At 63.5% G+C, this 114,559-nt stretch carries 109 protein-coding genes, 2 tRNA genes and 2 pseudogenes (1 of these 113 cut by a window edge); 50 read left to right on the forward strand and 63 right to left on the reverse strand.

The window, feature by feature from the left end; all coding sequences use genetic code 11:
• The first annotated feature begins 551 nt into the window (after positions 1-551).
• From M3G14_RS05505 to der, 18 genes are all read left to right on the forward strand, one after another.
• Positions 552-1,346, forward strand: coding sequence for a pentapeptide repeat-containing protein (locus tag M3G14_RS05505; RefSeq protein WP_259925310.1), 795 nt, complete (start codon positions 552-554; stop codon positions 1,344-1,346).
• Positions 1,347-2,044: 698 nt separating this feature from the next.
• On the forward strand, positions 2,045-2,719 hold the full coding sequence (locus M3G14_RS05510) for a hypothetical protein (RefSeq protein WP_259925311.1): 675 nt from the start codon (positions 2,045-2,047) through the stop codon (positions 2,717-2,719).
• Positions 2,720-2,735: 16 nt separating this feature from the next.
• Positions 2,736-3,725, forward strand: a complete 990-nt coding sequence (locus M3G14_RS05515) for an HAD-IIA family hydrolase (RefSeq protein WP_259925314.1) — start codon at positions 2,736-2,738, stop codon at positions 3,723-3,725.
• 1 nt (position 3,726) lies between these two features.
• Positions 3,727-3,894: a hypothetical protein gene (locus tag M3G14_RS05520; protein ID WP_259925315.1), complete on the forward strand. Its 168-nt coding sequence runs from the start codon at positions 3,727-3,729 to the stop codon at positions 3,892-3,894.
• Between the two features lie 20 nt (positions 3,895-3,914).
• Positions 3,915-4,745 (forward strand): TlyA family RNA methyltransferase, encoded by an 831-nt coding sequence (locus M3G14_RS05525; protein ID WP_259925316.1) that lies wholly within the window; start codon positions 3,915-3,917, stop codon positions 4,743-4,745.
• Positions 4,742-5,659 carry an NAD kinase gene (locus tag M3G14_RS05530; RefSeq protein WP_259925318.1) on the forward strand — a complete coding sequence of 306 codons (918 nt, stop codon included), beginning with the start codon at positions 4,742-4,744 and terminating at the stop codon, positions 5,657-5,659. Before M3G14_RS05525 ends, M3G14_RS05530 begins: the two co-directional genes overlap by 4 nt.
• Before the next feature lie 19 nt (positions 5,660-5,678).
• A complete protein-coding gene (recN, locus tag M3G14_RS05535; RefSeq protein WP_259925320.1) occupies positions 5,679-7,406 on the forward strand; it encodes a DNA repair protein RecN in 1,728 nt (575 codons plus the stop codon).
• A 53-nt stretch (positions 7,407-7,459) separates the two neighbouring features.
• The gene (gene steA, locus M3G14_RS05540) at positions 7,460-8,656 is read left to right on the forward strand and encodes a putative cytokinetic ring protein SteA (RefSeq protein ID WP_259925321.1); all 1,197 of its coding nucleotides are present in this window, start codon (positions 7,460-7,462) and stop codon (positions 8,654-8,656) included.
• Positions 8,657-8,677: 21 nt separating this feature from the next.
• Positions 8,678-9,553 (forward strand): copper transporter, encoded by an 876-nt coding sequence (locus M3G14_RS05545; protein ID WP_259925322.1) that lies wholly within the window; start codon positions 8,678-8,680, stop codon positions 9,551-9,553.
• A gap of 1 nt (position 9,554) precedes the next feature.
• Complete coding sequence (locus tag M3G14_RS05550) at positions 9,555-10,202, forward strand: NUDIX hydrolase (protein ID WP_259925324.1); 648 nt, start codon at positions 9,555-9,557, stop codon at positions 10,200-10,202.
• Positions 10,203-11,108, forward strand: a complete 906-nt coding sequence (gene xerD / locus M3G14_RS05555) for a site-specific tyrosine recombinase XerD (protein ID WP_259925326.1) — start codon at positions 10,203-10,205, stop codon at positions 11,106-11,108.
• A 120-nt stretch (positions 11,109-11,228) separates the two neighbouring features.
• Entirely contained in the window at positions 11,229-12,293 is a 1,065-nt protein-coding gene (locus M3G14_RS05560; protein WP_259925327.1) for a hypothetical protein, read from the forward strand.
• A 140-nt stretch (positions 12,294-12,433) separates the two neighbouring features.
• On the forward strand, positions 12,434-13,315 hold the full coding sequence (locus M3G14_RS05565) for a ParA family protein (RefSeq protein ID WP_259925328.1): 882 nt from the start codon (positions 12,434-12,436) through the stop codon (positions 13,313-13,315).
• 6 nt (positions 13,316-13,321) lie between these two features.
• The gene (locus M3G14_RS05570; protein WP_259925330.1) at positions 13,322-14,158 is read left to right on the forward strand and encodes a ScpA family protein; all 837 of its coding nucleotides are present in this window, start codon (positions 13,322-13,324) and stop codon (positions 14,156-14,158) included.
• Positions 14,159-14,211: 53 nt separating this feature from the next.
• Positions 14,212-14,763, forward strand: a complete 552-nt coding sequence (gene scpB, locus M3G14_RS05575; RefSeq protein WP_259925334.1) for an SMC-Scp complex subunit ScpB — start codon at positions 14,212-14,214, stop codon at positions 14,761-14,763.
• A gap of 102 nt (positions 14,764-14,865) precedes the next feature.
• On the forward strand, positions 14,866-15,795 hold the full coding sequence (locus M3G14_RS05580; RefSeq protein WP_259925335.1) for a pseudouridine synthase: 930 nt from the start codon (positions 14,866-14,868) through the stop codon (positions 15,793-15,795).
• Positions 15,796-16,500 carry a (d)CMP kinase gene (gene cmk / locus M3G14_RS05585; protein ID WP_259925338.1) on the forward strand — a complete coding sequence of 235 codons (705 nt, stop codon included), beginning with the start codon at positions 15,796-15,798 and terminating at the stop codon, positions 16,498-16,500.
• A gap of 62 nt (positions 16,501-16,562) precedes the next feature.
• The gene (gene der, locus M3G14_RS05590) at positions 16,563-18,086 is read left to right on the forward strand and encodes a ribosome biogenesis GTPase Der (protein WP_259925582.1); all 1,524 of its coding nucleotides are present in this window, start codon (positions 16,563-16,565) and stop codon (positions 18,084-18,086) included.
• 1 nt (position 18,087) lies between these two features.
• On the opposite strand, the gene M3G14_RS05595 is transcribed toward der, so the two are convergent.
• Positions 18,088-18,876: a class I SAM-dependent methyltransferase gene (locus M3G14_RS05595; protein WP_259925339.1), complete on the reverse strand. Its 789-nt coding sequence runs from the start codon at positions 18,874-18,876 to the stop codon at positions 18,088-18,090.
• 40 nt (positions 18,877-18,916) lie between these two features.
• Here M3G14_RS05595 and M3G14_RS05600 point away from each other — a divergent pair, with 40 nt between their 5' ends.
• From M3G14_RS05600 to M3G14_RS05625, 6 genes are all read left to right on the forward strand, one after another.
• Positions 18,917-19,840, forward strand: a complete 924-nt coding sequence (locus M3G14_RS05600; RefSeq protein ID WP_259925343.1) for a PHB depolymerase family esterase — start codon at positions 18,917-18,919, stop codon at positions 19,838-19,840.
• 47 nt (positions 19,841-19,887) lie between these two features.
• Positions 19,888-20,832 (forward strand): diacylglycerol kinase family protein, encoded by a 945-nt coding sequence (locus M3G14_RS05605; protein ID WP_259925594.1) that lies wholly within the window; start codon positions 19,888-19,890, stop codon positions 20,830-20,832.
• 80 nt (positions 20,833-20,912) lie between these two features.
• Positions 20,913-21,485, forward strand: a complete 573-nt coding sequence (locus M3G14_RS05610) for a DUF3558 domain-containing protein (protein WP_259925345.1) — start codon at positions 20,913-20,915, stop codon at positions 21,483-21,485.
• A 2-nt stretch (positions 21,486-21,487) separates the two neighbouring features.
• On the forward strand, positions 21,488-22,069 hold the full coding sequence (locus M3G14_RS05615; RefSeq protein WP_259925346.1) for a hypothetical protein: 582 nt from the start codon (positions 21,488-21,490) through the stop codon (positions 22,067-22,069).
• A gap of 19 nt (positions 22,070-22,088) precedes the next feature.
• Positions 22,089-22,670: a DUF3558 domain-containing protein gene (locus M3G14_RS05620; protein ID WP_259925347.1), complete on the forward strand. Its 582-nt coding sequence runs from the start codon at positions 22,089-22,091 to the stop codon at positions 22,668-22,670.
• A gap of 317 nt (positions 22,671-22,987) precedes the next feature.
• Positions 22,988-24,538: a hypothetical protein gene (locus M3G14_RS05625; protein ID WP_259925348.1), complete on the forward strand. Its 1,551-nt coding sequence runs from the start codon at positions 22,988-22,990 to the stop codon at positions 24,536-24,538.
• A 602-nt stretch (positions 24,539-25,140) separates the two neighbouring features.
• On the opposite strand, the gene M3G14_RS05630 is transcribed toward M3G14_RS05625, so the two are convergent.
• The 4 genes from M3G14_RS05630 to M3G14_RS05645 all read right to left on the reverse strand — a co-directional run bounded on the left by M3G14_RS05630 (position 25,141) and on the right by M3G14_RS05645 (position 27,260).
• Positions 25,141-25,341, reverse strand: coding sequence for a hypothetical protein (locus M3G14_RS05630; RefSeq protein WP_259925350.1), 201 nt, complete (start codon positions 25,339-25,341; stop codon positions 25,141-25,143).
• A 170-nt stretch (positions 25,342-25,511) separates the two neighbouring features.
• Positions 25,512-25,585: transfer RNA gene (locus M3G14_RS05635), tRNA-Pro, on the reverse strand.
• A gap of 68 nt (positions 25,586-25,653) precedes the next feature.
• A complete protein-coding gene (locus tag M3G14_RS05640) occupies positions 25,654-26,052 on the reverse strand; it encodes a YchJ family protein (RefSeq protein WP_259925355.1) in 399 nt (132 codons plus the stop codon).
• A gap of 2 nt (positions 26,053-26,054) precedes the next feature.
• Positions 26,055-27,260, reverse strand: a complete 1,206-nt coding sequence (locus tag M3G14_RS05645; protein ID WP_259925356.1) for an alpha/beta fold hydrolase — start codon at positions 27,258-27,260, stop codon at positions 26,055-26,057.
• A gap of 250 nt (positions 27,261-27,510) precedes the next feature.
• Between M3G14_RS05645 and secA2 the strand changes: the two genes are divergently transcribed.
• The 4 genes from secA2 to M3G14_RS05665 all read left to right on the forward strand — a co-directional run bounded on the left by secA2 (position 27,511) and on the right by M3G14_RS05665 (position 32,079).
• Positions 27,511-29,802 (forward strand): accessory Sec system translocase SecA2, encoded by a 2,292-nt coding sequence (gene secA2 / locus M3G14_RS05650; protein WP_259925358.1) that lies wholly within the window; start codon positions 27,511-27,513, stop codon positions 29,800-29,802.
• A 173-nt stretch (positions 29,803-29,975) separates the two neighbouring features.
• On the forward strand, positions 29,976-30,407 hold the full coding sequence (gene odhI / locus M3G14_RS05655; RefSeq protein ID WP_259925360.1) for an oxoglutarate dehydrogenase inhibitor Odhl: 432 nt from the start codon (positions 29,976-29,978) through the stop codon (positions 30,405-30,407).
• An 84-nt stretch (positions 30,408-30,491) separates the two neighbouring features.
• Positions 30,492-31,238 carry a MerR family transcriptional regulator gene (locus M3G14_RS05660; protein WP_259925362.1) on the forward strand — a complete coding sequence of 249 codons (747 nt, stop codon included), beginning with the start codon at positions 30,492-30,494 and terminating at the stop codon, positions 31,236-31,238.
• Between the two features lie 259 nt (positions 31,239-31,497).
• Positions 31,498-32,079: a MerR family transcriptional regulator gene (locus tag M3G14_RS05665; RefSeq protein ID WP_259925363.1), complete on the forward strand. Its 582-nt coding sequence runs from the start codon at positions 31,498-31,500 to the stop codon at positions 32,077-32,079.
• Between the two features lie 67 nt (positions 32,080-32,146).
• Here M3G14_RS05665 and M3G14_RS05670 read toward each other — a convergent pair whose 3' ends face one another.
• From M3G14_RS05670 to M3G14_RS05690, 5 genes and pseudogenes are all read right to left on the reverse strand, one after another.
• Complete coding sequence (locus M3G14_RS05670; RefSeq protein ID WP_259925364.1) at positions 32,147-33,583, reverse strand: hypothetical protein; 1,437 nt, start codon at positions 33,581-33,583, stop codon at positions 32,147-32,149.
• 47 nt (positions 33,584-33,630) lie between these two features.
• A pseudogene (locus M3G14_RS05675) lies at positions 33,631-34,466 on the reverse strand (3-methyladenine DNA glycosylase).
• A gap of 40 nt (positions 34,467-34,506) precedes the next feature.
• The gene (locus M3G14_RS05680; RefSeq protein WP_259925365.1) at positions 34,507-35,559 is read right to left on the reverse strand and encodes a hemolysin family protein; all 1,053 of its coding nucleotides are present in this window, start codon (positions 35,557-35,559) and stop codon (positions 34,507-34,509) included.
• Positions 35,556-36,974: a hemolysin family protein gene (locus M3G14_RS05685; RefSeq protein ID WP_259925366.1), complete on the reverse strand. Its 1,419-nt coding sequence runs from the start codon at positions 36,972-36,974 to the stop codon at positions 35,556-35,558. Before M3G14_RS05685 ends, M3G14_RS05680 begins: the two co-directional genes overlap by 4 nt.
• 5 nt (positions 36,975-36,979) lie before the next feature.
• Entirely contained in the window at positions 36,980-38,239 is a 1,260-nt protein-coding gene (locus tag M3G14_RS05690; RefSeq protein WP_259925368.1) for a DEAD/DEAH box helicase, read from the reverse strand.
• A gap of 140 nt (positions 38,240-38,379) precedes the next feature.
• Between M3G14_RS05690 and M3G14_RS05695 the strand changes: the two genes are divergently transcribed.
• Positions 38,380-39,447 (forward strand): HNH endonuclease signature motif containing protein, encoded by a 1,068-nt coding sequence (locus M3G14_RS05695; RefSeq protein WP_259925370.1) that lies wholly within the window; start codon positions 38,380-38,382, stop codon positions 39,445-39,447.
• 11 nt (positions 39,448-39,458) lie between these two features.
• On the opposite strand, the gene gndA is transcribed toward M3G14_RS05695, so the two are convergent.
• A complete protein-coding gene (gene gndA, locus M3G14_RS05700; RefSeq protein WP_259925371.1) occupies positions 39,459-40,928 on the reverse strand; it encodes an NADP-dependent phosphogluconate dehydrogenase in 1,470 nt (489 codons plus the stop codon).
• Positions 40,929-40,977: 49 nt separating this feature from the next.
• On the opposite strand from gndA, the gene M3G14_RS05705 reads away from it, so the two are divergent.
• The gene (locus M3G14_RS05705; RefSeq protein WP_259925372.1) at positions 40,978-41,445 is read left to right on the forward strand and encodes a PaaI family thioesterase; all 468 of its coding nucleotides are present in this window, start codon (positions 40,978-40,980) and stop codon (positions 41,443-41,445) included.
• Here M3G14_RS05705 and M3G14_RS05710 read toward each other — a convergent pair.
• The 5 genes from M3G14_RS05710 to M3G14_RS05730 form a co-directional block, all read right to left on the reverse strand.
• The gene (locus M3G14_RS05710) at positions 41,442-42,515 is read right to left on the reverse strand and encodes a magnesium and cobalt transport protein CorA (RefSeq protein ID WP_259925375.1); all 1,074 of its coding nucleotides are present in this window, start codon (positions 42,513-42,515) and stop codon (positions 41,442-41,444) included. The genes M3G14_RS05705 and M3G14_RS05710 overlap by 4 nt on opposite strands.
• A 107-nt stretch (positions 42,516-42,622) precedes the next feature.
• Positions 42,623-43,498, reverse strand: a complete 876-nt coding sequence (gene pflA, locus M3G14_RS05715) for a pyruvate formate-lyase-activating protein (protein ID WP_259925379.1) — start codon at positions 43,496-43,498, stop codon at positions 42,623-42,625.
• Positions 43,499-43,598: 100 nt separating this feature from the next.
• Positions 43,599-43,850, reverse strand: coding sequence for an autonomous glycyl radical cofactor GrcA2 (grcA2, locus tag M3G14_RS05720; RefSeq protein ID WP_259925380.1), 252 nt, complete (start codon positions 43,848-43,850; stop codon positions 43,599-43,601).
• 49 nt (positions 43,851-43,899) lie between these two features.
• Positions 43,900-46,011 (reverse strand): pyruvate formate lyase family protein, encoded by a 2,112-nt coding sequence (locus tag M3G14_RS05725; protein ID WP_259925381.1) that lies wholly within the window; start codon positions 46,009-46,011, stop codon positions 43,900-43,902.
• A gap of 292 nt (positions 46,012-46,303) precedes the next feature.
• Complete coding sequence (locus M3G14_RS05730; protein ID WP_259925382.1) at positions 46,304-47,698, reverse strand: NAD(P)/FAD-dependent oxidoreductase; 1,395 nt, start codon at positions 47,696-47,698, stop codon at positions 46,304-46,306.
• Positions 47,699-47,841: 143 nt separating this feature from the next.
• Here M3G14_RS05730 and M3G14_RS05735 point away from each other — a divergent pair, with 143 nt between their 5' ends.
• Entirely contained in the window at positions 47,842-49,173 is a 1,332-nt protein-coding gene (locus M3G14_RS05735; RefSeq protein WP_259925385.1) for a cyclopropane-fatty-acyl-phospholipid synthase family protein, read from the forward strand.
• Positions 49,174-49,280: 107 nt separating this feature from the next.
• Here the strand turns inward: M3G14_RS05735 and M3G14_RS05740 are convergent, their stop codons facing one another.
• Both M3G14_RS05740 and M3G14_RS05745 read right to left on the reverse strand, forming a co-directional pair.
• Positions 49,281-50,015, reverse strand: coding sequence for a YceI family protein (locus M3G14_RS05740; RefSeq protein WP_259925387.1), 735 nt, complete (start codon positions 50,013-50,015; stop codon positions 49,281-49,283).
• Between the two features lie 5 nt (positions 50,016-50,020).
• Positions 50,021-50,377, reverse strand: a complete 357-nt coding sequence (locus M3G14_RS05745; protein WP_396122199.1) for a hypothetical protein — start codon at positions 50,375-50,377, stop codon at positions 50,021-50,023.
• Positions 50,378-50,607: 230 nt separating this feature from the next.
• Here M3G14_RS05745 and M3G14_RS05750 point away from each other — a divergent pair, with 230 nt between their 5' ends.
• Positions 50,608-50,979 (forward strand): RNA polymerase-binding protein RbpA, encoded by a 372-nt coding sequence (locus M3G14_RS05750; RefSeq protein ID WP_259925389.1) that lies wholly within the window; start codon positions 50,608-50,610, stop codon positions 50,977-50,979.
• A gap of 62 nt (positions 50,980-51,041) precedes the next feature.
• On the opposite strand, the gene M3G14_RS05755 is transcribed toward M3G14_RS05750, so the two are convergent.
• Genes M3G14_RS05755 through M3G14_RS05780 form a run of 6 tightly spaced genes read right to left on the reverse strand, consistent with a single transcriptional unit; the run spans position 51,042 to position 57,293 of the window.
• Positions 51,042-52,028 carry a polyprenol monophosphomannose synthase gene (locus M3G14_RS05755; RefSeq protein ID WP_259925390.1) on the reverse strand — a complete coding sequence of 329 codons (987 nt, stop codon included), beginning with the start codon at positions 52,026-52,028 and terminating at the stop codon, positions 51,042-51,044.
• Positions 52,029-52,056: 28 nt separating this feature from the next.
• On the reverse strand, positions 52,057-53,631 hold the full coding sequence (gene lnt, locus M3G14_RS05760) for an apolipoprotein N-acyltransferase (RefSeq protein WP_259925392.1): 1,575 nt from the start codon (positions 53,629-53,631) through the stop codon (positions 52,057-52,059).
• A 9-nt stretch (positions 53,632-53,640) separates the two neighbouring features.
• A complete protein-coding gene (locus M3G14_RS05765) occupies positions 53,641-54,204 on the reverse strand; it encodes an FxsA family protein (protein ID WP_259925393.1) in 564 nt (187 codons plus the stop codon).
• Between the two features lie 9 nt (positions 54,205-54,213).
• Positions 54,214-55,422 carry a lipase family protein gene (locus M3G14_RS05770; protein WP_259925394.1) on the reverse strand — a complete coding sequence of 403 codons (1,209 nt, stop codon included), beginning with the start codon at positions 55,420-55,422 and terminating at the stop codon, positions 54,214-54,216.
• A 7-nt stretch (positions 55,423-55,429) separates the two neighbouring features.
• Positions 55,430-56,185 (reverse strand): SDR family NAD(P)-dependent oxidoreductase, encoded by a 756-nt coding sequence (locus tag M3G14_RS05775; protein ID WP_259925396.1) that lies wholly within the window; start codon positions 56,183-56,185, stop codon positions 55,430-55,432.
• Between the two features lie 4 nt (positions 56,186-56,189).
• Positions 56,190-57,293, reverse strand: coding sequence for a Xaa-Pro peptidase family protein (locus M3G14_RS05780; RefSeq protein WP_259925401.1), 1,104 nt, complete (start codon positions 57,291-57,293; stop codon positions 56,190-56,192).
• A 32-nt stretch (positions 57,294-57,325) separates the two neighbouring features.
• Here M3G14_RS05780 and M3G14_RS05785 point away from each other — a divergent pair, with 32 nt between their 5' ends.
• The gene (locus M3G14_RS05785) at positions 57,326-57,898 is read left to right on the forward strand and encodes a serine protease (RefSeq protein WP_259925403.1); all 573 of its coding nucleotides are present in this window, start codon (positions 57,326-57,328) and stop codon (positions 57,896-57,898) included.
• On the opposite strand, the gene M3G14_RS05790 is transcribed toward M3G14_RS05785, so the two are convergent.
• The 8 genes from M3G14_RS05790 to dop form a co-directional block, all read right to left on the reverse strand.
• Positions 57,895-60,774 carry an RNA helicase gene (locus tag M3G14_RS05790; RefSeq protein WP_259925405.1) on the reverse strand — a complete coding sequence of 960 codons (2,880 nt, stop codon included), beginning with the start codon at positions 60,772-60,774 and terminating at the stop codon, positions 57,895-57,897. The genes M3G14_RS05785 and M3G14_RS05790 overlap by 4 nt on opposite strands.
• Positions 60,775-60,779: 5 nt before the next feature.
• Complete coding sequence (gene tatC / locus M3G14_RS05795) at positions 60,780-61,736, reverse strand: twin-arginine translocase subunit TatC (RefSeq protein WP_259925597.1); 957 nt, start codon at positions 61,734-61,736, stop codon at positions 60,780-60,782.
• A 108-nt stretch (positions 61,737-61,844) separates the two neighbouring features.
• On the reverse strand, positions 61,845-62,132 hold the full coding sequence (tatA, locus tag M3G14_RS05800; RefSeq protein ID WP_259925407.1) for a Sec-independent protein translocase subunit TatA: 288 nt from the start codon (positions 62,130-62,132) through the stop codon (positions 61,845-61,847).
• Positions 62,133-62,183: 51 nt separating this feature from the next.
• Positions 62,184-63,137: a YafY family protein gene (locus M3G14_RS05805; RefSeq protein ID WP_259925409.1), complete on the reverse strand. Its 954-nt coding sequence runs from the start codon at positions 63,135-63,137 to the stop codon at positions 62,184-62,186.
• A complete protein-coding gene (locus M3G14_RS05810; RefSeq protein ID WP_259925411.1) occupies positions 63,127-64,086 on the reverse strand; it encodes a YafY family protein in 960 nt (319 codons plus the stop codon). The genes M3G14_RS05805 and M3G14_RS05810 overlap by 11 nt, the downstream gene beginning before the upstream one ends.
• 52 nt (positions 64,087-64,138) lie before the next feature.
• The gene (gene pafA / locus M3G14_RS05815; RefSeq protein ID WP_259925413.1) at positions 64,139-65,542 is read right to left on the reverse strand and encodes a Pup--protein ligase; all 1,404 of its coding nucleotides are present in this window, start codon (positions 65,540-65,542) and stop codon (positions 64,139-64,141) included.
• 4 nt (positions 65,543-65,546) lie between these two features.
• Positions 65,547-65,735 (reverse strand): ubiquitin-like protein Pup, encoded by a 189-nt coding sequence (locus M3G14_RS05820; RefSeq protein WP_259925417.1) that lies wholly within the window; start codon positions 65,733-65,735, stop codon positions 65,547-65,549.
• Entirely contained in the window at positions 65,728-67,239 is a 1,512-nt protein-coding gene (gene dop / locus M3G14_RS05825; RefSeq protein ID WP_259925421.1) for a depupylase/deamidase Dop, read from the reverse strand. Before dop ends, M3G14_RS05820 begins: the two co-directional genes overlap by 8 nt.
• 67 nt (positions 67,240-67,306) lie before the next feature.
• On the opposite strand from dop, the gene M3G14_RS05830 reads away from it, so the two are divergent.
• Together M3G14_RS05830 and trpB are read left to right on the forward strand one after the other, a co-directional pair.
• Positions 67,307-68,794 carry a peptide MFS transporter gene (locus tag M3G14_RS05830; protein ID WP_259925423.1) on the forward strand — a complete coding sequence of 496 codons (1,488 nt, stop codon included), beginning with the start codon at positions 67,307-67,309 and terminating at the stop codon, positions 68,792-68,794.
• Between the two features lie 96 nt (positions 68,795-68,890).
• Complete coding sequence (gene trpB / locus M3G14_RS05835) at positions 68,891-70,234, forward strand: tryptophan synthase subunit beta (RefSeq protein WP_259925425.1); 1,344 nt, start codon at positions 68,891-68,893, stop codon at positions 70,232-70,234.
• 420 nt (positions 70,235-70,654) lie between these two features.
• On the opposite strand, the gene pdxS is transcribed toward trpB, so the two are convergent.
• Positions 70,655-71,539: a pyridoxal 5'-phosphate synthase lyase subunit PdxS gene (gene pdxS, locus M3G14_RS05840; RefSeq protein WP_259925427.1), complete on the reverse strand. Its 885-nt coding sequence runs from the start codon at positions 71,537-71,539 to the stop codon at positions 70,655-70,657.
• A 111-nt stretch (positions 71,540-71,650) separates the two neighbouring features.
• Here pdxS and M3G14_RS05845 point away from each other — a divergent pair.
• Positions 71,651-72,769: pseudogene (locus tag M3G14_RS05845) on the forward strand (PLP-dependent aminotransferase family protein); the annotation flags it as partial.
• A 193-nt stretch (positions 72,770-72,962) separates the two neighbouring features.
• Here M3G14_RS05845 and M3G14_RS05850 read toward each other — a convergent pair.
• The 4 genes from M3G14_RS05850 to M3G14_RS05865 all read right to left on the reverse strand — a co-directional run bounded on the left by M3G14_RS05850 (position 72,963) and on the right by M3G14_RS05865 (position 77,767).
• Positions 72,963-74,003: a bile acid:sodium symporter family protein gene (locus M3G14_RS05850; RefSeq protein ID WP_259925429.1), complete on the reverse strand. Its 1,041-nt coding sequence runs from the start codon at positions 74,001-74,003 to the stop codon at positions 72,963-72,965.
• A gap of 131 nt (positions 74,004-74,134) precedes the next feature.
• Positions 74,135-75,667 carry a proteasome ATPase gene (arc, locus tag M3G14_RS05855; RefSeq protein WP_259925431.1) on the reverse strand — a complete coding sequence of 511 codons (1,533 nt, stop codon included), beginning with the start codon at positions 75,665-75,667 and terminating at the stop codon, positions 74,135-74,137.
• A gap of 27 nt (positions 75,668-75,694) precedes the next feature.
• Complete coding sequence (locus M3G14_RS05860; protein ID WP_259925432.1) at positions 75,695-76,528, reverse strand: tRNA (adenine-N1)-methyltransferase; 834 nt, start codon at positions 76,526-76,528, stop codon at positions 75,695-75,697.
• Positions 76,529-76,543: 15 nt separating this feature from the next.
• Positions 76,544-77,767, reverse strand: coding sequence for a M18 family aminopeptidase (locus M3G14_RS05865; RefSeq protein ID WP_259925433.1), 1,224 nt, complete (start codon positions 77,765-77,767; stop codon positions 76,544-76,546).
• A 26-nt stretch (positions 77,768-77,793) separates the two neighbouring features.
• On the opposite strand from M3G14_RS05865, the gene M3G14_RS05870 reads away from it, so the two are divergent.
• Complete coding sequence (locus M3G14_RS05870; RefSeq protein ID WP_396122198.1) at positions 77,794-78,606, forward strand: RecB family exonuclease; 813 nt, start codon at positions 77,794-77,796, stop codon at positions 78,604-78,606.
• Here M3G14_RS05870 and M3G14_RS05875 read toward each other — a convergent pair.
• The 9 genes from M3G14_RS05875 to M3G14_RS05915 form a co-directional block, all read right to left on the reverse strand.
• A complete protein-coding gene (locus M3G14_RS05875) occupies positions 78,603-80,288 on the reverse strand; it encodes a formate--tetrahydrofolate ligase (RefSeq protein ID WP_259925436.1) in 1,686 nt (561 codons plus the stop codon). The two genes, M3G14_RS05870 and M3G14_RS05875, sit on opposite strands and share 4 nt — an antisense overlap.
• Before the next feature lie 36 nt (positions 80,289-80,324).
• A complete protein-coding gene (locus M3G14_RS05880; RefSeq protein WP_259925599.1) occupies positions 80,325-81,635 on the reverse strand; it encodes an anaerobic C4-dicarboxylate transporter in 1,311 nt (436 codons plus the stop codon).
• A gap of 224 nt (positions 81,636-81,859) precedes the next feature.
• The gene (gene aspA / locus M3G14_RS05885) at positions 81,860-83,284 is read right to left on the reverse strand and encodes an aspartate ammonia-lyase (RefSeq protein ID WP_259925437.1); all 1,425 of its coding nucleotides are present in this window, start codon (positions 83,282-83,284) and stop codon (positions 81,860-81,862) included.
• A gap of 110 nt (positions 83,285-83,394) precedes the next feature.
• The gene (gene hisG, locus M3G14_RS05890) at positions 83,395-84,243 is read right to left on the reverse strand and encodes an ATP phosphoribosyltransferase (RefSeq protein WP_259925600.1); all 849 of its coding nucleotides are present in this window, start codon (positions 84,241-84,243) and stop codon (positions 83,395-83,397) included.
• Between the two features lie 24 nt (positions 84,244-84,267).
• Complete coding sequence (locus M3G14_RS05895) at positions 84,268-84,531, reverse strand: phosphoribosyl-ATP diphosphatase (protein WP_259925438.1); 264 nt, start codon at positions 84,529-84,531, stop codon at positions 84,268-84,270.
• 11 nt (positions 84,532-84,542) lie between these two features.
• A complete protein-coding gene (locus M3G14_RS05900; protein WP_259925439.1) occupies positions 84,543-85,226 on the reverse strand; it encodes an HAD family phosphatase in 684 nt (227 codons plus the stop codon).
• Entirely contained in the window at positions 85,219-85,617 is a 399-nt protein-coding gene (locus M3G14_RS05905) for a hypothetical protein (protein WP_259925441.1), read from the reverse strand. Before M3G14_RS05905 ends, M3G14_RS05900 begins: the two co-directional genes overlap by 8 nt.
• A gap of 18 nt (positions 85,618-85,635) precedes the next feature.
• Positions 85,636-86,856, reverse strand: coding sequence for a cysteine--1-D-myo-inosityl 2-amino-2-deoxy-alpha-D-glucopyranoside ligase (gene mshC / locus M3G14_RS05910; protein WP_259925444.1), 1,221 nt, complete (start codon positions 86,854-86,856; stop codon positions 85,636-85,638).
• A 66-nt stretch (positions 86,857-86,922) separates the two neighbouring features.
• Positions 86,923-87,750: an undecaprenyl-diphosphate phosphatase gene (locus tag M3G14_RS05915; RefSeq protein ID WP_396122200.1), complete on the reverse strand. Its 828-nt coding sequence runs from the start codon at positions 87,748-87,750 to the stop codon at positions 86,923-86,925.
• Between the two features lie 116 nt (positions 87,751-87,866).
• Between M3G14_RS05915 and M3G14_RS05920 the strand changes: the two genes are divergently transcribed.
• Together M3G14_RS05920 and M3G14_RS05925 are read left to right on the forward strand one after the other, a co-directional pair.
• Positions 87,867-88,946, forward strand: a complete 1,080-nt coding sequence (locus tag M3G14_RS05920) for a hypothetical protein (protein WP_259925446.1) — start codon at positions 87,867-87,869, stop codon at positions 88,944-88,946.
• Positions 88,947-88,958: 12 nt separating this feature from the next.
• Complete coding sequence (locus M3G14_RS05925) at positions 88,959-90,080, forward strand: quinone-dependent dihydroorotate dehydrogenase (protein ID WP_259925447.1); 1,122 nt, start codon at positions 88,959-88,961, stop codon at positions 90,078-90,080.
• On the opposite strand, the gene M3G14_RS05930 is transcribed toward M3G14_RS05925, so the two are convergent.
• Together M3G14_RS05930 and M3G14_RS05935 are read right to left on the reverse strand one after the other, a co-directional pair.
• Complete coding sequence (locus M3G14_RS05930) at positions 90,081-90,440, reverse strand: hypothetical protein (protein ID WP_259925449.1); 360 nt, start codon at positions 90,438-90,440, stop codon at positions 90,081-90,083. It abuts the gene before it with no gap.
• Between the two features lie 14 nt (positions 90,441-90,454).
• Positions 90,455-90,991, reverse strand: coding sequence for a YbhB/YbcL family Raf kinase inhibitor-like protein (locus M3G14_RS05935; RefSeq protein ID WP_259925450.1), 537 nt, complete (start codon positions 90,989-90,991; stop codon positions 90,455-90,457).
• 232 nt (positions 90,992-91,223) lie between these two features.
• Here M3G14_RS05935 and M3G14_RS05940 point away from each other — a divergent pair.
• The 3 genes from M3G14_RS05940 (at position 91,224) to M3G14_RS05950 (ending at position 92,700) form a co-directional block, all read left to right on the forward strand.
• Positions 91,224-91,309: transfer RNA gene (locus M3G14_RS05940), tRNA-Leu, on the forward strand.
• Between the two features lie 59 nt (positions 91,310-91,368).
• Entirely contained in the window at positions 91,369-92,091 is a 723-nt protein-coding gene (locus M3G14_RS05945) for a TVP38/TMEM64 family protein (protein WP_259925452.1), read from the forward strand.
• A gap of 27 nt (positions 92,092-92,118) precedes the next feature.
• Complete coding sequence (locus M3G14_RS05950) at positions 92,119-92,700, forward strand: MarR family transcriptional regulator (protein WP_259925601.1); 582 nt, start codon at positions 92,119-92,121, stop codon at positions 92,698-92,700.
• Here M3G14_RS05950 and M3G14_RS05955 read toward each other — a convergent pair.
• Genes M3G14_RS05955 through M3G14_RS05965 form a run of 3 tightly spaced genes read right to left on the reverse strand, consistent with a single transcriptional unit; the run spans position 92,648 to position 95,244 of the window.
• The gene (locus M3G14_RS05955; protein WP_259925453.1) at positions 92,648-93,949 is read right to left on the reverse strand and encodes an SPFH domain-containing protein; all 1,302 of its coding nucleotides are present in this window, start codon (positions 93,947-93,949) and stop codon (positions 92,648-92,650) included. The two genes, M3G14_RS05950 and M3G14_RS05955, sit on opposite strands and share 53 nt — an antisense overlap.
• Positions 93,950-94,378 (reverse strand): NfeD family protein, encoded by a 429-nt coding sequence (locus M3G14_RS05960; protein WP_259925454.1) that lies wholly within the window; start codon positions 94,376-94,378, stop codon positions 93,950-93,952.
• Between the two features lie 14 nt (positions 94,379-94,392).
• Complete coding sequence (locus tag M3G14_RS05965) at positions 94,393-95,244, reverse strand: DUF3097 domain-containing protein (protein ID WP_259925455.1); 852 nt, start codon at positions 95,242-95,244, stop codon at positions 94,393-94,395.
• A gap of 70 nt (positions 95,245-95,314) precedes the next feature.
• On the opposite strand from M3G14_RS05965, the gene M3G14_RS05970 reads away from it, so the two are divergent.
• Complete coding sequence (locus tag M3G14_RS05970; RefSeq protein WP_259925457.1) at positions 95,315-96,100, forward strand: hypothetical protein; 786 nt, start codon at positions 95,315-95,317, stop codon at positions 96,098-96,100.
• Between the two features lie 18 nt (positions 96,101-96,118).
• Here the strand turns inward: M3G14_RS05970 and M3G14_RS05975 are convergent, their stop codons facing one another.
• From M3G14_RS05975 to M3G14_RS05985, 3 genes are all read right to left on the reverse strand, one after another.
• A complete protein-coding gene (locus M3G14_RS05975) occupies positions 96,119-97,171 on the reverse strand; it encodes a ferrochelatase (RefSeq protein ID WP_259925458.1) in 1,053 nt (350 codons plus the stop codon).
• A gap of 43 nt (positions 97,172-97,214) precedes the next feature.
• Positions 97,215-98,975: a DIP1281 family NlpC/P60 protein gene (locus M3G14_RS05980; protein ID WP_259925459.1), complete on the reverse strand. Its 1,761-nt coding sequence runs from the start codon at positions 98,973-98,975 to the stop codon at positions 97,215-97,217.
• A gap of 563 nt (positions 98,976-99,538) precedes the next feature.
• Positions 99,539-100,018, reverse strand: a complete 480-nt coding sequence (locus M3G14_RS05985; protein ID WP_259925460.1) for a DUF6676 family protein — start codon at positions 100,016-100,018, stop codon at positions 99,539-99,541.
• 396 nt (positions 100,019-100,414) lie between these two features.
• Here M3G14_RS05985 and acnA point away from each other — a divergent pair, with 396 nt between their 5' ends.
• The 3 genes from acnA to M3G14_RS06000 all read left to right on the forward strand — a co-directional run bounded on the left by acnA (position 100,415) and on the right by M3G14_RS06000 (position 104,644).
• Entirely contained in the window at positions 100,415-103,195 is a 2,781-nt protein-coding gene (gene acnA, locus M3G14_RS05990; RefSeq protein WP_259925462.1) for an aconitate hydratase AcnA, read from the forward strand.
• 102 nt (positions 103,196-103,297) lie between these two features.
• A complete protein-coding gene (locus M3G14_RS05995; protein WP_259925464.1) occupies positions 103,298-103,864 on the forward strand; it encodes a TetR/AcrR family transcriptional regulator in 567 nt (188 codons plus the stop codon).
• Positions 103,865-103,888: 24 nt separating this feature from the next.
• Entirely contained in the window at positions 103,889-104,644 is a 756-nt protein-coding gene (locus M3G14_RS06000) for a glutamine amidotransferase-related protein (protein ID WP_259925466.1), read from the forward strand.
• Between the two features lie 3 nt (positions 104,645-104,647).
• On the opposite strand, the gene M3G14_RS06005 is transcribed toward M3G14_RS06000, so the two are convergent.
• Complete coding sequence (locus tag M3G14_RS06005) at positions 104,648-105,376, reverse strand: NAD(P)H-binding protein (protein WP_259925468.1); 729 nt, start codon at positions 105,374-105,376, stop codon at positions 104,648-104,650.
• Positions 105,377-105,462: 86 nt separating this feature from the next.
• Here M3G14_RS06005 and M3G14_RS06010 point away from each other — a divergent pair, with 86 nt between their 5' ends.
• The 4 genes from M3G14_RS06010 to M3G14_RS06025 all read left to right on the forward strand — a co-directional run bounded on the left by M3G14_RS06010 (position 105,463) and on the right by M3G14_RS06025 (position 108,457).
• A complete protein-coding gene (locus tag M3G14_RS06010; RefSeq protein ID WP_259925470.1) occupies positions 105,463-105,732 on the forward strand; it encodes an ACT domain-containing protein in 270 nt (89 codons plus the stop codon).
• Positions 105,733-105,746: 14 nt separating this feature from the next.
• On the forward strand, positions 105,747-107,117 hold the full coding sequence (locus tag M3G14_RS06015; RefSeq protein ID WP_259925473.1) for a PFL family protein: 1,371 nt from the start codon (positions 105,747-105,749) through the stop codon (positions 107,115-107,117).
• Between the two features lie 49 nt (positions 107,118-107,166).
• Positions 107,167-107,865 (forward strand): MerR family transcriptional regulator, encoded by a 699-nt coding sequence (locus M3G14_RS06020; RefSeq protein ID WP_259925474.1) that lies wholly within the window; start codon positions 107,167-107,169, stop codon positions 107,863-107,865.
• A 148-nt stretch (positions 107,866-108,013) separates the two neighbouring features.
• A complete protein-coding gene (locus tag M3G14_RS06025) occupies positions 108,014-108,457 on the forward strand; it encodes a hypothetical protein (protein WP_259925477.1) in 444 nt (147 codons plus the stop codon).
• Here the strand turns inward: M3G14_RS06025 and M3G14_RS06030 are convergent.
• The 8 genes from M3G14_RS06030 to sufD form a co-directional block, all read right to left on the reverse strand.
• On the reverse strand, positions 108,454-108,696 hold the full coding sequence (locus tag M3G14_RS06030; protein ID WP_259925478.1) for a PLDc N-terminal domain-containing protein: 243 nt from the start codon (positions 108,694-108,696) through the stop codon (positions 108,454-108,456). The two genes, M3G14_RS06025 and M3G14_RS06030, sit on opposite strands and share 4 nt — an antisense overlap.
• A gap of 22 nt (positions 108,697-108,718) precedes the next feature.
• The gene (locus M3G14_RS06035) at positions 108,719-109,612 is read right to left on the reverse strand and encodes a S1 family peptidase (protein WP_259925479.1); all 894 of its coding nucleotides are present in this window, start codon (positions 109,610-109,612) and stop codon (positions 108,719-108,721) included.
• A gap of 26 nt (positions 109,613-109,638) precedes the next feature.
• A complete protein-coding gene (locus M3G14_RS06040) occupies positions 109,639-111,267 on the reverse strand; it encodes an ABC-F family ATP-binding cassette domain-containing protein (RefSeq protein ID WP_259925481.1) in 1,629 nt (542 codons plus the stop codon).
• A gap of 103 nt (positions 111,268-111,370) precedes the next feature.
• A complete protein-coding gene (locus M3G14_RS06045; RefSeq protein WP_259925483.1) occupies positions 111,371-111,811 on the reverse strand; it encodes a metal-sulfur cluster assembly factor in 441 nt (146 codons plus the stop codon).
• A gap of 2 nt (positions 111,812-111,813) precedes the next feature.
• Complete coding sequence (gene sufU / locus M3G14_RS06050) at positions 111,814-112,266, reverse strand: Fe-S cluster assembly sulfur transfer protein SufU (protein WP_259925486.1); 453 nt, start codon at positions 112,264-112,266, stop codon at positions 111,814-111,816.
• Positions 112,263-113,522 (reverse strand): cysteine desulfurase, encoded by a 1,260-nt coding sequence (locus tag M3G14_RS06055; RefSeq protein ID WP_259925487.1) that lies wholly within the window; start codon positions 113,520-113,522, stop codon positions 112,263-112,265. Before M3G14_RS06055 ends, sufU begins: the two co-directional genes overlap by 4 nt.
• Entirely contained in the window at positions 113,522-114,277 is a 756-nt protein-coding gene (gene sufC, locus M3G14_RS06060; RefSeq protein WP_259925489.1) for a Fe-S cluster assembly ATPase SufC, read from the reverse strand. The genes M3G14_RS06055 and sufC overlap by 1 nt, the downstream gene beginning before the upstream one ends.
• Before the next feature lie 96 nt (positions 114,278-114,373).
• Positions 114,374-114,559, reverse strand: the end of a protein-coding gene (sufD, locus tag M3G14_RS06065; RefSeq protein ID WP_259925490.1) for a Fe-S cluster assembly protein SufD. 987 nt of this gene lie beyond the right edge of the window; 186 of the gene's 1,173 nt are visible here — the last part of the coding sequence; its start codon lies beyond the right edge, outside the window; the stop codon is at positions 114,374-114,376.

The raw sequence follows: 114,559 nt of genomic DNA on the forward strand, positions 1-114,559 counted from the left end.
AAATCATAAGCACCCCGCCCAGGACCCTCTATGGTCCCAGGCGGGGTGCTTTTGTCATGCCCCGGGGTGTGTGGGCGTGGGCCGGCACCCCAGGGGGGTGGAATGAGTTTGTAATGAGCGCGCGGTTCAGGGGTGTTTGCCCAGGGCGCTAAAAGCCCTCATGATACGAGTGCACGCCGAGCCATTAAAGGAACTGAGGCACCCCAGTCATAGAGAACGGTAGGGTGAGGCCACTTCTGACCGTTTCTCAAGAAGACGCCATGTGATAGCCCGTTTAAGATAAAGTACCTTTTATGGCAAAAATACATATCTACTTCACGCCGCATCAACACGAAAGAGGATTGGTGGAATCCTTTTTGCGGTGGCGACGATGTGGGCGACTTCTTTCAGTCAACGGGTTCTCGCTGTCCTAACTTTGTCAACCTCTACAACCAACTGCGCCTCTAACTATCAGGATAATGCTATTATATTCAAGTCGACAGCTTGATGAGCGGTTCTTCCATTCTTGCCAAGGGCTCAAATCAAGGTCATCACTCGTACGTCTAGCGTCAGTGTTTGATTTGCTTCATATCGCTGATGAATGGGCAGCGCTGGACCCCGGCTCTGTTACGGGTCGGTTACAGGAGATCGTTGATGTTTTGATCACTTTCATTCACTCAGGCGATCCTCAACAACAGGGCCAGGATCCGACTTTGCGCGCCCGCATCGCCGCTTTCGAGGGTCTTTCCGCAAGGTTGAGCGCCCCGTTGCAGGGCGAACAGGCTGGCATACCCACACCTGCGAGTTGGGATGAATTTTCCCCTAACTACAGCTGGGCATCGCTGGCTCCCGGGTCGGGGGTGCGAAATGCGCAAGTTCGGGTGAATTTCTCGGATATCAACCTGAGGGGTGTGAGGGTGCGCGGTGCCCGACTATCGGGGTTGATGTGGCAGGGTGCGTGCCTGAATTACGCCGAATTCAACAACTGCGTGTTGGACGAGGGGAATTTCAAAGGTGCGTACCTCGATTCGACGACGTTCAGTGGGAGTCTGAAATGGTGCACTTTTTCCCATGCACACGTCAACGCATTAATCGTTCAACAAGCCGATATGCGTGGTTCGGACTTCACGATGTGCGACTTGAGCATGTCCCTTTTCGAGGATTCAAAATTAGAGGAGTGCGATTTTCGAGGCGCGATTCTTGTCGCAGCGAATTTAAACGGGTGTAGTTGCGACGCGAACACTTTTGATGGAGCAACGATTGACGAGCGGACGGTGTTCCCCGATGGGTCCAGTCTGCAGGTAGTGGGCAAAGCGGAAATCTGCGAGAGGTGGCCCGGCATCATAATTAAGAATGCAATCTATTAACGACGCTCCGGCCCCCCTGGGCCGCCCTCGTCATGGGCAACCAATCACACACGATGGCGTTCTTGTTCACATCGTGTTCCGCATATGAAAAGGTATCTTAGTCGCGCCCCAGTGTGGTGTAACGCTCGCTGATGGTGGGCCCTTTGAACCAACTGAAGCGATATCCCGCGACTCATCCAGGGTCTGTGCGTAGACTACCGACCTGTACAGCACACCCCTGTCTGAATGATGGATCAGCCCGGATGTGTCTCCATCAGCGCCCCAGACGCGCTGGGTCCCCAAAGCAACATCATTCCCATCACACCACGACCACACCCCGCCGCAACCCGCGTGCCGTGCCGACACCGCCACACGCCGAACGCGCGCGCACCCCTTTAGCGTCAATGGCGCGTCACACCAGTGGAATCAAGTACGCAGCAAGTACGCAGGCTGCCGCCGACATCAGGCCGCGCCCGTAAACCTCCTATAATGAGTTGAACGCAAAAGAAAGGGCATTGATGTCGGAAGAGAAGCACTCGTCGCATAGGCGCGAAGGCGGATACGGCGGTGGTCGTGACCGTCGTGGAGCAAAGCCCCGCGGCGGTAAGCCGGGTGGGCGCCGTGGTAGCAGGGGCCACGGGCGTGACGATCGCTTTGGCGGCAAGAAGGTTCGCCATGACCGGTCGAATCCGTCTCGACAGGGGTTCCGCGAAGATCGTATGGCCAAGAAGGCCGCGGAGCCGGATCTGCCGGACGGCATCGACATCAATGAGCTCGACCGTTCTGTGCTTCAAGACCTGCGTGTGCTGTCTAAGGACAACGCGAACCGCGTCGCACAGCATATGGTGATGGCGATCGAGGTGCTCGAAGACGACCCGCAGCTCGCGCTGCGACACGCGCGCGCTGCGAAAAACCGCGCCGGCCGCGTCGGGGTCGTCCGTGAAACTAACGGTGTGGTGGCCTACCACGCCGGGGAGTGGAAGGAAGCTCTTTCAGAGCTGCGCGCGGCTCGTCGCATGAGCGGCGGACCGGGGCTCTTGGCTGTGATGGCTGACGCGGAGCGTGGTCTTGGCCGGCCGGAAAAGGCGCTCGAACTCGGGCGCACTCCGGAGGCCCGTCAGCTCAACTCTGACGATCGCATCGAGCTCGGCATCGTGTTGGCGGGTGCGCGGCACGACTTGGGGCAGCACGAGTCTGCTCTCGCGACGCTTTCGCGCTTTGAACCGACGCAGACGCCGGAGACTATTTCTCAACTGCGTCTTGCCTACGCCAACGCAGAGGCGCTGCTTTCGGTTGGGCGGAAGGACGAAGCGAAGGAATGGTTCCAGTCCGTCGCTGAAGCCGATGCCGAGGGCATGACGGACGCCGCTGAACGTGTCCGCGAGCTGAGCTAGGAGGAAGAAGTAGCTCATGTCTGCGACGTTGCAAGACCTCCACGACGCGCTGCTTTTAGACCTCGATGGCACCGTGTGGGAGGGCGGGCGCGCTATCCCGCATGCAGTCGAGGCCATCAACGCCTCTGGCTGCACTGCGGTCTACATCACGAACAACGCGTCCCGTTCAGCAGGCGAAGTAGCCCGGATGCTCGCCGAGATTGACTTGCCCACTGACGCGGCACACGTCTTGACCTCAGCGCAAGCTGCGCTCGGCCTCGCCGCTGACGCTCTACGGCCGGGCGACCCGGTGCTTGTGCTCGGCGCGCAGTCTTTCCGTGATCTTGTCCAGGAGGCCGGCTACCGCCTCGTCGACTCCGCAGATGAGCACCCGAAGGTCGTCTTGCACGGCCATAACCCAGAAACTGGATGGGCCGAACTCTCCGAGGCAGCTTTGGCCATCCGCGCTGGCGCGGAATACCTCGCCTCGAATATGGATACGACCCTGCCCATGGAGCGTGGGCTAATGGTGGGCAACGGTTCCATGATTGCCGCGGTGACGTCGGCAACCGGCGTGGTTCCCGCGTCTGCGGGAAAGCCCGCACCTGCGATGTTTCACCAGGCAGTTGAGCGTATCGGTGCGCAAGCTCCGCTTGGCGTCGGTGATCGCCTGGATACCGATCTCGCCGGAGGTGTCGCCGCTGGTATGCCCACCCTGCACGTGCTCACTGGCGTGTCGGGCCCGCACACCCTGCTGCAAGCCTCGCCTGAGCAGCGGCCGACCTATATCGCGGAGGACATGCGCGGCCTTGCTGCGGATCCTGCGTGCTTGAAGCCGGGTCCCCACGGCGGTTTCTTGGCACGGATGGACGGCGACGCGCTCGTATTGAGCGGTGGAACAGCACAGTCCACCAGTTACGACGCGCTGTTGACGGCGCTCGAGGTCGTTTGGTCGCAGCCAACTCCTCCGGTCAATGTTCGTGCAGAGTCTGCGTCGGCCGAGGCCGCGGTGGCCAAGTGGTGGTAGCGTGAGTGCCCCGAAACCGCACGACCCGCGTACAACGCAGCACAACCCCCAGGAGGTGCGCGAGCGCGTTGAAGAGATCCTCGCGGAGCCTGCCGATTCGCTTGTCGACGAAGCGTCGCAGCTCGCCCGCGCCCATGACGTTTTAAGCGACGCGCTGCGCGAGAACTAGGAAAGGAGAGGGAACCAAACGTGGCTCCCGGACGCAGACGGCTCGACGCAGAGCTCGTACGCCGCAAAATCGCACGCTCGCGCGAGCAGGCACAGGCTTGGATCAAAGAGGGCAAGGTAACCGTTGGTGGCTTTCCTGCTAAGAAACCCGCCACGGTGGTCGAACCGGGCGTATCCATCAAAGTCGACGTAGATGAAGAGGACGAATGGGCCTCGCGAGGAGCGCACAAGCTGCTGTCCGCACTGGAGGCTTTCACACCGCAAGGGCTTGAGGTGGCAGGGCGCAGGGCGCTGGATGCGGGGGCGTCGACAGGCGGCTTTACAGACGTATTGCTCAAGCGCGGTGCGAAGGAAGTCATCGCCGTGGATGTGGGCTACGGGCAGCTGGTCTGGCGGCTGCAGAATGATCAGCGGGTCCGAGTATTGGACCGGACGAACATCCGCCACCTGACGCTTGCGCAGCTCGGAGAGCCAGTCGACTTGATGGTCGGTGACCTATCCTTCATCTCGCTGAAGCTGGTGCTGCCGACGATCGCGGCGTGTATGGCCGAAGGCGCGGACTTGCTGCCTATGGTCAAGCCGCAGTTCGAGGTGGGCAAGGATCGTCTCGGGCACGGCGGCGTCGTGCGTTCGCCAAGCTTGCGTGCCGAAGTGACCACCGATGTCGCGGACTTTGCACAGTCACTCGGATTGAGTGTGAAAGGGGTGACTGCGTCCGGGCTCCCCGGACCGAGCGGCAACGTAGAATACTTCCTGTGGCTCATCAAGGACGGCGGTGCGAGCACACTTGCTGCAGACGAGCTACAGACGCTGGTGAGTCATGCAGTAGAGGAAGGGCCAAAAGACACGTGAGTGAGACATCCACGCGCGAGATCCTATTGGTGCCGCACTACTCGCGGCCAGACAACATTTCATCCGCGGCGACGGCAGCGCGGCTGCTTACCGACGCGGGCCTGCGCGTCCGGCTCCTCGAACAGGATACTCAAAGCCCGATCAATCAGGACCCTGAGCTGCGGAAACTTGAGCAGGTCCCAGGCGGGCACAACGCGGCGGAAGGTTGCGAGCTTGTCTTGGTACTGGGCGGCGACGGCACGTTTTTGCGCGCGGCGAGCTACGCCCACGCGCAAGACATTCCCGTGCTGGGTATCAACCTTGGCCACGTCGGCTTCCTCGCGGAGGGCGAGGCAGAAAGCCTCGAGCAGGTCATCAATGAGGTAATCGAGCGTTCTTACCGTGTTGAAGAGCGCATGACCATTGATGTGCTCGTCCGCGACGCATCGGACAACGAGCTGGGCCGTGGGTGGGCGCTCAACGAGTGCAGTATCGAAAACGTGGACCGGACACAGGTGCTGGACGCCACCTTGGAAGTGGATTTCCGGCCCGTGTCCTCGTTCGGCTGCGACGGGGTGTTAATTTCTACGCCGACTGGCTCGACCGCGTATGCCTTTTCCGCCGGCGGTCCGGTGATGTGGCCGGCGCTTGACGCGATCTTGGTCGTGCCCAATAATGCCCACGCACTATTTGCGAAACCATTGGTGGTCTCCCCGCGCTCGACCGTAGCTGTGGAATCCGAGCCGACGACCAGCGAAGCCGTGGTGATTATGGATGGCTTCCGTTCCATTGCCATGCCGGCTGGGTCGCGAGTGGAAGTTATCCGCGGCAGCCGCCCGGTACGGTGGGTCCGTCTTGATGACCGCCCGTTCACTGACAGACTGGTCAACAAGTTCCAATTGCCCGTCTCAGGGTGGCGTGGGCCCCGCTACTGATTTTTAAAAAGGAGCATGCATGCTGGCAGAGATTGCCATTCGCAACCTCGGTGTGATTTCTCAAGCCTCGGCGGAGCTTGCACCAGGTCTGACCGTGCTCACCGGCGAAACGGGCGCGGGCAAGACCATGGTCGTCACCGGGCTGCGGTTGCTCACCGGAGGCCGCGCTGACGCGTCTCGCGTGCGTACGGGAGCTACAGAAGCCGTTGTTGAGGGTGCGTTCAGCCTCGCGGGGATCGCAGAGGAGACACGCCAACGCGTCGATGCCATTGCCGAAGGCGCTGGCGCGAGCGCGGACGAAAATGGCGAATACGTCGTCTCCCGCTCTGTGAAAGCGACGGGTCGTTCCAAGGCGCACCTCGGCGGGCGGACGGTGCCTGCGGCGACGCTGGGCGAGTTGTCGGGCGAGCTGCTGACCATCCATGGCCAAAACGACCAGTTACGTTTGATGTCGCCGGATGAGCAGCTTGCTGCTGTTGATCGCTTCGACCCGCGAATCGCTGCGCTTGTGGAAAAGTACCGCACTGCATACCGCGCGTGGCGGGAAGCGGCGCGGGATTTGCGGGAGCGCACGGAGCGTCGGTTGGAGCTGGCCCAGGAGCTGGATCGGCTCCAGTTCGCTTTGGAAGAGATTGACGGGATCGCCCCGCAGGAAGGCGAAGACGCGGAGCTGGTCGACACGATCAACCGGCTGCAGGACGTCGACGCGCTCCGCGAGGCGGCGGAGACCGCACTCACAGCGATCGACGGGCCGGAGGCGGCCGGTGGCTATGGCGGCGACGAGGATGCTGCCTCCTCCCTCGTGGGCCGTGCTGCGTCGGCACTCGACGGCGCGAGCGATTCGGCGTTGCAAGAGCTCGGTACCCGCATGCACGAGATAGCGAGCTTGCTTGGCGACGTCTCCGCCGAGCTGGGCAGTTACGTCGCGGAGTTGCCCAGCGACCCGGACGAGCTCGACCGACTGTTGCAGCGCCAGCAGGAGCTGAAGACGCTGACGCGCAAGTACGCCCCGGATATCGCAGGCGTGCTGGCGTGGCGGGAAAAGGCGGCGCAGCGTCTGGCGCAGATCGACACCTCGGACGAAGCGATCGAGGAGCTGAAGAAACGCGTCGCGGCATCGGAGAAGGACATGCGGGCCCGCGCTCAGACGTTGACGAAGGCCCGCGTTGCCGCCGCGAAAGACCTCGGAAAAGCCGTCACCGGGGAGCTGCACGGGCTGGCCATGCCGAAAGCGCAGCTGAGCGTGGAGATTGTGCAGGTCGATTTTGGCCCGCGCGGCGCCGATGCAGCAGAGATCCGGCTGGCTCCCAATAGCGCGCTCGAACCGAAGCCGCTGGCGACGAGCGCGTCTGGCGGCGAGCTGTCGCGCGTCATGCTGGCGCTCGAAGTGATTCTGTCCGGCGCGAGCGGCGGAGCCACCATGGTCTTCGACGAGGTTGACGCAGGCGTCGGTGGACGCGCAGCGGTGGAGATCGGGCGTCGGCTTGCGCGTTTGGCGGCCAATAACCAGGTCATCGTCGTCACGCACTTGCCGCAGGTGGCAGTCTATGCGGATACGCACCTGCACGTGGCGAAGGACGTTGGCGATGAGTCGGTGACCTCCGGGGTACTCAGCCTGGATTCGGGGGCCCGGATCGACGAACTCGCCCGCATGATGGCTGGCATGGACGATTCCGATACGGGGCGGGCGCACGCCGCCGAACTTTTCGAGCGGGCGCAGCGCGAGGTGCAGGAAATGCGCGCCTAACGCTCCCGCGCGCCTTCACCATAGCGGCAGGTCACGCGTGCACAATATGACGCATGACTGTTGCTTCCCGGAATACCGAATCTGCGCAGCCCTCGTTGACGGGCACGCTGCGCGATTGCACCGCCCAGGGGCGGGGGCTGTCGCGCATGCAGGAGGGCGACATCGCCCTCGTCGACTCGCCGGATATGACCCGCAGGCAGGCCGAGGCCTTGCTCGCCCGCAAGCCGAAGGCGGTCGTGAACTTGGCCCAGTTTTCCACTGGTGCTATGCCGAACTACGGCCCGCATCTGCTTGCCGACGCCGAGGTGACGATGTTCGAAGCCATCGGCGCCGACGCCGGCACGCGGCAGAAGCTGCGTGATGGGAAGAAGACGACGATTGGCACCGACGGCACAATTACCGTCGGCAAGAAGGCAGTGGCCTCGGCCCAGCTCGTGCAGCGCGCTGATCTTGACAGCACATTCGCCGAAGCGCAGCGGCACCTGGTCGAGCAGATGGAGGCGTACTTCGGCAACACCATCGAGTTCGTCCATGCGGAGGCACCGCTGCTTATCGACGGTCTCGGCGTGCCTGAACTCGGCGACGCCATGCTCGAGCGGAAGGTGCTGGTGGTTTCGCCCGGGCCGGAAACGCGGGAGCGGCTGAAGGGGATCAAGAACTTTATCCGTGAATTCACTCCAGTGATCGTCGGCGTGGGGCAGGCTGCAGACACGCTGGTGGAGATGGGGTATGAGCCGGACTATATCGTTGGGGACCCGACGGGTATCGCGTCGACAAGCTTGCGCAGTGGCGCGCGCGTGATCCTGCCCGCAGAGCCGGATGGCTTTGCACCGGGACTCGAGCGCATCCAGGACTTAGGCGTCGGTGCGATGACCTTTCCGGCGGCGACGGAATCTCCGACGGATCTGGCGATTTTGCTTGCCGTGTTCCACGACCCCGACATGATCGTCACTGTGGGAGAAGCGGTGGAGCTCGACCAGATTTTCGCAGATCCGGACTCCACGCAGCCCGAGGCTCTGCTCACCCGGATGAAGGCGGGGCGCAAGCTCGTGGACTCGACTGTGATTGAGCAGCTTTACGCCCTGCCTTCCAACGGCGGGGTGGCGTGGGCGTGGGCCATATTGGGCATCCTGGTCGCCATTGCCACGATCATCGTGGTCGTGGGGCTGTACGGCCCGGGCGATTTTAGCGAGAACCTAATCAACACCTGGAACAGCATCGCCTTATCGGTGCAGGGACTGTTCGAGTAGCGGAAGAGGGGTATCCAACATATGTCTGATGGAGGACGTTCAAGCGGACTCGTAGTCACTGGACTTGGCTGGGGCATTGCACTCGGCGTCGCAGCAGGGGTACTCGTGCTGGCCCCGGCGATGCGCAGCGACGGTGAAGCGTTTGGGCAGGATTCCGCCGCGTCGGTGCGCGAGATGCAGCGTGCGGAATCTTATGCCGACGATGCAGATAGTCTGCTCGGCGAACACTCGGCCCAATTGGTCAAGGGAACATGTGAAGACGTGCACGTCACCGTACTTCGCACGGCTCGCGTCTCTGACGAAGATGTCGCTGCAGTGCGCTGGCTGCTCGACCGGGCGGGGGCGAAAAATTCCGGCGAAATCGCGCTGACGGAGAAGTTCACCTCGCAGGATTCGGCGGATGCCCTGTCATCGTTGATCGCGAATACTTTGCCAGCGGGCGCGCAGTTGTCGGTTGATCAGCGGCGGCCGGGAGTACACGCCGGTGAGTCGCTTGGTGCTGCGCTGTTCGCAGACCCGGAAACTGGGGAGGGGATCGCCGCAGCAGGGGATCGCCAATTTGTGCTCGACGCGCTTCGCGAAGGCGGCTTTGTAGACTTTTCTGGCGACGTGGTACCAGCTGACGCCATCGTGATTGTCGGCGGGGACACCGCGAAGTCCAGTGGCGACGACACGATGCCGGGCGAGGCTGGGGAGTTCGGCCAGCAACTCCTTGGCGACTTCGCCAACGCACTCGGCGGCACCAGTACGACGGTGCTGAGCGTGCGCGACATGGACCAGTGGCGGGCCCCGGAGCTGGAAGAGGCCACGTTCGTCGAGGCAGTGGAGACCGAAGCAGGCCGCATCAGGACCGTGCTGAGTGTCGCCACACCTGACGAGAAGGAGCAGGAATCCTAGAATGACGCACGAATTCACCGTCGGCGGGTCTGAGCTACTCGCGGAATCTCCGATCCTTGCGCTGCGGCGCGACCAGGTGCACATGCCGGGAGGCAACGTTGCGAACCGTGAAATCGTCGAGCACTTCGGCGCTGTCGCCGTGGTGGCCCTGAATGATGCCGGCGAGATCGCTGTCGTCGAGCAATACCGCCACGCGGTCGGCCGTCGTCTTGTGGAGCTGCCCGCAGGACTGCTGGATATGGCGGGCGAAGACGAGCTGACCTGCGCGAAGCGCGAGCTTGTCGAGGAGGCTGGCCTGGAAGCTGAGGACTGGTCCGTGCTCGTCGATCTGGTCACCTCGCCCGGTTTTGCGGAAGAAGCGGTGCGGGTATTTTTCGCCCGGCAGTTGCGCGAGGTGCCGCGCCCGCCGGCCGAGGACGAGGAGGCCGACATGAGCGTGCGCTGGATGCCGATTACACAGGCGCGGGAAGCGGTGATGCGCGGGGAAATCGTCAACTCTATCGCGATTGCCGGTGTGCTGGCGGCAAGTGAGGTCACCGCCGGCCGCGCCGCCCCGCGCTCGGTGGACACCCCCTTTGACTACCGCCCGAGCTCACTGGCGCGGCGCCGCACTGCAGCCGGGATCGGCCCGGATATGAAGCGGATCTAGGTGGACGCGCGCACACTCGCCGAGCGTTGGTTGACCCACCTCATCGTCGAGCGTGGGGTCTCTGCGCACACGGAGAGCAATTATCGACGCGACGTCAACCGCTACCTCACCTGGCTGGAACGCGCCGGCATCACGGATTTGAAGCAAGTCACCGCCCGCGACGTGGAGGCGTACGTGGCGGACTTGCGCCGCGGCGTCGACGGCGCGCGGGCGCTGTCAACCTCCTCGGCCGCCCGGGCGCTGGTGGTTGCGCGCGGGCTGCATAAGTTCGGCGTCGCGGAGGGCGTGCTCGACGCGGACGTCGCTGCCGAGGTCACGCCCCCGAAGCAAGGGGAAAGGCTCCCCGACACGCTCAGCGTGCAGGAAGTCGAGGCGCTGCTGGACTCCTGCCCGACAGAGACACCCGTTGGTGTGCGCGACCGGGCGCTCTTAGAGCTGTTGTACGCCACCGGCGCCCGTGTGTCCGAGCTGTTGGGGCTCAACGTGGACGATGTGCAGGATTCCGAAGGCGTGATCACTGTGACCGGGAAGGGCAATAAGCAGCGGCTTGTGCCCGTCGGTAAGCATGCACAGGCCGCGGTCAATGCCTACCTTGTTCGCGTGCGCCCGGCGTTTGCCACGGGAAAGAGCCACGCCCTGTTTCTCAATACGCGCGGCGGCGCGCTGTCGCGCCAGAGCGCCTGGACTGTGCTGAAGCAAGCGGCGCAGAGGGCGGGGATTGAGAAAGAGATTTCGCCGCATACGCTGCGCCACTCTTTCGCCACGCACCTGCTGGAGGGCGGGGCGGACGTGCGCACCGTGCAAGAGCTTTTGGGGCATGCCTCCGTCACGACCACGCAGATTTACACGCACGTCACCGCTGATAACCTGCGGCAGGTGTGGCAGGAGGCGCATCCGCGCGCCTAGCTCAGGGTTGGCTGTATAGATGGTGTCAGGCGCTGCCAGGCAATGGGTGTAGATTAACCGTTTTGCGCACTCTCGCGCATGATGCATTGTCTCGCTCACGGACAGGAGGGTTTCAACCCCGTGACTATTTCTCGCACTGCCGCGCGCGCGTCCTTGGGGGCGGCCGCGGTCGCAGCACTGACATTGGCCTCGGCGCCGATAGCGCCCGCACAGTTGCCCGAAGACGTGGACCCGGCAGAGGTGCAGTCCATGATTCCTTCCGAGGTGAGTGTCCGCGCCGGCGAAACCACCACGGTAGACCTTGGGGTGCCGGTGGACGTGAATTATTCCAGCGGCGGCTGGCAGGTGAGCTCGAGCGGTACGCAGGTGACTGTGACTGCGCCGGATTCGCCGGGGGCCACGGCAAGTGTCCCTGCGAGCGCCGGAGGGATGACAGCCACGGTCAACCTCGTCGCCGTGGGGGCCGGTGAGCCGGCCGATGCTGACGATGCCGCGGTCGATGGCGGGAGCGACGAGAGCGCTGGCGGCAGTGACGACGGGGCCGAGGGGGCCAATGGTGCTGGGGGAAGCACTGGTGGAGCAGGCGAGCCCGAGGCTGAAGGCGAGGGCCGCCGGGCGTCGGAAAGCGGCGGCACAGGCGCTGCTGCCGGTGGTGATGCCGCGGCCGCACGCGCGGACCGGAAGAAGGCGGAAGAAGTGGATACTTCGGGCGCGAAGCGGCTTGCCTTTGACGGCGAAATTGACGGCAACACGCTGGTAGTTAAGGTCTCGCTGCGCAAGGCGAGGGACCTGATGAAGTACGCCAACGCGGACCGCGAGGGGGCCAAACTTCGCTACGTGGATGGGCAGGGCAACATCATTACCGGCGTGGAGCGCGACGTGAACGTGTCCAAGCGGACGCTCACGCTGACCTACCCGGAGGGCGAGACCCCGGATAGCCCATTCATCATGGAAGTCGTGCGTGACGGGAAGGCAGAATTCATCGCCGAAATCACCGCGACAAACGCGCCCGTGGCAGAAGAAGGCGATGAACGTGCCCAGCCGGTCGAAGATCAAGGCGGTACCGTTGACTCTTCGAGTAAAGGTGGGTCGGTCGTCCCGCTCGTGATTGGTAGCGTGGCGCTGCTTGCCGCGCTGGCATTGATCGTGGTCTTCTTTGTGCGCCGCGCTCGCGCACGCGGATAATTCCAACGTTGTAAGATGGACGCGTCAAGCGTTACGGCGGAACTTTTCACGCTTCGCCGCTCGCGCTGATGTGGATGCACAGATGGACAACAGATGGACACTGGACGTTTGCGGCTACGGCTCAAGGGAAAGGACCGACAATGGCAGATGACGCACTGTTCGACGCCTCCGAGCAGAAAACCTTCCTGACGGGACGCCCTTACCGCGAATTTGCCGAGCCAGCGCCGCTGGACAAGCACGGCCCGGCCACCGTGCTGTCGATGGTGAACCAGAAAGGTGGCGTGGGCAAGACAACTTCCACGATCAACCTCGGTGCCTGTTTAGCCGAGCAGGGCAGGAAGGTTCTGCTGGTTGACCTGGACCCACAGGGCGCACTTTCCGCAGGACTCGGTGTCTCCCACGATGAGGAGCAGGTGACGGTCTACGACCTGCTCTTTGACAACACCGCGAGCATCCACGCCGCGATTCAGCACTCGAACGTCAACGGTCTCGACCTCGTGCCCGCGAACATCGATCTTTCGGCCGCGGAGATTCAGCTGGTCAACGAGGTCGGGCGTGAGCACACCCTGGCTCGCGCGCTGCGCCCGGTGCGCAACGAGTACGACATCATCATCATCGACTGCGGGCCCTCACTTGGCTTGCTTACCGTCAACGCACTGGCGTGCTCGCACGGCGTGATTATTCCGATGGAGTGCGAGTATTTCTCGCTGCGCGGTCTTGCGCTGCTTACCGATACGGTGGAGAAGGTGCGCGACCGCATCAATTTCGACCTCGACATCGTTGGCATCTTGGTCACCATGTTTGACCGTCGGACGACGCACGCGCGCGAAGTGATGGACCGCGTGGTGGAGGTGTTCGGTGAGCGAGTCTTTGACACCGTGATTACCCGAACCGTGCGCTTCCCAGAAACCTCGGTGGCCGGCGAGCCGATTATTACGTGGGCGCCGCGCTCCCAGGGCGCGGAGCAGTACCGTAACCTCGCGCGCGAGCTACTCGAGCGCACTGAGCGGGGCACGGCATAGACCGGCGTGGCTGATCCCGCAGACCATCGTCCGCAGCAGCAGGTGGGCGAGCAGCCGGAAATCACCGGCTTCCGGCTCGTATTGCGAAACTTCGAGGGGCCTTTCGACCTGCTGCTCAACCTGATTAGCTCGAAGAAGCTCGACGTGACTGAGGTTGCGCTCGCTGAGGTCACTGATGAGTTCATTGCGTACACCCGCGCGCTGGGTGAGACTGCGGACCTGGACGAGATCACGGAATTTATTCTCGTCGCGGCAACGTTGCTTGACCTCAAGGCCGCTCGCCTCGTGCCCCGCGGCGAAGACGAAGAGATCGAGGATCTCGAACTGTTGGAGTCCCGGGACCTGCTCTTCGCCCGCCTGCTGCAGTACCGCGCATACCAGCAAGTGGCGGACCAATTCGCCGAGTGGCAGAAGCACGCGCAGCGCCGTTACCCGCGCGCGGTGTCGATGGAGGAACAGTTCGCGAACCTGCTCCCACCCGTCAATCTCGGGCACACCCCGGCGAGCTTCGCGCAGCTTGCCGCCAGCGTCTTCCGGCCGAAGCCGCCCGAGGAAGTCGGCGTTGACCACCTGCACGCGGTGCAAGTTTCGGTACCGGAGCAGGCGGGACGCATTCTGGAGACACTCAAGGTGGTGGGGGCGAGCCAGTGGCTCAGCTTCGCCTCGCTGACGAAGGACTGCGCGCTGTCAATGGAAATTGTCGGGCGCTTCCTTGCGCTTCTCGAGCTGTACAAGGCGCGCGCAGTGGAGACGAAGCAGGACGAAGCGCTTGGACCGCTCGAGGTGTCGTGGACTGGCCTGGAGGTTGACCCGGCGGTTGTCGCTGCGAGTAACTGGGCGTAGCGGCGGGGACGAGTGGGGCGTCGGCAAGCAGGGGCCCCTTATAGAATGTGGGCATGGATATGCCGATGGTTTCCCAGCTTCGCTCGCGCGTGGAGTCAATTCTGCTGGTGGTGGATACGCCGGTGGAGGCAGAAGCCGTGGCGGGGGTGCTCGATGCAACCCGCGAGGACGTTGACGCGGCGCTGCGCGAATGGGCCGCGGAACTGGACGCGCGCGGCAGCGGCATCGAGCTGCGGGAGACGCAAGAAGGCTGGCGGCTCTACACCCGCCCGCACAACGCGGACGCTGTCGAGGCATTTGTGCTGGACGGGACGCAATCGAAGCTCAGCCGAGCCGCGCTTGAGACGCTCGCGGTGGTGGCGTATCGCCAGCCGGTGACGCGCGCGCAGGTTGCCGGGGTACGCGGCGTGAACGTGGATGGAGTGATGCGCACACTGACGCTGCGCGGGCTGATTGCAGAGGTCGATCCGGATGAGGCTACCGGCGCGCACCGCTACGTCACCACCGAGCTGTTTTTGGAGCTGCTGGGGATTGATTCGCTGTCGCGACTGCCGGATCTGGCACCGCTGTTGCCGGATATCGACGCGATCGAGGACGCGTGGTAGCAGCTGGTAGACGCCGGTTGACGCTGGTAGACTCTGCCCCGAACACGCGGAGTGTCGCTTTGGCACCCGCACAACCCCAATATGTATGTAAAGGATTCACACATGACTCCTCCCGCTCGCCGAGACGGCACACCGGATACGGGGAAGGACGAGCCGTTCTACCCTTCCTACGCAAAGCCGGCGAAGAAGCAGCACGTTCGTTTGGATAAACGGCGTGCCAACGCAAAACACAACGAGCCGCACCCGCTGGAAGACAACTGGTGGGACGACGCGGAAACGAAGGCGCGCAAGCAGAACAAGGACGGGATCCGCCTGCAGAAAGTACTCGCGCAGGCGGGTGTTGCCTCGCGTCGTCACGCAGAGGTGATGATCGACCAGGGTCGCGTGGAGGTCAACGGCAAGATCATCAAGGTCCAGGGCACGCGCGTAAACCCGAACGTGGACATCATCCGCGTGGACGGCACCCGCATCAATGTCAACGAGGATTTGGAGTACTTCGCGTTTAACAAGCCGCGCGGCGTGCAGACCACCATGCAGGACGAGTTCGATCGCACCTCAGTTGGCTCCTACCTGTCCGAGCGCACGGCTTCCGGCCAGCGCCTGTTCCACGTCGGCCGCCTCGACGCGGACACTGAGGGCTTGCTCCTGTTGACCAACGACGGCGAGCTGGCTAACCGCTTGACCCACCCGAAGTACAACGTGTCCAAGACCTACCTGGCAACGGTGCTGGGCGAGGCGAAGGGCGACCTGGTCAAGAAGCTCAAAGAGGGCGTCGTGCTTGACGACGGCACGGCAAAGGCCGACTACGCGCAGATCGTGGATGTGCACAACGGCCAGTCCCTGGTACGCGTCGAACTGCACGAGGGGCGCAAGCACATCGTGCGCCGCATGCTCAAAGAGTGCGGGTTCCCGGTGCAGCGCCTGGTGCGCACGAAGGTGCACACGGTACAGCTGGGGGACATGAAGCCGGGCTCGATGCGCGCGTTGAATTCTTCCGAGCTGGCCTCGCTGTACAAGGTGGTGGAGATGTAAATGGATAATGCACAACTTTCTAATATGCCTGGCGGCGGGCTGATTTTGGCCGTCGACGGTCCTTCGGGAACGGGCAAGTCCACCACCTGCCGCGCGCTGGCGAAGCGCCTGGACGCGAAGTACGTCGACACCGGCGCGATGTACCGCGTGGCGACGCTTGCGGTGCTTCGTGCCGGCGTCGATCCGGCAGATACGCAGGCAGTGATCGAGGCGACGACAGACCTGCCGCTGCAGGTCTCGGATGATCCCGATGCGAAGGAAGTCCTGCTTGCCGGCGAGGACGTTGCTGCCGAGATTCGTGGGCCGGAGGTCACTCGCAACGTTTCCGCAGTCTCCGCGATCCCGGAGGTGCGAGAGAATTTGGTGGCGTTGCAGCGCAAACTCGCCCGCGAGGCGCACCGCGCGATTGTGGAGGGTCGTGACATCGGCACCGTCGTGCTTGTCGACGCCCCCGCGAAGGCTTTCATGACCGCCTCGGCTGAGGTGCGTGCCCAGCGTCGCTACGACCAGGACGTTGCTGCCGGCCGCGACGCCGATTATGCAACGGTGCTGGCGGATGTGCAGCGCCGCGACGAGCTGGACTCTTCCCGTGCGACAAGCCCGCTGCGCCCGGCGGAGGATGCGGAGGTCATTGACACTTCGCACATGGCTCCGGACGAGGTGCTCGGCACCCTCATTGCCCTGATTGAAAGGAGCGCGAAGTGACCCAGGAACCGAAGGACCGCGGTGCTGACAACGCACCCGAAACGGAATTTATCCAGCCGGGCATTGATGCTTCCGGCTACGAAGCGCTCACGCCGGAGGCCGTTGGCCCCGAGGACGCGGAGTTTTACGACGCGGACTTTGACACCAGCGACTTCAGTGACGCTGATTTTGCCGACGATACCGATTTCACCGACTACACCGACGAAGATTGGGCGGAGATCGAAGAAACCTTCGGCATTGTGCGCCCGGATGTGGTGGAGGAAAACCTGCCCACAGTCGCGATCGTGGGGCGCCCGAACGTGGGCAAGTCGAGTCTGGTCAACAGGTTTATCGGGCGCAGAGAGGCCGTGGTGGAGGACCACCCCGGTGTCACCCGTGACCGAGTGAGCTACTTAACTGATTGGGGCGGGCGGCGCTTCTGGGTGCAGGACACCGGTGGCTGGGACCCGAACGCCCGCGGCATCCATGGCGCGATCGCGCGCCAGGCGGAGGCTGCGATGGAAACCGCCGACGTGATCGTGATGGTGGTCGATGCGCAAACCGCCATCACGGAGACAGACGCCGTGATGGCGCGCAACCTGCAGCGATCTCCTGTACCGGTGATCTTGGTGGCGAATAAGTTCGAATCCGAGTCCCAGTGGGGCGATGCGGCGGAGTTCTACGGGCTGGGCCTGGGCGACCTGTGGCCGGTCTCGGCGTTGCACGGCCGCGGTGGTGCCGATGTGCTGGACGAGATCCTGCGTCTCTTCCCGGACGAGCCGCGTGCGAAGGCTTCGATCACGGACGGCCCGCGGCGCGTGGCGCTGGTTGGCCGCCCGAACGTGGGCAAGTCCAGCCTGCTGAACAAACTGGCGAAGTCGCACCGTTCGGTGGTTGACAACGCGGCCGGCACCACGGTCGACCCGGTTGATGAGATGATCCAGCTGGATGAAAAGATGTGGCAGTTCATCGACACCGCCGGGTTGCGCAAGAAGGTCAAAAACGCCCAGGGTCACGAGTACTACGCGAGCTTGCGCACCCGCGGCACCATTGACGCAGCCGAGGTGTGCGTTGTGCTCATCGACGCCTCCGAAGAGATCTCGGAGCAGGACCAGCGCGTCATCTCCATGGTGCTCGAGGCCGGCAAGGCGATGGTGATTTGCTTTAACAAGTGGGACCTGATGGAGGAAGACCGTCGGTACTACTTTGACCGTGAGTTCGACGAGATGATGGGCCACCTCCCCTGGGTGACCAAGCTGAACATCTCGGCGGAGACCGGCCGCGGCCTGCACCGTCTGGAAAAGGCGATGACGGAGGCGCTCGAAAACTGGGACAAGCGAATCTCCACCGGCCAGCTGAACAACTGGCTGCGCGAGGCGATTGCTGCGAACCCGCCGCCGATGAAGAACAACCGGCTGCCGAAGCTGTTGTTCGCCACGATGGCGACGACGCGCCCGCCGACAATCGTGCTGTTTACCACTGGATTCTTGGACGGTGGCTACCGACGCTACCTCGAGCGTAAGTTCCGCGAGACCTTCGGCTACCACGGCACCCCGGTACGCATTGCGGTGCGCGTGCGCGAGCGGAACCCGCGGCGTCGTAAGTAAATTAGCGGTGCTTGCCGTACACGAACGCGTCGACGCGGTAGGGAAGCGGAATACGCTGGCCACGCTCAAACCCGAGGCGTTCGTGGAGGTACCAGTCTAGGTTGGCCACCATCTTCTCGCGGGTTTTCTGGTTCGCGCGTAGCCAGTACGAGCGCGAGGCCATGAGGTCGAAGCATTCGTCAGTGGTGACGATCTGGGCCCACGTCTCGCGCAGTTCGCCTTCGAGCGCCCAGGGCCGCGCGACGGAAGGGTAGAAGCCGGCGCGCTGCACGTCGCCGGAGTGCATGATGCGGCTGAGCCTTAAGACCCAGGGGTGGTTGACGGCCAGAGTATTCCAACACAACAGCAGTTTTCCGCCCCGGCTGGTCACGCGTGCCGCCTCGGCGCTCGCGGCGGCGGTGTCGACCCAGTGCCAGGTCTGGGCACAGGTGATGGCGTCGACTGCGGCGTCGGCAAGCGCGGTGGCTTCTGCTGTGGCGCGCCAGACGGGCACCTCGGGAAGGTGCTCGCGCAGCACGCGCGTCATGTCTGCTGAGGGGTCGCAGGCGTAGACGCGCCTTTCCGAACTGCTGGCGAGCAGCTGAGTGAGCTTGCCGGTACCGGCCCCCACGTCGAGAATGCGGGCACCGCCGGCACGCTGCGGGAGCGTGCCTAACAGCGCGGGGACAGCGGGCGGGTACGAGGGGCGCACGGCGTGGTAGAGCGTTGCCCCGTTATGGAACGCGCGCGCTGAGCTGGTGCGATGTGTGTCATCGCGGAAGGCTGGCTGCTGCTTTCCACTGGGCTTCATAATGGACTAATGTACCGGGTCGAACGTGTTGGGAGGAACGATGGCAGCACTGCGCACGGCAAGCCTGCTGGCCGCGGCCGGCGTGGTATTTTGCAGTGCTGCCTGCGCAGACGCACCGGAACAGCTTGCTGAGGTCGTGCCATCTCAAGTGCGCGACTACGTCGCCGAAGTGGAACCGTGGAGTCGCGCGGACACCCACAAACGCACAATCCAGGTTGGCGAGCGTGAGCGCAGCTACCTGCTCAGCGCGCCAGCCGGGGCGAAGGAGCGCTCCAAGCTGCCGATGATCTTTGCTTTCCACGGGTATGGGGAAGACGCAGCGTCGATACGCAAGTACTCGCGACTGGATGTGGCTGATGCGATCGTGGTGTACCTCGATGGGGTCAACCATGCGTGGGCGCCCGCACCCTACGCGAAGACTTCCGGGGGCGAGGATCTCGCGTTTGTCGACGCGGTACGCGAGGAAGTGATGCAGGAGTACTCCGTGGACAAGGCGCGCGTCTTCGCCACCGGGCTGTCCAACGGCGGCGGGTTCGCCACCTACGTAGGTTGCCAGCGACCGCAAGACTTTACCGCGGTGGCCACTGTCTCCGCTGCGTTTTACCACCGGGTTTCCGAGGGCTGCTCTTCGATTCCTATCAAACACGTGGATTTCCACGGCACGGATGATGCGGTGATGAGTTACTCGGGTGGCGAGCGGCACGACACCGCCTACGAGTCGATCGAAGCAATGCTGGAAGAGACCGCGCAGCGCAACCACTGCTCGCCCGAGTACGTGGAAAAGCCGCTCTCAGAGACCGTGTCGGAACTGCGCTGGGACGGCTGTGACGCGCCCTTGGTGCACTACCGGGTCACAGGCGGCCCGCACATTTGGCCTGGGGGCGCCTATGACAGCTCGGGTACAACGAGTCGCGGGTTTGCCACGCGCACCCAGTTGGCGTTTTTCGGCGTGCCGATGAGCTAAAAATCGCAAAGAAGTTGCCCCCTTGTGCCCTATGCTTGTGCGGTGTGATGCAGAATTCTCCGAGAGCAGCCGTCGTCGTGTTCAATCCTGCCAAGATCGACGAGGAGCGCCTTCGCACTGTGGTCGAGCGCCATGCGCCGAGTGATTGCCGGATTGAATGGGTAGCGACGACTCCCGACGACTCGGGAGAAGCGGAGACTGCGGCATTGCGCGGGACCGACGTTGATCTTGTGCTGGTGGCGGGCGGCGACGGCACCGTGCGCGAAGTCGGCACTGCGCTGGCCAACTCCGAGGTCGCGATGGGGATCGTGCCCACCGGGACGGGCAATCTGCTTGCGCGCAATTTGCGCCTGGAGTTGGGGCTCGAGGCGTCGGTAAGCAGAGCTTTTCGTGGCGAGCACATGCTTATCGACGTCTGCCGCGCGAAACTCCTTCGCCCCGACGGCAGCAACGAACGTCTGGGCTTCGTCGTGATGGCCGGGGTCGGGCTCGACGCGCAGATGATTGAGTACACCGATGAGGGGCTGAAACGGCGCATCGGCCCGCTGGCCTATATCTCCGGCATCGCGCGTTCGCTGCGCGGCGGTAACCGGATCAAGGTGACCTATACGGTGGATGGGCAACGCAACCACGCCGCGCGCCTCCACACACTCATCTTCGGCAATTGTGGGGAGCTGATTAATGAGATCCCGCTGCTGCCCGAAGCGCGCCCCGACGACGGACTCATCAACGCCGTGGGCATGGCTCCGCGGGGGCTGATCGGCTGGGCCAAGATCGGGTTGAACCTGGTGGCGAATAAGGCGGCGCGGCTGCGGGGGCTCAACCCCGATCCACCGGTGATCAACTTTGCCGACTTGTTCTACTCGGAGGGCAGTCACGTCAAGGCTTCCTTTGCAGCTCCGGAGATCTTTGAGGTTGATGGTGACCCGGTTGGCGAGGTTGTTGCAGTCGAGATCTCGGTTGACCCGGGTGCGCTGAAGGTGTGCGTGTAGCACGTGTTCCGGTAGCGGGTGTTCCGGGCTTGCGTCATACTGAACGCGAACCTTTAAGGACCGTACACGGGGAGGACGCCGTGCGAACAGCTTTCATTGGTGGTGCCGGAGTCGCGGTCTGCGCGGTGCTCCTCGTTGGCTGCGGGGCCACAGAAGAGATCCCAACGGTGCCAGAGTTCCAATTCAAGAGCGGGACGCTTGCGATTGAGGAGTTCTCCAGCGAGTCGGTGACTGGAAACGTGTTTGATCCCTGCACTGAGATTTCTACGGAAGAATACGAGGCGGCAGGGCTTACCGATGTCAAGCCCATGGAGAGTGAGTACGAGTTTGAGGACATCAACTCGTGCGACACGAACCTGAACGAGGCCGGTCAACGGCTCACGATCAAGGCGGGCCCGATCAGCGAAGCAGGGCTGAAGACACAGTCGGAAAACGCATTGGAATACCCCGAGTCGATCGTGCCCGGGCTGTTTACGTACACCAATGCGTTGCCGGGAGTGTGCTTTGCACAAGTAGATACCGAGCGGGGAGCGCTTGCGGTGCAGATGTCTGCGCAGGGCAGCGGCACCGAAGACATTGATCGATGCAAGATCGCTCGGGAAACCATCGAGGACATCTACAAGGCCGTCAACACGGATGACGAGGAGCAGTAAGCATGCGGCACAGGCCTTTCCAAACGATGCTCTGCGCCGCTGCGCTTGCACCGCTTCTGGTCTGCTGCGGGACTGCGGCTGAGGAACCGGCACCTGAGCCGGAGGCACCTCCAGCGTTCCACTTTGCCAACGGCGATCTAGTCATCAGCGAATTCGCCTCCGATGTCGTGAAGGGACACCTCTTCGACCCCTGCACGGAGATCACCGAGGAAGAGTACGCGCAAGCTGGCATCGAAGGCGTGGATACTTTTGAAAATGAATTCGGCGACGACCAAGTTGTAAAGTCGTGCACCTCAATCGAGCCGAGTGAAGACTCGAACCGACGCATCGAGGCCTCGGTCTTGAGCGAGAATTCGCTGAAGGCCTCTGGGACAAAGCAGATTGATCATCCTCAGTCCAGTGTTCCAGGCCTCTACATAGTGAGAGAAGGCGCCGGATCTTGCCGGGCACAGGTCGACACCGAACGCGGTGCCTTTGCCATCGGTCTATGGAAAAATGACCACGAGGGGAAAGAAGACGCTGTGTGCAGGGAAGCACAGCAGGAGATGGAAAAGCTGTACGAGGCAGTCAGCGGCGACGAGTAAGACGCACATGGGGGATGCAATGGACAAGAAGCACTCAGCGACGTTGAGCTGTCTGGCGATTGTTGGTGCGCTGGCGGGTTGTGCGAGCGATACTGCGGAGACGGTCGCGGAGGACGCGGAAGTGCCGGCGTTTCACTTCGAAAGCGGCACGTTGGAGCTCGGGGAGTTTGACCCGGCCACGCTTGGCGACGACCTCTTCGACCCCTGCACCGAAATCTCCGCAGACGAGTTCGCGGCGGCGGGGATGACGGGGGTGGAGTCGCTGAAGGGCGGTAACGCGGCGGAGAACGGCGCGAAAGGGTGCATGGCCAATCCGGTGCTTCCAGGCACGTTCCGGACCGTTATTGCTAACCCGGCAAGTCAAGAGGTTCTCTGGTCAGAGGAGAATCGCCGTGTTTCCTCGGACTACGACTCAGCGGTTCCGGGTCTATTTGTGCACTGGGTCGAGAACGACGTGGGGAAATCCTGTTTCGCGCAGGTAGATACTGTCAGGGGCGGGATGGCTATGTGGGTGTCGATTAGCACGCGAAGGAAAACTAACGACGACCCATGTGCGCTTGCCACAGAGTCTCTCGAAGCGCTGTATCAAGCAGCTAACTAGAAAACTTGGAAAATCCACTAGCGGTGGGCAAGAAGTTTTCGTATCTTGGAGTGGACTGGTGGGGTGCCAGTTACCAAATACAAGGGGGAATTATGGGGAACCGAATTAATTTGGATGTCGATGCCGTCCATAGCGCATCCAGCCGTCTTACACAGCTCGCAGCAGAGGCCGCCGGTGACCTCGGAATTGGATCTGCAACACAGATGGCTGGTTTTTCGGTGGTGTCTGGGTTGGATGGTGTGGGGCGGACGCATTCGCGTGTGTCGTCGGGGTCTGCGCCGGAGGCGAATCGGGTGTTGGGGGAGTGGTTGCAAACAGTGGCTGATGTGCTGCGCGTCAGCGCGGAGAACACCTCGCGTGCCGATGGATCGGTTGCAGGCTTGTTGGGCTCGATTGGTGTGGTGGAGCGCTCCGGTGGTGCTGGCGCGGTTGCCGGTCTGATGGGACAGACGTTGTCGCAGTATGAGAACGCGAATTCCTTTGCCAACCCACGCCCTGCTGCGGGGGCGCAGGGTTCGCTTCCGGTGTTGCATCAGCAGTTGATGGCCACCCAGGTCGCACAGGCGACAGCGGCGGCGGCGTTTTGGGGTCAGAATGCAGCACTGGTGCAGTCGGTGGTCGCACAGTTGCCGGCGGTCGCCGGCATGCTTGCGGATTCAGCGGAAACAGCGTTCGTGGCCGGTGCGATCAATAAGCTTGGTGAGGTGTCTCGTGTGGGCCAGGAGTATGTGGCCCGTTCGGTGTTGATGCAGGGCCATGCTACCGGTCTGGCGCAGGTTGCGGGTGCGGAGCAGCTCATGGCCCATGGTGCTATGGCGGTGTGGGCTGGCCTGCCGGGGCCGTCGCGGGCGTTGTTTGAGCAGTCGTATTTGGGGGTGTTTCCGCCGAGGTTGACGGCGTCGTTGCAGGCGGCGGTACCGGTGTTTGATCGCTTGTTGCCGGATTTGGGCTCAATTCCTGGTGATGGGGTTGCGGTTGCGGATATGCCTTCCCCGCAGGTGCCGGGGTTTGGGGAGTCGCCGTTGCCGCGGACGTTGCGTGATGCGTTTACTGCTGCGGGTCTTGGTGTGTTGGGGCAGGCGGTGACGCCTTCGCAGGTGGTTGGTGAGTATGGGTTGCCCACCCCTGAGGTATTAGAGCAGGTGGCTGCGAAAACCCCTGCTGGTGCGGCCGGTACCGAGGCGGCGTCTGTGGGTTTGGGCCAGTTGGCTCCCACGGGTGCGGGTGTGGGTGCTGGGTTAGCACCGACGACTGGTGCTGGTGGTGGTGTGGGTACGTTGGGTCAGCCGGGTGCTGCTGGACTTGGCATGCCGGGTGGTCCGGGTGGTGCTGGTGTGGGTGGTGTTGCGCCTACGGTGGCTGCTGGTGCCGGTGGTGCGGGTGCGGGTGGGTCTGCTGGTGGTGTGGCTGGCCCGGTCGGTGCCGGTGCCGGTGCTGGTGCTGGTGGTGGGCGTGGGGCTGGTGCGCAAGGTGCGCGGGGGCGTGGTCGTGTACCACGTGATGCACACGCGGGTGCTGCTGTTGGTGGTGCGTTGGGTGCTGGTGCGGGCATTGCCGGTGCCGGTGCTGGTATAGGCGCTGGGCGTGGTGTCGCGGGTTTCGGTGCTGGTGTGCCAGGTGGTGCGGGCCAGGTGCCGGGTGCGGCAGCGGCCGCTGGTTCCGCTACTGGTGCGGGCGGTGGTCGTGCCGGTGGTGTGATGGCTGCCGGTCCGATGGGCGCTGGTGGTGGTCGTGGTGGTCAGGGCAAGTCGCGGGCGAAGGTCAAAGCGGTCACCAGTGCGGTGGAGCGTGATGGGAACCTGGAGGCGTTGTTGGGGCAGTCCCCGTTGGTGCTGCCGACGGTGATTGGTCACAACGTCCGCGAGTGACACACGCGTTGCCGGGGGGATGCTGCGGGTTTTCCAGTCCGCGGCCGCGGACTGTTCTGCGGGAGATGTTGCATGCACCGTTGGGTGCGGCGCACGACCGATACGGTGGGCTTCGTTTGGATTCCAGTGAGTCCGCGGCCGCGGACTCCACACTCCCTGGCGTCTTTCCGTCCGCGGCTGTGCTGTCCAAGAAGTCTTCGGACTCCGTCTCCAAAAACTTATTGGCCTCTCAAATGGAGCTAGCTCCATTTGGGTCCGTCCCTCCGGTAAAAGCCCAGGTCGCCATTGCGCGAAAGGGCTAAATGGAGCTAGCTCCATTTGGGGTCGCGCTGTCAGCAAAAGTCCTGGTCGTGTAAAGTTGGCTGGTCTAAACAGAGCTAGTTCCATTTGGCTTATCGCCCGATCTGCTCCCAGCCCGCGGCCGCAGACTCCAACACTCCAACCGGAGCTGTGCTTCCAATCCGCGGCCGCAGACTCATCGTCTCCGCCTCCGTTAATGGGACGTGAACAAAGCGCACCAGCCGCGCATGCGTAAAACGGAGCTCCCCTCGCGGCCCATCGCCGCTGAGAGGGGAGCTCCGTTAGATGTGGACTAAGCGCGTTTACGCACTGCCGCGCTTCTTCTTTTCTTGCTGGTCGTAGACGTAACCGACGGCGGCGCCGAGAATGATGCCGAGGGCGATACCGAGGGGCAGACTCAATTGGGTGATGCTCAGGCCGAGTGCGACGCCAAGGACGACGCCGACGCCAACGCCGGTCGCGAGGTGGTTGGTGTGCTTCTTTTCGTTGTTCGCTGTGGTCATGGGTATCACTACCTCCATGCATATTGGGAGATGGACTTCCGAGCGTACCGAGGTTTTGGTCAAAAAACTGTCGGCAAACCTATGCTCAGAGGGTTGTGCGACGTTCCCCTGCGAGTAGACAGCGAAAAGCGAGGATCCTCGGCGGTAGTGCCGAAGATCCTCGCACAATGTCGGACTGACAGGATTTGAACCTGCGACCCCCACACCCCCAGTGTGGTGCGCTACCAAACTGCGCCACAGCCCGTCCGTCGCCGCGTCTGCGGTAACTCGGTCAGATTACATCACTGTGAGCAGAAAAGGGAAACCGGCAGGTCAATCTGCCCGAAGCGGTGAGCGGACGTCGCCATCGAGGTAGACCCACGCGCCGTCCTCGCGGATGAAACGCGATACCTCGTGCTGCACGCCGGTAGGCGAGTAGGCGGCGAACTCCACAATCCCTTCCGCATCGAAGGGGCCGCCGCCTTGCGTGCGCAGGATCTTCAGGCGCGTAAACGGCATGCCGGTCGACGGCAACTCTGACACCCTCGGTCGGGTCTGCGCAGACCACGTGGTGTGAAGGTACTCGGGCAAGCCGCGAACGAAGGCGGAGTAGCGCGAGCGCATGAGCGCCTCGGCCGTCAGCGCTTTCGCGCCACGATGGTAGGCCCCGCAGCAGGCAGCGTAGGGTGTGCCCGTACCGCACGGACACACAGAAATATCGCGAGCCACCATGGTTAACGCTGCCTGTCGCGCTCGCGGCGCTGCTCGACGGTGGCGGTGTCCACCGTCGTGGTGATGTCACCTGCGGCAACGTAGCCGTCCACGGTGGAGGCAGCACCGGCGGCGCGCAGGGTCTCCACCTGCTCGTCCGTCAGGTCCCCGTAAAGAGTGATGTGGCGGGTGAAGGTGGTGTCTGCGTCGTGGGTGACTTCCACGCGGACGTCGTCAAGCGGCATGCCCTTGGCGGCAATCCTGATTGCCTGCGAGCACGAGACGGCGAGCGCCGACATGAACAGCCCCGTCGAGGTCACACCCTGGCCCTTGCCGCCGGCGTTCTTCGCACGGTCGGTGGTGATTTCGCGGCCTGAGGTGCGCACCACATCCCCGTACTTCGTGCCGCGGGCCGAGTAGGAGATCGCGTTGGAATCGCCCGTGGGCTCCGGGGTGAACTCCGGCACAATGTACTGCTGGGCCCAGGACCCGATGATGTCGGCGGCGCGCTGCGCGGTGCCCTGGCGAGTGAGCAGGTGATCGGCTTTGTCTAGCGCCATGAGCGACTTGGGGTAGCGGGTGAGCTGGAAGATGGTTTGCGCGTTATCGATGCCCACGGTGACGTCGATAGGCGAGTGGACCACGAGCAGCGGCTTGCGCACCTTACCCAGGTACTCCTCCGGGTTCGTCTCCGCGAGATCCTCCAAGAAGTGGCGCGAGATAACCAGCTCACGGCCGCCCAGGGTGACGTGGACCGAGCCGTTCGTATCCGCCTCGCCGATCTTGTCGGCGTAGTGCAGCACGGAATGCGCGGGATCGAAAGGCGCGCCGACGGTGGCCACCATCTTCAGCATCTTCTTCAACTCCGGCCGGGTCGCCGCCTTCAGCACTGCTGCGCCACCAAGCGAGTGCCCCATGATCAGCTGCGGGGCCGTAAAGTGCTTCTCCATCCACTGCGCAACCGCGACGATATCGTCGACGTTCTGGCTAAACGAGGTCTGCGCAAAGTCGCCCTCGGATTGGCCCAGCCCGGGAAAATCGAAGCGCAGCGTGGCGATGCCATGCTCGGTCAGGCGCTTCGAGATGCGGGACGCGCCAGGGGTATGGCGCGAACCGGCAAAGCAGTGCGCGAAGATTGCGTAGGCCTTCGCCGGCCCGTCGGGGCGATCCATGGTGGCGGCGAGCGTAAGACCCGTTGACGAGGGGACCTTCAGGTTCAGAGACTTCATAGCGCGGGTGTTCCCTTTAATGCTGAGTTTTATGCTGAGTTCACAGGTGGTCACGGAGCGTAGCGCGCCAAGCGTGCGCGCGGGCTGCAATACAATCTAAAGCACAAAGAAACTCGCAACAACAGGCCGGGCCGCACACGACTCGGTGGGCGAGTGCGGGCAGCGGCGCGCGGTGCTTAAACTTTAAACATTGATCTTTGCTGCACGATTGCAGCACCGTGAAAAGGGATGAGGAAGGACGGCCCTGCGCATGGGCGCATTCGACTGGTTCTGGAAGGCGATGGGCTCGACTGCAGAGCGCAACAACAAGAAATCCAAGGGCATCGTTGCCGCAGCCTACGAGTTGCTCCCTGAGCTCGAGCAGCTTGACGACGCCGCGCTGGCCGCCGCCATCCGCGCCACCGTCGCCGACGGCGCAATCAAGGACAAGTCGCGCTTCCTGGCCGTGTTGACGATCGCCTCGCAGCGCACACTCGGCATGCGGCCTTTCGACGTGCAGAACCAGGCGGTCCTGCGGCTGCTCGAGGGCGACGTGATCCAGATGGCAACCGGCGAGGGCAAGACCCTCGTGGGCGCAATGGCGGCGACCGGCTTCGCCCTGACCGGCAAGCGTGTCCACGTGATTACTGTGAATAATTATCTGGCCGGGCGCGACGCGGAGTGGATGCGCCCGCTCGTTGAGTTCTTCGGTCTCAGCGTCGCGGCGGTGACCGAAGCCAACAACCGAGAGGAGCGGGTGGCGGCCTACCGCGCCGACATTATCTACGCGCCCGTCACCGAGATCGGCTTCGACCACCTCCGCGATAACCAGATCACCTCGCGGGACCAGACGGTCCAGTTGCCCGCCGACGTCGCCCTGGTGGACGAGGCTGACAGCGTGCTTGTCGACGAAGCGCTGGTCCCGCTCGTCCTCGCCGGCTCAGAGGGCAGCGAGCAGGCGACCGGGCAGATCACCGAGGCGGTGTCCCACCTCGTCGAGGGCAAGGACTACACCATCGACGCCGAGGGGCGAAACGTCTTCCTCACCGACGAGGGTGCCCAGCGTGTGGAGCAGCTGCTGGGGATCGACTCGCTCTACGGCGATGGGCACATCGGCACGACGCTCGTACGCGTCAACCTCGCTCTGCATGCGAAAGCGCTCTTGATCAGGGACGTGCACTACATCGTTGACGACGGCAAGGTTGCACTCGTCGACGCCTCCCGTGGGCGAGTGGCCGAGCTGCAGCGCTGGCCGGACGGGCTGCAAGCCGCGGTGGAGGCAAAGGAGGGCCTGAAAGTCTCTGAAGGTGGCCGGATCCTGGACTCCATTACGCTGCAGGCGCTGATGCAGCGCTACCCGACGGTCTGCGGGATGACCGGTACCGCGGTGGAAGCAACCGACCAGCTGCGTTCCTTCTACGACCTGCACGTCTCGGTGATCGACCGGGCGAGCGAGCTGCAGCGCTTCGACGAGGCCGACCGCATCTACGCCACGATGGAGGAGAAGAACCGCGCGATCGTCGAAGAGGTCGTGTTGCTGCACTCCAACCGCCAGCCCGTTTTGGTGGGAACGCACGACGTGGCGGAGTCGGAGGCACTCGCCGAGGCGCTCGAGGCCCGCGGCGTGGCGGTGAACGTGCTCAACGCGAAGAACGACGCGGAGGAGGCCCGCATCATCGCGGAGGCCGGCGACCTGGGGCGCGTGACCGTGTCGACCCAGATGGCAGGGCGTGGTACCGATATCCGGCTCGGCGGCGCGGACGAGGCCGATCACGATGAAGTCGCCTCCCTGGGCGGGCTCGCGGTCATCGGCACGGCCCGGCACCGCTCGGCCCGCTTGGACAACCAGCTGCGCGGCCGCGCCGGCCGGCAGGGCGATCCAGGGTTGAGCCTGTTCTTCGTCTCCTTGGAAGACGACATTGTCACTACCGGTGGGGCCGACGAGCAGGTCACCGCGCACCCGGGCGCGGACGGAAAGATCGAGTCCAACCGGATCCAGCAATTCGTGGAGCACTGCCAGCGCGTCACTGAAGGCCAGCTGCTGGAGATCCACTCCCAGACCTGGAAGTACAACAAGCTGCTCGCGGACCACCGCAAGATCCTGGATGCTCGCCGCGCGGCCCTGCTCGACACGGACGCGGCCTGGTGCGAGCTCGCCGAGCGCAGCCCCCAACGCGCCGCAGAGCTCGCCGGCTTGGACCAAGCAATGCGCGAACAGGCGGCTCGCGAGATCATGCTCTTCCACCTCGATGCTGAGTGGTCGGAATACCTCGCGCTTATGGACGACGTGCGCGAATCCATCCACCTGCGCGCCATCGCCCGCGAAACCCCGATCACCGAGTACCACCGCATCGCCGTCCGCGAGTTCAAGGAGCTCGCGAATCGTGCCGTTGACCAGGCAGTCGACACCTTCGAGCACGTGCTTATCGACGCCGATGGCGCCCACCTCGCCGACGCCGGCTGGAAGCGACCAAGCGCGACTTGGACCTACATGGTCTCCGATAACCCGCTTGCAGGTTCGGGCAACAGCGTGATCTCTGGGATCGGCAATATCTTTCGGTAGGGTCTGCGTCGTCGGGAAGCGCTACCTGCGAACTTGGTGAGTGAGTGGTGGCAAAGGCCCACAGAACCGGCGCGAGTCGGTAGTATGACAGACAGCTAACTGAAAACCTCGACATCGACGTGGGGCCAACGCGGCCGCACCACGTCGGTATCACACAAAGTCAGGAGTAAGTGATGAGCGAAAACACCGGTAACCCGCAGCACCAGGTGGAAACCACCTCGGTGTTCCGCGCGGACCTGCTGAAGGAGATGGAAAACGGTGCCTCTGCCTCGAAGGACGGCATCACCGGCGCAGAAAATCTCCCCGAAGGTGCGGCACTGCTGGTTGTTAAGCGCGGCCCGAACGCTGGCGCTCGCTTCCTGCTGGACCAAGACTCCACGACGGCTGGGCGTCACCCGGAGGCCGACATCTTCCTGGACGATGTCACGGTGTCCCGTCGCCACGCGGAATTCCGGCGCACCGAGGATTCCTTCGAAGTCGTCGACGTGGGCTCGCTGAACGGGACCTACGTCAACCGCGAGCCCCGCAATTCGCAATCGCTGTCGACCGGCGACGAGATCCAGATCGGCAAGTTCCGTCTGGTCTTTATCGCCGACGAGAAGTAGGCTCCCACCTGTCCACACCGCGCTTTCGTCCAGCTTCGATGCCGGGCGCAGGCGCGCGACGTAGTAACGAAAGATCCACCACTAGTGAGCGCACTCCGTAGCACCTCGCCGCTGAAAGCGGCTGGCCAGTCCCCGAAGGGGAAAGCCAAGACCATGTCCATCGGCGTGGTTCTTGAACGCCTCCGCGAGGAATTCCCGGACGTGAGCCTGTCGAAGATTCGCTTTCTCGAGTCCGAGGGGCTGATCACTCCGCAGCGCACAGCCTCCGGCTACCGCCGCTTTACCGACGATGACGTGGAGCGCCTGCGCTACATTCTCATCACGCAGCGCGACAATTACCTGCCGTTGAAGGTGATCCGCGAGCAGCTCGAGGCCATGGATTCCGGACAGGTCACCGCCATTATGAGCGGGGCCGACGCCGAACCGATCGTCTCTGCGGACAACTTCCGTGCGACCGTGGACACCAAGTTGAGCGACACAGAAGTCGCTGAGCAGGCCAACACGGACCAAGCCACCGTTGCGCAGCTGATCAAGACGGGCCTGATCAGTCCCGATCGGGCCGGGTACTTCACCGCGGACGATGTGAGCGTGGTGACCACCGCGCTGGCCCTCGGCGACTTCGGCGTGGACATCCGCCACCTGAAGACGCTGCGCACCACGGCGGACCGCCAGGTCGACCTTATCGCGCAGGTGGCCGAGCCCATCGCGAAATCGGGCAAAGAGACTGCGCAGCAGCTGGCGGAGGAGACCGGCCAGCAGATGTCGGCACTGATTGTGTCGTTGCACGCGTCGCTGGTGAAAAATCAGTTGCGCAGGAGGCTGGGCAACTAGCTCGCTTTTCGCGCCGCCGACCCGTTGTCTGGGCTCGGCGGCGTTTTTGTTTGCCCGCGTATGGGGGTAGGGGAGCTGCGCTTAGATATAGCTACTGTTTCTTTTGTGGCCAGTGAGAAAGATGGGGTGAAAGAACTCTCAACGTGAAGTTGAGGGTTAGTGTTCGGCGTGTTGCGCGTGCAAAGGTTGACCAAGTGCCTATGCTTGACATTTAATAAGCACAACGGCACTTTCAGCCAAACACCATGGGAGTAATTACGTGACTACGAACACCCCGGAACTCGACGCGCAGCCCGCACTCGATGCCGCCGTCCAGGAATCGCTCTTTGACCTCGGCCCCAGCGACGAAGTTGGCTACCGTGTCCCGATCGCCTGCCAGGTCGCCGGCATCACCTACCGCCAGCTGGACTACTGGGCACGCACCGAGCTCGTGCGTCCCTCCATCCGAGGTGCCAAGGGCTCCGGCTCGCAGCGTCTCTACTCCTTTAAAGACATCCTCGTGCTGAAAATTGTCAAGCGCCTGCTCGACACCGGCATCTCCCTCCAGAACATTCGCCTGGCAGTGGACAAGCTGCGCGACCGCGGCGTCAACGACATCGCAGAGATCACGCTCGTCTCCGACGGCACCACCGTCTACGAGTGCCGCAGTAACGAAGAGATCATCGACCTGCTCGGCGGTGGTCAGGGCGTCTTCGGCATCGCCGTCCCGCAGATTATGAAGGAGCTCACCGGCACCATCTCGGCGTTCCCCTCCGAGCGCGTGCTTCACGACGACGCGCCGACCGCCGAAGTGACCGGCATCGACGAGCTCGCCGCCCGTCGTCGTCGCAAGTCCTCCTAGGCGAGCGCCTACTCCCACAGAGAAAACGTCCTCCGCGTGGTGTACGCGGAGGACGTTTTCCGTCTTCTTACTTGGTGCCGGTCGCGGTCGCGAGCGCCTCCGGTAGCTGCTCCGGGCCGCTTGCCTTGGCGTGCGTGGCGGCGACGCGCTCCACGCCAGCGTCGGGCGCCGCATCGCCGACATGGACAACGGCAACCTCGACACCCTGGTCCAAGTACTGCTGCAAGGAATCAGCGAAGGCGGCACCGTCTGCGTCCTCGCCCGCGTCTGCGGTACCGGTCGTCACCAGCACAATCCGGACTGGATCCTCGCCCCCGGTGGACGCGGACGCAGCTGCGGTAAGGGCCTCGCGGGTTTGCGGAACACCGCCGGTGAGAAAGCGGTGCACCGCCACGTCAACCTCTTCCGCGGAAGGGGTAAGCGCGACATTGACTCGGTAGCCGCGGGTGACCCCCTCGTTCAGCGGCGAGGAATAGTTCCACAGGCCCACCATCTTTTCCTCCGCGGCGACAGCACTTGCGGCCTCGCCGATGGCGTCCTTCGCCGGCTGGAGGAACGGCGCCATGGCATCCGAAGTGTCGAGCAGGAATAGCGTGTGCTCGGCATGCGCCGCGGCCTGCTGTTCCTGCGGTGCCTCCTGTGCCTTGGATTCTTCCGCGGCGGTGCCGCTCGTGGCAGTGTCGTTCGCGGCGGCGCCGGAGCCGAATGCGGCGGCCCAGACGGCGTCGTCGATAGCCGGCTGCGCCTCGGCGTCGTCCTGCGATTGCGCACGTGCAAAATCCTGCCCGGCGCGCGACTGATTCTCGTCGATGCCCTCGCTCGCGTTCAAGGGGATCGCGGCGTACTGCACGGAGGCATCGACGGGGCTGAAGACGAGCCCTTCGGGGGTGGCGTCCTCCGCGGTGGCGACGAACGTGTCCGGCGTTTTCTCAAAGTCGGCAAGCGATTCGACGCGCTGCTGCGTGAGCGCCTCGACTGCGCGATCCTTGTTTTCGCCTGTCAGTTTGGCTGCGACCACGGCTGAAGCCGAGGGTTGTTCGCCAGCGGGGAAGCGGACCGCGCCGAGGTCGATCTCTGCGGCATCGATTGCCTTCTCACCAGCGACGCCGACGGCTTGTGTCGCCACGGTCTCTGGGTCGGATACGGCAGCGGTGCGCTTGGCAGCCTCGATGGTCTTGTGCGTCAGCGGCGTGTCCGGCGCGACGTACACCGCCGCGTCCGCAACGTTGTCTACCAGCTTGGGCTTCACGCAGTAGTCGCGGACGACTGGTGCCGACTCGGCGTAGGCGTCGACGACCTTCTGGCCCACGCCCTGATCGGAAGCAGCGACCGGCAGCTCGAGATCGCCGGAGACGCATTCGCCGCCCTTTGCCTGCTCCGCGCCGTCGCTGCGGCCGAAAATGAGCCACAGCACCAGGGCGAGGACAAGCAATAGCGCCACGAGTACCGCGATGGCACCTCCAGACAGCGTGTAATTGTTTTTCCCGTTGGAGTGCCGTGCCATGTCAACCGCCTTACGCGCCGGAGATGCAAAAAACTTCTGCCGCCATCTTATCCGTCTAACAGCGCATCGAGGATCGCGACAAGCCGAAGCCGCAAGGGCTCGGCGGCGTCGGCAATCTCCCGCTGCCTGCGCACGTACTCTGCCTTGCCTTCCGGCGTTTCAATCGGCACGACGCCGAAACCGAGCTCGCGGCAGTCGTAGGGGGAGGCTTCCATATCGAGCTTCCTGGCCTGCCGAGCCAGCGCAAAGGTGTCGAGCAGCAGCTCTCCAGGCACGGCGGGACCGAGCTTGGTGGCCCATTTGTACAGATCCATCGCAACGTGCACACACCCCGCACGATCGTTGTCGGCCTGCTTTTCGCGCGTGAGCACCGTGAGGTTCAGGGGCCGAGCGGGTGGGGTGAAGAACCGGAAGGCGTCGTAGTGCGTGCACTTGAGCTGGTGCGATTCCACCACCGCGTCGGTCCCGGCGCGGCCCAGCCGCAGTGGCAAGTCGTGGCGCGGTTCGTCTGTGCGGTAGACCATTGCCCACTCGTGCAATCCAAAGCAGTCGAAATGGGCATCACGCTTGCCGACGCCACGCAGCAGCTCCCGAATCTCCTCCATCGCCACCCCGTGGCGGTCGACAAACGCAGCGGCGTCGAACTCGACGGTCGCGCCGCCACCCTGGGTGCACACGACGCGGTAGTCGCGCGATGCGGCATGGGGCGTGTTGGCAGCGTCGTCAAGCACGCGGCCCAGCCCCGGGTGCCAGCGCCGCAGGTGGGTGGGGCGCAGCCAGTAGTAGTCGAAGAGGAAGTCCCACACAGGGTGGTGCTGCCCGCGCGCCCGGCGGTCAAGGTGGGGGACACCCACGTATTGGCGCGGGCCTCGTGCGCCGCCATCGCTGCGCGGTACTGCGCGGGTGCAAGATGCTCGGCCACGCTAGTCGTCCTCGTGGGTCCAGTCGGCGACGGTGCCGACGTACTCCTCGATGACATCCTCCAAGGCGACCACACCGACGACGATCCCGCCGTCGCGGACCTGCGCCATGTGGGCGGAGCGGCGGTGGAGGGAAGTCAGGGCGTCGTCGAGCGACTGCGCCCCGTCGACGCTGCTCAGCGGGCGGATCTTCGACCTTGGCACAAGCGGGTCCGTATCCGCAGACTCCATCAGGTCCAAGATGTCCTTGACGTGCAAATAGCCAACGAACACGCCCGGGGCGGACTCGACCGGGAAGCGGGAATAGCCGGTCTCGCGCACCGCACGTTCCACAGTGGACAGGCGGATCCCCTCCGGCGGGAGTGCAATGGTCTTCACGTCCGGCAGGCGGATCATGACCTCCTTGAGGTTGCGAGAATCCGAGCGCAGCGCCTTGGCCAGGCGGGCGGTTTCCTCGGCATCCAAGAGCCCTTCCTCGCGGGACTCCTGAATCATGCTGGCCAGCTGCTCCTGGTCGACTGTAGATTCCAGCTCGTCACGCTGCACGATGCCAAAGGCCGCGAGGGTCTTGCGTGCAACCCAGTTCAAAAACTCGATGATCGGGCGTGTCAGCTTCATCCACACCGTCATCGGGCCGGTCAGCCACATCGCGGTCGATTCCGGGCCCGCGATTGCGATGTTCTTTGGCACCATCTCGCCAAGCAAGATGTGCAGGTAGGAAATGATGCAGAGCGCGATTGCGAAGGACACCGGGTGCAGGAGGTTCTCCGGCAACCCCAAACCCTTGAAGGGCATTTCGATGTAATGCGCAATCGCTGGCTCGGCAACCTTACCCAGCACCAGGGAAGCGATCGTGATACCGAACTGGGCGCCCGCCAGGTAAATCGAAAGGTGCTCTGTGGCTTCGAGAACCCCCTTGGCGTCCTTCTTGCCCTGTGCCAGCAGGTTCTCCAGCCGGTCGCGGCGTGAGGACACCAGCGCGAACTCCGCGCCAACGAAGAAGGCGTTGAGCGCGAGCAACACGATGATCAAGACAATGGCAAGCCAAATACTCATGCCCGCTCACCTCCCTGGCGCTCGGCCTGTACCTGCGCGGCGATCCGCTCGGCTTCCTCCGGCGAGACCGGACTCAGCACGACGCGATCGACGCGGCGATCATCCATCGCGGAGACGTGGCCGCTCCACTTACCGGCGCCGCCGGCTTCAAACTCCTCGTGGAAGTTCGCCGCCGCGTTCGGCAGCACCACCGTGTCGCCGGCCCGCGGGATCCGGCCCAGCGTCGCCATGATCAGCCCGCCCAGGGTTTCGTAAGGACCCTCCGGGGCGGTGTAGCCGGTCATCGACGCGACGTCGTCAAGCCGCGCGAGCCCGGAGACCTCCCACGAGGTGCCGAAGCGCTGGAAGTCTCGCTCTTGCTCCGCGTCATCGTACTCGTCGTAGACCTCGCCCAGGATTTCCTCGACGACATCCTCGATAGTGACCAGCCCTTGCGTGCCGCCGAACTCATCTGCGACAAGCACGACCTGCGAGCCCGCCGAACGCACGCGATTGAGCACCGAGTCGCCGTCGAGCGTGCCAGGCACGAAGGGTACAGCCTTCGCGAGGCCCGCCAACTTGGTCGTTGCGCGCTCGGACTTATCCACCGAGAACGCGTCCTTGATGTGCACTACGCCGATCGTGTCGTCCAAGTCGCCGCGGCGCACGGGGAAGCGAGAGTGCCCGGTCTCGCGGGCAAACGCAATCAAGTCGGCGACGGTGTCCTCGGCGTCGAGAGCGTTGATCGTCGAGCGAGGCGTCATCACCTCTTCCGCGGTGGTCTCCCCGAACTGCAGGGAGCGGTCAATCACCGCCGCGGTATCCGCGTCCAACCCGCCGGCCTGGGCCGAGCTGCGCACCATCGCGGTAAGCTCCTGGCCGGAGCGCGCGGAGGCGAGCTCGTCGGCGGGTTCCATGCCGAGCTTTCGCACGATGAAGTTCGCCGAACGGTTCAACCCGTTGATGAATCCCTTAAAGACCTGGTTAAACGCGTTGACCGGGGGCACCACGAACCGCGCCGTGGCAAGCGGATTCGTAATCGCCATATTCTTCGGCACCAGCTCGCCGAACACCATGGAGAGGAATGTCGCCACCGCCAGCGCGAGGATCAACGCGACTGCGCCGGAAGCCTGGGCGTTCAACCCGACCAGCTCGAGCAGGGGAGCGAAGTACTTTCCCAGCACGGGCTCGGCGAGAAATCCTGAGGCGAGCGTCGTCAGCGTGATGCCGAGCTGCGCGCCGGAAAGCGTAAAGGAAAGGTTTGCGTGATCGCGGGCGACCGCCTTGGCGCGCTTATCGCCCTTCTCCCGCACGTGGGCGTCGATAGTGGAGCGCTCGAGCCCCGTCATTGCGAATTCAATCGCCACGAACAGTCCCGTTGAGGCTGTCAGCAGGATGAATCCCACGAGCGAGAGGATGGATATGAGTATGTCCATTGCAGTTAGCGCCTATGTCTCCTTCGTGTGTGCTGTGCTTTCCGACGCCCACTCGCCCTCCGCACCGGCTGCCCCGGCGGCGGAAGCGGCGCGCCCTTCGGCTCGCGTGCCCCGGTGATTGTCCTGAGGCTTTCGGACAGTGGCTCGACGTGGACCTCGCGGGCGTCGACGCCCGCCTTGCGCAAAAGCTTATCGACGTCTCCACGCTGCTCATCCATAACGAGAGTGACCACTGTACCTGAAGTGCCAGCTCGGGCGGTGCGGCCGGCGCGGTGCAGGTAGGCCTTGTGCTCTGCGGGCGGGTCGACGTGCACGACAAGCGAGACGTCGTTGATATCGATCCCGCGGGCGGCGATGTCGGTGGCTACGAGCACCGGCGTCGACCCGTCGGCAAAACCCTCAATCGCACGGGTCCGCGCCCCCTGGCCCTTGTCACCGTGCAGGCCTTGCGCGTTGATGCCCGCGCGGCGCAGCTTCTTCACCTGGCGATCGACCCCGTGCTTCGTGCGCATGAACATGATGGTTTTGCCCTCGCGCGCCGCGATTTGCGCGACGATTGTGTTGCGCTGCTCGCGGCTGCCGACGAGCAAACGCACGTGCTCCATCGTGTCGACTGCTGCCTCGACGGGCGCGGTCGAGTGCGTGACCGGGTTGTGCATGTAGCGGTCGATGAGCTTTTGCACGTCTCCGTCGAGCGTGGCAGAAAAGAGGAGGCGCTGGGTGTTGGGCGGCGTGGCGTCGAGAAGCTTGCGGACCTGTGGAAGAAAGCCCATGTCGGCCATCTGGTCGGCTTCGTCGAGTGCGGTGACCTCGACCGCTGCAAGCGAGAGTTTTCCCTGGTTGATGAGGTCTTGCGCGCGGCCAGGGGTGGCGACGAGCACATCGACGGGGGCGGCGAGCGAACGGATCTGGGTATTGATGTTTACTCCGCCAACGACCTCGAGCACGCGGAGTCCGAGCGCGGCGGCGGGGTCGTCCAGGCGCTCGCGGATCTGTGCCGCAAGCTCGCGGGTGGGTGCGAGCACCAGCCCGCGCGGGCGGCCGGGCCGCGATGGGGCGCCGCCGAGGCGGACGAGCATTGGAAGCCCGAAGGTGAAGGTCTTTCCGGAGCCGGTGGGGCCGCGACCAAGGACGTCGCGGCCGGCAAGTGCGTCGGGAATCGCCGCTTCTTGGATGGGGAAGGGGTGCTCGATTCCCTGCTTGGATAAGACGGTGACCACGGGGGTTGGTAGCCCGAGGTCAGCAAACGTGGTTGACGGTGTCATTGCCACGAGTCTACCGCGCAAAAACCCCGAAACCCTTATTAGACGCACGTTTTGCGCTGTCGGTTCCGTTTTGGGCTGAAAGTGCAATACTTCTCACACACGCTTGTTTTCGCAGCTCACGGGTGGTTATCGTGGGTGCCATGACACTCGTAGACGCATTGATCGCACAGGACCGCGCCGGCATCGCCATCGTTGCCGACGCGGCCTCGGCAAGCGTCGACGAACTCGTTGCCCGCGGCATGGACCCAGACCGCGCCGAACAACTCTGTGGTGCCGCTGCAGTGTTCTTCGGCCCGGTGCGCAACAAAGCGGCCCAGGCGGCGTGTGTGGCCGCAGCACGCGAAAACCAGCACCGCCTCGACACCCTGGCCTACATCGCACGCTCCTCACGCTCACTGGACTCGGACACAGACCGGTGGCACTACCGCCAAACCTTATGCGAAACCCAAGGCGACATGCGCCGCGTGATCAACCGGGCGAAAGCGCTGAAAAAGCAACTCAAACCTGCAGCCCCGCGCGTACCGAAGGCCTCGGTGACCTTCCACGACAAGGGCTGGTCGACGGTGCACATCACCGGGCGCACCACGGATGTGCTGCCGGTCTACCGGGCTGCCAACAACGACCCGCAAGCCTGGCTCAACAACACCCGCAGCACGGGTGGGGACGCTGCGTTGACCACGGTGCTGAACATGGACATCGGCGACTTCGCCCAGTGGCGCATGCGCGGCGACGGGGAGATCGAAGTACAACTGACTAATGGTGAGTGGCTTACTGGTGCGCAGTTGGTCAACCGGAAGCTGCACGCCTCGGGCTATATCGCTTTGATCTCCGCCACGGATGGGCCGGTGAACCTCTACCCGGTGCGCCTTGAGCGCCACGCAAACGGTGAGTTGCGCGCGTTGATGAGCGCGGATGGCACCACGTGTGCGTGGCCGGGGTGCAACCAGCCGGCGGAGTTTTCCGAGGCGCACCACATCAAGGAGTGGTCGAAAGGTGGGGCGACCGAGATTGGGAATATGTGCTGGTTGTGCACCTATCACAATCGGCAAAACGGGCGGCCGAAACGCGGGCGGATGCAACGCGTCGGCGGACAAATCATGTGGCAAAGCCCCAAAGGCTACCTCTTACCCAGTGGCACACGCCACACCGACCCCGCACGCCGACACGCCCGACTCGCACACACCCCAGCAACAGGACCACCGGGGTGAGAGCGCTTGCGTTACGCGTCGATCTCTTCGCGCTTGCCAGACCAGGTGGTGTGGAAGGTGCCGTCCATGTCGACGCGCTTGTAGGTGTGCGCGCCGAAGAAATCGCGCTGCCCCTGGATGAGCGCAGCCGGAAGCCGCTTGGAGCGCAGCGAATCGTAGTAGGAGAGCGAGGACGCGAAGACCGGCACCGGGAGCCCGAGCTGGGTGGCGGTGATGACAACGCGGCGCCAGGCGTCGATAAGCCCGCCCTCAAGCTCCTGCTTGAAGTAGGGGTCGAGCAGCAGGGATGGCAGCTGCGGGTCCTTCTCATAGGCTTCGGTGATGCGGTTGAGGAACTTCGCACGAATGATGCAACCGCCGCGCCAAATGCGAGCCAGCGCCCCCGGCTCAAGGTCCCAGCCGTACTCCTGCGAGCCCGCGTTGATCTCGTCGAAGCCCTGCGCGTAGGCGACGAGCTTCGAGGCGTAGAGCGCGCGGCGCACGTCCTCGACGAACGCCTCGCGATCGATGCCGAGCTCGTCGAGCGTTGTCACCTCGCCGGCCGGTAGCCCAGCCTGCTGCGCCGCCTCGCGCTGGGCGATTGCCGACGACAGCGCGCGCGCAAACACCGCCTCACCAATACCGGTGACGGGCACGCCCAGGTCGAGTGCCTCCTTCACCGTCCAGCGACCGGTGCCCTTTTGCCCGGCGGCGTCGAGGATGACGTCGATGAACGGTTTGCCCGTCTTCGCGTCCGTCTGGCGCAGGACCTCGGCAGTGATCTCGATGAGGTAGGAGTCGAGGTCACCCTCGTTCCAGGTACTGAAGATTTCCGCGAGCTCTGCGGGCGCGATGCCTGCGCCGTAACGAAGCAGGTGGTAGGCCTCGCCGATGACCTGCATGTCGGCGTATTCGATGCCGTTGTGCACCATCTTGACAAAGTGGCCGGCGCCGTCCGGGCCGATGTGGGTCACGCACGGTACGCCGTCGACCTTCGCGGAAATGTCCTCGAGCAGCGGCCCGAGCGTCTCCCAGGATTCCTTCGGCCCGCCCGGCATGATCGACGGGCCGCGCAGCGCGCCTTCCTCGCCGCCGGAAATGCCGGCGCCAACGAAGTGGCGGCCGCGCGCCGCGACCTCCTTCTCGCGGCGAATGGTGTCGGTGAACAAGGCGTTGCCGCCATCGATGATGATGTCGCCGTCGTCCATCGCGGTCGCGAGCTGGTCGATCACCGCGTCCGTCGCCGCTCCTGCCTGCACCATAATGATAGCCTTGCGCGGACGCTTCAGCGAGGCGACGAAATCCTCGATCGTCTCGGCGGGGACGAACGAGCCCTCCTCGCCGTGCTCTGCGATAACCTGGCGGGTCTTTTCCGGGGAGCGGTTAAAAATGGCCACCGTGTGGCCCTTCGAGGCGAAATTGCGGGCGAGGTTGGAGCCCATCACGGCCATGCCAACGACGCCGATATCGGCGGTTCCGTACGCAGGAGATGCTTCAGTCATGCCGCCGATTCTACGCGTCGGTAGCGGTCAGCCGCGCTAGAGTGTGGCCATGACTCCACATGCGAAAAGACAGGCCGGGTTGCCCAGCCGTTTTGCCAGGGAAGTGCTCGATACGCCGCTCGACGACGCCGAACTCCGCGCCCTCAACGACCTGCGCGGCGGCTTCGGCGCCCACATCGGGCTCGTCACCACCGCGTGCGCGGCGTCGGGCTGCACGGGCTACGTCGAGGTTGGGCCGCAGTTGCTGCAGGTCACTGGGGTGGTCAACGGGGGCGTATATGCGTCGATAGGCGAAACGCTCGGCTCGATTGCGGCGATCGCCGCGGCCGGCCGGCCCGCTGTGGGCATGAGCAACTACACCGACTTGCTCGGCAGCGTCGCCGAAGGCCGCATCGAGGCGGAGGCAGTCCCCGTGCACGCGGGCAAGCGCACGCACCTGTGGCGCGTTGAGCAGCGCGCGGGCGAGCGGCTCGTCGCTGTGACGAACCTGAAGCTGATGCTTCTCGACGCCACCTAAAGCCAATGGTTACGCCGGAACCACCAGTACATCAGCGCCATCGACGCGAACATGACGAAGAGCACGACCGGGTATCCGTACGACCAGCCGAGCTCCGGCATGTTTTCGAAGTTCATGCCGTAGATACCCGCAATCATCGTGGGCGCTGCGGCCATGCCGACGACCGCGGAAATCGTGCGCATGTCCGAGTTCTGCTGCATGCTGACTTTCGCCACGGAGGCGTCGAGTAGCGAGGAGAGCCGCTCGTCGAAGCCGAAAAGGTGATCGCTGGCAATCGTGGCGTTGTCCATGACGTCGCGGAAGTACGAGCGCAGCGTTTTGCGCAGCAGGTCTTTGTGCGCGACCAGGGCGTTTTTCAGCGCCGGTACGAGCGGGTCGATCGCGTGGCGCATCTCCAGCACCTCACGCTTGTACATGTAGATCTTGTCGATGTTGATGTCGCGGCGTGGGGTGAATACCTCGTTTTCCAGCTCGTCGACGTCGGTCGCGAGCTCGCTGGCGACGCGCAGGTGGTTGTCCACCGCGTAGTCAGCGATCTTCCAGGCCACTGCGGCCGGGCCGAGAATCGCCAGCTCTTCGTCCTCCTCGAGCTGTGCGGTGAGGTCCGGTAGGGGAGCGTGGTGGCGGATCGTGATGGCGAAGTTCGGGCCGACGACGATCTGAATCTCGCCGGTGGAAATGATTTCGCGCGAGTCGTCGACCTCCTCGTCGTCGCGGTAGTACACGGTGCGGATGACGAGGAAGAGCTGGTCATCGTAGCGCTCGACTTTGGGGCGCTGGTGGGCGTCGATGACATCGTCGACGATGAGGTCGTGCAGGTTGAACAGTTCCGCAATCCGTTCCATCTGCGTGTTCGTCGGCTCCTTGAGCGAGAGCCAGACGAAGGCGTTGTCGTGTGCTTCAACGCGTTCGAGCGCGTGGGCGACGCGTACGTTTCCGGGCTGGCGTTTACCGTCGACAAAGATGCGGCAGAAGTCGATCGATCGCTCGATTGGCACCGGGACGTGGGGTGCAACGGGTGCGAAGTTCTTCTTCGGCCGTGGACGTGGCATGGGGATCCGAGGCGGCATGCATGCCTCCCTTCATGTGACGCGAAAACCAGCGGGCAAAGCCCTGAGAAAATACTACGCCCTCCCGCCGGGTGCGAACCCACGGGAAGGGCGCGGTGTGCAGCGGCCTAGAAGACTTGCAGGCCGCGGGAGCGGAAGACCTCGCGAACCTGTTCAACCCGCTCCGGGGACGGAGGGCTGACGTCCTCGAGCTCGTAGGGCAGGCCGATCCGCTTCCACTTGTCGGCGCCCATGTTGTGGAAGGGCAGTACCTCCACGCGTTCAACGTTGTCGGCCCAGCGAGCGACGATGTCGGCGACGTTGTTCACGTTCTCTTCGGAGTCCGTGTAGCCCGGCACCACGACGAAGCGGACCCACACCGGCTTGCCGATCTTGTTGAGCCGGTCACCGAACGCAATGGTGGGCGCGAGCTCGCGCTTCGTCACTGCGTTGTAGGTGTCTTCGTCGCCGGACTTGACGTCCAGGAGCACGAGGTCGATGTTCTCCAGGTCCTCGTCGGTCAGTCGCGCTCCGAGGTAGCCGGAGGTGTCGATGCAGGTGTGAATGCCCGCATCGTGCACCAGCTTGAGTAGGCGGCGTGTGAACGCAATCTGGAACAGCGGTTCGCCGCCTGACAACGTAAGACCACCGCCGGAAGCCTTGAAGATGCTGCGGTAGCGCGTGACGCGCTTGGCCACCGATTCGACGGATTCGAGGGTGCCCTCTTTCATCTCCATCGTGTCCGGGTTGTGGCAGTACACGCAGCGCAGGGGGCAGCCGGACAAGAAGATGGTCATGCGTGTGCCGGGGCCGTCGACTGCGGTGACCAGCTCCCACGAGTGCACGAGTCCAACGTCGCCTGTGCGGCGGGCTTCGAGCAGTTCGGGGCGGGTGATTTCGAGATCAGCGTCCGCGGTACCGCCGAGGCCGGCGGCCACGCCTCTCACCCGCTCACCCTGCTGAGGTTCGAGCGTAACTATGCCTGTTGTTCCATCTTGCGCCATTGGCTGCCTCCTAGGCTCAAATGCTTATCGACGAGCGCCCCACCGCCCGCCTCTGCCAGAGACGAACAGTGGGGCGTTGTTTCAAATGTGTGCGCCTCGCTTATGCGCCGCGGTGGAAGGTGCGCGAGATGACGTCGCGCTGCTGCTCCTTGGTGAGCTTGACAAAGTTCACCGCGTAGCCGGAGACGCGAACGGTGAGGTTCGGGTAGTTCTCCGGGTGCTCCATCGCGTCCTCCAGGGTGTTCTGGTCCAGGACGTTGATGTTTGCGTGGTAGAGGCCAGAGTCCATGTTGTTTGCGGAGCGGTTGGCCTTCATCGAGTTGAGACGATCTTCAAAAGTGTGGGTAGCCATGATGGATTCCTTTCTGGAAGTGTTGAGTGGGGTATTCGTATTCGCCACGCTATGCGGGGTGAATCTCGGAGTCCGCGTGCTCCATGATGAAGCCTGCGTCCAGCACGCCAACCAGGTTGGCCACCTGCTCCTCCTTGTTGCGGCCGAGGCCGGAGGGGGTGATCGTGTTGGTCAGCGAGATGCCGTCAAGCGCGTCGTTGTAGTCGAGCTTGCCAACCGAGAGCATGGACGCCACCATACCGTGGTTATCGGCACCGTTCTCCGGGTTTGCGCCCGGTGCGAACGGGGTACCGGCCTGGTGCCCGGAGGGGAAGGAGCCGGTGGCCTTGCCGTAGACAACGTTGGAGGTGATGGTGAGCACCGACTGGGTCGGGATCGCATCGCGGTACATCGGGATCGACTTGATTTTCTGCATCACGGTGTGCACCACGGTCGCGGCGATGTCGTCGGCGCGGTCGTCGTCGTTGCCGTAGAACGGGAACTCACCTTCGGTGATGTAGTCGACCACCAGGCCGCTCTCGTCGCGGACCGGGGTGACCTTGCCGTACTTGATCGCGGACAGGGAGTCGGCCACGATCGACAGGCCAGCGATGCCGCAGCCCATGGTGCGCACGATTTCAGAGTCGTGCAGGGCCATCTCGATGGACTCGTAGGCGTACTTGTCGTGGCAGTAGTGGATGATGTTCAGGGCCTCGACGTAGGTGCCGACGACCCAGTCAAGCATCTCCTCGTACTTTGCCCAGACCTCGTCGAAGTCCAGCGGGCCGTCGCCGGTGATCGGGGTGTGTCCCTCGGTGACCTGCTTGCCGGTGACCTCGTCACGGCCGCCGTTGATGGCGTAGAGCAGGGCCTTCGCAGCGTTCACGCGGGCGCCGAAGAACTGCATCTGCTTGCCAACGGGCATCGGGGACACGCAGCAGGCAATCGCGGCGTCGTCGCCCCACTGGTCGCGGATCTGCTTGTCAGACTCGTACTGGATCGAGGAAGTCTCGATAGAGATCGCGGCGCAGAATTCCTTGTAGCCGTCGGGCAGTGCCGGGTCCCAGAAGATGGTGATGTTCGGCTCCGGAGCCGGGCCCAGGTTGCGCAGCGTCTGCAGCAGACGGAATGCGGTCTTGGTGACCTGGTGGCGGCCATCGGTGGAGAAGCCAGCATCGGACCAGGTTGCCCAGTACGGGTCGCCGGAGAAGATCTGGTCGTAGTCCTCGGTGCGCAGGAAGCGGACGATGCGCAGCTTGATCACGAGGGCGTCGATGATCTCCTGTGCCTCTTCCTCGGTGAGCGTGCCGTTTGCCAGGTCGCGCTCGAAGTAGATGTCGAAGAAGGGGGAGAGGCGGCCAATCGACATGGCAGCACCGTCCTGGCTCTTGACAGAGGCCAGGTAGCCGAAGTAGGTCCACTGTACAGCCTCGTGTGCGTTGGTGGCCGGGCCGGAGATATCGAAGCCGTAGTCGGCAGCCATCGCCTTCAGCTTCTTGAGCGCCTTGATCTGCTCGGCATGCTCCTCGCGGTAGCGTGCCCAGTGCTCGGAGAAACCCTTCTCCAGGGAGGCGTCCTTGGCGGCCACTTTTTCCTCGATGAGCTTGTCCACACCGTAGAGTGCAACGCGGCGGTAGTCGCCGATGATGCGGCCGCGGCCGTATGCGTCAGGCAGGCCGGTCACGATGTGGGAAGAACGAGCCGCGCGGATGCGGGGGGTGTAGATATCGAAGACGGCGTCGTTGTGGGTCTTGCGGTACCGGGTGAAGACCTTCTTCACGTCTTCGTTGACTTCCTTGCCGGCCTCCTTGATGGCCTGCTCGACCATGCGCCAGCCGCCGTTCGGCATCATGGCGCGCTTGGTCGGCACGTCGGTCTGCAGGCCGACAATGACGTTGTCGTCTTCGCAGATATAGCCGGCGGGGAAGGCGTCGATGTCAGCCGGGGTTTCGGTGTCGACGTCGTAGACGCGGCGCTCGCGCTCAACAGCGAGGTAGTTCTTGTCCAGCGTGTCCCAGACGCGCAGCGTCTTTTCCGTCGGGCCGGCGAGGAACGAAGCGTCGCCGTCGTAGGGGGTGTAGTTGCGCTGGACGAAGTCGCGGACGTCGACCTGCTCGGTCCACGGGCCTTCCTTGAAGCCATCCCATGCGTTGGTCTGCGATGCAGCGGTAGTAGCAGTCACGTTGAAAATCTATCCTTTACATCTCGAGGATCTTCGATGATGGTCGCGCTAACTCTCTCCCAGGTTCCCGTTCAACATCCGCCACTGAAGCGTGCAACTTCAGCCGATGATTTGAAGCGCGCCATCGTTAGCACCATCATAAGGTAAGACCATTGCGGATTGCATCTCCGGCACGGTGTGATGTCGCGCACTGGGCGACATTTGCCCCCAAACGTCGCAAAAGGCCCGGTCAAAACGACCGGGCCAAACAACGCGCCTCCCCGAGGGGGAGTAACGCGGGGGTAGTACGGGGTTAGTTTTCGCCGTTGGTGTCGCGGACTTCCTCGAGTCCGTCGTCGCCAGCCTTCTCGCGCAGCTTGTTCAAAGAGTTGCGTCCGTGCAGCTGCTGCAGGGTAGTGGCGAGGTTGTAGCGCTTCGGAGTTAGCGCGTTGAGCGTCCAGGTGTACAGGGAGACAAGCCGGTTTCGGCCGCCGACCAGGAAGGATACGTGCACAGCCAGCCACATGAGCCAGCCGAGGAAGCCGGTGACTTCGACCTTGCCCATCTTGACCACGGCGTTGAAACGGGACACGATCGCCATCGAGCCCTTGTCGAAGTATGCAAAGGCATCGCGGTCTGCTTGCGCGACGCCATGTTCGACCTGCTCCTTAATAATGCGGCCGACGTACTCGCCGGACTGGATCGCCACCTGGGCGACGCCCGGCAGGCGATCGCGGCTCATCATGTCGCCGACGATAAAGACATTGTCGGTAGCGCCCACGGTGAGGTCCTCGTTGACCGGGACCTTGCCATTGCGTTCGGCTTCGACGCCGACCTGCTCGGCAATCTGCTTGCCCAGCGGGGAGGCCTGGACGCCGGCAGACCAAATCTTGGTGGCTGCGCGCAGCGTCGTTTCCTTGTCGGTCTTGGTGTCCTTGTACGTCACGGAATTGGCGTCGACGTCCGAGACCAGGGCGTTGAGCACCACGGTCACGCCCTTGCGCTCAAGCTCGCGCTGGGCGCGCTTGCCCAGTCGCTTGCCGAATGGCGGAAGGACCTGGGGCATGCCGTCGATAAGCACGACCTTGGCTTGCGAGGGCACGAAGTTCTTGAACTGCCCCTTGAACGAGCGGTGGGCCATCTCGGCGACCTGGCCAGCGAGCTCCACGCCGGTCGGGCCTGCGCCGACGATGACGAAGGTGAGCAGCTCCTCGCGCTCCTGCTCGGTCGTCGCGAGCTCGGCGCGCTCGAATGCGCTGAGCAGGCGGGCGCGGATCTCGAGCGCGTTGTCGACCGTCTTCAGTCCCGGAGCGAATTCGGCGAAGTGGTCGTTGCCAAAGTAGGACTGGCCAGCGCCAGCGGCAACGACGAGTGAATCGTACTCGTACGTGCGGGTAAATGCGCCCTCGTTCGCGGTCACGGTCTGACCTTCGACGTTGACGTCGGTGACGTTTGCGCGGACAACGGTGACGTTGTCCTGGTCTGCCAGGATCTGGCGCACCGAGGTAGCGATCTCGCCACTCGAAAGCAGACCCGTGGCCACCTGGTACAGCAGGGGCGCAAACAGGTGGTAGTTCGTGCGGTTGATCAGCGTGACGTCGACATCTGCGTCGGCGAGCTCACGAGCTGCGAACAGTCCACCAAAACCGGCACCGATAATAACTACGTGGTGGCGGTTGCCTGCGGGGCGAAACGGCGTTTCTGCCATAAGTACCTACTCCTTGCACACAAAGTACACAATGCTGGGGAAATTTTTACCATGCATATCCTACGCTTTTCGCCCCAAACCACCAGTGAGGGGTCCCGTCGTGGCACCGACCGCGAGCAAATCTGACGACTAGCATTGTGCGGGTGGCTAACTCTCAGCGATTTCCGGAGCACCTGGCGCCTATCGACGCGGCAACGTGGCCAGCCGTGGCCAGCGCGCCCACTGGCCGGTTCCTTGCTTTCAGGGCAGGGCGCGCCGAAGCGCATTTCGCCGCGACGTGCGCGAAGGCGAAGCTGCACCTCGAACCCCACGATGGCGAAGGCCCGGACCTGAGTATTGATTACGTGGAAGTCTTCGACCGGATCGCCGTCAGTGGCTGGGTTGGGCTCGCGGAGAGCTATATGGCAGGAGAGTGGCACACCCCAGATTCTGACCGTCTGGTTCGCGTCCTGCGCGGGCTGATCCAGGCAGGGTATACGCCACCGACGTTGCGTGTGGCGCCGCCGCAGCACGGCAATGCCGGCCAGATTCCGCCATCACTCGTCCAGCATTATGCGGGGGATGGCGTGAGCCCTTTCCAGGGGCACTTCGCTACGGGGGTGCCAACGCGTGAGCGCGTGCGTATCAAGTCGTGGGTGCCTCGCGCGGGCCGGGGCGGGGAGCCCGCGACGCACTTCGTGGATCGAACGGAGTTCGGGGCCCCGCTTGACGACGCCACGACGCGGGCAGATCTCGCCGACGCGCAGGCACGTTCGGTGGATATGGTCGTCGACGAGGCCGGCGTGCGTGAGCGCTGGCGGATTCTCGAGTACCCAGCTGCGGGGCCTGCAGTCACGCTAGCGACCGCGGCACGCAACGCGGAGACAGAATGCGTGACGGTGGACGAGGCGACCGCGGCGGCGTTGCGTGAGCAGCTCACGTTCGCTGGGGCGCACGGGCACGTTCGCGCGGCGAATCCAAACGTGAAGCCGCTTGGACGCGATTTCGATGCGGCCGTCTCTTTCGAGTATCTCGAGACATTGTCGTCGCCGGACAAGGCGGAGTACCTGACACGGTTATGTAAGGCGGTCGCGCCCGGCGGCCGGATCGTGGTGCAGACGATCCTCGGCACTGAAAAGATGACGCAAAAGGGCGCGGGCGCGAGCGCGTCTGCGGCGCTGACCTCGCTGCGCGCGTATGTGTGGCCGGGGCTGAGTTACGCAACGCCAGAGGAACTGGCGAAGCTCGTGGATCGGAAGACGCCGTTGCGCATGATTGGTTCTTCGCACGCGCCAGACCATCTGGCACGTTCCTTGGCGCTGCAGCGGGCGACGTTTGAGACGCATCTGCGCGACGCTGCGGCCGATGGCTTCGACCCGGTGTTCCGGAGGCTCTGGGTGTGGCAGCTGGCGCTGCGCCAGGCGCTCGCGGAGCTTGGGCTCATTGATCTCGCGCACGTGACACTCACGGCGCGGCACCGTCGTGGACGACGGTAGGGGTGGTGAGTGTGGCGTCGGGAAGCGATGGCGCACGCGTGAGTTGACATAATGTACATTATCGGACATATGTGGTGATATATTGCGTCACGTGACGCAATATAGGCCTAGTCCTTGGTTAGGTGCAGGCGGACGTTGACTTCGCCCTCCTCGTTGATTGTGGCCGCGACGAACTCTGGCGATTCGACGCCGTAGTTCAGGCGGTTGATCGGCACATCGCCAGCGACGTACAGCGAGGATCCGGAGCGCGCCGCGATGAACACGTGCGTGACCGGATTGGTTTCGCCATGGATGGTCATCTCGCCGGTGAGCTCGACTGTGCCGACCGAGCCGTCCCCCGGAAGCTGCGAGACGTCGGCAGGCTCGGTCACGCGGAAGGTTGCCTCCGGGTACGTGTCGGTGTGCAGGAGTTTGCGCCGCACATTGGCATCTCGGACGTCGCTATCGCTCGTGAGGTTGCTCAGGTCTACGGTGATCTCGCCGGCCGTCAGCGTGCCTGCCTCGATGGTGACGTTGCCGGTCACGCCCTCTGTTGACGCAGAGGTAACCTTCCGCTGGCCCGGGAGCACCTCGGAGAACGTAAAACCGGCCGAGGTGCTATTTGCCCCCGGGCGTTTCGTTACAGACCACTCGCCATCGACGCCAGTCTCCGCGGCCTTCAGGCGCGACTCGTCGATGCCCTCGGTCTTGACCCCGTTGCTAAACAAACCACTGAGAGCCAGCGGTACCAACGCAATTGCGAGAAGGATGACCAGGACAACGGAGACAACAACGATGAGGATCGTCCGCTTGCGCTTTGCCGCTGCAACGTCCTCGGGTGTGGGCAGATTCCTAGATTGCATGCTTGCTACCTTAACCTCTCGATGTGTTGAGCCAAGCTCACCATTTCGTCACAAAGGTGACGTAATTCCTCTGGCGTCGCGCCCTCGGCCGCAGCTGTGCGGACGTCTTCTGCCGCGCACCGCAACTGGTACAGTTGATCGCGCAGGTCAGACACCTTTTCTGGGCTGAGGATCACCGCATTGTCCGGTATCTTCGTCCCCGTCACGGCATTTCGCTGCTCGTATGCGCGCTGCTTGCACGACGGGCTGCAGAATTTCCGACGCCGACCTCTCCCCTTTTGCTCCGGCAACGGGCCGCCGCACCAGGCACACACGGGAGGGGTGCGATCTCTCCGGGCAACGTGGGGCGATTGTTCGGGCACCGATGCTGCTACGTCGTCAATGCTTGCCACACGGTAAGCCTAGTACATCGGGCCAACCCCACCCCACCTCTCCTGTGCTGACTACCGCTAAAGGTGGCTCCGGGAACAAAAGCCGACGCGGAGTCGTTATACTAAGGCGTTGACTTTGCAACGTCACCGGGCGCGCGCAAGTACGGCGAGTCCGGGTGCATAAGTGCCGCACCGCACGAAATTGAAGGGATGGATATAGCATGGCTGATCGCGTGCTCCGAGGAAGCCGCATGGGTGCCGTAAGCTACGAGACCGATCGGGACCACGACCTGGCCCCGCGCCAGATGGCAAAGTACCGGACCCCGGACGGGACGGTGTACGAGGTTCCCTTCGCAGACGATGCGGAAATCCCCGAAGAATGGATGTGCAAGAACGGCCAGCTGGGCACCCTCATGGAGGGCGAAGGTGTGGAATCTAAGCCGACGAAGCCGCCGCGCACCCACTGGGATATGCTGCGCGAACGCCGCAGCCTCGAGGAACTCGACGTGCTCCTGGAGGAGCGTCTCGAGCACCTACGCAAGCGCCGCCGCGCCGCAGCCCGCCTGGCCAAGGAGCAGCAGGAAAACAAGTAGGCCACACACGCTTCAAGGCCCGGACCGCAGGCATTGCGGGCCGGGCCTTGAACTATGAGGCACTAGCGGCGCTTGTTGCGCAGCTCGTAACGCGCAAGGTTGACGCCCTCGCGCACCATGTCCTCTGCCTGCGAGAATGCGGCAGACAGCTGCTTTGGCAACTTCGGCAACGAGGTGTTGCTCAGCTCGTATTTGCCCAGCTTGAAGCCTTCGGAGAGCATGTTGACTGCGTTTTCTGGTGCGCCGTCAAGCTTGGCACCCAGTCGTGAGAGCTTCGAGTTACTGAATTCATATTGAGTAATCTTGCCCAGCTCCTTCGCCATCTCGGTGATCTGCGAGCCGCGCTTGTCCACGCCCCACTTCGTCACCTCGACCAACGAAGCACCGGCGAAGCTAGCATCCAGCTTCGACTCGCCCAGCGTGCGGTCCTCGAAGGTAATGGGTACCTCGCGGACGTCGAAGCCGGCCTCGATGACCTTGTGCGCCAAATCCACCTGGAAGATGTAGCCCTTATTCGATAGCGCATCCAGGTCAATAGCCTCGAGCACTTCCCGACGAAAGGCGCGGTACCCGGCAGTCATATCGGCGATATCGCAGCCCAAAGCCACCGAAATATACTGGTTGCCCAGCTTGGAGAGCAGGTAGCGATTCTTTGGCCAGTTCTTTACCTCGCCGCCTTCGACATAGCGAGACCCGATGACCAGATCCGCACCGTCGGCAATCGCCCCGAGCAAACGGCCCAGCTCTTCGGGCGCGTGCGAGCCGTCCGCATCCATCTGGCACAGCACCTCGTAGTCCTTTTCGAGGCCCCAACGGAACCCAGCGCGGTACGCCGCGAGCAGGCCTTCCTTCCCCGCGCGGTGCAGTACGTTGATCTCGGGGTGCAAAGCGGCGAGCTCGTCGGCCTTCTCACCGGTGCCGTCCGGCGAATTGTCGTCCACGATCAGCAGGTCAACAGCCGGGTTCGCCTCGAGCACGCGACCCGTGATCAGCGGAAGGTTCTCCAGCTCGTTATAGGTGGGGATGATGACCAACGTTGAGTTCGCCATAAACGGTTACTCCTTGAATGAACGGTTGTTAGCTCTTTTGCCCTGCTTTGCTTCCCGACGCCTGCGCGTCCGGCGCAACCAAGGCGCGCGATTCACTCCTTGCAGCATACTCGCGCCGCGTGGCGGCCAACGCACCGATGGCGGCAAGCGCACCGGCAAGCACCATGAGCCACTCCAGCCACGCACCGATGCGAACCGCGAGCGTCTGCCCAGTCTTCAGCGGAAGCGTAGAGGTCAAATGCGCTGGGGTGAAGATCTCGGTCTGTTGCTCGACCGTCCCATCCGCGCGCACGATGGCTGAGACGCCGGAGGTGGCCGCCACCACGACGGCGCGGTCGGTCTCGATGGCGCGCATGCGGCTCATGGCCAATTGTTGATAGGTCATGTCGGTAAACCCGAACGTGGCGTTGTTGGTAGGGGTCGCGAGCAGCTGCGCCCCGTTTTTCACGGCCATGCGGTAGGCCGGATCCTCGGCGACCTCGTAGCACGTGGCGATGCCCACGAGAGTCTCGCCCATGCGCACCACTCCCGGGCCATCGCCCGGTTTGAAATCGCCCGCGAGATCTACGAGTTCGGAGAAGTTGCGGAAGAAGTCGCGCATTGGCATGTACTCGCCAAACGGCTGCAGGAAGCGTTTATTGTGCCGCTCCCCGACGCTGCCGTCCGGGTTGATCACCACCATGGTGTTGCGGGCCCCGACGTCGTCGCGAGTCAGCGTGCCGACCAAGAGCGGAGCACCCGCCGCTCGGGCGGCCCGCGTGACCAAGGTACCGGCCTCGGGGTCGACGAAGGGGTTGACATCTGAGGCGTTCTCCGGCCAGATGACCAGGTCGACAGGCCCCTCTTCTGCCGCGAGGCGCTCGGTTTCATCCACGTGGTTCTGCAACACCGCGCGGCGCTGCGCGTTAAAGTCGAGCCCCATTCGCGGCACGTTGCCTTGAATCGCGGCCGCGCGCACGGTGCCGGTAGCGCCCCCGTCAGCGGACACCCCCACACCCGCAAGGGCCCCGAGCGCCAACGGTAGAAGCGCGCAGAGACCGGCGACTACCCGGGCGCGGCCGCGGTACAGCACGATGGCGGCAAGGCTCGCTCCGGTGACCACCGCCGCCACGGTCACGAGCGCCGGCCCGCCGTATGCCGCAAGGTTGGCCAGCGGCCCATTGATCTGGCCCCAAGCCAGCCGCACCCACGCAAAGCCGCCGAAAGGAAAGGAAGAGCGGGCAAACTCTACTGCGAGGTACACCAACGCGAAGGCGGCGAAGCCCCAGCGCTGGCGGGCGACCCACACGCCCGCCGCGCCTGTGAGCAGTCCGTACAAGGAGAGAAAGCACGCCAACGCCAAGTACGGCATCGCGCCGACGAACTCGCCAATCCACGGCAATAAGAGCAGGTAGCACACGAGCGCCTGCAGCAACCCCAGGCACGCTCCCGCTCGCGCGCTTGGGCGCGCAGCTACAGGGTGTGTTGGCCAAGGCGCGAGCGCGGCGAAGAAGAGCGCCATCGCAAGCACCGCCAGCGCCCAATAACCGAAGGGCTCATAGGAAAGGAAAACCAGCGCGCCGGAACCCGCGGCGAAAAGGCAACGCAGCGCTGTAGTCCACACGTGACTCACCTACTGCGCTCCCCGCCCGTTGTCGGGGCCAGTGTCATCCTCGCCTGTGCGTTTGCCTTGCTCAGCATCCTTGCGGAACATCTCTTCGAGCTCGTCCGCGTCAATCACCTCATGGGACGCATCGGTCGAAGGCTGCCCTTTGGCTGCGGCGGGACCGAAATTGCCATAACTGGTTTGGAACTGCGACAGCGGCGAGGCGTTGTAGACGCGCACGCTGAACTGCTCCATACTGCGCATCGCCCGGTTGGTGATCACGCGGCGCAGGAGCGCGCGGGTTGGGCCGAATACCAGCAGCAGCCCACACGCGGAGGTGACAAAGCCCGGAATGATACTCAGCAACCAGCCCGTCATCAGCAGTGCGGAGTCGCCGGCAATGCGGCCGAGGGAACCGCGCCCCTGGGCCGCTTGCGTGAGCGTGCCCCGCAGGTTCAGGCTCGCCAATGCCCCGCCGAGAAACATCAGCGCGAAGATGGCGAAGATGGCCCAGCCCACACCGATGAGTTTGGCAACCCCATAGAATGCGAGAGCCTCAATGAAAAAGTAGGCGAAAATAAACAGCGGCATGCGGCCAGACTACCCGCCGAGTTGGCGCAGCAGCCATTCAACATCTCCGGCGAGGTGCTGGAAATACGGACCGTAATGGTTCAGCCCGGTCCGCCCCGGCAGACGCAGGAGACGACGGGTCGCAAGCGGCACTCCCCACTGTTCGGCGAGCGTGTGGACCAACGCATACGGGACGATGTCGTCGTGAAGCGAAGCCCAGAGCCGCAACGGGATGCGCAGGGGCCGCCGCTGCCCGAGCGCTTGCCGCTCAAGCACTTCGGCGGTGTACGGGAGCGCATCGAGTAGCTCAGCCATACCGATCCCTTCCCGCGTCCAGGCGGTGGTGTGCGCCCACGGGCGGCGCAGTGCAGCGCCCACGGCGCACACCTGCGCGTTATCGACGATCGCCGCAGCCCCGGCTGGGCTCAAATGCGGGACAAGCTCCTCCGCAATACGCGGATGATGCGCGATAAGCCCCGCGACAGCATAGAGGATCACTATCGACGGCAGGGCGCCATCGACGTGATCGAGCATCGGGATCAACGCGGCGGGCGGCGCACCGCATACCGCCGCCAAGGGCTGGAGCTCGGGCGCGTACTCGGGGCGTTCGAGCCACGCACCGACTGCCCCGCCGCCTTGGGAAAAGCCCCAGAGGCCGAGGGCGTCGGTGCCGAGGGAAAGGCTGGTGGCGGCGCGGGTGGCGTCGATAAGCGACTGGGCGGCGGCGACGTGGTCGCAGTACAACTGCACATTGTCGGTCGGATCGCGGGGGTAGTCGGTGAGCACGACGTTCGCGCCGCGGGCGAGCATGAGCGCGATGGCGGGCTGCTCATACGCTGCAATCAGATCGAACGGGGAAAGCCGGGGTGCGAGGCCGACGGTGCAGGAATAGGACGGGTCGCAACGCGTTGCCACCCCCTGGGTAGACGGCGCAAAAGCGATGGTGGGGCGCGGGCCCGTGCCGCGCCAAGTCGAGCGGGAGCGAAACACTGCCCCGGTGGCTGCAAGAGTGCGGCCGGAGGCATCGGCAGTGACATAGTCGATGTGCCACGCCTCCGCGGGGTTCACTCGGTGCGTCAACCCCACGGCCTTGATCTCGCGGGCTTCGAGCAAGGCGCCCGCACTGCGCCCTATCACCCAGGCGGCCTGCGTGTGCTCCGGTTCCTCGCGGCGAGCACCGCGCACCGTGTCGGCCGCCAGCCCGAGCGCAGCGCGCAGCGCTGCCGAGTACGTCCCCACAGTCACCTCAACGTGGCATGCGACGCCAGACCGGGCGCGGGACTACACGCATGATCGCGGCAAGCAGCGCCAAGCGGCGTGGGATCCAGACGGTGCGGCTGCGCCCCGCGCGTGCTGCGTCCACGACCGCGTCGGCGACGTCCTCCGGGGTCACGGACATCACCGCCGGCTTCATCCCCGCTGTCATTGACCCGATGACAAAGCCCGGCCGGGCGGTAATCAGTCGCAGTGGTGAACCGTGCAGCTGGTCGGCCAGGCCCTGGCAGAACGCGTCGAGGCCCGCCTTGGTTGAGCCGTAGACGTAGTTTGCGCGGCGTGCCCGCCATCCAGCGATGGAGGAAAAGGCGAAGATCTCTCCGCGCGTCATCACGTTCGTCAGCACAGTCAGCGCACAGATCTGCGCGAGGTAATCCACGCTGCCGATGCGTACCGCTTCCGCCTCGTCGCGAATGGCGCGAGCGTGATCCCCCAAAATGCCGAAGGCGACGATCGCGGTAGTGATCTCTCCCCCACGCTGCACGTCTTCCACAAGCGCGCGATGCGAGTCGAGGTCGGTGGCCTCGAAGCGTCGCGTCTCGACCTGGGCGGCACCTGCTGCCTCAAGCCGCGCGCACACCGCGGCGGCGTCGGGGCGCTGTGGGGACCGCATCGCCAACACCACCCGCCGGCCGACGCATATGCGCTCGGCGACAGCGGTGCCAATATCGCTCGTTCCGCCGAGGACGAGGATCGTTCCCGAATTCTCACCGTGCCGAGTATCCACGGTATTAACGCAGCTCGCGAGCGACGTTATTCAGCGTCACAGCGCCGTCGTCGTCCAGGTAGACAATGTCTTCCAAGCGCATCCCCCACTTGCCAGGGATGTAAATGCCCGGCTCGATGGAAAAGGCAATCCCCGCCTGCAGCGCAGTGTCGTTGCCGGAAATGATGAAGGGCGCCTCGTGGCCGGCGAGGCCAATGCCGTGTCCAAGTCGGTGGGTGAAGTACTCACCGTAGCCAGCCTGCTCGATGACGCCGCGTGCGACGGCGTCGAGTTCGCCTGCGGTGATCCCAGGTCGGGCCGCGGTCACCGCAGCCTGATGCGCGCGGAAGAGCACCTCGTAGGCGCGGAGCACCTCCGAGTCCGCCTCCCCCGGATCGCCGCCGACGACGTAGGTGCGGGTGCAGTCTGAGTGATAGCCGGTATCCAAGGTCCCACCTAGGTCGACCACCACCACATCGCCGCGGGACAAGACACGCTCGGAATAGTCGTGGTGCGGGTTGGCGCCGTTTTCGCCAGATCCGACGATGACGAAGTCGACGGCCTCGTGCTCATCCATGATCAAGCGGTCGAGCTCCTCGGCCACCTCAGCCTCCGTGCGCCCGGCAACCAACAGCTCGGGCACGCGTGCGTGTACCCGGTCGATCGCGGCGCCCGCACGCGCGAGTTCGGCCAGTTCTGCCTCCTCCTTCGCCATGAACAGCGCTGCAAGCGTGTCCGTGGCCAGGCAGGTGTGCGGCAGGAGTGCCTGCAGCGCGAAGACGTGGTCGGCAGTCAGCGAGCTGCCCAGCGCCACGGGCTTTTCAGCGTCGAGCGCCTCCGCTGCGAGCGCGTACGGGTCCTGCCCGTCCTGCCAGCCGCGCACCTCTACCCCGCTGTCTTCCGGCACGCCCAAGCTCCCGATGTCGGTCAGCGGTGCCACGAGCACCGCACGCCCGTCTGCCGCGATCGCCAGTGCCGTCAACCGCTCGTGCGAGGACGACCAGCTGCCGGTGAGATAGGCGAATTCCGCCCCGGTGCCGACGACAAGCCCGCCGAGCGCGTGCTCGGCGACGAGCTTGGCCGCGCGCTGCCGACGGTGTGCAAATGTGGTCTGGTCTATACGCGTCATGCTGCCAATCCTAGGGCGATACACTTTATCGCGTGACACCGCCTTCCTACCCTGAGCTGCTTGCCCGGTGCTCCGTGGGCGAGCGCTACTGTTCCGGCATTTTCGTCGCTGACGACACCGTGCTGACCTGCGCGCACTTCTTGCGGCCAGGAGACGAGTCCCGCCCCGGAACGATCACAGTGCGCGTAGGCAGCAGGCGCTACCGCGCGCGAGCAGTGCAGCGTTTCGGCGGCACCGACATCGCGCTACTGCGCGTCAACACCAACGTTGCCGGCCCCTTCCCCAAGCTCGGCCCGGCTCCGCGCCCGCTGGAACGCACCGTCACCTTCGGCTTCGGCGGTGGAGCGAACACACCAGCGGCGCGCAGCGGAAGGTTTCTGCTCACGCTCCCGCTGGCCTTTTCACGCAACCTGCGAACCTTCGTGCGCCCGGCCGGTATCGTCGTCAATGCGCAGCCAGCAGTGAAGGGGGATTCCGGGGGCCCAGTGCTTGTCGACGCCCACCTCATCGGCATCCAGTCGCTGATCCTCGACCCTTTCCGCACCAACCTGCGGCTCGCGACGATCTCGCTGCTGACCGACGAGGTACGCGAGGCGCTGGCCTAGTTGCCCAGGGCGACCACGCCGCGTCGAATAGCGTCGATGGCCTTGTTTGCCGAATCGCGGATGCTATCGCTGTAGCCGGTCTTCTTTACCTGTTCGAGCAAGTCGATGACCTGTCGGCACCAGCGCACGAAGTCGCCGGGGGTCAGCTCTGCGCCGCACTCGGCGGCCGCAGCGAGCGCGTAGCCAAGCGGGGCTCCTGCGGTCCACTGATGCAGCGAAAGCGCGAAGGCGGGGTCGGGCATGCGGGTCACCGGCAGCTGGTGGCGCTGCTCATCGGAAGTGAGCTCGCCGTAGACGCGCATGGTCTCTCCCATTGCCTCGGCCATGTCCTCGGTCGCAGCTTCTGGCGCGCCGTGCGTCGCCTTCCGGTTTTCAAAGACGACCATGGAGGCCACACCGGCAAGCTCGGCGGGGTCGAGGTCGTCCCAAATACCGCGCTTGAGGCACTGGGCGACCAAGAGATCCGAGACGTTATGGATGCGGGCTAGGCGCTCGCCCTCTTCGCTCACCGACGGCTCACCCTCGCGTAGCTCCACGTAGTCCAGCTCCGTGAGCAGGCCGATAATGCGCTCGAAGGTGCGGCCGAGCGAATCGGTGGAGCGGTCCACGCTGTGTGTAAGTGCCGCAAGCTTGCGCTCATCCCGGACAAGCTCTTCGCCCACACGGGCGAGAAGCTCGCGGTCGTGCGCCGGCCAGGAGTGAACCGGGTGGGTGCGGATCGCCTCTCGTAGCGCCGTGATCTTCTTCGTCGGGCGAACCCGCGCCTTCTCCCGCAGCTTGCGTGGTGCGTGCAGGTTGCCGCTGTGAAGCTGGCTGATCACCTTGCGCGTGTGCTTACGCGGCTGGTCCTGGACGTGCCGCGGCACCTTGATCTTGCCCACGACCACCGGCGGGTTGCGGAAGGACGCGGCGTCGATACGTCCCGACCAGCCGCGCTCGGTGGTCACCCACGGCCGCGGGTCGCGGCGCTTTCCGGCGACCTGAACAACGGCGGCTAACTCCGGCTTCTTCTTTCCCGGCAGCGCGATGACCTCGCCCACCTGGAGCCGGCCGAGAATCGTCTCGGTTTCCTGCTGGCGGTTCTCCACCGCGTGGCGACGCGCCTCCTTCTCCGCCACGCTGAGATCGCGGCGCAGGCCCAGGTACTCCACCAGATCCGCCGCCGGGTCATCGCCAGGTGGGGCAAACTTCGCCACATCCGCGTGCAGCTTCTCGCGCTGGCGGCGCACCTTCGAACGCAAGCGGTCGATATCGCGCACCTCGCCCACCACGGATCGATTCGTTTGGAACTGCGCGAAGGATTGCTCGATCAGCCGGATGGAATCCTCGTAGCCGTTCATACCCAGCATGTTGATGGCCATGTTGTAGCCGGGCTGAAACTGGGAAATGAGCGAATAGGTACGCGTCGAGGCCAGCCCTGCGACCTCGCGGGGATCCATCGCGGGAGCCCACTGCACCACAGCGTTGCCGATGTGGTCGATTCCACGGCGCCCGGCCCGACCTGTGAGCTGGGTGTACTGGCCCGGCGTGAGGTCGACATGGGCCTCGCCATTAAACTTCACCAGTTTCTCCAACACCACGGTGCGGGCGGGCATGTTGATGCCAAGCGCAAGCGTCTCGGTGGCGAACACCACCTTGACCAGTCCGCGGACAAACAGCTGCTCCACGATGTGCTTGAAGGCCGGCAGCAGGCCCGCGTGGTGGGCAGCGTAACCACGCAGCCAGGCCGTGCGCAGCTGGCGGAAGTTAAGCACGTCGAGGTCCTCGTCGGGGATGCCTTCCACGCCGGCGTCGATAATCGCCCGGGCCTTTTCCTGCTCCTCGGGCGTGGTGAGCTCCTTACGGGAGCGCAAGCACTGGAAGAGTGCCCCGTCACAGCCGGCGCGGGAGAAGATAAACACGATCGCCGGGAGCATGTCGCGCCCGCCGAGGGCCGCCACTACCTGGGGTCGGCCGACCGGCTTGACCTTGTCCTGGCCTCGGGTATGCCCGCTGCGGCGGCCCTTGGTGCGCGAGCGAAAACCGCGCCCTGATTCGAAGTCTGCACGGCCCTCGTCGGTAGAGCCCGCCTCGATGCGCTCGATGGCGCGCAACAGTGCGGTGTTGACGTTGCCGCCGGCCCCACCTGCGCCCGCATCACCGGTACCCGGTTCGAAGAGCGGAAAGACCTTGCGGCCGACCATCATGTACTGGCTCAACGGGACCGGTCGGTGCTCCGAGACAACGACGGTGGTGTCTCCGCGCACCGCATCGAGCCACTCGCCGAACTCCTCCGAATTCGACACCGTGGCAGAAAGCCCGATCAGGCTGACGGATTCATCGAGGTTGAGGATGATTTCCTCCCACACCGCGCCGCGGTCTCGGTCCGCCAGGTAGTGGATTTCGTCCATGACCACATGTGAGAGGCGGTGCAGCTGCCCGGAGTTGGCGTAGATCATGTTGCGCAGCACCTCGGTGGTCATCACGACGATTTCAGCGCCGCCGTTAATAGAGGTGTCACCGGTGAGTAGACCGACCGCATCCTCCCCGTGTTCGGCGACGAGGTCGTGGTACTTCTGGTTGCTGAGCGCCTTAATCGGCGTGGTGTAGAAACACTTCGTGCCCTGGCGCAGCGCGAGCGCAACGGCGAACTCGCCCACGATGGTTTTGCCTGAGCCCGTCGGCGCGCAGACCAGGACACCGTGGCCGCGTTCGATATCGGCACACGCCTGCACCTGGAACTCGTCGAGGGGAAATGGACGCGCGGCGCGAAACTCTGCGAGAAACTCCAGCTCATTTACCGGCGTTGGATCCGGCGATACTCCTTGCTCGTTGGCGGCCTCTGGCAAAAGATCGTCACCGGACACGGACTGCGAAGAAGAAGCGCGGGAAACCATGCCCCTTAGAGTACGTCGTCGAAAGGATCCTTGTCCGCAAAGGAGTGCGGCCCCGCCTGCTGGCGCGGTACCGCCGACGCGTTGTCCATGTTGGATGCCCGCACGCGCGCGCTCGGCGTGACTGGCGCGGCAGCGCCGATCGGCCCGGAAGCCGTCACAGGCCCGGAAGCCTGCTCGTCGTCAAGATCCATCCACTCCGGGCGATTGGCGTTCGTGCGCTTGTCGTGGATGCGACAGAATTGGAAGGCCATCTCTACCAACAGGCAGATAGAGACGCCGAGCGCGAGCATGGAGAAGGGATCCTGCCCAGGAGTCATCACCGCGGCAAAGCAGAAAATCAGCACGATGATCATGCGCCGCTTGTCCTTGACGTGCTCGTAGCGCAAGATCCCAACGAGGTTGAGCATCACGAGGATGAGCGGCACCTCGAAGCTCACGCCGAAAATGACGATGAGCGCAAGCAGGAAGTTGTAGTACTCGCCGCCGGTAAGCGCCGCCACCTGGAACTCAGTACCGATGGACATCAGGACGAACAGGCCCTTGTCCAGCACGAAGTAGGCCAGCACAGCGCCGGCTACGAACAGAAACACCGCAATGGTGACGAAGGTAAAAGTGTAGCGACGCTCGTTCTTATGCAGTCCGGGCGTGATGAAGTTCCAGATTTGGGTGAGCCACACCGGCGAGGCCAACACGAGCCCGGCGAGCGCGCCGACTTTGAGACGCAGCATGAACATCTCAAACGGCTTGGTTGCGAGCAGTCTGCAGTGCCCGTCCCCGGAAAAATCTACACGAAGCTCGTCGGGAAGGTTGCAATACGGCCCGCGGATGATCTCGCCGAGCGGAATGATGCCTGGCGGCGAGGATTGATACCAGATGAAGCCGACGATGGTACCGAGAGCAACCGCAGCCAAGGAGACCATGACGCGCCGACGCAGCTCCTGGAGGTGCTCAACCAGGCTCATCTCGCCGGTTGGGTTCTTCGCCCTCTTGCTGCGCTTCAGCTGTAGCGACAACGCCACTTTCCTTTCATTCCCAAAGCTCTGCGGTGCGACACTGCGAGAAAGGCAGCGTTACTGGTTACGCTGGTTTTCCGGCTTGTCCCAGAAAGACTCGGGGCGTGCCGCCTGCTGCGCGTCGCTGTTGGTCACGCCGGTGCTACCGCTCGTGGGAGCGTCGAGCTCTCGCTGCGGCTGTGGCTGGCTTGCAGTGTCGTCGTTCTTCATTTCCTTTACCTCGGACTTGAAGATGCGTGCTGAGCGCCCCATGGAGCGGGCCAGGTCAGGCAGCTTATTCGCGCCGAAGAGGAGCAGCACAATGACGAGGATGATGAGGATTTCGGTCCAGCCAAGGCTAGCCATAGTGGATCACGTCTCTTTCCAACAATTCCGACGGACGATAAACCTAAAGCGTTATCTTAACGTGTTGGTTGCGCGAAGTGCACGCTCACGCACCTCAGCGGCTATCCCCTGCGGTTCGATGAGACGGAGCCGGTCCGCGTGCGCGAGGCAAAAGCGGGCCAGCCAATCTTCGGAGCCGTAGCGCAAGCGTGCGTCTACCCACTCGGCTCGCGGATCACTCGAGTTGGAGGCCTCAGCTGGCGGGCGCTCGAGCTCAAGCTCCCAGTACTCCGCCATCCACAGTGCATCGCCGCGCACTTGCAGGTGTGCTACGTGGCCGTGCGCAAAGGCGAAAGGCTCCCCCGCATCGGCGGCAGCGTGTACGGCGCGCTCGTCAACCGGCTGATCACTCACGCGGATCTCCCGGATGCGGTCCAAGCGAAAGGTCTTTTGAGCATCGCGCTCCAATGCGCGCAGATATATCTGGTCGTCGCGCTGCAACACCGCAATTGGCGAGACCGTACGTTGAGAGAGCTGGTCCGAAGTCGCGGAATAGTAGCGCAGCTCAAGCTTTTTGCCCGCGCCAATCGCTTCCGCAACGGCGGTCGCGACTGGAGTGTGCGAAGCGAGCTGGTCAACATCGGTCACCCCGGCGGTGTGCGTGACCGCGCGAATCTTGTCTGCGGCGGAGCGCACCGCATCCACGTTGACCAAGCCCGGCAACGTCTCCAGGGATTCCAGCAGCAGCAACAGGGCGTGCGCCTCCGTCGGCTTGAGCCGTAGTGGAGCATTCACACCCTGGTCATCAATCACGGTCACCCCGCGCCAGCTGTGCGCGAGGTCGAACATCTCCCCCGGTCCGCGGCCCACGCCGGAGAGGTGAAGCCGGTCGAGATCGTCGCGGACTTCCCCGACGTCCATATTGAGGTCCCGGGCGATTTCCATCAGTGTTTTGTCTTGGTGCCGGGAGATGTACGGCAAAAGGTTCAAGAGGCGTACTAACCGCCCCGACTGCTCATGCACCATAGCTTCCTCCCTTGGGCTCGCGGTCGGCCTGCGCGAGTAACGCAAGGACCTCTCGCCGAATGTCTTCCGGCTCTATTGCACGGAGGTCCCCTGCGTGGGCAGCGGCGGTGCGCACCACCCAGTCGCGCTCGACGTTTTCGAGCACGATCGTGTCTGTTTGCCCCGACTGCCCTGTTTCGCGCATGCCCTTCGCGGCCAGTTCCTCGGCGCTCCCCGCTGTCACGGTGATGCGGGCGTCGGCAATTGGCCCGCGCAAGAGGTCGCGGACAATCTCCCGTGGATCTCTCGTCGGTTCGTGGAAATCTAGGGTCTCACGCTGCAGAGTCACACGAGAAATGCGGGTGACACGAAAGGCGCGCTCGGCTTCTCGATCCACGTCCCAGCCCACCAGATAGGCACGGCTATGCAGGGACACGATGTTCCACGGATCTAGGGTGCGACGCTGTACCTGCCCGCTGCCCGGAACGTGAAAGTCGAAGTGGGCGCGCAGCGTGTAGCGAATCGCACCGAGTAGCTGGTGGAAGGCATCGGCGTCGAGTTGCGTGGCATCGTGCGCGGCGGAGGCGAGCGGTGCGCTGTCGAACGCGCGCGTCGCGCCGGAGGCGGCAAGCTTTGTCCAGCCGGAGCGGGCAAAGGCACCAAGCGAGCCGCGCTGGCTCAAATCGACGGCGAGCCCAACGACGCTCGCCTCTTCTTCGGTCAGGTTGACTGGTGCCAGCTCGTAGCGTTCCCGGTCAAGGCTGAGCTCGCCGTTGCGGTAACGCACGGGGACGCCAGCGTGGCGCAGTGTCTCCACGTCGCGGCGCACCTGCACGTTGAGCGCTTCCGGGCTGCGGTGCTGGTAGCCGTCGACGTGCTGTGCCACCCACGCCGTGGGGCGCGGCCGCGGGGAGCCGAGGAGGGCGAACGCCAGGTTTGCCTGGCGGACCTCCGGTTCTAGCTCTGCCACCTCACTGCCTTTCTCGGTTCCGTGCCGTCAACCCTTAAAGCTTGACGGACAGTTAGCGCTCGGTACCTTCGCCCGTACTGAGCCCGTCGATGTAGTCAATGAACTCGTCGACGCGTGCGTCGGAGGCGGCGAAGGGGTCGAGCAACTCGAGCGTACGTGGTTCGGGCCGGTTCGTCTTGAGATGCACCCAGTCGACGTTGTGGTCGACGCCCGCGGCGCGCGCGGCGGCGAGAAAGCGGCCACGCAGCGCGGCACGTGTTGTCTGCGGCGGTACCGCGGCGGCCTTGGCGATAGCCTCGTCATTGGTCCAGCGCTTGGCCAGCCCCTTGCGCTGGAGCAGGTAGAACAGGCCCCGATCGCGGTTGATGTCGTGGTAGGTCAAATCGATCTGCGCGAGCTTGGGGTGATCCCAGTCCGCGCCGAGCTTGTCTTTGAACTGCATGAGCAGTTTGCGCTTGATCACCCAGTCGATCTCTGTATCTACCCCGGAGAAATCCTGCGTAGCAATTGCGTCGAGCGTACGGGTCCACAGATCCACCACGCGCGCCATCTCCTCATTCGGCGTGCCCTCGTCCGGCCGCGTTTGAAGCCAGCGCTTGGCAGCTTCGAGCGTGGCCCGCTGCACCTCGAGCGCGGTGACAGTGCCGCCTTCCTTCAAACGGAGTTGCGTCTGGCCGGTTGGATCAGCGGCGATCTCGCGGATGTGCTCGATAGCGTTGTCCAGGGTGAAGTCCGGAAGGTCGAAACCGGCCTCGAGCATCTCAATGACCAACAGCGTCGAACCGATTTTCAACGCGAAGGATGGCTCCGACATGTTCGAGTCGCCCACGATGACGTGCATGCGGCGGAAGCGGTGCGAGTCGCCGTGCGGTTCGTCGCGCGTGTTGATGATCGGTCGGGTGCGCGTCGTAGCCGATGACACGCCCTCCCACACCTGGTCGGCGCGCTGCGAGATGACAAAGCGGCCCTTCTTCACCATGCCCGCGCCGCAGATGAGTTGGCGGGTGATCATGAAGGGTAAGAGCTGCGTGCCGAAGGACTTCAGCGCGAGCTCCCTGCTGATGAGGTAGTTCTCGTGCGTGCCGTAGGAGTTTCCCTTCGAGTCCACGTTGTTCTTGAACAGGAAGACGTTGCCGCCGACGCGGTCGTCGGCAAGCGCTTGCTCAGCTTCAGCGGCAAGGCGGTCGTAGATCAGCTCGCCGGCCTTGTCGTAGTTGAGCAGCTGGGTGACCGAGTCACACTCGGCCGTGGCGTACTCGGGGTGCGAACCTACGTCCAAATACAGGCGGGACGCGTTGTCAGTGAAGATGTTGGAGCTGCGGTGCGCTGCCACAACGGAGCGAAACAGGTAGCGCGAAATCTCTTCGGGGGTCAACACCGCGGCGCCCTCGCGAAACGCGGCCACGCCGAACTCCGTCTCCACACCCATCACGCGGCGGGGGTAGACAGTGGCCATCGGGTTACTGCCCACCTTTTTGCACGAAAGAACGCACGAATTCCTCGGCGTTGTTATCCAGCAAAGAGTCGATCTCGTCGAGGATGTCGTCGGTGCCTGCGGTGTTCAGCTGGGCCTGCCCGGCGTCGACGTTGCCTTCCTGCTCGCCGTCGTCGCCGCTGTTGCCGCCTTGTACGTACTGCTGCTTAGACATGGTTGAATCCTAATCCCTTCATCAGTGCTGTGACGTCCTCGGCGCGCGCAATAAGCTCGCCGACCTCTTCTTTGGTAAAGCCATCGACCTTGTCCATCGGCAGGCGGTGCGGTTGGTTGTTCACCGAGAACACCACCGACTGCCAACTCGACGCGACGATGTTCTCGCCGAACTTCTCGCTCACACGCCCACGGAAATACGCTCGCGAATCAGTCGGGGGCTCGGTGACCGCCCGCCTGATCGTCGCCTCGTCGACCAGCGTGCGCATTTGCCCCTTGCGCATCAGCGCGTGGTAGAGCGACTTTGCAGGGTCGATGTCCGCGTACTGGATGTCGATCAGCTTGAGCTTCGGATCCGCAATATCTACCCCGCGATCCACGTAGCGCTTGATCAGCGCCCACTTTGCGGTCCAGTCCAACCGGTCCGCGGTGCTTAGCGGATCGCGCTCCAGATCGTCGAGAAGCTCAGCCCACAAACTAAGGACCTTGGTGTCCACCTCGTCGAGATCCGGCAGCGCCGCTGCGCGCTCGCGGTAGATGCGCAGGATGTCGATGGCGGTGAGCCTGCGGCCGTCGGCAAGCAACAGCTCGTGCGTACACGTCGGGTCGTGGGAGACCTGCTTGATCTCGTCGACGGGGTTTGCCAGCCGGAGGTCGGAAAAATCGACGTCGGACTCGATGCAGTCGAGCACGAGCTTGGTCATGCCCATCTTGAGGAAGTTTGCGTACTGGCTCATGTTTGCATCGCCGACGATGACGTGCAGGCGGCGGAACTTGGCGGCGAGCGCGTGCGGTTCGTCGCGAGTGTTGACGATGCCGCGGTTGAGCGTGGTTTCTAGCGACACTTCCTGCTCGAAGTAGTCGGCGCGCTGCGAGATCTGGAAGCCCTCGCGCTCCGACTCCTGGCCAATGCCCATCCGGCCTGCGCCGATGATGACCTGGCGGGTCACGAAGAAAGGGATGAGCGCTTGGGTCAGCCGAGCGAAGTCGGTCTGCCGCGAGTACTGGTAGTTCTCGTGGCTGCCGTAGGACTGGCCCTTGCCGTCGACGTTGTTTTTGTAGAACTTCAGCGGCGGGCACGGTGCCATCTTGTCCAGCACGCTGATCTGCTGGTCCCACAGCTCCCGGATGTCGGCCGCGGCCTTGTTCAGTACGTAGTCGCCCGCCGCGTCGTAGATCATTGCGTCCCAGGCGTTGGAGACCTCCGGCGAGGAATACTCCGGGTGCCCATGATCGACGTAGTAGCGGGCGCCGTTGGTGGTGACCACATTGGCCACGCCCATCGCGTTCGCGTCGACCACCGGCACCGTGCGGTAGCGCTGCAGGTCGAAGCCGCGGGTATCTTTCAGTGGGGCTTCTTCCTCGTAGCTCCAGCGTGAGCGGGCGGCCGTGTTCATCGCCGCGTACGCCACCACCGCGTGGGTGGAGGTGAGTAGCTGGCTTATCGACGGGTTGTCCGGCGAGGTGATCCCGTACTCAGTCTCGGTGCCCATATAGCGCTTCATAACGCACCACCGTACCTGGCACGTCGCGTATTTGTGTGAAAAATGCGAATGGGCGTATTTTATTTACATGAGTTCTGTCACCCACGCAAGCGACCCTGAGGTAGCGCCGAAAGAACGCAAGTTCTTCGGGCAGCCCTGGGGGCTGGCCAACCTCTTCGGCATCGAGCTCTGGGAGCGCTTTAGCTTCTACGGCATGCAGGCCCTCTTAGCCTTCTACATGTACTACTCCACCACCGAAGGTGGGCTCGGGATGGATCAGACCACCGCGCTCAACCTCGTCGGCGCGTACGGCGGCTTCGTATACATGATGGCGCTGGTCGCTTCCTTCGTCGGCGATCGCCTGCTGGGCGCTGAGCGGACACTGTTCTACTCGGCCGTGTTGGTCATGGTCGGGCACATCGTGCTCGCCCTGGTTCCGGGTGGGGCTGGGCTCGCCATCGGCCTCATCTGCATTGGCGTAGGCTCCGGCGGCGTGAAGACCTCGTCTCAGGTGGTCTTGGGCGAGTTGTACTCCCGCAAGGACCCACGCCGCGACGCCGGCTTCTCTATCTTCTACATGTCGGTCAACATCGGTGCACTCTTCGGCCCGGCGCTCACCGGCGCGATCTGGGGAATGGCCGGCTTCCACTGGGGCTTCGGCTTGGCGGCAATCGGTATGGCGCTCGGCCTGATCCAGTACACGCTCATGCGCAAATCCAGCATCGGCGGCGCGGGCTCGGAGATCCCGAACCCGCTGCCTCACTCCGAGTACGGGAAGTGGATCAACGGCACGTTGCTCGTCGTCGCTGTCGTTGTCGGATTGCTTGTCACCGGTGTGGTCCCGCTGAGCTCGCTGTCGTGGATCGTGTTCGCAGTCGCGCTGGCCGCAACCGTGTTGCTGCTGTGGGAGATGTTCCACTCCGATGAGGTGACCGCAGCGGAGAAGTCGCGTCTAACCGGCTACATTCCACTGCTTGTGGGCTCGGTCGCGTTCTTTGCCATCTTCCAGTCCCAGTTCACCGTTGTCGCGGTGTACTCGGATCAGCGCGTGAACCTGGACCTGCTCTTGTGGGAGCTCACTCCTGCGCAGGTGCAGTCGTTTAATCCCTTATTCATCATCATTTTCTCCCCGATCCTCGCAGCCGTGTGGACGATGTTGGGCGATCGCCAGTGGTCATCGTCGGTGAAGTTCGGGGTGGCCAACATCGTGATCGGTGTGTCGCTTTTCCTGTTTCTGCCGTTCGTCGGCGGTGGCGAGAGGTCGACACCGCTGGTGGTGCTGGTGTTGATCCTCTTCCTGTTTACGATGGGTGAGCTCCTGCTGTCGCCAGTGGGTAATTCCCTGGCCACCAAGGTCGCCCCCGAGGCGTTTAAGTCGCGTTTGTTCGCCGCCTGGCTGATGACCGTGTCGATGGGCACTGCCCTGTCCGGCGTGCTTGGTTCGCTGTACAACCCCGACGACGCGTCTGCGGAGCGCACCTTCTTCCTCACCCTTTCGGCAGTGACTATCGCGCTCGGCGTCGTGTTGATCGCCATCCGCCGCTGGGTGTTGGAAAAGTTCGCTGACGTGCGCTAGCGCGTTTACACTTTTCGACGAAAACACCGAATCAGCCCCGCGGGCTGGGTTTGCGGGGTAGGCTACCCGGCAACGATGCAAACGAGAGGTGAACCCATGTCTGATGTCGACAAGATTGAGCGCGATACGCTTCTACCTGCATATTTCGGGGAATTCGGTGGCCAGTACGTGCCCGAGCCGCTCTACCCGGTACTCGATCAGCTCGAACGCGCTTTCGTGGACGCCCGCGAGGACAACGAGTTTCTCGACGAGCTCTCGCGCCTCCAAGCGAAGTTCCTCGGCCGTCCGACTCCGGTTTACGAATGTGCCAACCTGCCGAGGGTTGGGGCGTCGAAAATTTTCTTGAAGCGTGAGGACCTCGCGCACGGCGGCGCGCACAAGGGCAACCAGGTGTTGGCACAGGCGCTGCTCGCGAAGCGGTTGGGTAAGAACCGCCTCATCGCCGAAACCGGCGCCGGCCAGCACGGCACCGCCACCGCCATGGTCGCCGCGCTGATGGGCATGGAGTGCACGATTTACATGGGTGCGCAGGACGTTGCCCGCCAGCAGCCGAACGTGCGTCGCATGCGCCTGATGGGTGCCACCGTCGTCCCCGTCACGAACGACGCCGGCGGCTCCATGTCCAACGCCATCGACATCGCCTTGCAGGACTGGGTCGAAAACATTGACTCCACCCACTACGTCCTCGGCTCCGCGTGCGGCCCCCACCCCTTCCCCACCCTGGTCAAGGAGTTCCAGGCTGTTATTTCGCGCGAGTCCCGCCAGCAGATGCTGGAGGACACCGGCAGACTTCCCGACGCCGTCATCGCCGCCGTCGGCGGCGGCTCCAACGCCATCGGCGCCTTCGCCGAATACTTGAAGGACGAGCCCGGCAACGCCGACGTCAAACTCATCGGCGTCGAACCCGCCGGCGAAGGCCTGGACACTGACCGCCACGGCGCACCGCTCAACCATGGCAAGCTGGGCATCCTGCACGGCTCCCGTTCCTTTATCGTCACTGGTCAGGACGGCGAAGTCCTCCCCGAGTCCTTCTCAGTCTCCGCCGGCCTGGACTACCCAGGCGTCGGCCCCGAGCACGCTCACCTCCGCGAGATCGGCCGCGCCCAGTACGTAGCCGTCACTGACGAAGACGCCCTCCAAGCTTTCCGACTCCTCTCTCGCTACGAAGGCATCATCCCCGCCCTCGAGTCCTCCCACGCCCTGGCCTACGCCCTGAAGCTCGCCGAAGTCGCCGACGCCAATGGCCACAAACTCAACCTGCTGGTCAACCTGTCCGGCCGCGGCGACAAGGACCTCGACTACGTCTACAACATCCTCGGCGACCAACTCTTCGACGATCCCGAGCAAGCCCCCATCGGCGACCTCCACATCAGCGAAGTCCTCGCCTCCATGACCAACTCCTCCAACGAGCGCGAGGCCGGCCGCACCGTCGCCCACTAGTTTTGGGGGCTCCACGACCTTGGACTTGCTCGCCTGCCCTTGCCAAGCCCTCGTATTTGGTGCCGCTTGGCTTCGTGTCTCTTCGTGCAGTGACAAATCACGTAGCTAGGGAAAACTAGCCCATCTCTGATCAGCGTGTATGAATAGCCAGTCCAATAGGCGCTTCGTGTCAAGGATTGTGAACGATTTGTCGTTCGCAGTTGATGGTGTCGGGTTGGAGTGTGGGGCGTTGTGCTGGTTCGGATGATGGTGACGCGGCTCGGTATGTCTTTTGGTTGGGTTAGGTTCCTATAGCAGTTTGAGTATGTCACTGTCCTTTCAGATGGAGGGAACGGAAATAAACATAACCCGCCCACAATCGGGTGGGCAGGCTATGAATCTACGGCGACCTGAGGTGGAACTGCTGACAACGTGATGGGATTACCAGCCGCGTTCTGCGAGGCGGTGCGGCGCTGGCAGGTCGGCGACGTTGATGCCCACCATCGCCTCGCCGAGGCCGCGGGACGCTTCGGTGACAACCGCGATGTCGTCGTAATGCTTGGTTGCCTTGACGACGGCCTTCGCGCGAGCTTCCGGGTTGCCCGACTTGAAGATGCCTGACCCGACGAACACTCCGTCCGCGCCGAGCTCCATCATGAGCGCCGCGTCTGCCGGGGTCGCGACACCGCCGGCGGTAAACAGCGGTACCGGCAGTTTGCCGTGCTCAGCGACGTAGCAGACCAGCTCGTAAGAAGCCTGCAGCTCCTTTGCCGCGACGTAGAGCTCGTCACGGTTGGCGGCGTAGGTGGCCTGCAGGGCAGCGATCTCGCTGCGGATCGTACGGATGTGCTTGGTGGCCTCCGAAACGTCACCGGTGCCAGCCTCGCCCTTCGAACGGATCATGGCAGCGCCCTCGTTGATCCTTCGCAGCGCCTCGCCCAAGTTGGTCGCACCGCATACGAAGGGCACATTGAAATCGCGCTTGTCCACGTGGTTGACGTAGTCCGCCGGGCTGAGCACCTCTGACTCGTCGATGTAGTGGACGCCGAGGTGTGCAAGTACCTTCGCCTCTACGCTGTGGCCGATACGGGCCTTGGCCATCACCGGGATGCTCACGGCATTGAGGATGCCCTCGATCAAGTCCGGATCCGACATGCGCGCCACGCCACCCTGGGCCCGGATATCTGCGGGCACACGCTCAAGCGCCATGACGGCAACCGCACCGGAATCTTCGGCGACCTTTGCCTGCTCTGGGGTGACCACGTCCATGATCACGCCGCCCTTAAACGAGTTGGTCAGCTCTGCAAATTTGGTGAAATCAGTCATAGTGCACAATCTTCAGCGAGCAACTGGTAGATTCCAAGGTCCAGTTTTATTTTCATTCTTTGTACCAGTTTGGTGGTCCGAGTGTTCCTTGACATCTCCCCCTCCCTGCCCGTGCCACTGCCGACGCAGATCGCACAGCAGATTAGATTGGCGGTGGCGGCAGGCACACTTCAGCCCGGAGATACTGTGTCAAGCACTCGCGCACTGGCGCAACAACTCGGAGTCTCTCGTGGCACTGTGGTCTCAGCGTACGACCAACTCATCAGCGAGGGGTTCTTCCTCTCCACCCAGGGAGCACCCACACGCGTCCACCCAGAGCTGAAGCTCGCACCCGCAGCTCAAGGACAGCGCAGAACCGGAGTCTCGCGGAAGCTCCCCCGCACCCGCATCTCTTTGCGGCCTTCTGCAGGCAGCAACGGCGCGGTGCGTCCGTCCGCATGGCGCAAAGCGTGGCGGGAGGCAATCAATGCCACCGGCGCGAGCCTGGACAAGACCGGCGAGCCGGAGCTCAAAGCCGCGATCGCCGAGCACCTGCGCCTCGCCCGCGGCGTGAACGTCGATGTGAACCAGGTAGTCATTACTGGAGGCTCCCGTGAGGGGTTGCTGTTGATCCTGCACGCACTCGGCCCGCAGTTGCGCGTCGGTGTGGAGGACCCGGGGCACCCTGGGCTCCGCCGCGTGATCCCCCTCGGCGGCCACAAAGCAGTCCCCTGTGCAACCAATGCTGGCGGCGTAGAGGTAGACGAGTTGCCCGGAGACCTCGACGCGCTACTGGTGACCCCCTCGCACCTCTACCCTTTCGGTGGTGCGATGAGCGCCGCCCGGCGCTCCGCCCTGCTGAACTGGGCATCAACGACCGGTGCCGTGCTCATCGAGGATGATTTCAATACTGAGCTACGCTACCTGCTCTCTCCGCAACCGACGCTGGCCACGCTTTCGCCCGGCGCAGCCGTGCTGACCCTGGGCACCTTTTCCACTCTGCTTTCACGGGAGTTATCCGCCGGTTATGTCATCGCCCCGCCGGCACTTGCGCCTGCGCTACGCGGTACCCGCGAAGTGCTCGGTATGCCGGTTGCCACCGTGACCCAGCGCGCGATTGCAAACTTGCTCACTGGCGGGTACGTGCGACGGAGCACGCGCGCAGCGCACAATCGTCTTTCGAAACGACGCGCCATCCTGGCTGAGACCTTGGTACCTGTACTCGAGAAAGATGGTGTCAGCGTGACCGCCCCCGATGCAGGCGGTGCAGACCTAAGCGTGACCTTTTCGACGCCGGAACTCCGCGATCGCTTCGAGGAAGACCTAGCGGGACAGGGCATTGAATGCGGTCACGAATCGAGCCTCTGGTCAGACGGCCATGACGGGCTCGTGCTGAGCTTTTCCCACCTCACCGATCCTGATTTCGATCTCGCACTCACTGCAGTTACAGCGGCTGCGTCGCGCCTTTCTGCGGATTCGCAGGCACGGGAGTCACGCCTTGAGCATCTGCTGCCTGAGCCCCCTCGTGCTCGCGTACACTCCTCCGAACAGCCCAGGCGTAGACGGCGCCCGTAATGTTGTGCAGGACTGCTGCGACAGCGCCGGGCAGTGCAGCCTCGGGGGAAAAGAACTTGCCAGCCATACCACTGGAAAGCCCTGCCGACTGCGTGCCCACCTCGATAGCGACGGTGCGTCGGTAGCTTTCGGGCTGAGCGGTCACCTTTGCTGTGTAGTACCCCAGCACGTAGCCGACCACGTTATGCACCAGCACCGCGACGAACACGAGCAGTCCGACCTCGACAAGTGCCTCTCGGTTCTTCGCCACGGTTGGAAAGACCACGCCACCGATGCCCACGATGGAGATCCAGGGCAACACCGGGGAGATGTGCTGCATCCACGAATCGAGCAAGTAGCGCAGCACGACGCCGCCGACGACGGGAATCAGAACCGTCTGCGCCAACGACCAAGCCATCCCCGCGCCGTCCACCTGGACGTCGGCACCGGCGAGCAAAAGCATGATGATCGGCGTAACGATGGGCGACAACAGGGTCGACACGCTCGTCATGGCGACCGAAAGCGCGACGTCTCCCTTGGCCAAGTAGGCGATGACGTTTGAGGATGTGCCGCCGGGCACTGACCCAAGCATGAGCAAGCCGACCGCCAACGCAGGGTGCAAGCCGAAAAGCTTTGCTACCCCGACAGCGGCAAGTGGCATGATGACGAACTGTGCGACCACGCCGATGGCAATCGGCACGGGCCGCTTCACTACCTCCTTGAAGTCCGGGATGGTCAGCGTGAGCCCCATGCCGAACATGATGATCATGAGGAAATAGGTGATGTAGCTCGTCAGCGGGAGGAACGGTCCCGGCACGAAGAATGCGAGGATTGAACCGGCCAGGATGAATGCGGGAAATGCCGCGACCGCGATCGCCGCGGATCGGTCCTCCTGTGCGGTAGATGGTGGCGGGGTGTGCGGGGCGGACATGAGCGGCCTCCTATTCGCTCTGTGGGATACTGTTCCATGGGGTGGGATAGGAGCAGTATAGGTGATGCCGCCCACATTTTCGCGTTTCTATTCACAGATATTTTCAGCTATTAGCCGCTATTCGCACTGCATTATCCGACGACCTCCGCACTGACGACGCGCTTGCCCTGGCGTCCCGTAATGCGGGCCCACTCGTCTGGGTTCGCGGTGTTCGGCATATCCTCGCTCTCGTCCTGCTCCGCACGCACGGCGGCCCGGAGGTGGTCTGCGGTGATGCCCTGCGCGTCTCCTCCCGTTGCAATGTGGTCTTTGATTGCCAGCTTTTTCGCGCGGTCGACCACGTTGGCAATCATGGCGCCGGAAATGAAGTCGGCGTAGTGGAGGAGCTGGGAGGTGCCGTCGACAAGCTCGAGGCGCACGAACGGGCGCGGGGCAAACATGGCGTCGGCTGCGGCGGCGATGAGCTCAGTAGGGCTGTCAGCGAGCGGAATTGCTGGCGTGATGTAGCGCGACAGGATGTCTTCTGCCTCTTCGCGGTTCGGGCGCGAGACGCGGACCTTAATATCCAGACGGCCCGGGCGCAGGATTGCCGGGTCGATGAGCTCCTCGCGGTTCGTGGCGCCAATAACGATGACGTTCGCGATGTCCTCGACACCATCGATCTCTGTGAGCAGCTGCGGGACCACGGTGGTCTCCATGTCGGAACTGACCCCGGAGCCGCGCGTGCGGAAAATGGATTCCATCTCATCGAAGAAGATGATCACCGGCCTGCCGTTCGCGGCCAGCTCGCGGGCTCGCTCGAAAATCAACCGGATGCGGCGCTCGGTCTCGCCGACGAACTTGTTGAGAAGCTCTGGGCCTTTGACGTTGATAAAGTGCGCCTGCCCGCCGTCCCCGATCCGCTGCGACAGCGAATTCGCGACTGCCTTGGCAATCAGCGTCTTGCCGCAGCCCGGCGGGCCGTAAAGCAGAAGACCCTTCGGCGGGGTCAGCTCGTAATCTCGGTAGAGCTCCGGGTAGGTAAAGGGCAGCTCCACCGAATCCTGGATCATTTCGATCTGCGAGCTCAGTCCCCCGATATCGGCGTAGGTGACGTCCGGGACTTCATCGAGGGAGAGCTGGTTGACCTCGGTTTTTGGCACGCGCTCGAAAGCGTAGCCAGCGCGGGTATCCACGAGCACCGTGTCACCGGCACGGGCGGCCTCGCGCAGCGGCTGCGCCAGATGCACGAGGTGCTCCGCGCCTTGTTGGTCGGCAATAATTGCGCGCTCGGTGTCGATCTTTTCGGACAGCGTTGCCAGTTGGCCGACGCTTTCGTAGCCGCACGCCTCCACCACGATCGCACCGTCGCCCAAACGCACCAGCGTGCCCGGGCGTAGCGCGTCCGGCGACACGTTGGGCGCGACCTTGACCCGCATGCGCCTTCCGGAAGTAAAGACCTCGGCCTCCAGACCGCGACGGGAGGCACCGTCGAGAAAGATGCCGTAGGTGGATGCAGGCTCCCCCAGCGCCTCCACTTGGGCATATAAGTCGTTGAGTTTGTCGCGGCTCGCCTTGAGCAGCTCCGCAAGCTTCTTGTTGCGGGCACTCATCGCCTGATTTTCGCGCTTGAGTTCGCGCAGCTCGGGGCCGAATGCGTCGTCGTTGATTGCGTTGGAAGCCATAGCCACTACCCTAGCGGGTAGATTGCGCTACTTGCGGGCGCGGCGCTGCGGGCGCGGGGGCGTGACGCCGTCGGCAAGCCGGCGGGTCCACACCAAGAATGCAGTGTGCGCGTTCATGCGGTGCTCGGGCCGGGTGGCCAGTCCCTCGACCTTCCACTCGCGCAGCAGGGTTTCCCACGCGCGGGGCTCGGTGAAGCACTTCGCTTCGCGGATCGCCTCCATGATGTTCATCAGCTGCGGCACGGTGGCGACATACGTCATGAACACCCCACCTGGGATCAGGACGTCTTTGACGGTGTCGATGAAGTGCCACGGCTCGACCATGTCCAAAATCACGCGGTCGACGGGGCCATCGAGATCGTCTCGCGTGATCTCGCCGAAGTCCCCCAGGCGCGGGGTCCACCACTCGGGTGTGCCGTTGAAGTAATCAGCGACGTTGTCCCGGGCGAAGGCCAGGTGGTCGTCGCGGATCTCGTAGGAAAAGACCCGTCCCTCTGGGCCAACCGCGCGCAGCAGCGACATGGTCAAAGCCCCCGAGCCGGCGCCTGCCTCCAGCACGCGAGCGCCCATGAAGATATCGCCCTCCACGAGGATCTGGGCCGCGTCCTTGGGGTAGATGACCGCGGCGCCGCGCGGCATGGACAAGACGTGGTCGACCAAGAGGTGGCGGAAGCACAGGTAGTCCGCGCCCAGGGTGGACTTGACCACCGAGCCCTCGTCCGCCCCGATGATGTCGTCGTGCATCACGATGCCTTTGTGCGTATGGAACTGCCCACCAGCGACCAATTCGATGGTGAAGTGGCGGCGCTTCGCGTCGGTGAGCTGGACTTTGTCTCCCGCTTGGAATGGACCTGAATACATGCGCCTAAGTATGCCCTACTCGCCCGCCGCTGCGTAAAACGCGCTCAGCGCCTTGACGAAGTACTCCATGTCGCGCGCCCCGCACAGCTCGCGCGCCGAATGCATGGACAACAGCGGCACGCCCACATCCACTGTGTGAATGCCCATGCGGGTCGAAGAAATCGGGCCGATGGTGGAGCCGCACGGCACGTCGTTATTGCCGACGAAGGTTTGGCTCGGCACCCCAGCCGCGCGGCAGGCGCGCAGCCACTCCGCCTCGGTCACGGCGTCCGAGGCGTAGCGCTGATTCGCGTTGATCTTGAGCACCGGGCCAGCGTTGAGCCGCGGGCGGTGCGTGGGGTCATGCTTCTCCGGGTAATTCGGGTGCACCGCGTGCGCGGCGTCGGCCGAGACCTGGAAAGATCGCGAAAACACGTCGAAGGGGTCGCCTATCTCGCGGGCGATGCGGTGCAGCACGCGCTCGAGCAGCGGGCCGCCGGCACCGGTGGTGGAGGCGGAACCGACTTCCTCGTGGTTGAAGGCCGCGAGGACCATGATGTCTCGCGAGGCATCTTTCGCAGCGAGCAGGGCCTCGAGCGATGCCCACACGCTGGTGAGGTTATCCAGGCGGCCTGCAGCAAGCAGGTCGCCGAGCAGTTCGCCGCGCTGCGCGTCGGCCGTAATCAGCTCATGCGCGAGGATGCGCTGCGGGGCCACGCCCGCAGCCTCGCCGACCAGCTCCATGAGCGGGCGATCCTCGCCGAGCACCGGCTGCGTGTGCGCCTGGCGGCTCACCGTCGGGCCGTCCGCCCGGTAGAGGTGGATGGCGAGGTTGGGGATGCGGGCGACCGCGCCGGTGTCGACGAGATGTTGCGCGCCGTCGTCGGTGGCGATTCGGCCAGCGAAGCGCAGGTCCCGATCCAGCCAGCTTTGCAGGATCGGCCCGCCGTAGACCTCCACCGCAACCTGGCGGAGTCCCTCGCGCTCGAAGTCCGGCTCCGGCTTTGCCATCAGACCTGGCGAATCCGTGTGGGAGCCGACGATGCGGAAGCGCGGGCGGGCGTTTGCCGGCACCCACCACGCGATGACCGCCCCGCCGTCGACAAGCACGTGCCCGCCGGGGGCTGCCGGGGAGTCGGGAGTGGACGAGGTGGCGTCGATAAGCGAAAAGCCCTGGTCTGCGAGCGTGGCAGCGACGCGGTCGGCGGCGTGGAAGGCGCTAGGGCTTGCATCGATGAAGTCAATAAAGCGAGCGAGCATACCTCCACTCTAAGATGTGGGGCACCATGACACCACGACCGCTAGCACTTTCACCGTCCCGCGCCTCCGATTACCAAAGCTGCCCGCTGAAGTACCGGCTGCGCACCATCGACAAGATTCCCGAACCGACCACGGAAGCGCAAGTAAAGGGCACACTCGTGCACGCGGTCTTGGAGGACATGTTCAGCTGGCCGCGCGAGGCACGCACCTTCCCAGCTGCCGTGAAACGTATCAAGCCGGCCTGGGCCGCGCTGTGCGAAAAGGATCCCAGCTGCGCGGAGCCCATTGACGACGAGATGGCGCTCTTCCGCGACGCGCGCGAGCTCTTGCGCGGCTACTTTCACATGGAAAACCCGCTTGGTTTCGACGCCCACGAACAGGAGATGTACGTCAATACCGTGCTGCCCAACGGCGTGCCGGTGCGCGGATTCATCGACAGAGTAGACATCGCGCCGACCGGAGAGGTGCGCGTGGTGGACTATAAAACCGGCAAGAAGCCGCTGCCCCGCTACTCGCAGGACGCGCAATTCCAGATGCGTTTCTACGCGCTGGTGTACTGGCGACTGTTCGAGACCATCCCCACCCAGCTACGGCTGATGTATTTGAAGGTGATGGACTCGATGTTCCTCGCGCCTTCTCGCGAGGAACTGGAATACTTCGAGCGAGACCTCGGCGAGTTGTGGGCAAAGATTGAAGCAGACGGCAAGGAAGGACACTTCCGGCCGAAGAAGTCGAAGCTCTGCGGCTGGTGCGCCTTCCAGAAGCTGTGCCCCGAATTCGGTGGCACGCCGCCGGAGTACCCGGGCTGGCCGGGCTCCGCAGCGGACACAGTGCGCTAGAACAGCCCGGTGATGTGGCCGTCCTCGGCGACGTCGATGGTGTTGGCAGCGGGCTTCTTCGGCAGGCCCGGCATCGTCATGACATCACCGGTCAGCGCCACAATGAAGCCCGCACCGGTGCGCGGGATGAGCTTGCGCACGTGCAGCGTGTGACCGCTCGGGGCACCGAGGCGCGAGGGCTCGTCCGAGAAGGAATACTGCGTCTTGGAGATGCACACCGGCAGGGTGTCGAAGCCGTTCTCCTTCAGCGTCTTCAGGTCCCGCTGCGCGTTGACGGAATACTGCACGTCGTCGGCGCGGTAGATTTCGCGTGCGATGGTCTCGATGGAGGCTTCAATGCCGTCTGCCGGGTCGTAGAGCTGGGTCGAGGTGCCCTCGGAGAGGTTGTCCAGAAGCGTGGTCGCAAGCTCCGTGGCGCCCTGCCCGCCCTGGGCCCAGACGTCTGCTTCGGCGATGGCCACGCCGGTGCGCTCGGCCCAGTTACGCACCCATGCAAGCTCCGCGTCAGTGTCGGAGGTAAAGCGGTTCAGCGCGACGACCGGGGTCACGCCAAACTTGCGGATGTTTTCCACGTGCCGGGCAAGGTTGCTGATTCCCTGCTCCAACGCCTCGAGGTTCTCCTGCTCCAGGTCCTCGCGCGCGATACCCGCGTTGTACTTGATAGAGCGAACAGTGGCCACCACGACGGCACCAGCGACGTCGAGCTCGCCGTAGCGGGCCTTGATGTCGAAGAACTTTTCCGCGCCCAAATCGGAGCCGAAGCCGGCCTCGGTGAGCACGATGTCCGCGTACTGCATCGCCGTGCGGGTAGCAAGTAGCGTGTTGCAGCCGTGGGCGATGTTGGCGAAGGGGCCGCCGTGGATGAACGCCGGGGTGCCACCGAGGGTTTGCACCAGGTTCGGGTTGATGGCTTGCTTGAGCAGCGCGGCCATCGCACCCTCGGCGCCGAGTTGCCCGGCGGTGACCGGTTCTTGGTCGTAGGTCAACCCGATGGTGATCTTTGCCAGGCGCTCCTTGAGGTCTGCGAGGTCAGTCGCCAGACCGAGGATGGCCATAATTTCGGATGCGGCCGTGATAGTAAAGCCCGTCTGCGCCGGCACGCCGTTGGTTGGCCCGCCGAGGCCCGTCACGACGTTGCGCAGGCTGCGGTCGTTGACGTCGAGGCAGCGCTGCCACGTCACACGCCGCGGGTCGATCCCCAGCTCGTTGCCCTGGTGGATGTGGTTGTCAATCATCGCGGCCAAGGTGTTGTTAGCGGAGGTAATCGCGTGGAAATCTCCCGTAAAGTGCAGGTTGATATCCTCCATCGGCACCACCTGGGAGTAGCCACCGCCTGCCGCGCCGCCCTTGATACCCATCACCGGTCCGAGCGAAGGCTCGCGCAGCGCCACCATGGCGTTGTGGCCGAGCTGGGCGAGCGCATCGGTCAGTCCGATCAGGACCGTAGACTTGCCCTCCCCGGCGGGCGTTGGCGAAACGCCGGTGACCAAAACCAGCTTCGCGTCGGCCTTCCCCGGGTTGCGCGATACGTCGACCTTGGCCATGTGCGCGCCGTACGGGATCAGTGCGTCCTGGTCCACGCCGGCCTTCGCGGCAATGTCCGCGATCAGCTCGAGCGTGTGGGCCTGGGCGATATCGACGTCAGTTTTCGGGGTTGTATGTGCAGCTGCAGTCTCAGACATGTCCCCCACATTACCGCAGACGCGTGCGGCGCAGCGCTAGATTACGACGGCGCCGATGCCGTATCCCAGCAGGATGGAGATGGTGATGCACGCAATACCCGGGAGAATAAACGGGTGGTCAAAGACGTACTTGCCGATTCGGGTAGAACCGGTATCGTCCATCTCCACTGCCGCGAGCAGCGTCGGGTAGGTCGGCAAGACGAACAGCGCCGAGACCGCCGGGAAGGCAGCCACCGCGGTCAGCGGGCTGACGCCAATCGCCATCGCCGCGGGCATGAGCGCCTTCGCCGTGGCCGCCTGGGAGTAGAGCAGGCAGGCTGCGAAGAAGAGCACGACCGCCAGGAGCCAGGGCTGTGCCTGCAGCACATCGCCAGCAATCCCCTGGATGTCCTCGATGTAGTGGTTGATGAAGGTCGTGCCGAGCCAGGCGACACCGAGCACACACACGCTCGCGGACATACCGGAGCGGAAGACCTGCGTGGTGAGCACCTCCGCGGACTTGCTCTTGGTCACCCAGCAGATGACGGCAGCGGCCGAGAGCATAATTGCCATGATGGCTTCGTTGCGGGGCACCGTCGGGTTGGGAATCAGGCCGATCTGTTCGGAGATCAGGGTCGCGTAAACCATGACGACAAGGATCGCGCCGAGGAAAATGCCCACCGAAGTTTTTGCCCCTGGCTTGGGGGTAAAACCGGCAGAAGTGTGCGAGCTGGACACCAGGCCGTCGGCAAGCCGCTGCTGGTACACGGGGTCATCTTCCAGGTCGCGCCCGAGCCGGTTGGACAACCACGCGGTCGGGAAAATGGCGAGGAACGTCGCCGGCAGCATCACGCCAAGCAACTGGAGGTAGCCCACCCCATGCGGCTCAAGCAGGGCGGCCATGAAGACGACTGCAGCAGAGATCGGCGAGGCGACGATAGCCATCTGGGAGGCGATCACGGCCACCGACAGCGGGCGCGAGGGGCGGACCTTGCCTTCCTTAGCCACCTCGACAATCACCGGGAGGGTGGAAAACGCGGTGTGCCCCGTACCTGCGAGTACCGTCATCAGCCAGGTGACGATCGGCGCGTAGAGCGTGACGCGCTTGGGGTTGGAGCGCAAGAACTTCTCGGCCAAGTACACGAGGTAGTCCATGCCGCCGGCGAGCTGCATCGCGGAAATCGCCGCGATGACACACATGATGATGCCGATGACATCAAAGGGGATGTCCTCGGCGGTGACGCTCACCCCGGTTGCGCCGAGCAGCAGCACGCCGAGGCCGCCTGCAAAACCGATAGCGATTGAGCCCATCCGTGCACCAAGCACGATGGCGCCGAACAAAATTATGAGGTGTACTAGCAATAGCAAAGACACAGCTCGACTCCCATTTTTACTGCGTATTCGAGGTGTATAGGGTATGTGTCTATTATCGCTCCGATGATGCTATCAAAGCAATTTGCCCGGCCGTGAAATATATTACGCCCGCACGCCGCCTCCCAGGCACCCTCATTTGAGTGCGCGGGATTCGGCGTGCGGGCGCGTCGCGGGGGTGAGCCCGGTGAGACCCGGCTGAGACCCGACTGAGACCCGACCTAGTCCTCGTCGACGTACAGCTTGCCCCGGTACTCCGGGTGCATGAGGTTTTCCTTGCTCAGCGCCGAGTCCAGTTCCTCCTCGGTGAGCAGCCCCTTCTCCAGGACAAGCTCGCGCACACCGCGACCTGTTGCGGCCGCCTCCTTGCCGATCAGGTCGCCGTTGTGGTGACCGATGACCGGGTTGAGGTAGGTGATGATGCCAATGGAGTTCTGCACGTAGGCCTCGCAGACCTCCTTGTTCGCCGTGATTCCGGTGACACACTTCTCGCGCAAGGTGCGAGCGGCGTTGGCCAGCAGCGAAATGGAGTTAAACAGCGACTGTGCAATCACCGGCTCCATCACGTTGAGCTGCAACTGCCCGGCCTCGGCGGCCATGGAGACCGTCAAGTCATTGCCAAAGACCTTGAAGCAGGCCTGGTTGACAACCTCGGGGATGACCGGGTTGACCTTCGCCGGCATGATCGACGAGCCAGCCTGGCGCTCCGGCAGATTGATCTCATTGAGGCCCGCGCGCGGACCGGAGGAGAGCAGACGCAGGTCGTTGCTGATCTTGGACATCTTCATCGCAGCGCGCTTAATCGCGCCGTGCATCATGACGTAGCCGCCGGTATCCGACGTTGCCTCAATCAGGTTCGGCGAAGCCTGGATCTCCAGCCCCGTGACTTCGCGCAGCGCGGCCACGACCTGATCCCGGTAGCCCTTCGGCGTGTTAATGCCGGTACCGATGGCGGTGGCACCGAGGTTGACCTCCAGCAGGGAGTCCGCCGCGTTGACCAGCGTGCGGTTTTCCTCGCCCAAGTTCTCGCCGAAGGCGGTGAACTCCTCCCCCAGCGTCATCGGCACTGCGTCTTGGAGCTGGGTGCGGCCCATCTTGATGATGTCGGCGAACTCGTCGCCCTTCGCGCGGAACGCCTGCTGCAGCTGGTCGAACTCATTGATGAGGTCCTGCACTGCGTGGTAGAGGCCGAGTCGCAGCCCAGTCGGGTACGCGTCGTTGGTCGACTGCGACATGTTCACATCGTCGTTCGGGTTAATCTCGTCGTAGTCGCCCTTCTCCTTGCCCAGGTGCTCGAGGGCGAGGTTGGCGACGACCTCGTTGGTGTTCATGTTCAGGGAGGTACCCGCGCCACCCTGGAAGGCGTCAATCGGGAACTGGTCCATGCAGCGACCTTCGTCCAGGACCTGGTCACACGCCCAGATGATCGCTTCCGCCTTGGCCTTTGGCAGCGCGTGGAGCCGGCGGTTTGCCAGTGCCGCCGCCTTCTTCACCTGCACCATGCCCCGGACAAAGTCCGGGAAATCGTTGATGGTTTCGCGGGAGATCTTGAAGTTGTCGACCGCGCGCAGCGTGTGGATGCCGTAGTACACGTCGGCCGGGACGTCGAGGGTGCCTAGCAGGTCTTCTTCTTTTCGAGTGCTCATACCGCCCAAAATACCAAGCAACGCGCACCCGCCGTCTGCTTCCCCGGTTTTGGGGGTGGACGCGCCGATCGCGCTTTTCGACGCCGCTTTGGGCCGCCTCCTAGCTCGAGTTACAGCCGCGCGATACGTAGCTCCGTGGCAATGGTGCCCTCGGCGCCCAAATCTGTGAGCGTGTCCATGACCTGGTTGGCCTCCGCGCGCGGGACCATCGCGCGCACCGCGACCCAGTTGTCGCGCGACAGCGGGGAGACCGTCGGGCCGGTGATGCCCGGGGTAAGCGCGAGCACCTTGTCCAGTGCATCGCGTGACACGTTGTAATCGATCATGAGGTAGTTCTGTGCGTTGAGGATGCCCTCGATACGCTTGAGTACCTTCACGTGCGCGTCGCTAAGCGCCATGTCCTTGCGCTTGACCACCACTGCCTCACTAGCGATGATGGGCTCGCCGAATGGCGCAAGCCCCTGCTGGCGCAACGTGGCTCCGGTCGAGACCACGTCCGCGATCACGTCGGCGACGCCGAGTTTGATGGAGATCTCGACCGCGCCGTCGAGACGAATGACCTGCCCCGGAGTGATACCGCGCTCGCCCAGGTAGTCCTCAACCAAATGCGGGTAGGACGTGGCGATACGCTTGCCGTCAAGATCCTTGACTTCCCACGACTCACCCTGCGGTGCGGCGAAGCGGAAGGTGGAAGCACCGAAGCCGAGCTCCATGACTTCATCGACGCTGGCGCGGGAATCCGCAGCCAGGTCGCGGCCAGTAATGCCGAGGTCAAGGTGCCCCTGGGCGACGTAAATCGCGATGTCCTTGGGGCGGAGGAAGAAAAACTCGACCCCGTTCGGCTCGTCCACAATGTTGAGGGCCTTGTTCAGCCCCCGGCCCTTATAGCCTGCCTCTTTGAGTACCTGCAGTGCCTTCTCGGACAGCGAGCCCTTGTTGGGCACAGCCATTTTGATCAGGGGTTGGTCCATCACTGCCACTTCCTAGAGGTACTTGTAGATATCTTCCGGGGTCAGGCCGCGCTTAAGCATCATGACCTGGGTCCAGTACATCAGCTGACTCATCTCTTCGGCGAGCTCGGCGTCAGACTGGTACTCGGACGCGAGCCAGACTTCGCCGGCCTCCTCGATGATCTTCTTGCCGATGAAGTGCTCCCCCTTGTCCAACGCTTCGACGGTGCCGGAGCCCGCGGGGCGTTCGGCGGCTTTTTGGGTTAGCTCAGCAAAGAGTGCATCGAAAGTTTTCACGCCTTCAAACCTTAGCCCAGTGGGCGCGCCGCCGCGGCAAACCAGGCAGAAACGTTTTCGACAGTCGCCCCGACAAAGCGCGCCGGATCAAACTTGTACACCGCAGCCGGCACTTCCTGTGCCAGACCGAGCACGCGGCAACCCGCGGTGGACGCTGCTGTCATGCCCGCGAACGAATCCTCCGCGACAAGGCAAGCGGCGGGTCGTGCGCCGGCGCGCCGAGCGGCCTCGAGGTACATATCCGGTGCCGGCTTCGGCACCGCGACTTCATCACCGGTAATGGAGTCGGTGAAAAACTCCCGCCCAATCGCGTCGATACAGCGATCCGCCAGTCGCCGTTCCGTATTCGTGGTGACAAACATTGGCACACCAGCCGCGTGTAGCTCGCGCAAAAGTGGGCGGATGCCAGGCGTGAGCTCGATGCCGTGGGCGAGTTTCTCTGCCATCCGCGAGTACATCCAATCACGCAGGACGTCTTCCTCGCCAGGGGCGAGTTCGTAGCGTGCCCATCGCGCACAGATACCTAAGGACTCGTGGAAGCTCGCGCCCTCGGTCTTCTTTCGCTCCTCTGGAGTCAGCCGCCGCCCGAGTTTTTCGGAGAGCTCGAAGGTGGTCTCCGCCCACACCGGCTCGGTGTTGATCAGCGTGCCGTCCATGTCCCAGAAGATTGCGGCAGGCAGTTCCGGCTTACTCAAATTCCGGCAGCTCCCCTACTGCTTCGTCTTCCGCCCCGATGGCAATCGCCGCGCGGCGCACCAAATCCTCCAGTTCGGCTTTTTCCTCGGGCTCAAGGATTGCGTACTCGTGCTGCGCGTTAAACGCCTCGAGATTGTCGTAGAAAGGGACCACCAGCGCGTTGAGCCGCGTGGCGTCCGGGGCCGGTTCCACGAGGTCAACCGCGTCGAGGAACATCTCGATCAGTTTCTTGAGCTCGGGAAGTGCCGCCGGGTCGAAGGGCTGCTCCCACAGCTCTTTATCGCTGTCGTTGAGGTAGGAACCGGTAGCAAAGGTACGCAGGTCATCGATGAACTCGTCGACGTCCGCTTGCAAGCTGGCGCGGACGGAAGAAGCAGGTGTCGGTGTCATGGATTCTATTGTTGACGACTAGGCGAAAACGCGCACCCCGAGCAGGCCATCGATCGCGTCGGCGAACAACCCATCGTGGTCGCCGCGGGCAAGGTCAATCAGGCGCAGGGCACGAGGGGTATCCAGATCGTCGGCCAGCGCGGCGCGCAGCTCGTTAATGTTGGCCAGTGCCTCGGCCTCTGACACCTCATTGCTCAGCCGGTCACGCCACCGCGTCAAGCGTTGCTCGGCGGCCTCGAGACCACGGTAGGTGAAGTCCCGGTCTGCCCGGTAGTGTCCGGCAAAGACCGCGAGGCGAATTGCGGCCGCGCTGTGCCCCTGCTCGGTCAGCTTGTGCACGAAGACGAGGTTGCCCAGCGACTTCGACATCTTCACCCCGTTGAGGGCAATCATGCCGGAATGCACGTAGTGGCCCGCCATACGCGGCGTGCCAAGGGCAGCCTCAGCGTGTGCGGCGGAAAACTCGTGGTGTGGGAACGCCAGGTCCGAACCGCCGCCCTGGATAGCAAACGAGGTACCGAGGCGGTTGGTGGCGATGGCGGAGCACTCCACGTGCCAGCCGGGACGGCCCGGGCCCAGCGGGGTCTGCCAGGCGGGTTCGCCTTCACGGGGTCCGCGCCAGACCAGCGCGTCGAGCGTGTCGCGCTTGCCCTCGCGTTCCGGGTCGCCGCCACGCTCCGCGAAGAATGCCTCCATGGTTTCCCGGTCCAGGTTCGACTCGTAGCCGAACTGCTCGGTAGCCGAGATGGATGCGTAGATATCGCCCTGGTCGAGCCGGTAGGCCGCGCCGACGTCGAGAAGCTTTTGCACCATCGCCGCGATTTCATCGATCGCTTCCATTGCGCCGACAAACTCGCGTGGCGGGATGACCGAGAGGGTCTCCATGTCGCTGCGGAACAGGTTGATCTGGCTACGCCCCAGTTCACGCCAGTCGACGCCATCCCGTGCTGCGCGTTCGAACAGCGGGTCATCCACATCAGTGACGTTTTGCACGTAGTGCACCTTGTGCCCGTTGGCGAGCAGCTGACGCTGGATCAGGTCGAAAGTGAGATAGGTCGAGGCGTGACCCAAGTGAGTGGAGTCGTACGGAGTGATACCGCAGACGTAGATGCCGACCTCGCCTCGCGCGTCCGGCGCGACGTTGACCGGGCGCACCTTCTGGTCTGCGGTGTCGTACAACTCCAGCGGCCGGGGGAAACCGGCAACGTGCTTCACTTTCGGGTAAGGCCAAGATTGCATGGACACCACCCTAACCCATGTTGAGGGCCGGCAGCTGCACCGCGTAGCGCGCTGCCTTTCGGGCAGCTAGACCGGCTGAATAACGCCTGCGGCCAAAAGCGCCATGACGATAATGCCGAGTGGGATGCGGTAGGCCGCGAACCAGGCGAAGGAGTGGTTGGACACAAACTTCAGCAACCAGGCGATCGAGATGTAGCCCAACACGAAGGCGACGCCCGAGCCGACGAGCAGTTGCACGCCGGAGGCTGCCTGACCAGCTTGGGGGTCGAAGGCGTCGGGAAGCGAAAAGAGCCCCGAGGCGAGCACGGCAGGGATGGCGAGCAGGAAGCTGAAGCGGGTGGCCACTTCGCGATCCAGGTTGAGAAAGAGACCACCGGAGACCGTGCCGCCGGAGCGGGAGACACCGGGGATGAGCGCGAGGCACTGCCACAGGCCCATGACAATGGCGTCCTTCATGGTGAGCTCCTCAAAGCCGCGAGCCTTCGTGCCCTTGCGCTCGGCGAGGATGAAGACGAGGGAAAACAGGATCAGCACGGCGGCGGTGATCCACAGGTTGCGCAAATTCTCGCGGATCAGGTCTTTAAACAGCACGCCCATGACCGCGACCGGAATGGTGCCGACGATCACCATCCAGCCCATGCGGTAATCAAAGTCGCGCCTATCTTTGTTGGCGAGGCCGATAAACCAACCCGACAGGTAGCGCCAGATGTCCTTGGCAAAGTACACAAGCACCGCAAGCTCAGTGCCGAGCTGGACCACGGCGGTAAAGCTGGCACCGGCGTCCTTGCCCCAAAACAGCTCGGAAACGATGCGCAGGTGCCCTGAAGAGGAAACAGGCAGGAACTCGGTGAGCCCCTGCACGATCGACAAGACAATGACCTGCATCCAGGTCATGGACTCGGTGAGTTGGGTGGGATCAGTCATGGCAAGAAACCCTACCCCGGCTTTGCCAATCCCTCGCAACACGCGCAGCTTAAGGCAGGCGCAGCAGGTTGCTAGGGTTAGGGGTTGTGAAACACTCAAGATTTCGTGCTGCCACCTGCCTGCTGGTGGCCGCGACCGTAGTGAGCGGATGCGGCCCGGAAGTGCCCGGTGATGACCTGCCAGAGCAGATGGGCAACGCTACGCCCGCTCCCTCCCCCGCCTCCGCCGATCCGGCTGGCTCCGTCCTCCCCTTTGACGCGATCGAGGACCTCGACACCACCGACGGCGTTATCGCCGTGCGCACCGCCACCCAGCTGCATGTGGGCACCGTGGATCAGCTCCGCGAAGGCACCGCGCACGCGCATGACCTCGCCGACACCTGCGGGGACGTGTCCGCGAGCAGCGGTGCGTTCGCCCTCGGCTGCGGAGACACGATCATGCTCGTGCGCGCAGATGACCCCGCGCGAACGGAAACCCTCCAGGTAGAGGAACCTGTCACCGCGGCGACAGTGACCACAGGCGGGGATGTACTCGCGGGCAGCGACAGTGAGCGCAAGGTGTGGCTCTACCGCGACGGCGAGCTCGCCGACACCTTCTCCGTCGCCCGCGAAACAGACCAGCTGCAGGCGGTGCCTGTCGACGGCCAGGCGGACAGCGTCGTACGTGTGAACCGTTTCGATACGACGATCCAGGACATCGACTGGGGCGCCGGACGCCAAGGAGGCACGCTGCGCGTCGGCCGTGGCGTGGGCAAGGTCGCCGGCGGCTCCGAGGGACTGGTGCTTGCGGCCGACGCCACAGGCAGTCAGCTTTTGGTCTACACCACCGACGACATCATCCGTCTCCACCAGATGGCCCCGGTGCCGGAGGGCCCGTGGGACGTCACCTGGGACGAGAGCGCCCAGCTCGCGTGGATCACCTCTACCGCCACCAACACCGCCACCGGATACGACATCTCCCGCGGCGTGCCGCTCAAGCGCGGCGAGCTCGCAACCGTTGCCGACGCGCAGAGCATCGTCGCGCTTGACGACGCCACGCTGCTCATCGCCTCCGCCACCGGCGAAGGCCTCCAAATCGTCGCACCGGCAGACCGCGAGCTTGACGAGCTGCCGCCCGCAACCGCCTCCGCAACGCAATCACCCCAAGAAACCCCCGGCGACGCATAGGAAGTATTTGACGTGACCGCACAGCCACACCCCTCGAGCAAGGCCGCCCACCTCTACGACGCGGCATACGCTGCCGCCCTGAAAGCAATGTTTCTCCTGCCGCCGGAGCGCATCCACGGCATCATCAACGGCGGGCTTCGCATCCTCCACGCGCTCGGCCCGGTCAACCGGCTCGCCGAGAAGGTCGTGCGCGTCCACGACCCGGTGCTCAAACAGGTTTGCTTCGGCGTCGAGTTCCCGGCGCCGCTCGGCCTGGCCGCCGGGTTTGATAAGAACGCTGACTCGCTCGACGCTTGGGGCGCACTCGGGTTCGGGTACGCGGAGGTCGGCACCGTCACACCGAAGGCACAACCTGGCAACCCGGCACCGCGCCTGTTCCGGCTGCCGGCCGACAAGGCGATCTTGAACCGCATGGGCTTTAACAACCACGGCGCACTCGCTGCCGCGACCAACCTCGATGCGCGCAAGTCCGCCGACATCGTGGGAATCAACATTGGCAAGAACAAGACCGCGGAGGATGCAGTCGCCGACTACCGCGCCGGGGCAACCGTGCTTGGCCCGTTGGCCGACTACGTGGTGGTCAACGTCTCCTCCCCCAATACGCCTGGGCTGCGCGACCTGCAGGCAGTGGAAGAGCTCCGCCCGATCCTCCAAGTAGTCACCGAATCCACCGACACCCCGGTGCTGGTGAAGATCGCCCCTGACTTGTCCGACGAGGACATCGACGCTGTTGCCGATTTGGCGGTCGAGCTCGGTTTGGCCGGGATCGTGGCGACCAACACCACGATTTCGCGCGACGGACTTACCACTCCTGCCGAAGACGTCCAAGCGATGGGCGCCGGGGGCATTTCAGGTGCCCCGCTCAATGATCGCTCGCTTGAGGTGCTGCGTCGGCTGCACGCGCGTGTGGGCGATGCGCTCACCCTGGTCAGTGTTGGCGGAATCAGCACACCGGAGCAGGCGTGGGAACGCATTGCTGCAGGTGCGAGCCTACTGCAGGGCTACACAGGCTTTATCTACGGCGGGCCGGCCTGGATCCGCCGGATCCACACCGGCGTTGCCGAGCAGATCAAAGCCCACGGGTTGCAGGATATTTCTGAGGCCGTGGGCTGCGGGCTGCCTTTCACAGGGTAGTTAACGGCGTGGCTGCGGCGTGGTGCGCCGCAGTACGACTGCGCATATGAGTGCACCAACGCCCCACAGCGCGGGCCAATATGCCTGTGTGTAGAACAGCGTGTACGTCGGTAGCGCGACGCCCAGGCCGATGAGCACCAACGCAACGAGCAGCGCAGCGACCTGTGTGCGTGAGCCCTCCTGCGAGGTGCTGACGGTCGCGAAGGCACCGATGAGCACGGCGGCGATGAGCACGGTGACAGTCTGCAACGTCATGGCGAAAAGCTCCTCGCCGCGCAAAACTGTCAACACGGTAAACAAGAACAGCGCAGCGGCGAGCGTGACAAATGCGCCACCTGCGCGAAGCTGAATTGGGACCATAGGTGTAAAACGCGCTAGTTGTTCTCGTACCAGCCCCACGCGACGGCGCGGCCCAGCGAGTGGAAGTAAAGGTTGAATCCAAGCTGGGTCGGGTTGGCAATCTCCGCTGCAGGAAGCTCCTCGACGTCTACCGCATGCACCGCGAACAAGTAGCGGTGCGGCCCGTGCCCGGCCGGCGGGTTTGCACCATAGAAGCCGGCCACGCCAGCGTCACCGACCAACTGGGTAGCGCCCACACCGAGGTCGTCCTTCGCCGCGTCGCCGCTTGCCAAAGAAGTCACCGAGACAGGGATGTTGAACGCGGCCCAGTGCCAGAAACCGGAACCTGTCGGAGCATCCGGGTCAAAACAGGTAATGGCGAGCGACTTGGTCCCTTCTGGCAAGTCAGACCAGGACAGCTGCGGCGAGGTGGCATCGTCTCCGGTCAGCGAAACCGGGAGCTTCTCCCCTTCAGTAAAGTCTGCAGACTGAAGCGGGAACGACGGGACGTCCTTCAGCGGGGCGTACGGGTCGGGGCCAGGGAAACGGTCAGATACATACGAAGCAGTCATGGTTCCCATTTGTACCTCAAAAGATGTGAATCCCGCCATGTTTTTGCGCACAAGGATCATATCTCACGGTCCTCTCACCGCGGGCAAATTACAGCGGTGTGATGGATGGACAATTTGCGCCGTTCTTGCGCCCAGAAAAAGCCTATTGCGCTGGCGATTTGTACTCTTGATGAGTATCGCCCTATAGTAGTGCAAGTGCCCAGCCGAGAGGCTGAAAACACAACAACACCTGGCCCGGGTGGCGGAATGGCAGACGCGCTAGCTTGAGGTGCTAGTGTCCTATTAACGGACGTGGGGGTTCAAGTCCCCCCTCGGGCACAGTCACCGGCTTCCTTCTCGGAAGCCGGTTTTTCTTTTCGCCAAGGAGACGTACAGCTATGGAGTCTGCGGAACATACTGCCCCGCGGGCGTCGGCAAGCAAGGCCCCCCGCCGCGCTGCAGCGACCGCGACACCGCAGCGCATCGCTGCGGTCGTTCTTGCCGCAGTGCTGTTCATTGCTGCCTGGTGGTGGCTGGATGTGCCAACGCTCGCTACGCTCCGCGCCTGGTCTGAGTCCACCGGCGCCTGGTTTCCCGTCGTGTTTTGGCTCTTCTACGTCCTGCTCACGCAGTTTCCAATCCCCCGCACCGTCATGACGCTGTCGGCCGGCATCCTCTTTGGCACGTGGGCCGGCATTGCCCTGTCGCTCACAGCGACGACCGCTGCCGCGGTGCTTTCCTTGTGCCTTGTGCGCGGCCTCTTGCGCGATTGGATCGCTCCGCGGCTCACGCACCCCGCCGTCGAGCGGATCAATCGGCGATTGGAGCAGCGCGGGTGGCTCGCGGTGGCAAGTCTCCGCATGATCGCCGGCGTGCCCTTTTCCATCATGAATTACGCCGCGGCGCTGACTCGGGTGCGCGTCCTCCCCTTTGCCATTGCCACGTTTTTCGGCTCCGCCCCGACCACGGCGCTCGGGGTGATCTTTGGCGACACGCTCACTGGCCAGGCCAACCCCTGGGCCGTCGCCGCGCTTGTGGCTCTGGGGGTCTTCGGCGTCGGGGGCCTGCTTCTCGACGCCACGCTGCCGACACGCCGCATGCCCCAAGAAGTAAAGGCCTGAACCCAGACCGGGCGTACAGTGAGCACTATGATTGCCGTCCACGCGAAGTACAGAGGTAGGGAGAAAAACCGCGCACAACTCGTGCAGCGCTCGGCTGAGGCGCTATCCACGCTCCCCGGCGTCGGTGAGTTCGAAGTGTGCGGCGTCGAGGATATTCGGGCGGACGTGGACTCGCCCGAAGCTGCGCTCAATCTGGTGATGGCACTGCTTTCCGACGGAAGCTGGGCGATCGGCCTCGGCATTACCGGCCATGGGCGCGCCGTCTTCGCAGCGACTGAAGCGGTGGGCACACGTCCCGCGAAAGTCAGCGTCATCGTAGATACGCCCGATCCCGGCACGTCTGCTACCGATATTGCGGCCGCCTTCGCGCTCGTCGGGCACGTGCTGCATAAGCGCACCATGGAAGGCCGCGAGGCCACCTCGCTTGTGCGAAGTGGCCTCAATCAAAACGAAGCGGCGGCCGAACTCGGCATTTCCAAGCAGGCGATGAGCCAGCGGCTCCAGGCGGCCGGTTGGCAGGCCGAGCAGGCCGGGTGGAAGCTTGCGCTCAACCTGATTACTCAGGCTTCGGTGCCTTCTGCTCCTGTCCAGCCTGATCCGGACGCATAGCGCTGTCCTGCGCGGGATACGGAGAGTAGGCGGACGAGGACTGCTCCGGCGCGGCGATCTCACGGGGCTGCGTTGCCTGCGGCGGCTGGGTGCCAGCGAGGCTGGTGCCGCTCGCAGCACCGGCTGCACCCGCGCCTTCTTGCGTCGGGTCCGGGTCGTCGACGTGCTTGTTGGCAACCGCACGGGCCTCAGCGAGCGCCTTGGCCAGCTCCGGATCCGTGGACGTGTCGAACCATGAGTCCGTGTCTTCCGTCTCCGCCATTTCCTTGGTCGCCTCGTCGACACGCGCGGGCTCGTAGCGGAACACGCCGTCTTCGCCCTTGCCGGCAAAGGCTTGCGCAAATTGCTGCAGCGAGTCGCCGAACTGGGAGGGGATCATCCACATCGTCGCCGCCTCGTTGTCTGCGATCTGTGGCAGCTTCTCCAGGTACTGGTACGCCAGAAGTTCCGGAGTCACGCCCGAGGACTTCACCGCGGCGTTCACTTTCTGGATTGCGCGGGCCTCGCCCTGCGCAGCGAGGTACTTCGCGGCGCGCTCACCTTCGGCGCGCAAAATCATGGCCTGGCGTTCCGCTTCCGCGCTCAAGATCGCGGCATGTTTTTCGCCCTCTGCAGACAGGATGCGAGCCTGCTTCTCGCCCTCGGCGGTCTTGATGTCGGACTCGCGCTTACCTTCCGCCGTGAGAATCATCGCGCGCTTCTCACGGTCTGCCTTCATCTGCATCTCCATCGACTGTTGGATGCTCGGCGGCGGATCGATCGCCTTGAGCTCAACACGGCTAATCCGCAGGCCCCACTTGCCGGTCGCGGCGTCCAGCTCGCCGCGCAGCCGCCGGTTGATAGTTTCACGAGAGGTCAGCGTCTCCTCCAGCGTCATCCCGCCAACGACGTCGCGCAACGTTGCCGTAGAGATCTGTTCCACACCGACGAGGTAGTTGTCCACCCCGTAAATGGCCTTCGCCGGATCATTGATCTGGAACGTCACCACCGTGTCAATTGCCACGGTGAGGTTGTCCTGCGTGATCACCGCCTGCGGTGGGAAAGACACGACGCGCTCGCGGGTATCCACTCGCGCACGCACCGAGTCGATGTACGGGATGAGTAAGGTCAAACCTCCGGAAACCGTGCGGGTGTATCGCCCCAGCCGCTCAATCACGGCGGCTTCCCCCTGGGGAATCAGTTTCACGGAGGCGAAAAGTAAGGCCGCCACGAGGGCGATAATGACGACCAAAACAATGGTTGCGCCCATTTAGTGTTCCTTCCAGACGACCGCGACAGGGCCGTCGATATCCGTCACTGTCACAATGTCGCCGGCGGCAATACGCTCGGCAGGGTCGAGGCACCTTGCTGACCAGATGGAACCATCCATCCGCACCTGTCCACCATGCGGCCCGATTTCCTCGATCACCGTCACCCGCTGGCCAACCAGCGCGCGGGGCGAGTCATCGTAGACCTGCGGTTGGCGGAAACGCTTGTTCAGGTACGGCCGCAAAAAGAGCCAAAACGCCGCCGATGAGGCCACAAACGTGGCGATTTCCGCCCACAGCGGCACTCCGACGAGCGCGACTCCAGCAGTGGTCAGTGCGCCCGCTGCGAGCATCAGCAGGGTGAACTCCCCTACCGCGAGCTCGAGGAGCGCGAGGACAGCTGCTGCGACAAACCAAACTAAAGTACCCACGCGCCCTAGGGTACCTAAGGTAGTAAGTCTTGCTTTGTCAGATCGGGGTTCGTCACGAAGTCGACCAACCGTTCCACAGCCCCGATCAGGGTGGAATCGAGATCCCGGAATGTCTCTACCGCCGAGTACACCCGGTGCCAGCCCTCTTTCGGATCCGACCACCCCAAGCGCTTGCACACTCCTGTTTTCCAGTCTTCACCGTAAGGCACGTCCGGCCACGCCGGAATGCGTAGTTTCTCCGGTTTCACCGCAGCCCAGATATCAATGTAGGGGTGCCCGGTCACCAGCACATGCTCGCCGACGTGCTCCACCAGGCGTGATTCCTTCGTCCCCTCGATCAGGTGGTCCGCGAGCACGCCGATTCGTCGCCCCGGACCGGGCTGGAATTCGGCAAGCCGCTCCGGCAGGTTGTCCAGCCCCTCGAGGTACTCGACCACTACTCCCTCGACGCGCAGATCGTGACCCCACACCTTTTCTACAATCGCTGCGTCATGGATGCCCTCAACCCAAATTCGGCTCGGCATCGCCACTTTGGCCCGCACGTTTTCCACTTTCCGGGAGCCGGAGTTCGAACGTTTGGGTCCCTCATCTTTCGGCGGAATATACCGCGTTAAAGTGACGCGCTTGCCCTCGACGAGAAAGGCACCCGGCAGCATCTTGAACAGCCGCTGCGTCCCGTAACGATCTTCGAGGCGGACAAAGTCTCCATCGTAGGTGCGTTCAAATCCAACCACGGCCCCTACGAAGTCGTTGCCTACGATCTCCACGATGATGCCTGGTTCCGCCGGCATCTCCGGGTACACCGGACGCTTTTTCCGCGCGTGGCCGCGAAATATGTCTCCTCCGTAGCGGTCATCAAAGCTCATAGTGTTGCAAGTGTATCCGTCAGGTATTCCTCGTTTCACTCGCCCTAAACACCCTGCTAGGATACGTCGAATGCAAACGCGCGCCGAAGTATATTCTCCCCTGCAAAATACTGCCGTGTGGCTCGCTGCCTGGCTCTACAACGTAGAGTCCACTGACGAAACGCTCGACGCCCTGCGCGATCTCGGGGGCACCCACTCCTACCTTGGCGGCCCGCTTTTGCCCCTGCTGAGGGATATCCGACAAGCCGCCGATCTCGAGACACCGGGCCCGGCCGTACGGCTGATTATGTGGGGGCCAGGCCAGGCACCGGGGCTTATTGCAGGCAGCCCCGCGATGGAGGCACTGACGCCCGCCGGCGCAATCGTCGTGCGCGGCCATGGAATCTCCCACATCCTCGTCCCTCGATACACCGATGGCACCGATGGCACCGATGGCACCGATGGCACAGTGCAATGGCGTTGGTTCGAAGAGGAACGGCGGCTTCCCGAGCCCGCCTGGCTCAGCCCCGGCGAGGCCGACGCGCTGCTTGCGCAGGCAACGAATCAGGCTGCACTGCTTATCGACGCCGCGGGGCCCACTGCCCACGACCTCCCCAACCCCCGCCTCACTGTCGGCACGCTCGCCGACTTCTACGACACACCCGGCCTGCCTGCGGGCGTGACCCCACGGGCCGCGAAACTCTTCGCCCGCGCCGATCGGGTGGCAGCAATCATCGAGACGGTGACGGATCGGCTCAACGACCACTCCTTTGATCCCCAGCTGTTCGCGCTGTGGCGCCATATCCGCACCGCGCGCATGGCGGGCGTCGCTGACGCAGTCGTCGACTACCAGCGCGAATACATGGGCAGCGCGTAGCGTCTCGGCCCTGGGTGCCTATGCACGGCCTGCGCGAGTTGGCTGCTGCTGCGGTGCGCAGCAACCGGTGCGGCACGGGGCGCCATTTTCGGTGCATCCCTGGACGGTGACCGTCGATAAGCTCGGGGGCACCTCTCGCCGCGCGACTGCCTCGGCGAGATCGACCACCAGCGCGGCGAACTCGCGCGTCAACCCCACAGTGGCAACCCGGTCAAGGCTCACGCCTTGCGCTTCGCAGGCCTGCTTGAGCTCGGTATCGAGGTCCCACACGACCTCCATGTGGTCGGTGAGAAACCCGATCGGCACGCAAATGAGGTGTTCCATGCCGTCTTCGGCGAGCTCTTGTGCGCGATCGACCACGTCCGGTTCAAGCCACGGAGTCGCGGGATTGCCTGAGCGCGACTGCCAGACGACCTCATAGTCGTCGACGCCCGCCCGCTTAGCCACGAGCCGTGCTGCCTCCGCGACTTGCCGCGAGTACAAGTGCGCATCGTCCGGCCCACCCGAGGCCACGTCTGCCGCGTCAGGAACGCTGTGCGCGGTAAAGAGGACGCGGAAAGCCGTATCTGTTGCACGCTCGACTGCCTCCTTCAAGCGAGCGGCGACTTGGTCGATGAAACGCTCGTGACCAAAGAACTGCCAAAGCTTGGTAAAGGTCACGTCTGGCGCAACTTCGCGCATGCGCACAATGTCCTCGTCGTACTGTCGGCAGGCGGAATAACCGCCCCAGGCGCTCGTGGCAAACACCAAGACGTTGTGTTTGCCGTCGGCCGCCAACTGTTTCGCGGTGTCCTCAGCAAGCGGGTGCCAGTTGCGGTTGCCGAAATATACCGGGAGCTCGATCTCGCGCAGTTGAAGCTCCGCCTCAATGTTGGAAATCAGCGTGCGGTTTTGCTGGTTAATCGGGCTCACGCCACCGAAGTGGTAGTAGTGCTCGCCCACCTTCGCGAGCCGCTCTTTCGGGATGCCGCGGCCGCGAGTCACGTTCTCCAGAAATGGAAGGACCTCGTCCTCTCCCTCGGGGCCACCGAAAGAAAGGACGAGGAGTGCATCGTAGTCATCAAGCTTCATGCCACCAATCGTAAATGAGCGCGGTGGCATGAAGCGCGAGCCCCTAGAGGAGTCGCACCGCCATTGGCGCCATACCGGAATAGCGGACAGGAGCAATTTGCACGTTCTGGCCAGCCTGCGGCGCCTCGATCATCGTGCCGTCTCCAAGGTAAATAGCGACGTGCTGGTTGCCACCAGGGCCCCAGAAGAGCAGGTCGCCGCGCTTGGCTTCGCTCGCCGGGACCTGCGTACCGCGCTGGTACTGGTAGCCTGTGTAGTGCGGCAGCGAGATACCCACGCCCGCGAAGGCGTACAGCACCAGGCCGGAGCAGTCGAACCCGGAAACGCTACCGCCATCGACGCCAGTCGTCGGACCGTTTGCGTCGCCGCCACCCCATACATACGGCGTGCCAATCATGGCTTGGGCGCGCGAGATCACAGTTTCGATAGAGCCGGAGCTGGTCGTGGAAACCGCGCCGGAGACCTCATCCGAGACCGAAGCAGCAGTGCCGACCTCAGGCAGCAAGGACGCGAGGGAATCGCTGACCTCCGGGCTGGCGTAGCTGTCAGAAGTCGGGTTCACCTCTGCTGCTTCGCCGCCAAGCGCGTTGCTCAGCCCGCCAGCAAAGGCGGCGATGATTTCACTGTTGCTCGACCCGCCATAAGGGTTGTCTAGACTCGTGTGGTCGGCCTGGCTCGATCCGACCATGGCCGCAGCGGCCACAATGCTTGCCGCCGCCGCGATCGTCTCTTCGGAGATATCGAGGTTACTCGACATCCCAGTGGCATTGCCGGCCTCGGTCGCACCTTCAGCGGGATCGTCGGCGGGGGCGGTCTGGAGCGACTCGCCGTTGGCGTTTGCTGCAGTGGTAAGTGCCTGCGCCACGGTCTCGGAGCTCAACGAAGCAACTGCGGGGTCGATCTCGGCAGCGTGCTGCTCGACACGGACGACGACATCTTCGGGTACATCATCGGCAGTGACCTGCTGTTCGGGAGCGACCGGATGAGCTGGCTGGTTCTCAGCCGGTGCCGCGGTCTCGCCGTTCGCGCCACTTTCCTCGTCATTGGTGGCCGCCACAGCTTGGTCGCCTGCGGGAATATCCGTCTCAGCGTTGACTGCCTCGCCTGCGCGCTGCTGATCCAGCTCAGCCTGCGCGGCATCCAGCTCGGACTGGGCGGCATCACGCTGCGATTGCTCTTGAGCAAGCTCAGTAGTGGCCGAGTCGAGCAGGGCGCGAACTTCGGACTCGGCTGCCTCCGCTTCAGCTGCGGTGGCCGAGGCATGCTCGCTTGCCTCGCGCTGGGTAGCTTCGTCGTTCGCGGCCTCCACGCGGGCGCGCTCGACCTCCTCGAGCTTTGCCCGGCGTTCCTCGGTGCGCTGTCGCAGATAGAGGGAGCGATCGAGGACGTCCTTTTGATCGTCCCCACTCAAGGCGAAGTCAAGGTTATTGGATTGACCAGCACCGCGATACTGAGAACGAGTAACTTCGTCCAACGCCTTGCGCGCTTCGACAACGGCTTCCTCAGAGGCCGCGAGGCGTTTTTTCGCTTCTTCTGCACCGCGTCGTGCCTGCTCGGCTCGTGCGCGTGAGTCCTGGAGGTCAACCAGCGCGCGGTTCACCTGTTCTTGCAAATCGCCGATGTTGAGGTTGAGTCGATCGATGTTGGACTGCGCCTGCGAAATGTTTGCAACAAGTTCCGTCATCGACGCGGGAGCACCGACTGCAGCGGGGCTGATCAGGGGTGCCGCCAGGGACAGGGTTGTTGTGCACGCGACAACGCCAAAGGTGGTGCGCGCCTTCCGACTTGCGCGCGTGGGACGCACAGCCGACGAGGCTCCACCCTGGGTAAATCGCGTGAACCGTGATGGTTCGACCACGAAAAGGGCTCCTCACGCCGCGCATCAACGCATGCGAAACACATCAAGGGCTTCCGCACCCTGACGGCGTTCACGAACGGGTGACTAGCCCGTAGCCTTGACGCGCAGCCGTAGAAAGTTGACTACTGATGCTGGCCCGCGAGAGCTACCTCCCACCGCTCGTTCCCCGGTTCATCCTTGGCGTGCTTCCCCACATGCCCGAATTATCCGACACTGCATCGCGTGACTAGCGCGTTGCAGCAGGTGAGTACGAGACGATTGAGTGCAGTAACGACTCACGAGCCGACATGGAGACCATACGACACGTAATCATCCTGTTGCACAATCTTTATCTCAATTCACAGCAGTCAAGGCTTTTCCCATGAACCAAAATGGCCACACGCTGCACATTTCTCCGCCGCCCCCAAGGGTGTGATCTTGCACACATTGTGTAACGCGCGCACAAAGAAGCGCTGCCCCGCCCTCGCGTCAAGGGCGGAACGGCGCGACACTACTTCATGCAGATTGACCTACACGGGCTGACGGGCACGCCGCCAGGTGGTGGCAACTACCCCGCCGACGATGAGTGCCCCAAAGAGGGCGAGTAGCAACCATGGCACGTCAAAGTCGGCCGCCGCTTCGGCGAAGTCAACGAGGCCTTGAGGGTAATCGGGTTGCGCAATCATCGCGCGTTGGCCCGCGTCGATAGATGCCCGGTCGAGCGTGTCACTCACCGCTAAGGCGACGTGCGGTGTTCTCACGATGACGGTGTCATACCCGCTAGCAATGAGAAGATCTTGGGCTACATCGCGCAGGTCCGGCACATGCGCCGGGGTTTGCTCTAAGACAACTAGTCCCGTTGTGCCCAGCTCGTCAGTAGGTGCCACATTGAGCGCGTCGCGCATGGCAGCCTCGAGCGGCGCGTTGACGGGGTTTTCTGTACCAAAAGCGATACCGTCGGCTGCAAGCTGCCCCTCGAGGTCGGCCATGTCTATCTCGGATGGAATCATCGGACGCTCCTTTGCATTTCGGCATCGCACGCCGCAGCCCCGTGACCTTTTGGGCGCAACACATCAGCAGTGTATCCGCCTGGACAGCTGCCGACGTGCGCCCCACGCCGAGACAATCCACGCAAATGGGGGTGAGATCGCGCACGTCCCAAATGGCATACTCCGGCGGATGATTCCGGCAATCACCCCCGTCTAGTGGGAATACATGTCCGCTCGCAGCGTAGTGAGGCGTACCCACCTTGCTTGTATCACGGACACTTGCAGCGCGCCTACATAAACATAACGTACGTACTGTTATTATGGGCACGGAACCGTGAGAGGTCGCATACTATTGAAGGTTGACCATCACGTGTCATAGTTCCCAGATTTGGATAACGACGAGAAATGGAGCTCACTGTGGCTGAAAGCAAGAACTCCTTCAACGCTAAAAAGACGCTCGAGGTCGGCGACAAGTCTTACGACTACTTCGCACTCGATGCCGTCGACGGCATGAAGAAGCTGCCCTACTCCCTCAAGGTGCTGGGCGAGAACCTCCTTCGCACCGAGGACGGCAAGAACGTCACCGAAGACCACATCAAGGCAATCGCCAACTGGGATCCGTCGGCCGAGCCGTCGATCGAGATCCAGTTCACCCCGGCCCGCGTCCTCATGCAGGACTTCACCGGTGTGCCCTGTGTGGTCGACCTCGCCACCATGCGTGAGGCAGTCAGCGACCTCGGCGGCAGCCCGGACCAGGTCAATCCGCTGAACCCGGCAGAGATGGTCATTGATCACTCCGTGATTATTGAGGCCTTCGGCTCCACCGCTGCACTGGACAAGAACGTCGAGATTGAATACCAGCGCAACGAGGAGCGTTACCAGTTCCTGCGCTGGGGTGCTGAAAACTTCTCCAACTTCCGCGTCGTCCCGCCGGGAACCGGCATTGTCCACCAGGTCAACATCGAGTACCTCTCCCGCGTCGTCTTCGACAACGAGGGCCTGGCCTACCCGGATACCTGCATCGGTACCGACTCGCACACCACGATGGAAAACGGCCTGGGCATCCTGGGCTGGGGCGTCGGCGGCATCGAGGCCGAGGCAGCGATGCTCGGCCAGCCGGTGTCCATGCTCATCCCCCGCGTTGTTGGCTTCAAGCTCACCGGTGAAATCCCGGTCGGCGTGACCGCAACTGACGTGGTGCTCACCATCACGGAAATGCTGCGCGAGCACGGCGTTGTGCAGAAGTTCGTCGAGTTCTACGGCAACGGCGTCAAGCAGATCCCGCTGGCAAACCGCGCCACCATCGGCAACATGAGCCCGGAGTTCGGCTCCACTTGTGCGATCTTCCCGATCGACGAGGAGACCATCAACTACCTGCACCTGACTGGCCGCAGCCAGGAGGACATCGACCGTGTCGAGGCATACGCCAAGGCACAGGGCATGTGGCTGGAGCAGGACGCAGAAGAGGCCGAGTACTCCGAGTACCTCGAGCTGGACCTGTCCACCGTCGTTCCGTCTATCGCTGGCCCGAAGCGCCCGCAGGACCGTATCCTGCTCGCCGATGCGAAGGAAACCTTCCGCAAGCAGCTGCCGGACTACAACACCGCCGGCAACGAGACCTCCGAGCCGGTGCGCGCCGAGAAGGCCGAGACCGTGGACTACAACCAGTCCTGGCCGGGCAACGGCGAGTCCGCAGCAGCAGGTGCTGAGGGCCGTGCTTCCAAGCCGGTCATCGTCGAATCCCCGCAGGGTGGCGAGTACACCCTCGACCACGGCATGGTTGCCATCGCTGCTATCACGTCGTGCACCAACACCTCGAACCCATCGGTCATGGTTGGTGCCGCACTGCTGGCCCGCAAGGCCGCTGAGAAGGGCCTGCACGCCAAGCCGTGGGTCAAGACCATCATGGCACCGGGCTCCCAGGTCGTCGACGGCTACTACGAGCGCGGCAACCTGTGGAAGGACCTCGAGGCCGTCGGCTTCTACCTCACCGGTTTCGGCTGTGCATCCTGCATCGGTAACTCCGGCCCGCTGCCGAACGAGGTCTCCGAGGCGATCAACGAGTACGACCTGACCGCCACCGCAGTGCTCTCCGGTAACCGTAACTTTGAAGGCCGCATCTCCCCCGACGTGAAGATGAACTACCTGGCCTCCCCGCTGCTGGTTATCGCATACTCCATCGCGGGCACCATGGACTTCGATTTCGACGCCCAGCCGCTCGGCCAGGACGCCGATGGCAACGACGTCTTCCTCAAGGACGTTTGGCCGTCCACCGAGGAGATCGAGAGCACCATCTCCGGCATCATCTCCCGCGAGATGTACGAGGCTGACTACGCAGACGTCTTCAAGGGCGACGAGCAGTGGCAGAACCTGGACATCCCCCAGGGCAAGACCTTCGACTGGAACGAGGATTCCACCTACATCCGCAAGGCGCCGTACTTCGACGGCATGCCCGAGGAGCCGGAGGCAGTCGAGGACATCGCCGGCGCACGCGTACTTGCCAAGCTCGGCGACTCCGTGACCACCGACCACATCTCCCCTGCTTCTTCCATCAAGCCGGGCACCCCGGCGGCCAACTACCTGGACGAGCACGGCGTGGCACGCCACGACTACAACTCCTTCGGTTCCCGTCGTGGTAACCACGAGGTCATGGTCCGCGGTACTTTCGCCAACATCCGCCTGCGCAACGAGCTGGTTGATGAGCAGGGTGGCTACACCCGCGACTTCACCCAGGAGGGCGCACCGCAGGCCTACATCTACGACGCTGCGATGAACTACGCGGAGAAGAACATCCCGCTCGTAGTCATCGCTGGCAAGGAGTACGGCACCGGCTCCTCGCGTGACTGGGCTGCAAAGGGCACCAACCTGCTCGGCGTGAAGGCCGTGATCGCTGAGTCCTTCGAGCGTATCCACCGTTCGAACCTCATCGGCATGGGCGTGTTGCCGCTGCAGTTCCCGGAGGGCGAGTCCCATGGCTCGCTGGGCCTCGACGGCACCGAGACCTTCGAGCTGACCGGCATCACCGCCTTCAACGACGGCGACACGATCCCGGAGACGGTCCACGTCGCAGCGACGAAGGAGAATGGCGAAAAGGTCGAGTTCGACGCCGTTGTTCGCGTCGACACCCCTGGTGAGGCAGAGTACTTCCGCCACGGCGGCATTCTGCAGTACGTGCTGCGCCAGATGGTCAAGAACTAAGACCTTGACCCTGTAGGAGGGGTAGCTCGGGTTTCAGCCCGAGCACCCCTCTTCTTTTGCTTTACCCGCGCCCCAACTCACACAGGAAGGATCGCACTGCGTATGCCCATCGTCAGCGAGAGCGAACTGACTCGTCGTCGGCAGGAAATCATCGACTCCGCACGCCTGTGCTTCGCCCATTACGGCTTCGAGGGTGCCACCGTGGCCAAGCTCGAACAGGCCACCGGAAAAACGCGCGGTGCGATCTTCCACCACTTTGCAGACAAGGAGGCGCTCTTCCTTGCCATCGCAAGCGAAGACGCGAAGCGCCAGGCCGAGGTCGTGAGCAACCAGGGGCTCGTTGAGGTGATGCGCGACATGCTGCACCACCGGGAGAAGAACGACTGGTTCGTCACCCGCGCAGAAATCGTGCGCAAGCTGCGCACCGACCCGGAGTTTGAGAAGCGGTGGCGCGCCCACCAAGAGGTGCTAGACAAAGCTGTCCACGAGCGCATCGTGTCCAATCAGGCAACACGCGAAGACGTGTCTACCGACGTGGTGCAAACCTACCTGGAGACGGTTTTCGAAGGCTTCGTGGTCAAGCTGGCCGCCGGTGAGCCAGTCGAACGGCTCGAAGCGATGCTCTCGCTGGTCGAGCAGTCTGTACGGAGCCCGTTTAGTACAAAATAGACTAAGCGGTATAGAATTGCCGCTATGTCCAAGCTGCTTTTCCTCTCCTTGCGCCAAGGCGAGCTCGCCTATGAGGTCGCACGTGCCGAATACCACGACGTACTCAAGGCCACAGGCTTAAGCGAGGTTGACGTCGAACTGCAGATCCTCGACAAGCTCGACGAGGAGGTCGGTTCGCTCGATAACGTGAGCGGCATCATCGTTGGCGGTAGCTCGCTGAACATTAGCAATGCGGAATACTCGCCGTGGCAGCGCCACATTCACGAGGTGCTCGCTGGCGTGGTGGACTCGGGGCTCCCCGTCTTCTTCGTTTGCTTCGGCTTTTCGTGGCTTGTCGACCACCTCGGCGGCACCGTCGGCCACTCACACCCCGAGGACTCAGGCCCCACCGAGGTCATGCTCAGCGACGCCGCGCACAGCGATCCCCTCTTACAGGGCTCCGCGGCGCGTTTTACCGCACTGACCGGTCACACCGAGAACCCGGACGAAGACAGCTTGCCCGCTGCACTTACCGTGCTCGCGACCGGGCCGAGCTGCCCGGTCCAAATCGTGCGCTACGGAGAGCAGGTGTGGGCCACCCAGTTCCACGCAGAGATGGATGCGGAAGCGATGCACACGCGCATGGATTTCTTCTACGACTACGGGTATTTCCCCGCGGCCCAATACGCCCGTATCGTGGCCGACCTACCGAACCATGATGTGGCGTGGGCAAACGCAATCTTGCGGAACTTTGCGCAGTATTGCTTTAAACGCAGCCCTGCCCACGCGCCGCGTGTGTGAGGCTTAGCGGCCCAAGTCGCGCACCGGAACGCTACCGTTCTGGAACTCAAAGGGGTTCGGCACCCCGGAGATGTCCTCGCGGCCGACAAGCTCCACGATGACCTCCGCTACGAGTTCGCGAGAAGTCTGCGGGTGTCCGGCATCGTCGCGGTCGGCGGAGATGGGTGCGAAGCCGGGCACGGGGCCGTCGACAAGCATTCCGGGCCCAAGGATGACCTGGGGCAGGTCGCTTTCCATCAACTGCAAATCCACTGCCTTCTTGGCTTCGACGTAGGCATACCAGGACCCGCCGTCATCTTCCGCTGTGGCGAAGCGCGCACCCGCATAGGACACCATGAGGAAGCGGGGGCTGACCTCGAGTTGCTCGAGGGCTTCAACGACACGCAGCGCCGCGTCCCGATCGACCGCGTAGGTCCGCTCGGCAGAACCACCACCCGCGCCCGCGGACCACACCACGACGTCGTACTGTCCTAAGAGCTCGGCCCACTGCGCGACCGAGAGTTCGGTGATGTCTTGCACCAAGGCGCGCGCACCGGCCTGCTCGATGCGCTCGACGTGCGCCGGGTTGCGCACAAGCCCCGTGACGTCGTGGCCCTGCTGAGCCAACCACGGCACCGAGTGGCGGCTCACGTTGCCGCCTGCGCCAATGACGAGCACCTTTCCTGTGCGCTCGGCGCGAGCGCTCAACGTGGTTTCAATTGCTGTGTCTGTTGCATCACAAGAGTGAGTCATGGCACCCACCGTAACGAAAACGCTGAAATCGCCGTGCGGCTCCCGGCTGCGCGCTATTCCCCAACCCCGCACTAAGATGAAGCACTATGCACGCAATCATTACGACTACCGGCCCGGACCGCGTCGGCATCATCGCCGCTGTCGCAGGTGCCGCCGCGGAACGCAACCTCAACATCCTCGACGTATCCCAGACCCTGATGGACAACTACTTCACCATGGTGATGCGCGTCGCCCTCCCAGACGACACCCCTGACATGGGCGAACTGCAGACGCACCTCGCGGCCGTCGGCGACACGCTCGGGGTCATCGTGCGAATCCAGTCCGAAGATCTCTTCACCGCGATGAACGAGGTCTAGGGGTACACACGACGATGGCAACAGATTTCGACTTCAAATCGGGCCACATCCTCGACGTCATTCGGATGATCGAGGACTACCGCCTGGATATCCGTACCGTGACCATGGGTATCTCGCTGATCGGCTGCACCCGATCGTCTATGGAGGCGACCTGCCAGGCCGTCTACGACCGGGTCACCACCCGGGCCGCTCGACTGGTGGAAGTGTGCGAAGGCATTGAGCGGGAGCTGGGCATCCCGATCGTGAACAAGCGCATTTCCGTCTCCCCTGTCTCGCTTGTCGCGGCGGGTGTCGATGGCAACCCCGTGGACATCGCACGCGCTCTGGATAAGGCTGCGTCTGAGCTGGGCGTCAACTTCGTTGGTGGATACTCGGCGCTCGTGGAAAAGGGCGAAACCTCCTCGGACCGGAGGCTGATCGATTCCATTCCCGAGGCGCTGAGTACCACCCAGGCGGTGTGCGGCTCCGTCAACGTTGGCACGTCACGCGCAGGCATCAACATGGACGCCGTCGCGCGCATGGGTGAGGTGGTCAAAGAAGCCGCCGAGCTGACCAAGGACGAGTCCTCGATAGCTTGCGCAAAGCTTGTCGTCTTTGCCAACGCAGTCGGTGACAACCCGTTCATGGCCGGCGCGTTTCACGGCATCGAGGAGCCCGATACCGTCATTTCCGTCGGCGTCTCTGGCCCGGGTGTCGTGGATAACGCAATCACCCCGCTCTCGGGTGCCTCCTTAAACGAGATCGCCGAGGAGATCAAGAAGGCCGCATTCAAGATCACCCGCGCCGGTCAGCTCGTCGGCAGCATGGCTGCCGAGCGGCTCGGCGTGCCGTTCGGTATCGTCGACCTCTCGCTCGCCCCCACCGCGGAAGTCGGCGACTCCGTGGCGCACATTCTCGAGCGCATCGGCCTCGAGCAGGTCGGGACCCACGGCACCACCGCGGCACTGGCGCTGCTCAACGACGCGGTAAAGAAGGGCGGCATGATGGCCTGCTCCCGCGTCGGCGGTTTGTCCGGCTCTTTCATCCCGGTCTCCGAGGACCAGGGCATGATCGATGCGGTGCGCTCCGGCTCGATTAGCATGGACAAGCTCGAGGCCATGACCTCGATCTGCTCCGTCGGGTTCGACATGATCGCGATCCCGGGTGACACGCCCGCAGAGACGATTTCGGGCATGATCGCCGACGAGGCCGCAATCGGCATCATGAACCATAAGACCACCGCGGCGCGCCTCATCCCGGTCCCCGGCACGAAACCGGGCGATGAGGTCAACTTCGGCGGGTTGCTCGGGTATGCGCCGGTGATCCCGGTCAACACTCGCAGCAGCGCGGAGATGATCCAGCGCGGCGGCTTTATCCCGGCTCCGGTGCACGGCTTTAGAAACTAAGCCACGCTTCCCTTGACCCTCACATTATGTGAGGGTTTAGGTTTATCATGTGAAGATTTCAGATGTCGCGGCGGCCGCCGGCTGCTCGGTGCGCTCCGTCCGCCACCTGCACGAAAGCGGTGCAGTTGCCGAGCCCGCCCGTACCAGTGGCAACTACCGCGAGTATTCGATCAGCGATCTTGCGGCAGTCGTGCGGGCTCGCGCGCTTATCGACGCCGGCGTGCCCGTCGCCGACGCCGCAGCCGAGAATACGAGTGAAGCGGTCCAGCGCGCCCTCGCGCAGCTCGATACCCGCATCGCGCACCTGAAGCGCCAACGCGCGCGACTGGCCATGCTTGCCGCGCACCCCTCGGGCACGCCGGAGGATATCCGCGAAGCACTGCGTAATGTCTTCGAATCCCCAGAGGCGCTGCATCGAGAACTGGACGCGTGGGACCTCATGGCGCTGACCGGGGTTGCCACCCACGCCACGTGGGAGCAGCTGCGCATGAACCTCGCTGATCCTGAATGTGTGGAGGCGGCACGTACGGCCGCCAAGCTGTGGGAGAAGCTCGGAAAGATGGGGCCAACGGACAGCGACGCTACCCCCATCGCCTCACGCTTTCGCGATCTGGTTTCTCATGGGCTGCTCCGCGGAATTGTGCCTACCTTGCAGCCTGGCAACGTCCCACTTGGTGTGCACGATGTGCCGGCGAAGGGAGCGCAGCAGGTCGTGCTGCAGGCATTGGCGGAGGACCGCGATGGGTAGGATCCTCTCACTGATCCAGAAGCATCCGGGCTTCCGGCTCGCCCGCTACGAGCTTGCGCTCTACCGAGACCTGTTTCGGTGGATACGGGGCTACCAACTTGTCCCTGACGGAGCGGTGCCACTTCCCCACCCTCCGGGACGACTGCAAATGCTCGCGAGTGTAATCGCCGTCTTGTGCATTGAAATGGTGGTGGTCCACCTGCTTCTGCCTGCGGGCACGGTACGCCTCGTCGCGTTGTTGCTCTCCATTTGGGGCGTGGTCTACGTCGCCTCGCTCATCGCGAGTGAGCGCATCCGGCCCAGCTACGTAGCCGAGGATGAGACGGTACTGCGCCGCGGCAGGCTCGTATTTGTGCAGATCCCTGCCTCGCACGTGCGGGCGCAACGACACCATCGCACCTTTGCTTCCGAGGTTGTTCTCGGTGAGGGCACGCTGACAGTTGGCGGCTCCGGTGGCACCGACACCCTCGTCGAACTCAGCGAGGCAATAGACGCCACCGGCGATCGCTACCCGTGGCAAAAGGCGCGCCCGCAGCCAGTCACGAGGATCCACTACTACGCCGGGACACGACGGGAAGCTGGATCGGCCTAGCGCTTCTTCCCGATCAGGAAGTAGGCCGCCCAGCCGAAGGTATTGACTGCGCCGATGACCGGCGTCCACAGCCACTTGGGGCCGCGCAACTTGCTGTCTTTCGCACGGGCCAGGTCGCGCAACGCCAGTGCCTTACCAGCCGTATCCAGCGCCGTCAGGATACCGACAATGGCCTTCTGGTCTTTCGACATACCATTCCAGGCGTCGCGGAGAATCTTCAGCATTTCGTTGATGTTCATACGCTCAGTCTACGTCGCCGCGCTAAAGGAGCGCATTCCTGAGCACGTCTCCGATGACCAGTCCGGAAAGCAGTACCCCGATTACGACGATGGCGATCGCGGCGCCTTCCGCGTCGCTCGATCCAGCGTCAGCCAACCCCTCAATAAACGAGCTGCCTGGCTCGATAGGGTGCTCACGCAGACCGACGTTCGTGCCGTAATAGCGGTTGACTGCCTGCGCTGTTTCGGCCTGAGAGACAATGCGGCCGTCCTTCGGCGCGTTAGCGGTCATCAGGTAGCGCATATTTCCATTGGGGTCTTCAAATTGAAAACTGCTGGATAACACACCGACCAGCCCACCGCCGGGCAGATAGACGGGGCCACCGGAGTCGCCGTGCTTCGCGCGCTCGACAGTCTCCACGAGGACCTTATTGCCCAGTACGGCGATCAGCTTGCCGCAGTCGGCATTGCCAGCTGAGCCGTGGCTCGTATGCCCGTGGAAGCAGACTGTCTGCCCCTTGCGAAGCTTGCTGACTGGCACGATGCCGTCGCGGTCATACGTATTCGGGTTGATGGTCACGCCGTCTTTCCAACGGATGATTGCCCAGTCGTTCGTGTTCGTCTTCGGATCGTACCCCGGGGCCATTTCAATCGTGCCGGCGTGGATCGGCTTTTGCGGGCTCTTGCCGGAGCGGTTCAGCAGAAAGACTCGATCCACGCCCTCTGCGCAGTGTGCAGCCGTGTAGCTGATGCGCTTGACCGGGTCGTTGTAGCCGATCGTGCACTCGCCTAGCAGGGTGCCAAACTTCCACCCTTGGTTGACCTCAAGGCCCTCTCTTATCGACGACTCCGCCCCCGCCACCGGAGCGCCTACGGAAGAAACAACAAGACTAGCGGCGATGACGGTAGCGCACAGCCGACGAACAGAAGAAAGCATGAGTTCATGCTATTCCACAGCAAATGTTATGCCAATTCTACGATTTCCATATATTCGTCGCTCCACAGGTCCTCATCGCCTTCAGGCATGATGATCACGCGCTCCGGCTCAAGGGCGCGCACCGCCCCCGGGTCGTGCGTGACCAACACCACAGCACCGGTGTAGGTCTTCAAGGCGTCAAGCACTTGCTCACGGGATTGGGGGTCGAGGTTGTTCGTGGGCTCGTCGAGAAGCAGCACGTTCGCGCGTGAAGAGACGAGAGTGGCGAGCGCGAGCCTGGTTTTCTCGCCGCCGGAGAGCGTGCCGGCGGGTTGTTCGAGTTTGTCGCCGGAGAACATGAACGCTCCGAGGAGCCCGCGCAGGTCCTGTTGCCCGGCGTCCGGGCACGCCTCGATGGTGTTTTCCCACACGGTTTTATCGCCGTCGATGGTGTCGTGCTCCTGCGCAAAGTAGCCGATGCGCAGCCCGTGACCGTTGACCAGGCCGCCTTCGCCGTCGGTGCGCTCGACACCGGCGAGCAACTTGAGCAGTGTCGTCTTGCCGGCACCATTGGTACCGAGTACGACGACGCGGGAGCCCTTGTCGATGGCCAGGTCGACGCCCGCGAACACCTCGAGCGAGCCGTACATCTTGGTCAAGCCCTTACCGTAAAGCGGGGTCTTACCGCAGGGTGCGGGCTCGGGGAACTTGATCGAGGCGAACTTGTCCGCCACGCGAACCTCATCAAGCTCGCCCATCATCCGGTCCGCGCGTGCCAGCATCTGCTTTGCTGCGGCGGCCTTCGTCGCTTTCGCCCCGAGCTTCGCGGCCTGCTTCTTCAGCGCGGAGGCTTTCTTTTCCGCGTTCGCGCGTTCGCGGCGGCGGCGCGCTTCGTCGAGGGCACGAGCGTCCTTGTACTTGGCAAAGCCCATGTTGTACACGTCAGCCTCGGCGCGGACAGCATCAAGGAACCAAATCTTGTTGCACACCGCGTCGAGAAGCTCGACATCGTGCGAGATCATGATCAGCCCGCCTTCATGCTTGGACAAAAAGCTGCGGAGCCAGCTAATCGAGTCGGCGTCTAGGTGGTTGGTGGGCTCGTCGAGAAGCAGGGTGGTTTGCGACTTGCCCGAGCCTTGCCGGGAAGCAAAGAGAATCTGCGCGAGCTCGACGCGGCGCCGCTGGCCGCCGGACAGCGTCTTCAGCGGCTGGTCAAGCACGCGGCCGGGGAGGCCGAGATTGTCGCAAATCTGGGCCGCTTCCGCGTTCGCCTCGTAGCCGCCGAGCGCCTGGTAGCGTTCCTCGAGACGAGAAAACTTCGCGATCGCTTTGTCGCGCTCCGCACCGTCGGTTGCTTCCATGATGGCTTGTTGCTTGGCCATGGAGCGCTGGATCTGGTCGAGCCCACGCGCGGACAGCACGCGGGCGCGGGCAGTCTGCTCAATGTCGCCTTCCTTGGAGTCCTGCGGTAGGTAGCCCACTTCTCCCGAGCGGGTTACGGAACCACCATAAGGCTCTGTCTCGCCAGCAAGGATGCGCATAGTCGTCGTCTTACCAGCACCGTTGCGCCCTACGAGGCCGATGCGGTCGCCCGGCTGGACGCGCAGGTGTTGGCCGGGGGCGTTGAGCAGCGTGCGCGCGCCGACGCGGACTTCAAGATCATTGGTGACAATCACGGGAACACTGTAGCAAGCGCCACCAAACCGAAATCACTCTATAAAAACCGCAAGCCCCGCTGATGGGCTATTTCCATCAGCGGGGCATTGAAGTCGGGCAGCGCTAAACCGCGAAGCCGAGCGCGCGCAGCTGCTCGCGCCCCTCTTCTGTGATCATGTGCGGGCCCCACGGTGGCATCCACACCCAGTTCAGGACGATGTCGTCGATAGCCGTGTTGGTCACCACTGCCTCGTGTGCCTGCGCCTCGAGGACATCGGTCAGCGGGCACGCGGGCGAGGTCAGCGTCATGTTGATGACCGCGATTGTTGTGTCCTCGCGCTCTTCGATCCACAGATCGTAGACAAGCCCCAGATCGACGACGTTGATCCCCAGCTCGGGGTCAATGACGTCGTGCAGGAACTCCTCTGCGTCTGCAGCGAGCTTGATCTGTTCCTCGGTCTGCGGCGGGCGTTCGCCGCCACCCTCGAAGTTCGAGGTGCTCTCGCGCTCCTGTGCACCGCCTGCGGCAGCGCCAGCGGTGTCGTTGACGTTGTCTTCAGACATGGTTAGTTCTCCTTTTTCTCCAGGGCTTCCTGGGTCGCAGCCTCGAAGGCCTTCCACCCGAGCAGCGCGCACTTCACGCGGGCGGGGAACTTCGCGACCCCGCCGAAGGCGACACCGTCGCCGATCTTCTCCGGGTCGCCCTCCACCGTGCCGCGCGAGGTAATCATCTCCTCGAATGCGCCGAGCTTCTCCATCGCCTGGGTAAGCGGGAGGCCTTTGATTTCTTCGGCCATCACGCTTGTCGACGCCTGCGAGATCGAGCAGCCCTGCGCCTCATAGGAGACATCCTCAACGGTCTTCCCGTCCTCGGACAGGTGGACGCGCAGCGTCAACTCGTCGCCGCAGGAGGGATTGACGTGGTGGACTTCCGCCTCGTACGGCTCGCGAAGCCCTGCGTACTGCGGGTTTTTGTAGTGGTCCAGGATGACTTCCTGGTACATCGATTGAAGATTCATCGTGCGAAAAACTCCTTCGCCTTTGCAATGGCTGCCACCAGCGCATCTACCTCTTCCTTGGTGTTGTAGAGGTAGAAGCTGGCGCGCGAGGTCGCCTGCACAGCAAGCCCGCGGTGCGCCGGCCACGCGCAGTGGTGGCCCGTGCGGATTGCCACACCCTCAGAATCGAGGACCTGACCAAGATCGTGCGGGTGTACCCCATCCACGGTAAAGGCGATCGCGCCACCTCGGTTCTCTGCGGTCAGCGGACCGGCGATCTCCAAGCCCTCGATCTGCTGCATCTGCTCGAGCGCGTAGGCGGTGAGCTCCTGCTCGTGGGCCTGGATACGTTCCATGCCGACCTCGTTCAAGAATTCGACCGCCGCACCGAGGCCGACGACCTGGCTGGTCATCTGCGTACCTGCCTCGAAGCGCTGCGGGGCTGGTGCGTACGTCGACCCCTCCATCTTCACGATCTCGATCATGGAACCGCCGGTCAAAAACGGCGGCAGCGCGTCGAGAATGTCGCCCTTGCCGTAGACGGCGCCAACCCCAGAGGGGCCGCACATCTTGTGGCCCGAGAAGGCCGCAAAGTCCACGTCGAGCGCGTGCAGGTCGACCGGCATGTGCGGTACCGACTGGCACGCGTCGAGGACGGTAAGCGCGCCGACCGCTTTCGCGCGGCGCACCATTTCTTCGACGTCTGCCACTGCACCCGTGACGTTCGATTGGTGGGTGAACGCGACGACCTTGACGGTCTCGTCCAGCTGGAGCGAATCGAGGTCGATGCGCCCGTCTGGCGTCATCTTGTACCACTTCAAGGTGGCCCCGGTGCGCCGGGCCAGCTCCTGCCAGGGCACCAGGTTCGCGTGATGCTCGAGTTCGGTCACGACGATCGTGTCGCCCTCGCCTACCTGATACTCGCCGGCGCGATCGTCCCCAAGCACGTAGGCAACGAGGTTGAGACCCTCGGTCGCGTTTTTGGTGAACGCAATCTCGTGGCCTGCAGCACCAACAAATTGAGCAATTGCCTCGCGAGCCTGCTCATAGGCGTCGGTGGCTTCCTCAGCAAGCTGGTACGAGCCACGGTGCACGGGCGCGAAGGTGTGCAGCACAAAGTCGCGCTCGGCGTTCCACACGCGTTCCGGTCGCTGTGACGTCGCACCAGAGTCGAGGTAGACGAGCGGCTTGCCGTCCCTTACGGTGCGCGACAGGATCGGAAACTCCGCGCGAATTGCCTCCACGTTGAGTGTTCCGTTGTCGTTGACGTAACCCATTAGATGAACTTCTCGTAGCCTTCTGCCTCGAGCTGGTCAGCCAGCGAAGCGTCGCCAGTCTGCACGATCTTGCCGTTGGCGAAGACGTGGACGAACTCCGGCTGCACGTAGTTAAGGATGCGCTTGTAGTGCGTAATCATCAGCACGCCGCCATTGGTCTCCTGCTGGTACTTGTTGATGCCTTCGGAGACAATCCGCAGCGCATCGACGTCGAGGCCGGAGTCGGTCTCGTCCATGACGGCGAACTTCGGCTTCATCAGGGCCAGCTGCATCACCTCGTGGCGCTTCTTCTCACCGCCGGAGAAGCCCTCGTTGACCGAGCGCTCCGAGAAGGAGGCGTCCATCTGCAGCGACTCGCGAGCCTCGTTGAGCTCTGCGACCCACTCGCGCAACTTCGGGGCTTCGCCGCGCACCGCGGTCACCGCGGAGCGCATGAAGTTAGAGGAAGACACGCCCGGAACCTCGACCGGGTACTGCATGGCCAGGAACAGGCCCGCGCGAGCGCGCTCGTCGATCTCCATATCGAGGATGTTCTCACCGTCGAGGAGCACTTCGCCCTCGGTCACCTCGTACTTGGGGTGGCCCGCCAACGTGTACGCGAGCGTGGACTTACCGGAGCCATTCGGGCCCATAATCGCGTGCGTCTCGCCCGCGTTAATCGTCAGGTTGACGCCCTTGAGAATCGGCTTCGGCTCCTGCCCCTCTTCGGTGGGCAGGACGTTCGCGTGCAGGTTTTTAATTTCAAGCTTCGACATGTTGCGTATCCGCTTTCTTTCTTTTGTGAATTTCTTGAGCAGCTTTTTCAGTCCAGGGTGGTGCTCGCCCGATCCCCGGGCGAGCACCGCATCCTGCTAGTTGTTGGAACGCTCCAGCTCGCCAACGACGCGGGCGATGAGTTCCTCGCGGACCTGCTCAACCGGAATCTGGTTCAGCACTTCGTTAAAGAATCCGCGGATGATCAGGCGTGTAGCCTCATCCTCAGGAATGCCGCGGGAACGCAGGTAGAACAGCTGCTCGTCATCGAAACGACCAACCGT

It is taken from the genome of Corynebacterium sp. p3-SID1056, assembly GCF_025152525.1.
Classification (GTDB): Bacteria; Actinomycetota; Actinomycetes; order Mycobacteriales; family Mycobacteriaceae; genus Corynebacterium.

Bases quoted from the DNA above. Each gene is read 5' to 3' on its own strand.
- M3G14_RS05510 (WP_259925311.1), top strand. From the start codon at position 2,045: ATGGCCAAGAAGGCCGCGGAGCCGGATCTGCCGGACGGCATCGACATC.
- M3G14_RS05515 (WP_259925314.1), top strand. From the start codon at position 2,736: ATGTCTGCGACGTTGCAAGACCTCCACGACGCGCTGCTTTTAGACCTC.
- recN (WP_259925320.1), top strand. From the start codon at position 5,679: ATGCTGGCAGAGATTGCCATTCGCAACCTCGGTGTGATTTCTCAAGCC.
- steA (WP_259925321.1), top strand. From the start codon at position 7,460: ATGACTGTTGCTTCCCGGAATACCGAATCTGCGCAGCCCTCGTTGACG.
- M3G14_RS05545 (WP_259925322.1), top strand. From the start codon at position 8,678: ATGTCTGATGGAGGACGTTCAAGCGGACTCGTAGTCACTGGACTTGGC.
- M3G14_RS05550 (WP_259925324.1), top strand. From the start codon at position 9,555: ATGACGCACGAATTCACCGTCGGCGGGTCTGAGCTACTCGCGGAATCT.
- M3G14_RS05565 (WP_259925328.1), top strand. From the start codon at position 12,434: ATGGCAGATGACGCACTGTTCGACGCCTCCGAGCAGAAAACCTTCCTG.
- scpB (WP_259925334.1), top strand. From the start codon at position 14,212: ATGGATATGCCGATGGTTTCCCAGCTTCGCTCGCGCGTGGAGTCAATT.
- M3G14_RS05580 (WP_259925335.1), top strand. From the start codon at position 14,866: ATGACTCCTCCCGCTCGCCGAGACGGCACACCGGATACGGGGAAGGAC.
- cmk (WP_259925338.1), top strand. From the start codon at position 15,796: ATGGATAATGCACAACTTTCTAATATGCCTGGCGGCGGGCTGATTTTG.
- M3G14_RS05595 (WP_259925339.1), bottom strand. From the start codon at position 18,876: ATGAAGCCCAGTGGAAAGCAGCAGCCAGCCTTCCGCGATGACACACAT.
- M3G14_RS05600 (WP_259925343.1), top strand. From the start codon at position 18,917: ATGGCAGCACTGCGCACGGCAAGCCTGCTGGCCGCGGCCGGCGTGGTA.
- M3G14_RS05605 (WP_259925594.1), top strand. From the start codon at position 19,888: ATGCAGAATTCTCCGAGAGCAGCCGTCGTCGTGTTCAATCCTGCCAAG.
- M3G14_RS05615 (WP_259925346.1), top strand. From the start codon at position 21,488: ATGCGGCACAGGCCTTTCCAAACGATGCTCTGCGCCGCTGCGCTTGCA.
- M3G14_RS05620 (WP_259925347.1), top strand. From the start codon at position 22,089: ATGGACAAGAAGCACTCAGCGACGTTGAGCTGTCTGGCGATTGTTGGT.
- M3G14_RS05630 (WP_259925350.1), bottom strand. From the start codon at position 25,341: ATGACCACAGCGAACAACGAAAAGAAGCACACCAACCACCTCGCGACC.
- M3G14_RS05640 (WP_259925355.1), bottom strand. From the start codon at position 26,052: ATGGTGGCTCGCGATATTTCTGTGTGTCCGTGCGGTACGGGCACACCC.
- M3G14_RS05645 (WP_259925356.1), bottom strand. From the start codon at position 27,260: ATGAAGTCTCTGAACCTGAAGGTCCCCTCGTCAACGGGTCTTACGCTC.
- secA2 (WP_259925358.1), top strand. From the start codon at position 27,511: ATGGGCGCATTCGACTGGTTCTGGAAGGCGATGGGCTCGACTGCAGAG.
- odhI (WP_259925360.1), top strand. From the start codon at position 29,976: ATGAGCGAAAACACCGGTAACCCGCAGCACCAGGTGGAAACCACCTCG.
- M3G14_RS05670 (WP_259925364.1), bottom strand. From the start codon at position 33,583: ATGGCACGGCACTCCAACGGGAAAAACAATTACACGCTGTCTGGAGGT.
- M3G14_RS05680 (WP_259925365.1), bottom strand. From the start codon at position 35,559: ATGAGTATTTGGCTTGCCATTGTCTTGATCATCGTGTTGCTCGCGCTC.
- M3G14_RS05685 (WP_259925366.1), bottom strand. From the start codon at position 36,974: ATGGACATACTCATATCCATCCTCTCGCTCGTGGGATTCATCCTGCTG.
- M3G14_RS05690 (WP_259925368.1), bottom strand. From the start codon at position 38,239: ATGACACCGTCAACCACGTTTGCTGACCTCGGGCTACCAACCCCCGTG.
- M3G14_RS05695 (WP_259925370.1), top strand. From the start codon at position 38,380: ATGACACTCGTAGACGCATTGATCGCACAGGACCGCGCCGGCATCGCC.
- gndA (WP_259925371.1), bottom strand. From the start codon at position 40,928: ATGACTGAAGCATCTCCTGCGTACGGAACCGCCGATATCGGCGTCGTT.
- M3G14_RS05705 (WP_259925372.1), top strand. From the start codon at position 40,978: ATGACTCCACATGCGAAAAGACAGGCCGGGTTGCCCAGCCGTTTTGCC.
- M3G14_RS05710 (WP_259925375.1), bottom strand. From the start codon at position 42,515: ATGCCGCCTCGGATCCCCATGCCACGTCCACGGCCGAAGAAGAACTTC.
- pflA (WP_259925379.1), bottom strand. From the start codon at position 43,498: ATGGCGCAAGATGGAACAACAGGCATAGTTACGCTCGAACCTCAGCAG.
- grcA2 (WP_259925380.1), bottom strand. From the start codon at position 43,850: ATGGCTACCCACACTTTTGAAGATCGTCTCAACTCGATGAAGGCCAAC.
- M3G14_RS05730 (WP_259925382.1), bottom strand. From the start codon at position 47,698: ATGGCAGAAACGCCGTTTCGCCCCGCAGGCAACCGCCACCACGTAGTT.
- M3G14_RS05740 (WP_259925387.1), bottom strand. From the start codon at position 50,015: ATGCAATCTAGGAATCTGCCCACACCCGAGGACGTTGCAGCGGCAAAG.
- M3G14_RS05750 (WP_259925389.1), top strand. From the start codon at position 50,608: ATGGCTGATCGCGTGCTCCGAGGAAGCCGCATGGGTGCCGTAAGCTAC.
- M3G14_RS05755 (WP_259925390.1), bottom strand. From the start codon at position 52,028: ATGGCGAACTCAACGTTGGTCATCATCCCCACCTATAACGAGCTGGAG.
- M3G14_RS05765 (WP_259925393.1), bottom strand. From the start codon at position 54,204: ATGCCGCTGTTTATTTTCGCCTACTTTTTCATTGAGGCTCTCGCATTC.
- M3G14_RS05780 (WP_259925401.1), bottom strand. From the start codon at position 57,293: ATGACGCGTATAGACCAGACCACATTTGCACACCGTCGGCAGCGCGCG.
- M3G14_RS05790 (WP_259925405.1), bottom strand. From the start codon at position 60,774: ATGGTTTCCCGCGCTTCTTCTTCGCAGTCCGTGTCCGGTGACGATCTT.
- tatC (WP_259925597.1), bottom strand. From the start codon at position 61,736: ATGAGCCTGGTTGAGCACCTCCAGGAGCTGCGTCGGCGCGTCATGGTC.
- tatA (WP_259925407.1), bottom strand. From the start codon at position 62,132: ATGGCTAGCCTTGGCTGGACCGAAATCCTCATCATCCTCGTCATTGTG.
- M3G14_RS05805 (WP_259925409.1), bottom strand. From the start codon at position 63,137: ATGGTGCATGAGCAGTCGGGGCGGTTAGTACGCCTCTTGAACCTTTTG.
- pafA (WP_259925413.1), bottom strand. From the start codon at position 65,542: ATGGCCACTGTCTACCCCCGCCGCGTGATGGGTGTGGAGACGGAGTTC.
- M3G14_RS05820 (WP_259925417.1), bottom strand. From the start codon at position 65,735: ATGTCTAAGCAGCAGTACGTACAAGGCGGCAACAGCGGCGACGACGGC.
- dop (WP_259925421.1), bottom strand. From the start codon at position 67,239: ATGAAGCGCTATATGGGCACCGAGACTGAGTACGGGATCACCTCGCCG.
- M3G14_RS05830 (WP_259925423.1), top strand. From the start codon at position 67,307: ATGAGTTCTGTCACCCACGCAAGCGACCCTGAGGTAGCGCCGAAAGAA.
- trpB (WP_259925425.1), top strand. From the start codon at position 68,891: ATGTCTGATGTCGACAAGATTGAGCGCGATACGCTTCTACCTGCATAT.
- pdxS (WP_259925427.1), bottom strand. From the start codon at position 71,539: ATGACTGATTTCACCAAATTTGCAGAGCTGACCAACTCGTTTAAGGGC.
- M3G14_RS05850 (WP_259925429.1), bottom strand. From the start codon at position 74,003: ATGTCCGCCCCGCACACCCCGCCACCATCTACCGCACAGGAGGACCGA.
- arc (WP_259925431.1), bottom strand. From the start codon at position 75,667: ATGGCTTCCAACGCAATCAACGACGACGCATTCGGCCCCGAGCTGCGC.
- M3G14_RS05860 (WP_259925432.1), bottom strand. From the start codon at position 76,528: ATGTATTCAGGTCCATTCCAAGCGGGAGACAAAGTCCAGCTCACCGAC.
- M3G14_RS05865 (WP_259925433.1), bottom strand. From the start codon at position 77,767: ATGCTCGCTCGCTTTATTGACTTCATCGATGCAAGCCCTAGCGCCTTC.
- M3G14_RS05870 (WP_396122198.1), top strand. From the start codon at position 77,794: ATGACACCACGACCGCTAGCACTTTCACCGTCCCGCGCCTCCGATTAC.
- M3G14_RS05875 (WP_259925436.1), bottom strand. From the start codon at position 80,288: ATGTCTGAGACTGCAGCTGCACATACAACCCCGAAAACTGACGTCGAT.
- aspA (WP_259925437.1), bottom strand. From the start codon at position 83,284: ATGAGCACTCGAAAAGAAGAAGACCTGCTAGGCACCCTCGACGTCCCG.
- M3G14_RS05905 (WP_259925441.1), bottom strand. From the start codon at position 85,617: ATGACACCGACACCTGCTTCTTCCGTCCGCGCCAGCTTGCAAGCGGAC.
- mshC (WP_259925444.1), bottom strand. From the start codon at position 86,856: ATGCAATCTTGGCCTTACCCGAAAGTGAAGCACGTTGCCGGTTTCCCC.
- M3G14_RS05915 (WP_396122200.1), bottom strand. From the start codon at position 87,750: ATGACCTGGATGCAGGTCATTGTCTTGTCGATCGTGCAGGGGCTCACC.
- M3G14_RS05930 (WP_259925449.1), bottom strand. From the start codon at position 90,440: ATGGTCCCAATTCAGCTTCGCGCAGGTGGCGCATTTGTCACGCTCGCC.
- M3G14_RS05935 (WP_259925450.1), bottom strand. From the start codon at position 90,991: ATGACTGCTTCGTATGTATCTGACCGTTTCCCTGGCCCCGACCCGTAC.
- M3G14_RS05945 (WP_259925452.1), top strand. From the start codon at position 91,369: ATGGAGTCTGCGGAACATACTGCCCCGCGGGCGTCGGCAAGCAAGGCC.
- M3G14_RS05950 (WP_259925601.1), top strand. From the start codon at position 92,119: ATGATTGCCGTCCACGCGAAGTACAGAGGTAGGGAGAAAAACCGCGCA.
- M3G14_RS05955 (WP_259925453.1), bottom strand. From the start codon at position 93,949: ATGGGCGCAACCATTGTTTTGGTCGTCATTATCGCCCTCGTGGCGGCC.
- M3G14_RS05965 (WP_259925455.1), bottom strand. From the start codon at position 95,244: ATGAGCTTTGATGACCGCTACGGAGGAGACATATTTCGCGGCCACGCG.
- M3G14_RS05970 (WP_259925457.1), top strand. From the start codon at position 95,315: ATGCAAACGCGCGCCGAAGTATATTCTCCCCTGCAAAATACTGCCGTG.
- M3G14_RS05975 (WP_259925458.1), bottom strand. From the start codon at position 97,171: ATGAAGCTTGATGACTACGATGCACTCCTCGTCCTTTCTTTCGGTGGC.
- M3G14_RS05985 (WP_259925460.1), bottom strand. From the start codon at position 100,018: ATGATTCCATCCGAGATAGACATGGCCGACCTCGAGGGGCAGCTTGCA.
- M3G14_RS05995 (WP_259925464.1), top strand. From the start codon at position 103,298: ATGCCCATCGTCAGCGAGAGCGAACTGACTCGTCGTCGGCAGGAAATC.
- M3G14_RS06000 (WP_259925466.1), top strand. From the start codon at position 103,889: ATGTCCAAGCTGCTTTTCCTCTCCTTGCGCCAAGGCGAGCTCGCCTAT.
- M3G14_RS06005 (WP_259925468.1), bottom strand. From the start codon at position 105,376: ATGACTCACTCTTGTGATGCAACAGACACAGCAATTGAAACCACGTTG.
- M3G14_RS06010 (WP_259925470.1), top strand. From the start codon at position 105,463: ATGCACGCAATCATTACGACTACCGGCCCGGACCGCGTCGGCATCATC.
- M3G14_RS06015 (WP_259925473.1), top strand. From the start codon at position 105,747: ATGGCAACAGATTTCGACTTCAAATCGGGCCACATCCTCGACGTCATT.
- M3G14_RS06025 (WP_259925477.1), top strand. From the start codon at position 108,014: ATGCTCGCGAGTGTAATCGCCGTCTTGTGCATTGAAATGGTGGTGGTC.
- M3G14_RS06030 (WP_259925478.1), bottom strand. From the start codon at position 108,696: ATGAACATCAACGAAATGCTGAAGATTCTCCGCGACGCCTGGAATGGT.
- M3G14_RS06035 (WP_259925479.1), bottom strand. From the start codon at position 109,612: ATGCTTTCTTCTGTTCGTCGGCTGTGCGCTACCGTCATCGCCGCTAGT.
- M3G14_RS06045 (WP_259925483.1), bottom strand. From the start codon at position 111,811: ATGTCTGAAGACAACGTCAACGACACCGCTGGCGCTGCCGCAGGCGGT.
- sufU (WP_259925486.1), bottom strand. From the start codon at position 112,266: ATGAATCTTCAATCGATGTACCAGGAAGTCATCCTGGACCACTACAAA.
- M3G14_RS06055 (WP_259925487.1), bottom strand. From the start codon at position 113,522: ATGGGTTACGTCAACGACAACGGAACACTCAACGTGGAGGCAATTCGC.
- sufC (WP_259925489.1), bottom strand. From the start codon at position 114,277: ATGTCGAAGCTTGAAATTAAAAACCTGCACGCGAACGTCCTGCCCACC.